The organism is Microbacterium sp. TPD7012 (assembly GCF_003075395.1).
Taxonomy (GTDB): domain Bacteria; phylum Actinomycetota; class Actinomycetes; order Actinomycetales; family Microbacteriaceae; genus Microbacterium.
In genome coordinates this window covers 111,233-199,627 of sequence record NZ_QDFV01000006.1, presented here as the reverse complement: position 1 = coordinate 199,627, position 88,395 = coordinate 111,233, and the positions used below count along the sequence as shown (strand labels likewise).

Below are 88,395 nucleotides of genomic sequence, written 5' to 3'. Positions count from 1 at the left end.
CCACCGAGATCCGCCGCCTCGCCGCCGAGCTCGACGTGACCCCGACGAAGAAGCTCGGACAGAACTTCGTCGTCGATGCCAACACGGTGCGCAAGATCGTGCAGGCCGCTCGCGTCCAGCCGGGGGAGCGGGTGGTCGAGGTCGGGCCGGGACTCGGCTCCCTCACCCTCGCGATCCTCGAGACCGGGGCATCCGTGACCGCGGTCGAGATCGATCACCGCCTGGCGGCCCGACTGGCCCAGACGGCCGCCGAGCACGGCGTCGAGCCGGACCGGCTCACGGTGGTCGACGCCGACGCCCTCCGCATCACCGAGCTGCCCGGTGAACCCACCGTGCTCGTCGCCAACCTGCCGTACAACGTCTCTGTGCCGGTGCTCCTGCACTTCCTCGAGCACTTCGACTACCTGAAGCGCGGCGTCGTCATGGTGCAGGCCGAGGTCGCCGAGCGGCTGGCGGCCAAGCCCGGCTCGAAGATCTACGGCTCGCCGAGCGTCAAGGCCGCCTGGTACGGCGACTGGAAGCTCTCCGGGACCGTGTCGCGCCAGGTGTTCTGGCCCGTGCCGAACGTCGACAGCCTGCTCGTGGGATTCGACCGATCCGAGGGCGAGCGCGGCACCGAGGACGAGCGTCGTCGCACCTTCCAGATCGTGGATGCCGCCTTCAACCAGCGCCGCAAGATGCTCCGGCAGGCGCTCTCCGGCGTGCTCGGCAGCTCCGCCGCGGCATCCGAGGTCCTGATCGCCGCCGGCGTCGCGCCGACGGCACGCGGGGAGGACCTCACGGTCGACGACTATCAGCGCATCGCGCAGCACGCGGCGTCGATGAACGAGGCGGCCGTCAGGGACTAATCTGGCACGGTGACCGACTCCCCGCGCTTCCGCCCCGACGTTCCCGAGCTGCACCGTCCGTACACCGCCGACGAGAGCCGCTATCAGCAGTTCGACTACCGTCAGGTCGGCACATCGGGTCTCTACCTCCCGCCGATCTCGCTCGGCCTGTGGTGGAACTTCGGCGACAACATCCCGCTCGACAACCAGCGCGCGCTGCTGCGCCACGCCTTCGACCGCGGCATCACGCACTTCGATCTGGCGAACAACTACGGCCCGCCCTACGGTTCGGCCGAGAAGAACTTCGGCCGCATCTTCGCGGAGGACTTCCGTCCGTACCGCGACGAGCTGATCATCTCGTCCAAGGCCGGCTGGGACATGTGGCCGGGACCGTACGGCGACTTCGCCAGCCGCAAGTACATCCTCGCGAGCGCCGAGCAGTCCCTGACCCGGATGGGCCTGGACCATGTCGACATCTTCTACTCGCACCGGGCCGACCCGGTCACGCCGATCGCCGAGACGATCGGCGCGCTCGACACCCTCGTGCGCCAGGGCAAGGCGCTCTACGTCGGAATCTCGTCCTACAGCGCAGAGCGCACCGCCGAGGCCGTCGCGATCGCGCAGGAGCTCGGTACGCCCCTGGTCATCCACCAGCCCGCGTACTCGATCCTGAACCGCTGGGTCGAGGACGGTCTCACCGAGACCCTGGAGCAGTCCGGACTCGGCGCCATCGCGTTCACGCCGCTGGCCCAGGGTCTGCTCACCGACAAGTACCTCGGCGACGGCACGGCGGATCGTGCGCAGAAGCGCGGATCCCTTCCGGACGGCCCCCTCGGCGACGAGGCCGTGCAGACGCTGAGGGCGCTGAACGAGATCGCGAAGGGCCGCGGCCAGTCGCTCGCGCAGCTGGCCCTGCAGTGGACCCTGCGCAACCCCGTCGTCGCCTCGGCGCTGATCGGCGCCTCCCGCCCCGAACAGCTCGACGAGAACATCGCCGCGGTCAACGGCCCGGCGCTCACCGCGGAGGAGCTCGCGCGCATCGACGAGCTCGCCGGTTCCATCGACGTGGATCTCTGGGCGACCTCGACGGAGCTGTGACCGGATCATGAGCGTCGCCGCGTCCGCCGGATCCGTGCACGTGCGCGCGCCGGGGAAGATCAACGTCTACCTCGGTGTCGGCGGGCGTCATGACGACGGCTACCACGCCCTCGCGACGGTGTTCCAGGCGGTGTCCCTCTATGAGGACGTGATCGCGCGGCACGCGGACGACTTCTCCCTCACGGTCACCGGCGTCGAGGACGTGGATTCGGTGCCGCTCGACGACAGGAATCTCGCGATGCGAGCGGCCAAGCTGCTCGCGACCGCCACGGAGTACACCGGCGGTGTGGCGCTCGAGATCCGCAAGAGCGTCCCGGTCGCCGGCGGCATGGGCGGCGGCTCGGCGGATGCCGCGGCTGCGCTGGTCGCGTGCGACGCGCTCTGGGGCACCGGACTCTCGCCGGCGCGGATGCACGACCTCGCCGCCCGTCTCGGGGCCGACGTGCCGTTCGCGCTCCACGGCGGCACCGCTGTCGGCACCGGACGCGGCGACCAGCTCAACCCCGCGCTCGCACGCGGCCGCTTCGACTGGGTCCTGGTCACGAGCGAGCAGGGGCTGTCGACGCCGGTCGTCTACGAGCGGCTCGACATCCTGCGCGGCGAGGAGGGAGCCCTGGCGGACGATCCTCCGCTGTCGCTCGACGTCCCGATCCCGGTGCTGCAGGCGCTGCGCTCGGGCGACGCGGTACAGCTCGCCGAAGGCCTGTTCAACGACCTCCAGGCCGCGGCCGTCTACGAGCGTCCCGACCTCGAGGACGTGATCCGCCAGGGCGTCGAGGCCGGTGCCCTGCAGGGGCTCGTCTCCGGATCGGGCCCCACCGTCGCGCTGCTCTGTCCCGACCCCGAGACGGCGCAGGACGTGCAGACGACGCTGCGTGGTGCGGGCCTCGATCCCCTCCATGTGCACGGGCCCGTGGCGGGTGCGCGGATTCTGTGATCGGTAGTCTCGGCGCCTGAATAGTCTCGGATCACGACCTCGGAGAAGGAGTGGATCATGGGACTGTTCAGAGTCACCCGCAAGTCGCAGCAGGAGCGCCAGGAGGAGGGTCTCCAGATGGCCGACGACATCGCCGCCGGCCGGGGGTTCCTCGGCAAGATGACCAAAGCCTTCCTGGGGAGCGAGTTCACCGAGGCGATGCAGCAGGCGACGTCGTCGATCCACCAGGCCGAGCACGTGGCGGCGCTGCGGGCGGCCGGCGTGCCCACGCAGCCGGCGACGGTGCTCGCGATGCAGGACACCGGCCAGACGATCAACGACAACCCGCGGGTCGTGCTCACGCTGCAGCTCGGCGTACAGGCGGTGGCCGTCCACGCGCTCATCTCGCGTCTGGAGATCCCCCGCGTGGGGGAGTCGGTTCTCGTGATGACAGATCCCCAGACCGGGGAGCTGCTCTACGCCGGGCTCGCTCCTCGAGCCTGACGCGGCTCAGCGGGCGCCGGGGGCGAGCAGTCGGAGCTGCACCATCGCCGAGAACCGCGCGTCGGGATCGGCGAGGTCGAGCCCGCTGATCTCCGCGAGCCGGCGCAGCCGATAGCGGAAGGTGTTCGGGTGGGTGTACACCCGGGCGGCGGCGACGGTGACATCGCCGAAGGCGTCCAGCCACGCGGCCAGCGTCTCGACGAGGTGCGTGCCCCGTTCCCGATCGTTCTCGATCAGCAGCGCCACCGGGCCGGTGGGCTGATCGCCCCGAGCGCGGACGAGATCGCCGAGCTCCACCAGCAGGGCTTCCATCTGCACGGCGGAGAACAGGGCGACGGCATCCCTCCCCGAGGACTTCTGCAGCACGCGCAAGGCGCGGTCGGCGTTGACGCGCGACAGCGGGATGCTCGATGTGTCCTCCGCGAGCGTGCCGATGCCGACGCGGATGTCGGAGGCGGCACCGAGTCTGCCGAGGAAGTCGGTGGCGACCGAGGCGGCGCGCAGATCCGTGTCGGCCTGGTCGGGGCGCACACCGACGACCGCGTAGACGACGTTGCCGATGACGGCGACGGCGGAGCGCAGGTAGACGGCACCCAGATGCACGGCGAACGCGTCGGCGATGCGGTGCCGCTCCGCCGTGGTCCTGGCGTCCGGCGCCAGAACGTCGCTCTGCTCGTCTGCCGCGGAGAGAGCCATCACGACGCAGCGATGATCGTTCAGGCGCAGCCGGGCGGCGGCGTCGACGGCGCCGACACCGCCCTCCAGGATCGTCGAGAGCAGATCGGCGCGGAGTCGTCGTTCCACGTCGGCACCGGCACGGAGGCGCAGCAGGTGCAGCGCCACGAGACCCGCGGAGTCCTTGAGGGCGCGGACGCGGTCGCTGGTGAGCGGAGCCTGCACGGCAGCCCAGATGGAGCCGAGGATCTCATCGCCGGCGCGCACGGCCAGGGCGACCCGGGGGAACGAGGGTGCCCCGTCCGTCGTGCCGACGGGGTCGACGTCGATCGGGTCCTCACTGCGGTACAGCTCCTGGAAGACGCCGCGCTCCTCGAGCTGACGCGTGAACCGCTCCGGAACCTGGCGCCCCAGCACCGTCTCGATACGCGCAGGGTCGGCCTCGTCCTGCCGACCCGAGAAGGCGACGACCCGGGAGTTCCGGTCCTCGATCGTCACCGGCGCGTTCAGCAGCGTCGCGATCGCGTTGGCGAGCGCGAACAGGTCGCCCGCCGGCATCCCGCCGAGCATCTGCGCCCCCTGATCGCCGACGTCTCCCTCCGCGATCAGGGATCGCAGCATGGCCGTGAGCTGCGCCCAGGACGCCCCTCGGGTGAGCGCGAGGACGGGGATGCCGGTCTCCTCCGAGGCGCGGAGCACACCCTCGTCGGCGCGCACGGGAGCGCGGAGGACCAGTGCCGTCGCCTGCTGCGCCGCGAGCGAGTGCAGGAGCGCGGCGATATCCGCCGGGTCGCTGAGGCCGACGCCGAGGACCAGCGCGCGCCGCATGGGCATCGCGTCGTCGAGCACGTCATGGATGACCACGGTCTCGATCTCGGTGTCCTGATCGGCGTTGCCGCTCACCACTTCGAGCAGCGTGGTTCCGAGATCTTCGATCACACGGCCGAGGCTGGCACGGGGCCGTGTCGTCAATGACATGAGCACGAGGCCCAGGTTAGGCGTCGACGGGGGGAGACGAGGCTGTGGGGCACGACGAAATCGTATCCGGATTTCGTCGTGCCCCACAGATTCTGCGTGCGGATCGGCCTCAGAACGTGATCCACTCGGTCCGGGTCGTGACGGCCTCGAGCGCATCGGCGTGCGGCGTCACGCCGATGCCGGGACCGGTCGGCACCGTCAGGGTGCCGTTCTCGACGACGAACGGGTCGGTGATGTCGCTCGTGTAGTAGCGGTTCGAGCCCGAGGTGTCGCCCGGCAGCGTGAATCCGGGGAGCGCGGCGAGGGCGACGTTGGCGGCCCGGCCGATCCCGGTCTCGAGCATCCCGCCGGCCCAGACGGGGATCTCGTTGGCGCGGCAGACGTCGTGGATGCGTCGAGCCTCGAGGTATCCGCCGACGCGTCCCGGCTTGATGTTCACGATCGAGCAGGCCCCGATCGCGATGGCGTCGGCGGCCGCGCGGGCCGAGACGATCGACTCGTCGAGGCAGATCGGCGTCTGCACGAGCGCGGCCAGCTGCGCGTGGCCGAGGAGATCCTCCTCGTCGAGCGGCTGTTCGATCAGGAGCAGGTCGAACGGGTCGAGCTTGGCCAGGTGCCGGGCGTCGCCGCGCCGGTACGCCGTGTTCGCGTCGACCTGGAGCAGGACGTCGTCGCCGAACCTCTCGCGCACCGCACGGACGGGCTCGATGTCCCAGCCGGGCTCGATCTTGAGCTTGATGCGCACGTACCCCTCGTCGAGGTACCCGCCGACCGCGTCGAGCAGTTCGGGGATCGAGTCCATGATGCCGACGGAGACGCCGCAGTCGACCGTGTCGCGGACGGCGCCGAGCTCACGCGAGAGCGGGACGCCGCTGGCGCGCAGCTCCGCGTCGAGGATGGCGAGCTCGAGGCCCGCCTTCGACATCCGGTGTCCCTTGAACTTCGCCAGGGCGGGGGCGATCTTCGAGGCGTCGAGGTCGGGGACCTGGGCCAGGGCCGGGAGCAGGAAGCGCTTGATGACGTCGAGGCTCGCCTCGACGTACTCGGAGGAGTACAGCGGGTCGCTCATCGCCACGCACTCGCCCCAGCCCTCCGCCTCGTCGGTGACGGCCCGCACCAGGATCGCCTCGCGGACGGTCTCGACCCCGAACGAGGTGCGGAACGGGGCCACCAGGGGCATCTCGATGACGCGGAGCTCGATTCCGGTGAGCTTCATGGGTTTTCTCCTCTGTCGATGGTGTACGTGCCCGTGCGGTCGAAGGACACGACCTCGGCGCCCTGCTCGAGCAGGGAACCGAGGGTGTCGCGCACGGCGAGCCGCCACCGCGTCGCCCGTTCGGGATCGGTCGTGCGGAGCGTCTCGATGTCGCGTGGCAGCGACACCCGCACGAGCCGTGCCGCGGTCTCGTGCCGCGCGGGCCCGAGATCGGCGTCGACCGTGAGCAGATCGGCGCCCGCGGGCGCCTCGACGGCGGATGCCGTGCCACGGCAGGCGTCGGCCACGCGCGGATCGTGCACGTACCAGGTCACGAGCATCCGGTCGGTGTCGTCGCCGCCGTTGAGCGCGTCCGTCATCTGCCCGTAGAAGTTGCTGTGGTAAGCCACCGGGGTCGCCGCGAGCTTGACCAGGTTGAAGTAGGCGTTGCGGCTGATGAGGGGGTCGAACGTCCAGGAGATCTCGTCGAGCTCCTGATCGATCGCCCAGGAGCGCTGATGGACCTTCAGGGCGAAGCCGACGCTGCGGCCCCGCATCCGCTCGGAGACGCCGGCGATGTGGCTGTGCAGGGCTCGTCGTCCCGGTGCCGCGAAGAAGCCGAAGCAGGCTCCGACGAGATCATCGCCTTCATAGGCCCCGCCGACGTAGCTGCCGGCTTTGGAGATCGCCCGGAGGGTCTCGACGTTCACGGGCGACTGGCTGCCGTCGGAGGCCCAGATGCTCTGGAACAGCCGGGCGACGTCGGCGAACTCGGCGACGGTGGAGAGGAGACGGATCTCCACTCCCGCGTCGGACGCGGCCGCCCTCGCGGCGTCCGCCGCGTCCTGGGCGGCGCTCTGCGGCACGGTGTGCATGGTGCTCATTCCTGTTCTCCCGCCAGGACGTCGGCGATGAGCGCCGTCAGGAGGGTCGTGCGTTCCGGGATCATCGAGACGACCACGTGCTCGTCGTCGGCGTGCGCCCCGCCGCCCACGGCCCCGAGTCCGTCGAGTGTGGGGATGCCGAGACCGGCGGTGAAGTTGCCGTCGGACGCGCCTCCGACCTCGACGCCGTCGAACGGCGTCAGGCCGGCATCCGCCGCGAGCCGGGTCGCCCGCGCGAACAGGGCGGCGGAGGTACCGGGCTCCATCGGGCGGCGGTTCGCACCGCCCTCGATCCGCACGACGGCGCCGTCGACGCTCGGTCCGATCGCACGGATCGCCTGATCGACCCTGTCCTGCTCCGCGGTCGTGCGCACCCGCACGTCGACGGCGAACGCCGCGTCGGACGGGACGGTGTTGGTCGTGTGCCCCGCATGCAGAAGCGTGGGAGTCACCGTCGTTCCGCGTTCCGCATCGCCGAGTCCGGCGACCGCCAGGATGAGGTGCGCCGCCTCGACCGCGGCGTTCACGCCGCGCTCCGGCTCGAGTCCGGCGTGTGCGGCACGGCCGGTCACCACGACGCGGTAGAGCGAGACGCCCTTGCGTGCGACCTTGAGCGCTCCGCCGTCGGCCGAGGCCTCCAGCACGAACACCGCGTCGCAGTCTCGCGCCTCCTCCTCGATCAGCGTCCGAGAGCTGGGCGAACCCAGCTCCTCGTCGCCGGTGATGAGGATGCTGATCCCGTCGCGGTCCGCAAGCGCCGCGGCGGCGTGCAGCGCCATCACGACCCCGGTCTTCATGTCGAAGCATCCGGGCCCGCGGAGGACGCCGTCCTGCACCTCGAACGGAAGCGTCTGCAGCGATCCGAGCGGCCACACCGTGTCGTGATGACCGAGCAGCAGCACCCTCGGTGCGCCGAAGCGCCACCGCAGGTGGGTACGCCCGTCGAGCACGATCCGCTCCGGCGCGCCGCCGAGGATCCGCTCGCCCAGCTCTGCCGTCACGTCCGCGCTGCGGGCCACGGCGTCGAGGTCGGTCGACGGCGACTCGCAGGTCACGAGCGTCTCGATGTCCGCGACGAGCGTGTCGACGAGCGCCTCCTGCGTGATCATCACGACACCTTCGGCGCTGCACGCACGCCGTAGTGCACGTACTTCTCGCCCGTCGCGAGCGTGTAGAAGACCAGGGCCTGCCACGCCTGCGTGCCCTCGGGGCGGATCACGAACTCGTTCTCGCGCACCGGGATCAGGTCATGCTCTTCGATGGGGTCGGGCAGGAGCGACGCGAGCGGTCCCGTGACGACCGTGCGCAGTCGCAGACCGCTGTCTTCGTCGAAGATCTCCATGCGCACGCCGGCGCGGTCGTAGACGCCGACGATGTCGGAGAAGTCGGCCTCGAACGGCTCGGCCGGCGGCGTCAGGTCGTCCGGCAGGTGCACATCGGCGAGCTCGGAGAAGATCTCGTCGAACAGCTCGTCGTACAGGTCGCGCGTGTTCCCGCCGTTCGAGAGCAGCGTGACGGCGAGCCCTTCCTCGGGGAGGATGCGCAGGAACGACGACTGCCCGATCGTGTTGCCGTCGTGGCCGATGAGCTTCTTGCCGTCCCAGTCGAACAGGATCCATCCGACGCCCCAGGCGTCGCCGATCGAGTACGGGTTGGGAACGTCGACCTGGCGCTCCTGCATCCGGGCGACGCTGTCCTCCGAGAGCACCCGGGTGCCGTCGGCCGACAGGCCACCGGTGAGGTGCAGGCGGGCGAACTCCAGGACGTCGGCCGTCGTGGAGTTGATCAGCCCTGCGGGACCCATCGAGCGCGGCAGCATCCATGCCGGGGCGAGCTCAGGCCGCCCGTCGTCGCCGATCGTGGTGTGCCCGCTGGCCGCGCGGAACATGATCGCCTCCTCCGGGAGGGTCGACGAATGCGTGAGCCCGAGCGGCGTGAACACGAGGTCGCGCATCGCCTGGTCCCAGGTCGTGCCCGTGAGCTTCTCGATGACCCGCCCCGCCAGCACGAAACCGGAGTTGCAGTACGACATCGTCGATCCGAGCGGATGGTTCTGCGCGACGCCGTCGAGGATCTCGACGTACTTCTCGAGGGTGTCGTCGCCTCGTCCGGTGTCGGTGAAGACGTCGCCGTCGATCCCGCTCGTGTGGCTGAGCAGGTGGCGCATCGTGACGGTGCGCGTGACCTCGGGGTCGGACGCCCGGAACTCGGGAAGGTACTGCACCACCGGAGCGTCGAGGTCGAGCAGGCCGTCGTCGACGAGCTTCATGGCCGCCGTCGCCGTCCAGACCTTGCCCATCGACCCGATCTGGAAGACGGAGTCGTCGGTCGTCTCGATGCCCGTGCGGATGTTGAGGATGCCGTGGTGCGCGAACACCGGCTCCTCGCCGAGGCGCAGGATGCCGAGCGTGGCGCCGGGGACGTGGTGCGCCTCGGCCAGGGCGCTGAGCCGCTGCTGCCAGCGGAGCGCGTCCAGACGCGGACGGATGCGCGTTCCGGCGGGCGGCGCGTACTGCTCCACCCAGTCGACGATCCGCTGCGAGAAGTCGGCGCGATGCGACGGCGGCCCGGACAGCGGGAAGAGATGCGAACCGCCGGGGTACAGCACGAGGCGCGTCGGCACGTCGCGCTCGCGCAGCGCGGCGAACCACTGCTCGGCCTGCCCGACGGGGCAGCGATCGTCGGCGGCGCCGTGCAGGATCAGCGTCGGCGTGGTGACGCGATCGACCTGGGTGAAGGGCGACTGGGCCGCCAGCTTCTCCTGGTCGCGCCACGGAAGGCCGCCGTTCTCCTTGGCGGAGAGGTAGTGACCGACGTCCGACGTGCCGCCGACGCTGGAGAGGTCGCTGACCACGCCACCGGCCACGGCAGCGGCGAAGCGGTCGTCGCGTGACGTCAGGTAGCAGGTCATGAAGCCGCCGTAGCTGTAGCCCGTGACGCCCAGACGCGCCGGGTCGGCGATGCCCTCGGCCACGAGCTGGTCGATCGGCTCCAGGAAGTCGTTCGCGTCGTTGACGCCCCACCCTCCCGAGACGGCGCGGAAGAAGGCGTCGCCGTAGCCGTCGCTGCCTCGAGGGTTGATCGTGAGGATCGCCCATCCGCGGTTCGCGAGCAGCTGGTGGTACGGGTGGGTGAGGTCGGCGGCGCCGTTCCAGGCGTTGTGCGGTCCGCCGTGGATGTCGAGCAGCAGGGGCAGGGGTCCCTGGGCATCGGGGTCGCGGCGCAGCCAGCCGGTGACGACGGTGCCGTCGGCGATCGTGAAGCGACGCTCCTCAGCCGGGGCGAGCGGGACGTCGACGGACCCGTACTCGGTGAGTGTGCGCAGGGTTCCGTCCGCGAGGTCGACCAGGCCCACCTCGCCGAAGGAGTCCGGGGTGGCCACGACGACCGCGGCCCGCGAGCCCGACACCGAGAGGCCGGAGACGTTGGTGGTCCCGGCGACGAGAGCCCGCGCATCCGTCCCGTCGGCGGCGACCGAGTACAGGTGCGAATAGCCGTTGTCGCGCAGGCAGAACACCAGGCGCCCCGCATCGTCCTGCTGGGGCATGCCGCCGGGGTAGCCGGGACCGCCCGGCATCACGTTGCGGTCGAGCGCGGCGGCGAGGTCGACCGGCGCACCGCCGTCGACCGGGAAGAGCAGCAGACCGGCGATGCCGATCGCGGTGTCGGTGCGTCCCGCCGCCACGACGTGCGCGCCGTCGGCGGTCCAGCCCGTGACCGAGGCCTGGGTGTCGGCGGATCCGAGTCGCACGGGTGCGGCGTTGGCATCCGTCGACGACGTGACGAAGACCTGGATCCGCATCGTCAGGTCCGCGTCGTCGTCGGGCGCCGAGGAGAACGCGAGACGGGTGCCGTCGGGCGACCAGAAGGGATCGGTCGTGTGCGCGGTGCCGCGCGTGAGCACGGTGACGGCGCCGTCGTCCACGGCGACGACGTGGATCTGCTGGACGAGCGTGCCCAGGTTGCCGGCGCCGTCCGCCTTGTAGCCGAGACGGTCGGCGACCGCCGGCGCCGACCGACGCGCGAGGATCTTCGCCGTGTCGTCGCCGGGCAGCGCCGCGCTGTCGACGGGGGCGGCGAACGCGATGCGGGTGCCGTCGGGGCTCCACTGCGGGGATCCGGCGCCGAGCGGCAGCGACGTGAGTGCGCGCGGCTCACCGCCGTTCGCAGGGAGCAGCCAGAGCTGGGCGCCGCCGTCTCCGGCGCGGAGGAACGCGAGCCGGGTGCCGTCGGGGCTCCACACGGGAGACGAGTCCGCCGTGCCGTGCGTGAGCCGGACCGGCGCGCCACCCGCCGTCGGCACCTGCCAGAGGGAGCGCTGGTCCTTGTCGCCGTCTCGGTCGGTCGTCCGCAGCGCGTACACGATGCGCGAACCGTCGGGGGAGAGGGCCGGCTGCTCCGGCGAGGTGATCGCGAGGAAGTCGTCGATGGTCACGCGGCGGTTCATGGATGCTCCAATCGGATGGTCAGTTCACTGTGTCTGCTGCGAGGGGCAGCAGTGTTGTGTCGTCGGCCGAAAGGATCGCCGCCCTTTGGGAGTTCGGCACAGTGGTGTTCGGCGCAGTCCCGACCGGGAGGTCCGCTCCCGTGCCGGCGAAGTGGCAGGCGGCGCCCGCGCTCCCCGAGGGCTGCAGGGGCTCGGAGATGACGCAGAGCTGTCGATCCGGTCGCGCGGCGGGCCCGATCGGGCACCGCGGGTGGAAGCGGCATCCGCTGGGTGGCGCGTGCGGGTCGGGCGGCTCCACGGCGACGGGCGCGAGCGGATCGATGTCCAGCAGGCTGCCGTGGCGCGTGGGCGCAGAGGCGAGCAGCTCCTTCGTATAGGGATGCTGGGGATCGGCGAGCACCTGATCGGTCGGACCGACCTCGACGATCTTGCCGAGATACATCACCGCGATGTGGTCGCTGAGGTACCGCACCACCGCCAGGTTGTGCGAGATGAAGAGCATGGTCAGGTCGAGCTCGGCGCGCAGCGAGCGGACCAGGTTCAGGACGGAGCCCTGCACCGACACGTCGAGCGCCGAGGTGATCTCGTCGGCGATGATGACCTCGGGGCGCGCGGCGAGGGCGCGGGCCAGGGCGATGCGCTGACGCTGACCGCCGGACAGGGCCCCGGGCAGCGATGCCGCGCGCTCGGGATCGAGGCTCACGAGCTCGAGCAGCCGGGCGACCTCCGCACGTCGCGCCGCGGGCCTGCGGATGTCGCGGGGAAGCGCCTCGGCGATCGACTCGCCGATCGTCATCCTCGGGTCGAGCGAGGAGAACGGGTCCTGGAACACCATCTGGATGGGACGGTTCCGGCGGAAGCGGCGCACATCGACGCCGTCGAGGGTGATGGTGCCCTCGCTGATCGGAGAGAGGCCGATGGCGGCCCTGGCGAGCGTGGACTTGCCGGACCCGGACTCGCCGACCAGACCGACGACCGAGCCGGAGGGAACGACGAGGCTCACGCCGTCCACGGCCGTGAGTCCGGAACGGTGGGTTCCGAACCGCACGCTCACGGTGTCGAAGCGCAGTTCGCTCATCGGACGGCTCCTTCGTGCTGGGCGATCGGCAGGGCCGACGTGACCGCGGGGATCGCGGCGTCTGCGGCGGGGGCATCGCCGTCCACCGGATGCCAGCACGCGACGCGGTGGCCGCCGGCGTCGACGACGAGTTCGGGGTCGCGCTCGCGGCAGAGGTCGGTCGCGAGCGGGCAGCGATCGGCGAAGGCGCAGCCGACGGGGAACGCTCCCGGTGCGGGCGGGCGCCCGGGGATCATCTTGAGCGGCACCGAGCGGTCGGTGTCGAGCTCGGGCACCACGTCGAGCAGCGCGCGGGTGTACGGGTGCCTGGCCTCGGTGTGCAGCTGCGCGGCGGGCAGGTCCTCCACGATGCGTCCCGCGTACATCACGAGCACGCGGTCGCAGGTCTGCGCGATCACGGCGATGTCATGACTGATCAGCAGGATCGCCGCATCGGTGTCGCGTCGCACCCCCGCCAGCAGCTGCAGGACCTGGCGCTGGACCGTCACGTCGAGCGCCGTCGTCGGCTCGTCGGCGATGATCAGCTTCGGGTGGTTCATCAGTCCCATCGCGATCATGGCGCGTTGGCGCATGCCGCCGGAGAACTCGTGCGGGTACTGACGTGCGCGCCGAGCCGCCGCGGGAACGCGAACGGCCTGGAGGCGATCGACGGCGCGGGCCATCGCCTGGCTGCGGGTGACCTCCTGGTGCTCGGAGGCGGCTTCCGCGAGCTGCGACCCGATCCGCCTGGTCGGGTTGAACGAGGTCATCGGGTCCTGGAACACCATGGCCAGAGAGGTGCCGAGCAGGCTGCGCACCGAGCGCTCCGGCGCGTCGAGCAGCGGCGTGCCGCAGAACGCGAGCTGCGCCGCCGTGACCTGACCGGGACGCTCGATGAGCTGCGCTGCGGCGAGTGCGGTCAGGCTCTTGCCCGAGCCGGACTCTCCGACCACGCCGATCGCCTCGCCGCGCGAGACGGTGAAGCTCACTCCGCGCACGGGGGTGAGCCAGCCGTCGGGTCCGGGAAAGGACACGCGCAGGTCGTCGACGAGGAGCACCACGTCGTCGCCGCCGACCTGCGCGTGAACGGGGTCGCCCGTGCGGGCGGTGCGGGGAAGCCTGCGGCGACGGCGGGACGAGCGCCCGCCGATCACCGACGCGGCGGTCTCGCCGAGGAGGTTGAACGCGAGGCCGGCGACGATGACCGCGACGGCGGGTCCGATCGCCGCTGCCGGGTTCAGGTAGATGCGGTTCAGTCCCTCGCCGAGGAGGCGGCCCCAGTCGTACGCGGGCACCTGCACGCCCAGGCCGAGGAACGACAGGCCGGCGAAGGCGAGCAGGGCGGATCCGGCGCTGACGGTCGCGTTGACGACGAGGGGCTCGCCGATGTTGGGCAGGACGTGCCGGATGAGCACGCGGACGCGGGAGACCCCGGCGACGCGTGCAGCCGAGATGAAGTCGCGCCCGGCGATCGAGGCGGAGAGGGTCTGGGTCAGGCGGGCGAACTGGGGCGCCATGGCGAAGCCGATCGCCAGGACCGCGCCGGTCGTGCCGACGCCGAAGATCACGGCGAGGAACAGGGCGAGCAGCAGGCCGGGGAACGCCACGGCGATGTTCACGGTCCCGGCGATGAAGCGTCCTGCCCAGCGCGGGAGCACCGACGGCGCCGTCCCGAGGAGGGTGCCGGCGGTGACGCCGATGAGGACGGCCAGCACCGCCAGCACGATCGACAGCTGCGTGGCGACCATGACCCTGGCCAGCACGTCGCGACCGAGGGAGTCGGTGCCGAGCAGGTGCGCGGCGCTGGGCCCCTGCATGATGGCGGTCGGATCGACCTGCTCGGCCTGCGGACCCCAGATGAGCGGGGCGAAGACGGCGGTCAGGGCGACGAGGATCACCAGCCCGAGCGCGGTGGCCCCGAGCGGGGAGCGGACGACGTCGAGCCATTTCGACTGCGCGGACATCAGGCCTCCCGGATCGTGGAGCGAGGATCGAGGAGTGCGAGCACCACGTCGATGATGAGGTTCACCAGGAGCACGCCGATGCCGTAGACGAGGACGATGCCCTGCACGACCGAGTAGTCCTTGGTGAGGATGGATTGCACGATCATCGTGCCGAGTCCCGGCCAGGCGAAGACGTTCTCGACGAGCACGGTGCCGGCGACCATGCCGGTCAGCAGCAGCCCGGTGAGGGTCAGAGTCGCCGTCATGGCGTTGGGCAGCGCGTGACGCGAGTAGATGCGGCGTGGGGCGAGGCGCTTGGCGCGGGCGGTGCGGATGAAGTCCTGGCCGAGCACCGCGAGCACCTCTACGCGGATGATCCGGGAGAACACCGCGATCGGGCCGATGGCCAGGGCCAGCACGGGGAGGACGAGCGAGAGCGGTGCGGTGTTCCCCGCCACCGGGAACCAGCCGAGCGAGACGGCGAAGATGTACACGAGACCGACCGCGAGCAGGAACTCGGGGATCGCGGCCAGCACCACGCTCGTCGTCGCGAAGCCGAGCTCGAGTCCGCGCCGTCGTCCGCCGCGCGTGGCGACGGCCATCGTGACCCCGAGCGGCACCGCCACGAGGAGGACGAGCAGCACCGCCAGCAGAGCCAGCTGCAGGGTGGCGGGGAGCCGGGTCGCGATGATCTCGCTGACCGGCTGGCTCGTCAGCATCGACGTGCCCATGTCTCCGGTGAAGAGTCCGGTGATGTAGCGCACATACTGCACGGGGAGCGGCTGGTCGAGGCCGAGCGCCGCACGACGGGCCTCGACCAGCTCGGCGGGGGCGTTCATCCCGAGGGCGGCGCGGACCGGATCGCCCGGCACCAGGTGGATCATGAGGAAGGCAGCCGTGACCAGCACCCACACCGCGAGGACGAACTGCCCCCCGCGACGGACCAGGAAGGACAACCAGGGGTTGTCCGACCGTGCGGATCTGATCAATATCGCCTGCGTGGCGGTGGTGCTGGCCATCGGCTGCCTTCCGGTCTCACTCGTACATGCGGATCGACGCGGGGTCGATGCCGTCGTTCTCGATGAAGGTCGCCTTCTGCGCGTACGTCGAACGATCCTGGTTCGCGAACGGGATGACGCTCGTGGTGGCGTAGAGCGCCTGCTCCGCCTTGCCCCAGTCGTCGCATCCCTCGTCGCCGGCCTTGTTCGACGCGGCCGTGACCGCGGCCGTGTAGTCGGCGTTCTCGATCGACGCGAAGTTCGTGCCGTTCGGCGGCGTCGGGCCCGAGTAGAACGGCACGAGCATGCTGGGCAGGGACACCGTGATGGGTGCCGCGGAGACATCCCAGTCGCCGGTGACGAAGAGCGTCTCGCTGAGCGTGGGGGAGTCGGCCGACTTCACGGTGAGATCCACGCCCAGCTCCTTCCAGGTCGCCTGGATGAGCTCGGCACCGGCGTTGCCGGCGTCGCCCTGCAGCGAGGAGTAGATCATCCCCAGCTCGAGCCGCTTCCCGTCCTTCTCGCGGATGCCGTCCGAGCCGGCGATCCAGCCGGCGTCATCGAGCGCCTTCGCCGCCGCCTTCGCGTCGACCTCGGGGAGGAACCCGTCGACGACGTCGGCACGGCACGGGTTCGGCGAGATGGTGACGAGCCCGGTGGGCACCGTCCCGACTCCGCCGGTGAGCACCTGCCGCAGCTGGGGGAGATCCAGCGCCTGCATCAGGGCCTCGCGCACCTCCTGATCGGCGGTGGGGCGTCCCTCCGCCTGGTTGAAGATCATCTGGCCCACGGCGACGGGGAGCGCGGTCTTGAACAACCCGGCGTCCTCCAGCCGCTTCGCGTCCGGTCCGATCACCAGGGCGGCGTTGACCTCGCCGGAGAGCAGCAGGTTGGTGGCCGTCGTCTCGTTGGGGACGACGCGGAACACCACCTTCTCGGGGAGTCCTGCCTGTTCCGGGTCCCAGTCGCCGGGTCCCCAGGTGAAGTCCTCGCGTCGGGTGAGGGTGTATTGGCTGTTCGGGATGATCTCGGTCATGGTGAACATGCCGGTCGCGCCCTCGCCCTTGGCGAGCGCGTCCGGGTCGTCGAGCACGGTGCCGCAGACGATCGCGATGCTGCCGATGTTCTGGAGGAGGAACGAGTCGGGGCGGCCGCTCGTGACCGTGACGGTCCCGGCGTCGTCGTCGCCCACGGCCGACGTGCCCGGCTGTACTTGAAGGCCGACGAGCGGGGAGCCGTTCGCCGGGTCTCCGATGTGGCTGATGTTCGCCGCCACGTCGGTCGCGGTCAGTGGCGTCCCGTCCTCGCAGGTGATGCCGTCGCGCAGGGTGAACGTCGCCGTCGTGGTGTCCGCCTCCCACTCCGAGGCGAGGCCGGACACCACGCTCCCGTCGTCCTGCACCTCGACGAGGCGCGAGTACAGGAAACGGTCGATCGACCTGGCCACGGACATGACCGTGATCAGCGGATCGAGGCTGCCCGGATCGGTGGAGATGACGGTCGTGAAGGTCTTCCCCTCCGCGAGGGCACCCGTGTCACCGCCCCCGCCCGGCGAGGCGCCGGACGCGGCGCACGAGGTGAGAGCGAGCGCGGCAGCGCCCATGAGAGCGACCAGCGAGGTACGAGAACGCATCTGTTGCCTCCAGCAGGGGTGGGTGGTGCTTCGGGTGGGATCGGGTCTTTCAGAGGGTGAGCGAGCGGATGTGCTCGACGGCGGCGCACGCGGCTCGGCCGATCGACGCGTCGACGGCAGGCAGGCGCTCGGCGAGCGAGTCGGCGCGGGTGAACACCGCGACCGCGTACTGCCGTCCGTCGGGATAGGTGACCACGCCCGCTTCGTTGCGCCACGCGGGGACCGTCCCGGTCTTCGCCGCGATCTTCACCTCGGAGGGGAAACCGGAGGAGAGCCGGTGCGGCCAGATCTGCTGCGCCATGATCTCGCGGGCGGCGGCGGATGCCGCGGCGGGCGCTGCCGTGTCCGTCCACAGGGCGTTCAGCAGCGTCGTCACCTCGCGCGGCGTGGATGCCGACGTGCGTGCGGGCTCCAGGACGCCCAGGCTCCAGATCTGCTCGGGGGTCGCGCCGGCCAGCAGCTCGTCGAGATCGCTCCCCGGCGTGCCGCCGAGGTCGGCGATCACCGAGTCGAACAGCTCCTCGCAGCATCCGACGAGATGCGTGCCCTCGAGCCCGAGGTCGGTGATCACCTGCCGCACGGCCTCGGCGCCGACCCGGTGGTAGATGACGTCGGTCGCCGCGTTGTCGCTCATCGACATCATGTTGAGTGCCAGGTCGCGCCAGCTCGCCTCGACGTCGTCGGAGAACCCGGCGGTGCCGACCCCGCCGATCCGGTAGCGTGACGTCACGGTGGTGCGCCCGACGGGATCGAGCTCTCCCGACTCCACGGCCCGCACGTAGGCGGTGAGCACGAGGATCTTGAACACCGAGGCGAGCACGACCGGCTCATCGGCGCGCACGCTCACCTCCGGCCCGTCAACGACGCCGATCTCGGCGGCGTGGAGGAAGCCGACGGCGCCGGCCTGCGTGAAGATCTCGGCGATGTCCGTGGTCTCGACGGCCGGCGCGCTCATGCGTCGACCCGACGGTCTGCGCGACCCGTGTGCAGGTACAGCGCGCGGCCGGACCCGTCGTCTCCGACGAAGGCGTGCGGCATGTGCATTCCCCGTTCGGGGACGGCGGGAACGAGGCTGTCGCCGTTCCACCCCACCAGCTCGAAGGGCTCAGGCGCCGGGCCGAGCTCGGCGAAGATGCCCTTCATCGTCCGCTCGAGCCAGATCCGGCCTGCCTCGTCCTGTCGCACGACGGAGTCGGAGACCGAGGACGAGTACGTGCCGAGGATGCGCTCCAGGTCGACATCGACCGGCGAATCCGGCGGCACGGGGAGGGCGGGCATCGTGACGCCGGCGATCTCACCGAGGATCTTGGTCATCAGGGTCGCGTAGAGCGAGACGGGCGATCCGCCGTTGGTGAGGATCACGACGGCGACGCCGGTGCCAGGGACGATGCGGAGGAACGCGCTCTGGCCGATCGTGCCGCCGTCGTGCCCGACGACCGGGCCGCCCTCCCAGTCGAAGATCTCCCAGCCCAAGCCCCAGGCGTTGCCCATCAGGCCGAGGTCGGGGAGCTCCACCTGGCGCTCCTGCATGGCCCGGACGCTCTCCGCCGACAGCACCTGCGTGCCGTCGGGGCCCGTGCCGCCGTCGATGTGCATGCGGGCGAAGCCGAGGAGGTCACGTGCCGTCATCGCGAGCATCGATCCCGCCGGGGCGTTGGAGCGCACCAGACTCCAGACCGGAGCCGGCTCCGGCACATCGCTGCCTTCGACCGGGATGTGGCCGAGAGCCGCACGGAACATGATCGCCTGCGAGGCGTCGGTCGCGACGTGGGTGAGCTTCAGCGGTCCGGCCAGGTGCTCGTGCAGCGCACGGTCGAACGGCTTGTCCCTGAGCACCTCGATGATCCGGCCGAGCACCACGAACGCGGCGTTGTTGTAGGAGAAGCGCTCGCCGGGGGCGAAGAGCTGAGGTGCATCGGCGATCGCCGCGAGGTACTTCTCGACGCAGTCGTCGCCGACGCCGGTGTCGATGAAGAGGTCGCCCTCGAAGCCGCTCACGTGGCTGAGCAGCTGACGGGTCGTGATCGCGCTCGCGGCGGCGTCGTCGGCGATCGTGAATGCCGGGACGGTGTCGCGCACGGGTGCGTCGAGGTCGAGGAGTCCTTCGTCGACGAGCTGCATGATCAGGGTCGTGGTCCAGGTCTTCGTGATCGAGCCGATCTGGAAGACCGAGTCGACGTCGGCCTCGACGCCGGTGTTCTTGTTCAGGATTCCCGCGGCGGCGGTGAAGACCTCCCCGCCGGCGAGGATGCCGACGGATGCGGCGGGGACGTTGTCTGCGGCGATGAGCTCCGCGAGGTTCTCGTGCACCCAGGTGCCGATCTCGGACAGCGTGGACATGTGCGCTCCTCTGCAAGGAAGGGATCAGCGGTCGGGAGACCGTCGACGATGGGCCCGAGACTATGCGTCCCTCGGATTCGGGCGTTTGTTCGGGGGGACGAGACTTCGTGGGGTGTTCGTACGCGGCGACCAAAGCCGCGGAGCGTCCCTATTCGTACATGCGGATCGACGCCGGGTCGATGCCGTCGTTCTCGACGAAGGTCGCCTTGTAGCCGTATGTCCCGGTGAGCTGATCGGCGTAGGGCACGACGGTGGTCGAGGAGAGCAGCGCCTTCTCGGCGGTGTTCCAGTCGTCGCAGCCCTCCGCACCCGTCTTGTCGGATGCCGCCGTCACCGCGGCCGTGTACCCGGCGTCGTCGATCGACGCGAAGTTCGTCCCGTTCGGCGGTGTCGGCCCGGAGTAGAACGGGATGAGCATGTTCGGCAGCGAGACCGAGATCGGCACGGCGGAGACGTCCCAGTCGCCGGTGGCGAAGAGGGCCTCGCTGATCGCGGGGACATCGCCGCCCTTCATGCTGAGGTCGACGCCGAGCTCCTTCCAGGTCGCCTGGATCAGCTCGGCCGCGGCGCTGCCCGCGTCGCCCTGCAACGAGGAGAACAGCAGGTGCAGCGCGAGCCGCTCGCCGTCCTTCTCGCGGATGCCGTCGGAGCCGACGACCCACCCGGCGTCGTCGAGCGCATCGGCCGCAGCATCCGGGTCGGCCTTCGGCAGGAACCCATCGACCAGATCGGCGCGGCACGGGTTCGGCGAGATGGTGACGAGACTCTTCGACGCGGTCCCCTCCCCGCCGGTGAGGATCTGGCGGAGCTGATCGAGATCGAGAGCCTGAACGAGCGCCTCGCGCACCGCCTGATCGGCCGTGGGGCGTCCCTCTGCCTGGTTGAAGATCACCTGCCCGGCGGCGACGGCAAGGTCGGTGCGGAACATCCCGGCATCGTCGAGGCGCCTCTTGTCCGGGCCCAGGACCACGGCGGCATTGGCTTCCCCGGAGAGGATCAGGTTGGTCGCGGTGGTCTCGTTCGGCACGATGCGGAACACGACCTTCTCCGGGAGTCCTGCCTGCTCCGGGTCCCAGTCGCCGGGTCCCCAGGTGAAGTCCTCGCGGCGGGTGAGCGTGTACTGGCTGTTCGGGATGATCTCGGTCATGGTGAACATCCCGGTCGCGCCTTCGCCCTTGGCGAGGGCATCCGGGTCGTCGAGCACGCTCCCGCAGACGATGGCGATGCTGCCGACGTTCTCGAGCAGGAACGCGTCCGGACGCCCGCTCGCGACCGTCACGGTGCGTGCGGCATCATCGCCGACGGCGACCGTCCCCGCCTGCACCTGCTGTCCGACCATGGGCGAGCCGTTCGCCTCATCGCCGATGTACGAGATGTTGGCGGCGACGTCGGTCGCGGTGAGCGGTGTCCCGTCCTCGCACGTGAGTCCCTCGCGCAGAGTGAAGGTCGCCGATGTGGTGTCGGACTCCCACTTCTCGGCGAGACCGGCGACGATGCTGCCGCCGGTCTGCATCTCGATCAGCCGCGAGTAGAGGAACCGATCGATGTTCCGCGCGTACGACATCACGGTGACCAGCGGATCGAGGCTCCCCGGATCGGTGGGGATGATGCTGACGAACGTCCTGCCCTCGGCGAGCGCGCCCGTGCCGCCCTGATTCGACGCCCGCGGTCCCGCGCAGGAGGTGAGGACGAGAGCGGTGACACCGGCGACGGCGGCGATGACGGCGCGGGAACGCATCCGGGCGATCATGCGTCGACCCTCCGTCCGACCCGACCGGTATGCAGATAGAGCGCTCGCCCGGTGCCGTCGTCGCCGACGAAGGCGTGGGGCACGTGCATGCCGAGTTCGGGGACCCGGGCGATCAGGCTGTCGCCGCGCCAGCCGACGAGCTCGGTCGGCTCGGGCGCCGGGTCGAACTCCGCGAAGACGCCCTTCATGGTCCGTTCGAGCCAGATCCGACCGTCGTCGTCGAGGCGGACGGTCGAATCGGAGACCGAGGAGGAGTAGGTGCCGAGGATGCGGTCGAGATCGACGTCGACCGGAGCCTCGGAAGGCACCGGGAGCGGCGGCACCTCGACGCCTGCGACCGCGCCGAGGATCTTCGTCATGAGGGTCTGGTAGAGCGCGGCGGAGGCGCCGCCGTTGGTGAGGATCGCGACCGCGACCCCGCTGCCCGGGACGATCCGCAGGAACGCCGTCTGGCCGATCGTGCCCCCGTCGTGCCCGATCACCGGCCCGCCCGCCCAGTCGAAGAGCTCCCAGCCGAGGCCCCAGGCGTCACCCATCAGGCCCAGCTCGGGAACATCCACCTGGCGCTCCTGCATCGCGCGGACGCTCGCAGTGGAGAGGATGCGGCTGCCGTCGGGCGCGAGCCCTTCATCGAGGTGCAGACGCGCGAAGCCCAGCAGGTCGCGCGGTGTCATCGCGAGCATCGCGCCGGCGGGCGCATTGGAGCGCACCAGGCTCCAGACGGGGGAGGGCACGGGCTCGCCGCCGTCTTCGGCGTCGACGTGACCGAGCGCCGTGCGGAACCGGATCGCCTGCGAGGCGTCGGTGGCGACATGCGTGAGGCCGAGCGGGTCGGCCAGGCGCTCGCGGAGGACGTGGTCGAACGGCTTGCCGCGCAGCACCTCGATGATGCGGCCGAGCACCACGAACGCGTCGTTGTTGTACGAGAAGCGCTCGCCGGGGGTGAACAGCTGCGGGGCATCGACGATCACGGCGAGATACTTCTCGCCGCAGTCGTCGCCGACACCGGTGTCGAGGAAGCTGTCGCCTTCGAATCCCGCGACATGAGACAGCAGCTGCCGGGTGGTGATGGTGCTCGCCGCCGCCTCGTCGGCGATGGCGAACGCGGGGAGGGTCTGGCGGACGGGGGCGTCGAGGTCGAGCAGCCCCTCGTCGACGAGCTGCATGATGAGGGTCGTCGTCCAGGTCTTGGTGATCGAGCCGATCTGGAAGAGGGAGTCGACGTCGGCCTCGACGCCGGTGTTCCTGTTCAGGATGCCGGCCGCCGCGGTGACGATCTCACCGTCGGCGAGGATTCCCACGGAAGCGGCGGGGACCTGATCGGCGGTGATCAGGTCAGGGAGATTGTCGTGCAGCCAGGTGCCGATCTCGGACAGCATGGACATGTGCGCTCCTGTTCAACGAGCGCCGTCGGTCGGGTGAGGACGGCGATGGGCCGAGACTATTCGCGACTCACGGCTCCACCCGTTGTGCGGAGGGACCACAGTTCCTCGTCCCGGCGTTGGCTCCGCACAATGCGGATCGGCATCAGCGCCGACGCACCGCGCGCAAGCCCAGGTGCAACAGTTCGGGTCCGCCTTCCGAGGGATCCAGCGTGCGGCCGACGGCCTGACCGTCGTCGGTGATCAGCGCGCCGTCGGCGCGCACCCGAAGCCGCATCGGCGGACGGGGAGGGATGCCGAGCGCGATGATCTGAGGCGAGAACACCATCGCGAACTCGAGCGCGTCGCCGACCCTGGTCACGTCGTAGTGCCACTGGCCGGCGTCGTAGGTGCCGGTCAGCTCGTCGAGCGTGTCGGGCGATCGGAGCTCCGTCCCGGCGGATGTCGTCGAGACGCCCCGCAGATGTTCGAAGCACCAGTCGACGATCCGCGAGCCCAGGGCTTTTCCGCCGCCGCTGTTGGTGAGCACCGTGATGGCGAGGTCATGGTCCGGCGCGAGAAGGAACTCGCTGATCTGGATGTCGGAGATGTTGCCGCCGTGCATGACGACTCGGGCGTCGCCGTGATGGGTGAGCAGCCAGGGGTGGCCGATGGCTTCGACAGGCGGTCCGGCGCTCAGCTGCGGCTGCTGCATACGCAGGCGGGTCTCCTCGCCGACAGGTGCGGTGCCCTCGGTCTCGCCGCGCAGGTGGAAACGTGCGTAGCGGAGCTGGTCGCCGACGGAGGACACGATGCCGCCTTCGGCGTTCATGTCGCGGGTGATCCCCCAGAGGGGGAAGGGTGCCATCGTGCCGTCCTCGCCGGGCACGTGCCCGACGGCGTGCGGGCGGGTGATCACCTCCCACGGGAAGAAGAAGGTCTCCGTCATGCCGAGCGGATCGAGGACGATGCGCTGCACCGCCTCCTCGAAGGTCTGGCCGGTCACGACCTCGATGACCCGGCCGAGCAGACGCATCCCTGCGTTGCTGTAGGAGGCGATGGTGCCGGGGGAGAAGAACTGGGGGAGCGACCCGTACGTCGCGATGTTCCGCGCGAGCGCGTCGTCGCCCCACCCCGGCAGCTCGTCCGCATCGCCCAAGAATCCTCCGGAGTGCGTGAGGAGATGCCGGATGCGGAGGCTCTGCACCGCGGTCTCGTCCGCGAGTCGCAGGTCCGGGAGCACGTCGATCACGTGGGTGTCGAGCTCGAGCAGCCCGTTCTCGATCAGGTGCATCGCAACCGTCCCGGTGAACGTCTTCGAGGTCGACCCGATCTGGAAGAGCGTGCTCTCCGTCACCGGGGCGCCGGTGTCGGCGGCGGCAACGCCGGTCGTCAGCACATGCTCCTGATCGCCGTCGACGATTCCGATCACCGCGCCGGGGACGCCGAGCTCGCGAGCGCTCTCGTCGAGCAGGGCCTGCAGTCCGTCCCCCATCAGGCTTCTCCTCGCACGGCCCGCCCGGGATATGCCGCGGTCAGCATATGACCGTCTTCGATCACGGCGTTCCCGTGCACCAGGAGGTGCCTGACCCCCTGGGATGGGCGCGTCGGGTCGAGATAGGTGGCCCGATCCGTGACGGTGACAGGATCGATCACGACGACGTCGGCGTCGGCGCCGATCCCCAGATGTCCCTTGCGGCGCATCGCGGGCGCCGTCTCGTCGAGCACGCGGGCGGGGAGATAAGCGCAGCGGCGGAAGGCCTCGAGCCAGGTCCAGGCGCCGGACTCCCGCACCATGAGCCGGAGCGACTTGGTGAACGTGCCGGCGGTGCGCGGATGCGTCTGGCCGCCGGGAGGCAGGGGCCACTCCCGCTGCTCGCGCGCGGCGGGAGCCCCATCTCGCGCGGCCCAGAACACCGGCATCGCGTCGCTCGCCACGATCAAATCCGGGAAGGCGAGCGAACGGTGCAGGTGCGCGCGATCGACGGGGTCCTCTTCATCGAGGAAGGTGACGATGCAGGCGGCTGCGGGGTCGGTCGCGCGGATCTCGCGGAGCCGCCGCTCGTCGGCGATGCGCTCGCCGGTCTCGACGAGCACCAGGGCCGACGGCGTGATCCCGAGGCCAGGAAGCTTCTCGGGCGCGAGGAAGAAGGCGCCGATCGCGGTGCTCCCCGCGCCGTACGGATACGCCTCGACGGTGACGCGGGACCCCGCGGATCTGGTCGACTCGAATTGCGCCAGCACGCGATCGATGTGCCGCAGCGACGTGCTGTTCACATGGCAGTGGTGCATGGCCGCGCCCGTCTCGCCGGCGGCGCGGAGGAGCTCCTCGGTGCCGTCGATCGGAGTCTCGGGATCCGCCTCGATCAGCTCGCGGACATGGGTGAAGGTCGGGGCACCGGCGGATGCCGCGAGCCGGGCGACATCCAGATACTCGTCGGGTTCGGTCCGCGGGGCGTACCCCATGAGGACGCCGATGCCGAGCGCACCGCGCGTCAGCTCGTCCTCGAGCAGGCCCAGCCATCGGCGGCGCTCGGTCGGGCTCGATGTGCGCTGCCACTCCTGGTCGCCGAGGAGCTCCATCGAGGCGTGGATGTCCGGCTCGGGGAGCCGGTCGAGGTGCGCGTACGCACGGGCCTGCGCCCAGGATGCCGAGAAGCCGTAGTTGAGCGGTCGCCCTTCCGCCTCGGCGCGAGCGATCGCGTCGTCGACGGGCATGAGACCCGCCTCCAGGTCGAGCGCGGTGGTGACCCCGTCCATCGCCTGCAGGCGCTGGCCCGCGATCGAGTGCACGTGGCTGTGCAGGTCGACGAAGCCCGGGCCGACGATCAGGCCTCCGACGTCGATCACGACGGCATCCGTCGGAGCGACGAGGTCGAGACCGATCGCCACTACGCGCCCGTCCGAGATCAGCACGTCCGCGATGCGATCCGTGTCGGTGCCAGGGTCGATGACGCGCCCGCCGCGCAACAGAGTGTCCACACGATCACCGTTCCATGCCGGCGCCGATCCATCCGGTGCGTCCGCACGAAACCCGCCTGCGATTCCGGTGCGATCCGACAACGCACGGAATGCTCCGGTGTCTGCGGACGCCCCCACCGGACCCGTGAAGATGCACTCGACCGGTCGGGGAGACATAATGAAGGGACGATGTGACCGTGCACATGCAAGGAGGCCTGCGATGTCCACCGCCTCCGAGCGTGCCCGGATGCCGAGCATCCGCGACGTCGCGCGTCTGGCGGGTGTCTCGCATCAGACCGTGTCCCGGGTGCTGAACGATCACCCGAGCATCCGCCCGGAGACGAAGGCCAAGGTCCTCGACGCGATCTCCGTGCTCGACTACCGCCCGAACCTCGCGGCGCGCGCCCTCGTGACCAGCAAGTCGAACATGCTGGGGATCCTCTCCGCGACGATCGGCGAGTTCGGTCCGACATCGTCGATCGCGAGCATCGAGGATGCCGCGCGGGAGGAGGGATACTCCGTCTCGACGCTGAACCTCGCCGACACGACGCCCGAGGCGATCGGCACGGCGGTGCGCCAGCTGGCGCGGGAGCAGGTCGACGGCATCGTCGTGCTCGCCCCGCAGGTGCGCGTCTTCCACGTCCTGCGCGGGATGTCGCTGGACATCCCCTTCGTCAACCTGCAGACGGCATCCGGCTCCGACGGCGTGAGTCTCTCCGCGGATCAGGTCGCCGGTGCGCGCGCGGCGACGGAGCACCTGATCGCCCTCGGCCACAGCGACATTCTGCACCTGGCCGGCCCGCAGGACTGGATCGAGGCGGAGTCCCGCATGCGCGGATACCTCGACGGGTTGCGGGAGGCGGATCTGCCCACGTTCCCGCCGATCCGCGGTGACTGGACGGCGGACTTCGGGTACTTCGCGGGGCAGGAGCTGTCGCGCCGCCGCGACTTCACGGCGGTGTTCGCCGCCAACGACCTGATGGCGATCGGTCTGATGCACGGATTCCGCGACGCCGGGGTCCGTGTGCCGCACGACGTGAGCGTGATCGGATTCGACGACATCCCCGTCGCAGCGCACGTCGCGCCCACGCTGAGCACGGTGCATCAGGACTTCCCGGAGCTCGGGCGGAGGGCCGTCCGCATCCTCCTGGCGCAGATCCGCAACGAGCAGGTGCCGGAGTTCGGCCCGCTCAAGACGCTCCTGCGTGCCCGCGAGTCGGCCGCATCACGGTAGCGACACGAATTCTGCACGCGGACTTGACAGCGGTCCCTCGTGCGGGGACGATGTAATCCAATGTGAACGGTCACATCGAAGGTGACCGCACGTCTGCAAGGAAAGATCCGTGAGCACCACAGCAACGTTGCCGACAGTGTCAGGCCCCATCCTCGAGATGCGCAGCATCACGAAGGAGTTCCCGGGGGTCAAGGCACTCGCCGACGTATCCATCACCGTGCGCGCCGCCGAGATCCACGCGATCTGCGGCGAGAACGGCGCCGGGAAGTCCACTCTCATGAAGGTGCTGTCGGGGGTCTACCCCTACGGGACGTACGAGGGCGAGATCCTGCTCTACGGCGAGGAGCAGCGCTTCAAGGACATCGTCGCCAGCGAGCAGGCCGGCATCGCGATCATCCACCAGGAGCTCGCGCTCATCCCCGAGCTCTCCGTCACCGAGAACATCTTCCTCGGCAACGAGATCCGCCGCTTCGGCCGCATCGACTGGCAGGCGCAGAAGCAGCGGGCCGCCGAGCTGCTCGCCCGCGTCGGGCTGAACGAAGACCCCGACGTGCAGATCAAGACGCTCGGCGTCGGCAAGCAGCAGCTCATCGAGATCGCGAAGGCGCTCAACAAGGACGTCAAGCTCCTCATCCTCGACGAGCCGACCGCCGCGCTGAACGAGAACGACTCGCAGCACCTGCTCGACCTGATCCTCGGTCTGAAGGCCAAGGGCATCGCGTCGATCATGATCAGCCACAAGCTCAACGAGATCGAGCAGATCGCCGATGAGATCACGATCATCCGCGATGGGCGCACGGTCGAGACGCTCGACATCTCGCGCGGGGAGATCAACGAGGACCGCATCATCCGCGGCATGGTCGGCCGGTCGCTGGAGAGCCGCTACCCCGACCGCACGCCCGACATCGGAGAGGTGTTCTTCGAGGTGAAGGACTGGTGGGTGCAGCATCCGACCGTCTCCGAGCGCATGGTCGTCAAGGGCTCGAACCTCAACGTCCGCCGCGGCGAGGTCGTCGGCATCGCCGGCCTCATGGGCGCCGGGCGCACCGAGTTCGCGATGAGCATCTTCGGCCGCTCGTACGGCACGTTCCTCTCGGGGACCATGATCAAGGACGGCCAGGAGGTGGTCCTGCCCGACGTCGCCTCCGCGATCAAGCACGGTCTCGCCTACGTGAGCGAGGATCGCAAGTCGCTGGGGCTGAACCTCCTCGACACCATCAAGCGGTCCGTCGTCGCCGCCAAGCTCTCGAAGATCTCCCGCAACGGAGTCGTCGACGCGCGCCAGGAGTTCTCGGTCGCCGACGACTACCGCAAGGCGCTGCGGATCAAGACGCCTTCGGTCGAGGAGGGCGTCGGAAAGCTCTCGGGCGGCAATCAGCAGAAGGTCGTCCTGGCCAAGTGGATGTTCACGGATCCTGACCTGCTGATCCTCGACGAGCCCACCCGCGGCATCGACGTCGGAGCGAAGTACGAGATCTACGCGATCATCAACCAGCTCGCGGCGCAGGGCAAGGGCGTCATCGTCATCTCCAGCGAGCTGCCGGAGCTGCTGGGCATCTCCGACCGCATCTACACCGTCTTCGAAGGTCGGGTCACCGACTGCATCCCGGCCGATCAGGCGACACCCGAGGCCCTCATGCGCAGCATGACGTCCGCGACCCAGAAAGCATCCGCATGACCACCGAATCCACCCCCGCGAAGACCGGGTTCCACTTCAAGGACATCACCAAGATGTTCGGCGGCGGCGGAACGTCGACGCTGCGTCAGTTCGGCATCCTCGGCAGCCTGATCGTCATCATCGTGCTGTTCGAGATCCTGACCCTGCTGCGCAACGGTCCGAACGGTGCGACTCTCACCTCGGGCAACCTGATCAACGTCATCAACCAGTACTCGTTCATCCTGATCCTCGCGATCGGCATGGTGATGGTGATCATCATGGGGCATATCGACCTCTCGGTCGGCTCCGTGGCCGCGTTCACCGGCATCATCGTGGCGAAGTCGATGGCGGAGTGGAACCTCCCCTGGCCGCTCGCGATCCTCCTCGGCCTCGCCGTGGGAGCCGCAGTCGGCGCCTGGCAGGGATTCTGGGTCGCCTACGTCGGCGTACCGGCGTTCATCGTGACGCTGGCCGGCATGCTGTTCTTCCGCGGTGCGCAGCAGTGGATCGGCGACGCGCAGACCATCCCGGTCCCGAAGGGCTTCCAGATCATCGGAACGGGCTACCTGCCCGAGATCGGGCTTCCGCTGCCGTTCAACATCCCGACCATGCTGCTCGCGCTCGTCGCCGTCGCCTGGCTCGTGTTCTGGGAGATCCGCACCCGCCGCGTGCAGCGCAAGATGGGATCCGACCGCGCCCCCGTCTGGGTGAGCGTGACCAAGGTCGTGCTGCTCTCGGTCGTCGTCCTCGCCGCCGCCTGGATGTTCGCCACCGGCCGCCCGGGCACGAGCTTCCCGGTTCCGGGTCTCATCCTGCTCGCTCTCGTGATCGTGTACACCTTCATCACGAGCAACACCGTGTTCGGCCGCCACATCTACGCGGTCGGCGGCAACCGGCAGGCCGCCCGCCTGTCGGGTGTGAAGGACCGCTGGGTCGACTTCTTCGTGATGATGAACATGTCGATGCTGGCCGCCCTCGCCGGCATGATCTTCGTCGCCCGCTCGCAGGCGTCCGGCCCGAACGACGGAACCGGCTGGGAGCTCGACGCGATCGCCTCGGTCTTCATCGGCGGCGCGGCCGTCGCCGGCGGCATCGGCACCGTGATCGGCTCGATCATCGGTGGTCTCGTCATGGCGTTCCTCAACAACGGCCTCGCGCTGCTCGGCCAGGGTGCCGACGTCGTCTCGATGATCAAGGGCCTCGTGCTCCTCATCGCGGTCGGCATCGACGTCTGGAACAAGCAGCAGGGCCGCCCCTCGCTCATCGGCTTCATGACCCGCCGGTTCGGCCGCAAGGAAGACCCGGCGCTGCAGACCTTCGAGCCCAACAAGACCTACCAAGCCCCACCCGTCGACAAGACGAGCGGACAGTAGGGGTCGAATCGCGTTCGCACGCGTGAGGCGACCTTCACACACCAGAGAAAGAGATCACATGAAGAAGATTCTTCTGTCGGCGACAGCGCTTGTCGTCGCGGGCGCCTTCGCCCTCACCGGCTGCTCCTCGGAGCGCGGCGGGGACACCGGTGGATCGGGGGAGGAGACCGCCAAGGGCTTCGACGCCGGTGCCACGATCGGTGTCGCCCTCCCGGACAAGACCTCGGAGAACTGGGTCCTCGCCGGTCAGCTGTTCACGGACGGTCTCGAGAAGGCCGGCTTCAAGGCAGACGTGCAGTACGCACCGGCCAGCAACACGGTCGCCGAGCAGCAGAACCAGATCCAGGCGATGGTCACCAACGGCGCCAAGGTCATCATCATCGGCGCGAAGGACGGCAAACAGCTGGCCACGCAGGTGCAGGCGGCCAAGGACGCCGGCGCCACGGTCATCGCCTACGACCGTCTGATCGAGAACACCGAGGCCGTCGACTACTACGTCGCCTTCGACAACTTCAAGGTCGGTCAGCTCCAGGGCCAGGCTCTGCTCGACGGTCTCGCCGAGCGTGCCGGTCACGAGGCTCCGTACAACATCGAGCTGTTCTCCGGCTCGCCGGACGACGCGAACTCCGCGGTCTTCTTCGACGGCGCCATGGAGGTCCTGCAGCCGAAGATCGATGACGGCACGCTGAAGGTCGTCTCCGGCCAGACCGAGATCGCCCAGACGGCGACCGAGGGATGGCTCGCCGAGAACGCCCAGAACCGCATGGACACGCTCCTGACCGGTTCGTACAGCGGTGACACCGTCCTCGACGGCGTCCTCTCGCCGAACGACACGCTGGCTCGCGCCATCATCACCTCGGTGCAGCAGGCCGGCAAGCCGGTCCCGGTCGTCACGGGTCAGGACTCCGAGGTCGAGTCGGTCAAGTCGATCATGGAGGGCATCCAGTACTCCACGATCAACAAGGACACCACGCTCCTCGTCGAGCAGTCGATCAAGATGGTCGGCCAGCTGCAGAAGGGCGAAGAGGTCGACGTCAACGACACCGAGTCGTACGACAACGGCGCCAAGGTCGTCCCGGCGTACCTGCTCGAGCCGCTGATCGTCACGAAGGAGAACGCGGCCGAGGCGTACGCCAACGTCCCGAGCCTCCTCGAGATCGTGAAGTCGTACCAGTAAGACACCCGCCCTCTTCGAGGGCATCGCACGAGCCGTCCGGATCTCCTCCCTCGGGAGCGGTCCGGGCGGCTCGTCGCCGTTCGGGCGTACGGAGATCAGATCGCCGCGCCGTCGATCTCTCGCAGCCGGAGCTGCAGTGCGAGGACCAGACGGAGATCCGCATCGTCGATGTCGATGACCTCGGCGATGCGCCGGAGTCGGTGGCGCAGGGTGTTCGGGTGCAGCATCAGGAGCTCTGCGGCGCGCGCGACGTCGTGGTTCGCGCCGATCCAGCGGCTGAGGCTCTTGACGTAGTCGGTGCCGTTGGCCGCATCGTGCGCCAGGAGCGTCCGGAGCGGCTCGCCCGAGACGAGTTCGCTCTGACCGAGGCTCGAGTGGATCTCCATCAGGAGCAGTCCGGGTCCGAGGCGTTCGTGCAGTCCGATCTCGCCGTGTCCCGGCATGTGCGCGACCACGCGCCAGGCCTGAGCAGCTTGTGCGGCGGCGGACGGGATGCCGGTGAGCCCGGGGAGCGTCGCGCTCACGCCGGCGCGCCATCCGCTGCCGATGCTCTCGTTCGCCCTCGCGATCACTGTGGCGATGATCGACTGCAGCACGGCCGTGTCGGCGGATGTGCCGGCGACGGCCATCGCGCGGCCGTCGAAGGCGCCGGCTGCCGCGGGGATGCGATACGCGGACAGTCCGGTGCGGAGCAGGTCGCCGACGTACGCCGCCGCCGTGTGCATCGAGACGCCGCTGCGGGAGGCGCGATGCTCGGCGATCCGGTCGATGACGATCACGGTGGTGGCGGATGAGGGCTCGAGACCGAAGTGCCCGGCGATGCTCGCGGTCGCCCCTGATCCCCGGATGAGCCAGCCGAGGCGTTCCGTGCGCTGACGCCGGTCGGCATCCGCGACGAGGTTGAATCGCGCGAGCTGGGCGGCGGCGCGCTGCGCGGCCTCGGCGAGGACCTCCCCGGCGTCCGCCGAGAGCGGCGTCGATCCCTCGAGCACCCAGATGCTGCCCAGCGCCTCGCCGCGGTCGCGCACGGCGATCGCGAGACGGGGAAGATCCTCCTCCGTCGGCAGGCTGCGCACCGCGGTCATCGAGCGCAGCACGGCGGCGTACTCCTCGGCGTTGGACGGATGCTCGGGGACCCGGCGTCCGAGGATCCCGTCGCGGCGCAGTCCGTCGACCTCCTGGCCGGGGATCGTCGAATAGGCGAGCACGCGCATGGCGAGATCTTCGATCGTGACGGCCCCACCCGTACGCAGCGCGATGTCGTTCGCGAGTCGGAAGAGGTCGGTCGAGTGACGGCTGTCGGAATCCGAGACCGGTCCGGACATCGTCTTGATCGCATCGACGAGCGTGTACAGCCGTCCCCAGGTGACATCGGGGGACGATTCGAGCACGGCCACCCCGGTGCGCCTCGCCGCCTCACCCCACGCCGAGGCGTCGATCGCGCCGGTGCGCACCACCAGCGCCGCCGCGCCCGTCTCGGCCGCCCAGTCCATCAGCTCCGCGGACGGTCGCCCGGGAGCGAGCACGATCGCATCGCCGGCGTGCGGGTCGGTCGAGTCCGGATCGAGGATCAGCGGATGCCCCGCGCTCCGGTCGCGTCCCTTCGGCAGCGCCAGGGCACGGAGCACGGTGGAGCCGAGGGTGTCGAGAAGGGTGCCCAGCGTCGTGGACGACTCGGCGGCGTGCTCAACGGTCATGATCTCAGGATGCCGTGTCGAGCCCGCGCGGGACGCCGACGAGCGCCGTTCCCTCCGGTTGCCGTACGAATCGCATCCCGTCCACGCCGAAGATCCCGAGCCGCAGATCGTCTCCGTCGCGGCGCACCGACGCCGGACCGACCAGGAACGTTCCATCCGGCCCCGCCTCGACTTCGCCGGCGATGTCGAGGCCGAGGCGGAACCTGCCGTCCGGCTCGATGAGCACGAGCGTGCCGAGCTCCGGGCTGAGATAGGTCCCCGCCGGCGGGGGCGTTGACGCGTCGGGGGCGGCGCAGCGTTCGAACGTCAGATCCCGCCCCGGCCGCATGTGGACCCGAAGCACGAGGCGGTCACCGTCGATCAGCAGCTGCAGTCCCTCATCCCGGTCCTCGCCGTACCAGCATCCGTCTTCGGCGAGTGTGAAGCGCCCGCTCTGGAACCCCGAGAGGGTGAGCGTCCCGTCGAGACGAGCCTCGGTCCGCATGGATTCGTCCGCGCCCGGCATGATCCACCATCCCGCCGCCGCGCGGGCCGACTCAGTGTCGTGGGCCGGTGCCGGGACAGGTGCTTCCGGGACACCGACCGCGAGCCGCGCGACCGCGTTCGCGATGACGGTGGCCCGCACGGCGGAGTGGTTCGCCAGCACGACGACGCCGAGGTCGTGGTCGGGCAGGTAGCAGAGGTGCGAGCGGTAGCCGGCCACGGCGCCCGCGTGACCGATCGTGCTCTCGCCGCCGAGGTCCGCATGGTAGATGCCGTAGGCGTAGGGCCCGGCGCTCCCGTCCGGGAAGACGGGGGTGCTGTCGACCAGCGTGTCGCGGATGTCTTCGCCGAGGACGTCTCCGTCGCGCAGGAAGCGGAGCCAGGGACCGAGCTCGCTCAGGCTGGTCACGAGACCACCGTCCCCGACGGCGCATTCCTCGCTGTCGGCACGGAGCACACGGTCATCGATCGATTCGTAGCCGTAGGCGAACCCGGGGAGGACGGCACGGCTGTCCTCGCGAAAGAGCGTGCGGTGCATGCCGAGAGACCGGAAGATCCGCTCGGCGGCGAACTCGCCGAGGGTGCGACCGGTGACGCGGTGCACCAGTGATGCCGCGAGAACGTACCCCGTGTTGGAGTAGCGGAACGCCGCGCCAGGGGGGAAGTCGAGCGTCGAGAGGCCGGAGACGAACTCCAATGTCTGATCCTGGGTGATCCGGGTCAGGCTCCGACCGGCGACGGCGGCGAGGGCCAGCCATTCGCGCAGCCCACCGGTGTGCTGCAGGCATTGCGCGATCGTCACGGGGGTCTCGAGGCGCAGCTCGGGCAGGTGCGCGCGGATGTCGTCGTCGAGGCTGACGAGACCGTCTCGGTCCAGGAGCAGGACCGCGGTGGCCGCGAACTGCTTGCTCATCGAGGCGATGTCGAAGCGGGTGTGCTCGTCGATCGGCACGCCGAACTCGACCGAGGCCAGTCCTGCCGTGAACTGGCTCACCAGCACTCCGCCGCGGTAGACGCCCACCGCCAGTCCCGGGCCGGTGGGCGCTGCGTAGCGGGAGACGAGGCGGGCGACGGCGTCGGTGTCCATGTTCGAATTCTTCCGATGCGCACTCGAGGCCGGCTTGTCCTCGCGGGCAAAATGTGCGGCCCGGGTTTGGTCTCCGCGACACCGGCTCGTGTGCTCAGAACGGTGCGGGTGCGCCCGCGCTGTCGTCGAATGCCGTGCTCTCGGCGAAGGTGACGGTGTTCTGCACGGGGGGCTCATCCGTATAGACGCGGCCGGTCGGACTCGTCCACTCGAGAACTCCACCCGCCTTCTGACTCACGTGCCACGGCGAATGGTGCTTCAGCATGTGATGCCGTCGACAGAACGCCGCGAGGTTCTCGTGGGAGGTGGCTCCACCCGCGGCCGCTGCGACGTTGTGATCGACGTCGCATTTTCGCGCGGCCAGACCGCAGGTCGGAAAACGACATCGCTGGTCTCGGGCTCGAAGATGCCGCCGGAGCTGCTCGCTGGGACGATACCGGTCGACCGAGAGCATCGCGCCGCTGGTCGGATGGGTGAAGACGCGATCCCACCCCGCTGCGGTCGCGGCGAAGAAGCGGGCGGTCCAGGAATCGAGCGGCATCGTGCCGTCCAACTCGGCCGGTGGGGAGCACGGCCCCGCCGAGGAGGTCGTTTCGCCGTTCATCAGGGACGATGCGGGCACGGTGACCTCGACCCGCGCGTGGATCGCGCCGAGCAGCCCGTCTTCGGTGTCGTGTGCGGTCGGCGCGCCGGTGAGGACGAGGTCGGCGAGCAGATCGGCACGCAGCTGATCGATCGTGCGTTCGTCGCGGACGCCGTCTGCCTTCTTCGCCGCTCTCGCGTTCTCTTCTTTGAGGGCGTGCGCCATCTGTGAGAGGCGGTCGAACACGCCGTGAACGAGGGTCGCGGGGCCGTGCATGCCCAGCTCGGCCATGCCGTCTTCGCCGTCCTTCATCCAGACTCGCCGCTTCTCGCGGGCGGTGCGATGCCGCTCGGTCACCGTGCGCTTCTGATACTTCTCCGCGAGCCGCCGAGCGATGCGGCGCAAGCGGTTCGGCGACTCGACAGCCGCGGCCGCGAGGGCCTCCGCGGCGTAGGCCGCGCGATCCGCCTCGTCGTCGAGATGCGCACCCGCGTCGACGACCACGCGCGAGTGTGCCGCGTTGATCCGCCCCTCACCCTGCGCCTGCCAGACCGACGGGAAGCGGTCCACCACCCAGGAGGCATCGGACATGCGGCGCTCGACCGTGCGGTCGCTCACGCGCTGCACGGCGCCGATCTCGGCGGCGACGGACCGAATCGTCATGTCACCGCCATCGGGGTGGTCCGCCTGCTGCGCGATGTCGACGGCGAGGCGGCCAGCCAGCGCCAGCAAACCGTCGCGTGCGGCCTGCATGCTGCTCAGCGTCGCCTCAGCGGCAGCCAACGACGCGACCAGATCGGCGAGTGTCGCCATCTGAGAGTCTGTCGCATCGACCATCGCTTCCATGACTTCAGTACATCATCGGCCACCGACATTCGAAGATATGTTCGCCGTCGGCCGCCTAGTCCCAGATGGGGTCGTCGGGGTCGGGGGAGTCCGTGCCGTCGGCGTCGGTCATGATGCGCGCCTCAGCGATCCATGACGTCAGCCGATCGTCGTGGAGCATGTGCGGTCGCGGCGTGCCGAGAAGATCGGGGTTCGTCACGATGTCCAGTGGCTCATCGCTCGCGAAGACGACGACGTTGCTGAGCGGTCCTTCATCGTCGTCCGGTTCTGCGTCGAGAACGACGGCGACGTGCTCGAACACCGTGCCCAGCGTGGCCGCCTGTCGCCGTGAGTACTCGAAAGGATGCCCATCGAGCAGGTTGACCGCCACGACACCGTCGGTCGCGGAGCGTGCGGCGACCCGGCGGTAGAACTCCTGGCTGGCCACATGGTGTCGGATGACGGCGGCATCCCAGAGATCGACGACGGTGAAGCGCGCATCCACCCAATCGGTGTCGACGGCGGTGGCGCCCGTCGGTGCGGCGCCGAGCACGGGGGACGGGGATCGCCCCTCGCCGGGGAGCTCCGCGTCTGCGATCGCTCGCGCATCGCCGAAGATGACTCGCAGGTCGGCACCGGCGGGAAGAGGCAGCGCGGCGATCACCGCTGCATAGAGAGCCGGCTCGAACTCGACCACGAGTTGAGGCGACCCGGCACGGGTGGCCTCGACGTAGCGTGCCAGCGTGAGCGCTCCGGCCCCCAGATGCACGGTGAACAACGGCTCGCCCGGCTCGGCCGCCGCATCGATCGCTCGGGCGATGTGCTGGATGTAGGCGTATTCGAGGGCGGTGGGCTCGGTCATCGAGACGACGGACTGCGGAATCCCATCGACGCTGAGCTCGTAGCGACCGGGGCGTCTCTTCGACTGCATCAGCTTCGCCTTGCGATTGTCGAGCGAGAGCGAGAACACCCGGTGTTTCCTTGGCACCCGTCGATCTTAGGCCGGGCGAGACCGGGGACGTTGCGCTCAGCGCACGCGAGTACCCTTGAGAGGACATGGCACATCTTCTCGGGGCCGAAGGCCTCCACCTCGAATATCCGACCAGGGTCGTCTTCGACTCCGTGACCCTCGGCATCGAGGAGGGTGACCGCATCGGCATCGTCGGGCGCAACGGCGACGGCAAGTCGAGCCTCCTCGGCATGCTGGCCGGCACGAAGCAGCCGAGCGCAGGACGCGTCACCGTGCGCGGCGGCATCCGCATCGGCGTCCTCGACCAGGCCGACACGCTCGCCGATGACGTCACGATCAGCCAGGCCGTCGTCGGCGACATGCCGGAGTACGAGTGGGCCGGCGACTCCCGTGTCCGCGACGTCATCGAGGGGCTACTGAAGGACCTGCCGTGGGATGCCGAGATCGGCTCGCTCAGCGGCGGTCAGCGGCGCCGTGTGTCGCTCGCGAAGCTGCTCGCGGGGGACTGGGACGTCATCGCCCTCGACGAGCCCACCAACCACCTCGATGTCGAGGCGATCACCTGGCTCGCCGGACACCTGAAGAAGCGGTGGACCGCGAACTCCGGCGCCCTCATGGTCGTCACCCACGATCGGTGGTTCCTCGACGAGATCTGCACCGAGACGTGGGAGGTGCACGATCGCATCGTCGAGCCCTTCGAAGGCGGATACGCCGCGTACATCCTGCAGCGCGTCGAGCGCGACCGGATGAACGCCACGATCGAGGCGAAGCGCCAGAACCTCGCACGCAAGGAGCTCGCGTGGCTCCGCCGCGGTGCGCCCGCGCGCACCGCCAAGCCCAAGTTCCGCATCGACGCGGCCAACGAGCTCATCGCCGACGTGCCCGAGATTCGCGACAAGGTCTCCCTGCAGTCGCTCGCCGTCTCCCGGCTCGGCAAAGATGTCGTCGACCTGCTCGACGTCGGGGTGACCTACCCCCGCCCTTCGACAAGCTCAGGGACCCAGGAGGGCGGCTCAGGGAACCAGGACAGAGTGGTGCTGCGCGATGTCGAATGGCGCATCGCGCCGGGGGAGCGCACCGGCATCCTCGGCGTCAACGGCGCCGGCAAGTCCACGCTCCTGGGCCTCATCGCGGGCACCGTCGAGCCGACCGTCGGCCGCGTCAAGCGCGGCTCGACCGTGATCGTCAAGACGCTCACGCAGCGCCTCGACGAGCTGGAGGACGTGCGCCGCGAGCCGGTCCGCGTCGTGATCTCCCGCCTGCGCACCTCGTACACGCTCGGCTCGGGCTCGAAGGCGCAGGATCTCACGCCCGGTCAGCTGCTCGAGCGGCTCGGGTTCGACTCCGCCCAGCTGTCGACGCCGGTGAAGGATCTCTCCGGCGGGCAGCAGCGCCGGCTGCAGCTCCTCCTGGTGCTCCTCGATCAGCCCAACGTGCTGATCCTCGACGAGCCCACCAACGACCTCGACACCGACATGCTCGCCGCGATCGAGGACCTCCTCGACTCGTGGTCGGGCACTCTCCTCGTCGTGAGCCACGACCGGTACTTCCTGGAGCGCGTCACCGACCAGCAGTACGCGATCCTCGACGGCCACCTCCGTCACCTGCCGGGGGGAGTGGACGAGTACCTGCGGCTGCGACAGCTGCAGGATGCCGCACCGAGCAAGTCGCAGACGGCGACGAACACGGCGAAGAAGGCATCCGCCTTGGACGGCGCAGCCCTCCGCACGGCTCAGAAGGAGATCTCCGCGCTGGAGCGCCGCATCGAGAAGCTCACGCAGCAGATCAACAAGGCGAAGAACGCGCTGGCCGAGCACGATCAGTCCGACTACGCCGGCATCGCCGACAAGATGAAGGCGATCGGCGAGACGCAGGCCGAGATCGAGGAGCTGGAGCTGCGCTGGTTCGAGCTGTCGGAGGAGCTGGCCTGACCGGAGCCGCCTGGAAGCGGTTCATCGCCGCGCGATCACGGCGACGATCGGCCGGTGATCGCTCCCGGCTGCATCCGTGATCACGGATGCCGTGCGCACCTCCCACGCTTCACCGACCAGCACGTGATCGATCGGTGAGGCGAGCCACGGCGGCGCGGACGCCGGCCACGTACCGACCGCGGAGGCGCCTGTCTCGAGCGCGGCATCCCGGCAGCCGTCGAGCACGCTGCCGAGATGGTCGACCGTCGCGTTCAGGTCGCCGGCGATGATGACATCCGGGTCGGTGCAGCGATCGGAGACCCAGTCGAGCCCCGCGTCCCAGTCGTCGAACATGCCGGGCAGCGGCGGCAGCGGATGTGCGGCGACGATGCGGGGACCGGTGCCGTCGACGGGCTCCCACACGGCGCTCGGAAGGTTCGGGGTGGAACCCGCGCCCTCGTCGATCCGATAGTCGCCCAGATCGGCCGAGAGCAGGAGGGAGGTGGGGATGTCCGCATCGCCCTCGGGGCCGCGGGTCGTGTCAGCGGTCATGGGCTTGCCGTCGACGGCCACGAGCCGGGCGATCTCCGCCACCGCCGCCTCGTCGGTCTCGGGCAGGCTCACGATGTCGGCATCCGTCGCGATGACGAGCCGGGCGATCGACTGCGGCGTCGCCGCCCCGCCGAGTGTGTTCCACGCGAGGACCGTCAGCTCGCCCGAGCCCGAGCCCGAGCCCGAGCCCGAGCCCGCGGTCGCACCGCCGCCCCTCGCGAGCAGCACACCGGCGTTGGCCGCCGACGATGCGAGGAGCAGCACCGCCAGCGCCGCGGCGATCGACCAGCGTCGTCGCGCGCGTGCGACGACGGCGAAGACGATCCCCGTGATGAGCAGAGCGATCGCGAGACCCGCGCGGAGGGCGATCAGCTGCGCGATTCCCGGGAGGCGCTCGGCCCCAAGGGCCTGAGGCCACGAGAGCAGCAGGGCGATCGGGGCGCCGAGCAGCGCCGTCAGCACGAAACCGGGTCGCACGCCTCGTCTGCCGGCCGTTCGGTCGGGGAGATCCCGGTCCTGCGCGCTCGCCGTCGTCATCCGTTGCTCCTCGTTCCCGCGGGGTGTCCGGCTCAGTCTCGTCGACGAAGGTCGAGAGAACCTGACCGTCGGCGCGTGATGAGGAATATCCTTCTCCCACAGGTGTTGGGAGGTAGTGATGGAAGGCCTCGAAGTAACCGTCCTGCTCGGACTCACGATTCTTGTCGGAACCCTGATCGCACCGCGTGTGCGCCTCGCACTGCCCCTCGTCCTCGTCATCTTCGGGCTGCTGCTCGGCTTCGTGCCGCAGCTGCGCGAGGTGCAGCTGCCGCCGGAGACGGTGCTGCTGCTGTTCCTGCCCGTGATCCTGTTCTGGGAGAGTCTGACGACCTCGCTGCGCTCGATCCGCCGCGACTTCCGGTACATCCTGCCGATGAGCACGGTTCTCGTCGTGGCATCCGCTTTCGCCGTCGCCGGCATCGCCGTGCTGTTCGGCATGCCGTGGGAGATCGCGCTGATCCTCGGTGCGGCCGTCGCGCCGCCGGACGCCACGGCCGTCGCCGCCCTCGGACGGCTGCTGCCGCGACGTTCGTTCATGAAGCTGAAGGCGGAGAGCCTCACCAACGACGGCACGGCTCTCGTGCTCTACGCCATCGCGGTGTCGGTCGCGCTCGGCGGGCAGATCACCCCGCTCTCGGTCACCTGGGACGTGCTGGTCTCGTACATCGGCGGCGTCGCGGCCGGAGCCGCCGTCGCAGCTCTCGGCTATCTGCTGCTGAGCCGTACGACGTCGACCATCGTGATCAACGTCACCCTGCTGCTGATCCCGTTCTCGGCGTTCCTCGTCGCGGAGATCGTGCATGCTTCCGGGGTGCTCGCGGTCGTCGTGGCGGGTCTCATCGTCGCCTACATCTCGCCACGCGTGACGACGGCGTCGTCGCGACGGCAGGCGGATGCCGCGTGGCCGTTCGGCGTCTTCCTCCTCAACGGCGCGCTCTTCGTGCTCATCGGTCTCGAGGTCCAGTACGTCGTCCACGAGATCTCGGCTGCGGCGATCGGACGGCTCGTGCTCATCACGCTCTCCGTGTGGGTCACGCTGCTGGTCGTGCGATACCTGTTCCAGCTGATGAACGTCCCGTTCCAACGTCGCCCGGCGACCCCGCTTCCCCGGGGGATGCGGTCGCGGGCGCGTGCGGTCTCCACGGTCGCGGGGATGCGGGGAGCGGTCTCGCTCGCCATCGCCCTCTCCGTGCCCGCCGGGATCAGCGAAGGCGGCGCGGTCGCGGGGCGCGACGAGATCGTCTTCGTCACCGCGGGCGTCATCCTGCTGAGCCTCCTCGTGCAGGCGCCGCTTCTGCCGATGATCGTGCGCTGGGCGAAGTTCCCCGTCGACCATGCCGAGGACGAGGAGTACGAGCTCGCGGAGCGGGCGATCTCCGGTGCGGCACTCGCCGCTCTCGACGACCTCGCGGCCGAGCATGGAGTGGGTCAGGAGGTCCGCGACCGGGTGCGCGGCGAGGGCTACCAGATGCTGGAGTTCGAGAACGCGCGCTCCCTGGCTCGCGAGCAGGCTCTCGTGGACGCCGAGGCGGAGGCGCTCGACGACCTCCTCGACGAACCCGATCCGCTGGGCATCGGCGGGACGGATGCCGGCGATGCGACGCCGCTCGGCGTCGCGGGGACGGATGCCACCGACGGTACGGTGCTGCAGATGATCGCCACCTCGGCCGACGTCGACCTCGCCCAGCGCTCGCCGCTCATCCGCCATGAGGAGCACACGCGGCTCAAGCTCGCCCTCCTCGACCGCAAGCGCGAGGTGCTGCTGGGGCTCCGCAGCGCCGGCACCGTCGACGACATCGTCGTGCGACGGATCTCGGCGCGGCTCGACCTGGAACAGGTGCGCCTGCAGGGCATCGAAGAGTTCGACTGAGCGGCATCCGCTCACGCTGTGACGTCGTGTGACGGTCGATTCCGCGTGCGCGCACGAGCCTGCCTAACGTATTCGAGTCCCCCCACGAGAGGAACCCCTTCCCATGTCACGTCGCACCACCTCCGTCATCGCCGCGCTCGCCGCGGTCCCGCTCTTCGTCGCGCTCGCCGGCTGCGCCACCGCGTCGTCCGACGCCGGCTCCGACGGCGGTGGATCCACCGAGAACGAGGTCGTCAAGGTCGGCATCGTCGGCAAGGGCGACGCGCAGTGGGAGCCCTTCGTCGAGGCCGCCGCCGAGGAGGGCATCACCGTCGAGCTCGTCGACTTCGGCAGCTACGAGCAGCCGAACCCCGCTCTCACCGAGGGCGAGGTCGACCTCAACCAGTTCCAGCACATCGTGTACCTCGCCGAGTACAACGAGGCGTCGGGCTCGGATCTCACCCCGATCGGCTCGACCGCGATCTACCCCCTGGGTCTGTACTCCACGAAGTACGACGACGTGAAGGACATCCAGAAGGGCGAGACCGTCGCCGTTCCGGACGACGCCTCCAACCAGGCGCGCTCGCTCAATGTCCTCCAGCAGGCGGGTCTCGTCGAGCTCAAGAGCGGCGGCACGCCGTACTCCGACCTCGCCGACGTCGACACCGAGAAGTCCAAGGTGCAGGTCAAGGCCCTCGAAGCCGCACTCACCCCGACCTCGCTCCCGGACGTCGCCGCAGCGATCATCAACAACGACTTCGTGAAGGATGCCGGTCTGACGTTCGAGGACGCGCTGGCCACCGACGACATCGAGGACCCGAACGCGTTGCCGTACGTGAACATCTTCGCCGCGCGCGCCGAAGACGCTGACAACGAGACGTACCTCAAGCTCGTAGAGATCTTCCAGACCGACGAGGCCGTGCAGAAGGGCCTCGCGGAGTCGTCGGGCGGCACGGCCCTGTCGCTGCAGACGCCGGTCAAGGACCTCGTGGACTCGCTGAAGAAGGTCCAGAAGGAAGCTGCAGAGAACAAGTGAGCGCGCGCGGGAGCGATCCCGCCTGATGCGAGAATCGGGTGACGCCGTGTGCGTCACCCGATTCTCATTTCCCGAGAACCAGACCGGAGAAGCACATGCCGATCGTGAGCCTGACCAATGTCTCGAAGGCCTACCCTTCGCGGAACCCCGGAGACGGCGAGATCGTCGCGGTCGACGACGTCACCCTCGAGATCGAGAAGGGCGACGTCTTCGGCATCATCGGATACTCCGGAGCCGGCAAGTCGACGCTCGTGCGCCTGATCAACGCGCTGGAGCCGGCGACCGCCGGCAGCATCCTCGTCGACGGCGTCGACATCACCGCGCTCAAGGAGAGCGAGCTCCGGCGCATCCGCGGCGGCATCGGCATGATCTTCCAGCAGTTCAACCTCTTCTCCTCGCGCAGCGTCAAGGCGAACATCGCCTATCCGCTCACGCTCGCCGGGTGGAAGAAGGCCGACATCGAGGCCCGAGTCACCGAGCTGCTCTCGTTCGTCGGCCTGTCCGACAAGGCCAAGGCCTACCCGGAGCAGCTCTCCGGTGGCCAGAAGCAGCGCGTCGGCATCGCCCGCGCTCTCGCGACGGGTCCTGCGATCCTCCTCGCCGATGAGGCGACCAGCGCGCTCGACCCGCAGACGACCCACGAGGTGCTCGACCTGCTCCAGCGCGTGAACAAGGAGCAGGGCGTGACGATCGTCGTCATCACGCACGAGATGGACGTCATCCAGACCATCGCCACGAAGGTCGCCGTGATGGAGCGCGGCCGGGTCATCGAGCAGGGTGACGTGTTCGACGTGTTCTCGGCCCCGCAGAACCCGGCATCGCAGCGCTTCGTCGGCACCGTCGTCAAGGGCGTGCCGTCGCCGTCGGAACTCGCGGTGCTTCGCGAGCGTCATCAGGGCCGCATCGTCACCTTCTCATTCCGCGACGGGGACTCGTCGCAGGCGCAGGTGTTCCTCGACCTCGCGAACGCGGGCCTGGACTTCGAGCTCGTGTTCGGCGGCATCAACGACATCCGCGGTCGCGCCTTCGGTCATCTCACGCTCGCGATCCGGGGAGAGAGCGCGGCGATCGACGGCGCGCTGGCGTCGATCGGCGACCGTGTCGAAGTCACCGAGATCGCCGGAGAGGAGGCACGCTGATGGATCGTCTGATCGAACTCGGGCCGGAGTTCTGGCAAGCGGCCCTCGAGACCCTGTACATGACGTCGTTCGCGCTCGTGCTGGGTGGCGTGCTCGGCCTCGTGATCGGCATCATCCTCTACGTGACCAGACCGGGCGGGCTCGTGCAGAACGCGTTCGTCTCGACGATCGCGAACCTCGCCGTCAACTTCTTCCGTCCGATCCCGTTCGTGATCTTCATGGCCGTGGCGCAGCCGTTCGCTCGCGCGGTCGTCGGCGTCGGCATCGGCACCACGGCCGGCGCCTTCATCATCGGTCTCGCCGCGGCCTTCGCGATCGGCCGCATCGTCGAGCAGCACCTGGTCTCGGTCTCGCCCGGTGTGATCGAAGCCGCACGGTCGATGGGTGCCGGTCCCTGGCGCATCCTCTTCACCGTCGCCATCCCGGAGTCGCTCGGACCGCTCATCCTCGGGTACACCTTCATCGTCGTCGCCCTGATCGACATGACGGCGATGGCGGGTCTGATCGGCGGTGGCGGTCTCGGCGCCTTCGCCCAGATCTACGGCTTCCGGCAGTTCGAGCCGGTCGTGATGTGGGCTGCGATCGTGCTGATCGTCGTGTTCGTGCACTTCGTGCAGCTGCTCGGCACGAAGCTCGCGCGCAAGATCATGCGGCGCTAGGCCTCCTTTTCGATCGGGTCACGAATCGTACCGGCGGATGGCGAGGTCGGTCCCACGGGAGGATGCGCGATGCGTGCTCTCCGAGAAAAGATCGAGTCCATGAGGATCAGCGCGGCAGCAGAGATGACCGAGGTATCGACCCGCGTGCTCGCCGGGAGCGGCAACGGCGTCTACGACGCCATGATGGATGGCACCGGACGACTCCTCGACCTGATCGAGCGCGATCACAGCGACCACGCCCACGTGCTGTGGAGCGCCTACGTGCTGTGGTCCGAGATCTGCGATCGCTGGGAGACCTCGGACGGACCGGATGCCGTGGCCGCCGTCGCAGCCGCGGCGCGGGAAACATCGACCGCGTGGCTCGCGATCGACTCGACCGCCGAGCGTGAGGTGGATGCCTTCTTCCGCGAGCGCTTCCCTGCGGGCGGTGCGTGACCGGCTTCGCTTTCAGGCGGACCCGGGGCTCTCCTGCAGCGTCCGCCGGGTGGTGAAGACGCGGTCCTCGCCGCTCAGAGGATCGACGAACCGCAGCTCGCGCGCGAGCAGCTGCAGCGGCCGGGCGTAGTCGTCCGGCCCGTCATCGAGCAGCTCGGGATAGAAGCGGTCGTTCAGGATGCCGAGGCCGATGGCCGCGAGATGCACGCGCAGCTGATGCATCTTGCCGCTGTGCGGGCGCAGCAGCGTGTGCACGACGCGGTCGTCGGCGTCGATCACCTCGATGAGAGTCTCGGCATTCGGTTCGCGCGCGTCGTCGACCTCGACGCGCACCTGGGCGCGCAGCTTCTCGATGTGGTTGCGATACACCAACGGGAAGCGGGTCGCGTCCCACCGATCCGGACGCGCCGACACGGCCTCGTAGACCTTCTGCACCTGCCGCTTCTCGAACAGCAGCTGGTAGGCGCCGCGCGTGGCCGGGCGCACCGCGAACATCAGCAGTCCTGCCGTCGCACGGTCCAGGCGGTGGATCGGCGCGAGGTCGGGATTCCCGAGGCGGTTGCGCAGCCGCACCAGGGCGGAGTTCTGGAGGAACTTCCCGCCCGGAGTCGTCGGCAGGAAGTGCGGCTTGTCGACGACCACGAGGTGATCGTCCTGGTGCAGGATCTCCTCGGTGAACGGGATCGCCTGCTCCGTCGGCGGCTCGCGGTAGTACCAGACGAACTCCTCGGAGCCGAGAGGGGCGTCGCGCGCCACCGCCGACCCGTCGCTCGCGACGATGTCGCCCTTGTCGAACCGCTGCAGCAGCAGTTCGGGATCGAGGTGGAAGAAGCGCTCCACCATATAGGCCGACACGGTCGGCCAGGGTCCGCGCAGCGGCACATGGAGCCGTGTCGCGCCCACGCCGTCGCGCATGGGGAGAGGAGAGGGCATGCCCATCAGTCGGATGCCCTCCCGCGTCGGAGCGCCCTCATGAGTCGAAGCTGAGGCTCAGCTTGCGCAGCAGACCGGCCAGGCGTTCGCGGTCGCTCCGCGAGAGCGCCTGCAGGAGATCGGCCTCGACGTCGACGAGACGCGTGATCGCGGCATCCACTCTCGTGCGACCGTCTTCGGTGAGAGTGACGAGCACGCTCCGGCCATCACCGGGATCGGCCTCCCGGCGAACCAGTCGACGGGCGACGAGTCGGTCGATGCGGTTCGTCATGGTGCCGCTCGACACCAGCGTCTGCTGCAGGAGCTGCTTGGGGGAGAGCTGGAACGGAGCGCCCGCGCGACGCAGAGCCGAGAGCACGTCCCACTCCCACGGCTCGAGGTCGCTGCGGCGGAACACGTCACGGCGGGCGCGGTCGAGGTGCCGAGAAAGGCGGTCCATCCGCGACAGCACCTCGAGAGGGGAGAAGTCGAGGTCGGGGCGCTGCGTGTTCCACGCACCGACGATCCGATCGACCTCATCCTCTTCGCTCATCCGCTCATTATCCCGTGCGAACCTCCGGTGCGGATGCCGTGGGCAGGGCGAGCGTCATGAACGTGCTCAGCGGATCGGGGCGGTAGCGGCCGAACGGCGGGCACTCGACGAAGCCGGCGCGGGCGTAGAGCGTGCGGGCCGGGAGGAAGAACTCCATGCTGCCGGTCTCCAGCGAGATCCGGCGGATGCCGCGAGCTGTGGCATCCGCGAGCAGGAAGGCGAGCATGGCCCGCCCGAGGCCCTTGCCGCGCATGTCCGGATCCGTGCGCATCGACTTGAGCTCCTCGTGCCCGTCGTCGAGCGCGGCGAGTGCGCCGGTGGCGACCGGCCGCCCGTCATCGAACGACGCGAAGAGGCGCACGCCGGGGACGAGGAGGCGGTCGAAAGGCAGCGCGTGCCGGCTCTCCGCCGGTGCCGTGTCGGCCATGTCGGCGTGGTGCGATTCGAGGAAGGCGGCGAGAGCCGGGGTCGCGGTCTCGACCCGCGCGATGACGATGCTCATCCCGTCAGCATCCCAAAGGCGTGTTTCGCTCGGATGACGGGGTGCACGTCAGCGGAGGATGAGCCGGGACATGGCAGACTTGACAGGCGGCGTCCTCGCGGGCGGCGCGGTCCGCCGTGGTGTAATGGCAGCACGACAGCCTTTGGAGCTGTGAGGTCTAGGTTCGAGTCCTGGCGGCGGAGCATGACAGGTAACCTCGCGATCATCATCCTCGCCGCAGGCCAGGGCACGCGCATGAAGTCGCGCCTCCCCAAGGTGCTGCATCCCATCGGCGGCCGCCCGCTGGTCGGACACGTGCTGACCACGGCGGCGCGGCTCGAGGCGCAGCACATCGAGGTCGTCGTGCGTCATGAGCGCGACCAGGTGGTCGCGGCCCTCACCGCCGACTACCCCGACGCCGTCTTCATCGACCAGGACGACGTCCCCGGCACCGGCCGTGCGGTGCAGGTCGCGATCGACGCCCTGCCCGGCGACTTCGACGGCGACGTGCTCGTGCTCTCCGGCGACGTGCCGCTGCTCGAGGTCGAGACCCTGCGCGGACTCATCGACGGGCACCGTGCCGCCGCCGCGGCAGCCACGCTGCTCAGCGCGCGTCTCGACGACCCCACCGGCTACGGTCGTGTGATCCGCGACGACGCGGGCACCGTGCAGCGCATCGTCGAGCAGAAGGACGCGACGGCCGACGAGGCAGCCGTGACCGAGATCAACGCCGGCGTCTACGTCTTCCGGGCACCCGCGCTGCGCACCTACCTCGCGCAGGTCGGCCAGGACAACGCCCAGGGCGAGATGTACCTCACCACCGTGATCGAGCTGCTCCGCGCCGCCGATCAGCGCGTCGCGGCCGAGATCGCCGCCGATACGGCCTCGACCTTCGGCATCAACGACCGCATCCAGCTCGCCGAAGCGGGCCGCGTGCTCAACGACCGGATCGTGCGCCGCTGGCAGCGCGAAGGCGTCACCGTGATCGACCCGGCGACCACCTGGATCGACGACGACGCGAACCTCTCGTCCGATGTCACGATCCTCCCGAACACCCACATCCTGCGCGCCACCGCGATCGCCCCCGGTGCGATCATCGGCCCGGACACCACGCTCGTCGACTGCGAGGTGGGGGAGAACGCGATCGTCCGCCGCACCGATGCCACGCTCGCCGTGATCGGAGCCGAAGCCACGGTCGGGCCGTTCTCGTTCCTGCGTCCCGGCACGGTGCTCGGCGCCAAGGGAAAGATCGGCGCGTACGTCGAGACCAAGAACGCCGAGATCGGCGAGGGCAGCAAGGTGCCGCACCTCTCCTATGTGGGCGACGCGACGATCGGGCGCGGGGTCAACCTCGGCGCGAGCACGATCACCGCCAACTACGACGACGTGAACAAGCACCGCACCGAGATCGGCGACGAGGTGCACACCGGGTCTCACACCGTGCTCGTCGCGCCCGTTAGGCTGGGAGCAGGTGCGAAGACCGCCGCAGGCGCCGTCGTCCGCAAGGATGTCCCCGCCGGCGCGCTGGCCATGAGCGTCGCCCCTCAGCGCAACATCGAGGGATGGGTCGAGAAGAACAGAGCAGGCACGGGTGCGGCGGATGCTGCATCCCGCGAGAATTCGGCGGAATAGGCGGACATGGCGCGCAAGAAGAAGATCGTCGATCTGGATCGCGACAACGGCGTGGCCCCCGGCCTCGTCGCGAAGACCAAGAAGCGCCTGGTCATCGCCGGCGGGCGTTCGCATCCGGCGCTGACCGCGGCTGTCGCGGAGGCGCTCGGCACCGAGATCGCGCCGACGGAGCACCGCACGTTCGCGTCCGGCGAGATCTACGCCCGCTTCGAGGTGTCGATCCGCGGCTGCGACCTCTTCCTCTTCCAGACGTTCGGCGAGCCGGTCAACGAGTGGCTCATGGAGACGCTCATCATGATCGACGCAGCCAAGCGCGCGTCGGCCAAGCGCATCACGGTCGTCGCGCCCTACTATCCGTATTCGCGCCAGGACAAGAAGGGCCGCGGTCGCGAGCCGATCAGCGCCCGACTCGTCGCCGACCTGCTCAAGACCGCCGGCGCCGACCGCGTGATGAGCGTCGACCTGCACGCCGCGCAGATCCAGGGCTTCTTCGACGGCCCCGTCGACCACCTGTTCGCGAAGCCGGTGCTGCTCGATCACTTCGAGCGCACGCTCAGCCCCGAGGACCGCGAGATCCTCACGGTGGTGTCGCCGGACATGGGCCGCGTGCGCGTGGCCGACACCTGGTCGGACAGCCTCGGCGCCCCGCTGGCCATCATCCACAAGCGCCGCGACCCGAAGGTGGCGAACCAGGTCTCCGTGCACGAGATCGTCGGAACCGTCGACGGACGCACCTGCCTGCTGGTCGACGACATGATCGACACCGGCGGCACGATCGTCAAGGCGGCGCAGGCCCTGAAGGCGGCCGGTGCGCACCGCGTCATCGTCGCGGCCACGCACGCGATCTTCAGCGACCCGGCGCACGAGCGTCTGCAGGATGCCTCGATCGACGAGGTCGTCGTCACCGACACGATCCCGCTCACCGAGTCGCGCCGCTGGGACCGGTTGACGATCCTGCCGATCGCCCCGCTGCTCGCCCGCGCGGTGCACGAGGTCTTCGAGGACGGCTCGGTCACGAGCATGTTCGGCGGCGACGCGTAACACATCGGATCGGCACAGCCCGCGCATAGCCGGAGTGCCTACGGTCGATTCAGCGGCATACAGTCGCCAGACACCGAGCCGGGAGGACCAGCATGATCCGCACGACCGTACCGACCTCTGTCCACAAGGGAGCCGCCCTCATCGGCGTCGCAGGACTCCTTGTCCTCGCCGGCTGCTCCAGCACCCCTGAAGCCACCGAACCCTCGAACAGCGCCGACACCGGCACCGACAGCGGGTCGACCGCAGCGCCCAGCGGCGGCGACACCGCAGGCGCCTACACCGACGGCACCTACACCGCCGAGGGCTCGTACCAGACGCCCGAGACGGTCGAGAAGATCTCCGTGACGCTGACGCTCACCGACGGCGTCGTGTCCGACGTCGAGGTGACGGGTGATCCGCAGGCCCCGGAGACCGAGCAGTACCAGGGCCAGTTCATCGACGGCATCGCCGAGGTCGTCGAGGGCAAGTCCATCGACGAGCTGGACGTCAGCCGCGTCGCCGGTTCCTCGCTCACCAGCGGCGGCTTCAACGACGCCGTCGAGTCGATCAAGGAGCAGGCGGCCGCCTAGGCGCCGGCGGCCTCGTCATGGCGACCTGGCGCTTCGACGCGATCGGCACCCGCTGGGAGATCGAGACGGCGGTCGACCTCGACGAGAGCGATCGCGCGGCCGTCACCGACGAGATCGCGCGCTTCGATCGCGAGTGGTCGCGGTTCCGCACCGACTCCGACGTCGCCCGACTCGGTCGGGAGGGCGGCGCGCTCGTGTCGGCCGACGCCGGGGTGATGCTCGACGCGTACCGCGACCTCTCTGGCGCGACCGATGGCGCGGTGAACCCCCTCGTGGCGGACAGCCTCGTCGCCCTCGGGTACGACGCGGAGTACTCGCTCGTCGCGGGGGAGCCGGTACGCGCCCCCGCGACCTGGGACGAGCGCGTGTCGTGGACGGATGCCGCCGCGACGGCATCCACTCCGTCGCTGATCGACGTGGGCGCGCTCGGCAAGGGGCGACTGGTGGACCTGATCATGGCCGTCCTCGCGGACGCGCCGGGCGACCTCGTGGTCGACGCCGGAGGCGACATGCACGTGCGGGGCGGCGCCGTCCGCGTCGGGCTCGAGCATCCGTACGACCCGACCAAGGCCATCGGCGTCGTCGAGGTGCGGGACCAGGCGCTGTGCGCATCCGCCGTCAACCGACGAGCCTGGGGCGACGGCCTGCATCACGTGCTCGACGCGCGCACCGGCATCCCCGTCCGCACCTGGGCCGCGACCTGGGCCCTCGCACCCGACGCGATGAGAGCGGATGCCGTCGCGACCGCGCTCTTCTTCGACGGCGGCCCCGCACTCGCCGAACGCTGGGGCGTCGAATGGGTGCGGATGACGACCGACGGCCGGGTCCAGCGGTCGCCGGGATGCCCGGCGGAGATCTTCGTCGCCGGGGGCGGGCACGGAGTGCGCCCCGCACATCAGAACTAGGGAAGAGTGGAACACGTGATCACGTCTCTCGCCGCCGCACGTCAACGAGTCCTCGCCGTCCTCGGCTCGCTGTCGATGTATCGCCTCGTGCTCTTCGCCCTCGTGGCCCTCGCCGCCGTCGCCTTCGTGCTGTCGCTGCTCGGCGTGATCGTGTCGCCGACGCCGTGGGAGCTCCTCGCCTCGTTCCTCGTGCTCGCGGTCGTGATCTCCGTCGTGGATGCCGCGGCGCAGCGCATCCTCCGCCTGCCGTGGCGCATCGAGTCGTCGCTGGTCACCGCGCTGATCCTCCTCTTCGTCCTGCGTCCGGGCCTGGAGCCGGCGTCGCTGATCGGGCTGGCGCTCGCCGGCGCGCTGGCCAGCCTGTCGAAGTACCTGATCGCGTGGCGCGGGCGACACATCCTCAACCCCGCCGCCTTCGGTGCGGCCGTCGTCTCGATCCTGGGCGCCTTCGGCGCGTTCGAGTGGCTCGGCACCTCGTCGTCGTGGTGGATCGGGACGCCGTCGATGGCCCTCCCGGTCGCGGTTCTCGGCCTCGCGGTGCTCTGGCGCACCGAGAAGGTGCGGGTCGTGCTGGTCTTCCTCCTGGTCGCGGTGAGCGTGTCGATCGTGCGGCAGGCCGTGCAGGCGCAGCAGTTCGACATCGGCTTCGACTTCGTGACGGCGCTGCAGTTCGCGGTGCTCCAGTCTCCGTTCCTGTTCCTCGGCGCGTTCATGGTCTCGGAGCCGCTGACACTCCCGCCGCGTCGCCGTCAGCAGTTCGCCGTAGCCGCGGTGGTCGGCGTGCTCGCCGGATGGCCGATCTCCGTCGCCGGGCTCTTCACGCTCGGCCAGGAGCGTGCGCTGCTGATCGGGAACCTGGTGGCCTTCGCCTTCGCGTTGCGCGGTTCCGTCCGACTGGTGCTGGAGCGACGGGAGTTCGTCACACCGACCGCGCAGGAGCTGACGTTCCGCGCCAAGGGCAAGGTGAAGTTCCTGCCCGGTCAGTATCTCGAGCTCGATGTGCCGCATCACCGGCCCGATGCCCGTGGAACGCGGCGGGAGTTCAGCATCGTCTCGGCTCCGGCCGATCTGCCGACGCTGCGCATCGCCTACAAGAACGGCGATCAGAAGCATCCGTCCAGCTACAAGCGCGCGCTCGCCGAGGCCGCACCGGGCGCGACGCTGGCCGTCACCGGCACCTGGGGGGACTTCATCCTGCCCCGCGGCGACGCGCCGGTGCTCATGGTGGCCGCCGGCATCGGCGTCACGCCCTTCGTGTCACAGCTGCGTCAGCTGCAGGCATCGGGGCAGCATCGCGACGTGGTGCTGGTGTACGTGGCATCCGAGGCGAGCGAACTCGCGTTCCGCGACGAGCTGGCTGCGACGGGGGTGCGCACCGTGGTCTTCACGCGCGACGAGCCCGCCGACCTGCCCGCTCACTGGACGTGGGCGCAGGGTGCCAGGCTCGACGCCGACACCCTGGAGCGGGCGGTCCAGGACATCGGGGCCCGTCACGCGTTCATCTCGGGACCTCCTCGGCTCATCGCCGACCTCGCGCCCGCGCTGCAGAAGGCCCACAGCCTCACGACCGACGCCTTCGCCGGGTACTGAGCCCAGCGCTCCCGACGGGTGTGCTGTGCGGATGCCCGGGTGATGAGTCAGTCGGACTCGGGGGCCGCCGCCGGCGTGATCGGCAGGCGCACGGTGAAGGTCGTGTCGCCGGGCGTGCTGGCCGCGGTGATCGAGCCGCCGTGGCCGTCGACGATCGCCTTCACGATCGCGAGGCCGAGCCCTGTGCCGCCGGTCTGCCGCGCCCGGGACGTGTCGCCGCGGGCGAACCGGGCGAACAGCTCCTCGCGGAGCGCGGGGTCGATGCCGGGGCCGTCGTCGTGCACGCTCAGCACGGCATCTCCGCCCTCGCGCCCGACCCGGAGGGTGATCGTGGTGCCCGCCGGCGTGTGCGTCCGCGCGTTCGCGAGCAGGTTCGCCACGACCTGGTGCATCCGCCCGGCGTCGCCGACGATCGTGACGGGCTCGTCGGGCACGTCGATGACCCAATGATGGTCGACCGCGGTCGGTCGCGCGTCCGAGAGCCCCTCGAGGGCCAGCTGGGTCAGGTCGACCGTGCCGTACACGAGCTCGCGCCCCTCGTCGAGCCGTGCGAGCAGCAGCAGGTCCTCGACGAGCCGCGTCATCCGCAGCGACTGCGCCTGGATGCGCTCGAGCGACGAGGTCGTGCTCTCGATCGCATCCGGTCCGTCCGCTCCCGCCGGAGCCTGACGAAGGGCGCGCAGCGACAGCTCGGAGTAGCCGCGGATCGACGCGAGAGGGGTGCGCAGCTCATGGCTGGCGTCGGCGACGAACCGCCGCATCTGCTCCTCGTTCTTCTGGCGAGCCGCGAGCGAGGTGTTCACGTGATCGAGGAGCTTGTTGAGGGCGGCGCCGACGAGCCCCGTCTCGGTGCGCGGATCGGCCTCGGATGCCGGCACGCGCTCGGTGATGATGACCTCGCCCCGGTCCAACTGCTGGTTCGCCACCCTGGTGGCCGTCGACGCCACCGCACGGAGAGGTCGCAGGCTGACGCGGATGGTGATCGCCGTCGTCAGAGCGAGCAGGATGAGGCCGCCGATGGTCGCGAGCGCGATCACGGTGAGCAGCTGCGTGAGCTGGTTCTGGATGTCGTCGCGGGGGAGTCCGGTGACGACGACGACCCCCGTGTTCGCGGTCGTGACGGCGACCCGGTAGGACCCCAGATCGGTGAGGGAGACCGTCGAGAAGGGCCCTCCGCCCAGGCCCGCGTTGATCTCTCCGAGCTGCGCCGTCGTGAGCTCCTTCAGCGTGCCGTTGATCTCGTTCCCCGAGGAGTTCACGGTCACGCCGCTCGCGCCGGTCACCGGGCTCCAGACGGCGAACAGCAGTCCGGGGACGGGAACGGTCTTCCCCGCCAGCACGTTGCCGGCGGTGGCCTGGCTGGGAGGCTCGATCTCGACCCAGCGCGTGATCTGATGCGCATAGCTGGTCAGCTCGTCGTCGAGCTGATCTTCCAGCGTCCTGCCCAGGGTCGCACTGGTGATGATGGCGACGATGACGAGGATCAGCGACACGAACCCGATCACGGCGGTCATCAGCCGTGTCTGGAGGCTCATCGGACGCGGCGTCATCGTCGCACCGCTCACTGCGGGGCCTTGATCATGTAGCCCACGCCGCGGACGGTGTGCAGCAGGGGCGTGCGCCCCGCGTCGATCTTCTTGCGCAGATATGAGATGTACAGCTCGACGACGGATGACTTGCCCCCGAAGTCGTAGCTCCACACGCGGTCGAGGATCTGCGCCTTCGACAGCACGCGTCGCTCGTTGCGCATCAGGTAGCGGAGCAGCTCGAACTCGGTCGCCGTGAGGTCGATCTCGACCCCGTCGCGCGCCACCTCGTGGCTGTCCTCGTTGAGGGTGAGGTCGGCGACGCGCAGGATCGACTGCCCGTCGTCCGCCGTCGCGTGACCGGTGCGGCGGATGATCGCGCGGAGGCGCGCGATGACCTCCTCCAGGCTGAACGGCTTGGTGACGTAGTCGTCGCCGCCGGCGGTGAGACCGGCGACCCTGTCGCCCACGGCGTCCTTGGCGGTGAGGAAGAGCACCGGTACCAGACTGCCGGCCTCGCGGAGTCGGCGGAGCACGGCCATGCCGTCGAGGTCGGGCATCATGATGTCGAGCACGAGGGCATCGGGCTCGAATTCCCGTGCGACCTGGAGCGCCTCCATGCCCGAGGAGGCGGTGCGCACCTCCCAGCCCTCCATGCGCAGCGCCATCGCGAGCAGATCGGTGAGCATCTGCTCGTCGTCGACGGCGAGGATGCGGAGGGGTGAGCCGTCCGGACGGCGGAGGTCGGGCAGGTCGCTGGTCATGATCCCATTCTGCGGAATCTCCTATGTGATTTCTATGGAACTCGTTATGCGTTCCCTGGGAGCGGTGTCGGAGTGCCTGAGTATCGTGTCGGCATGGCTGACAGCACCGATGCTTCCGCACCCCGCGTCCTTCGTCCGTCGTCTGCCGAGGAGGTCGCCGAGATCGTCCTCCTGGCGACGCGAGAGGGCGTCCCGCTCACCGTCGTCGCCGGCGGCCACGGTCCGTGGTCGCATGGTCCGGCCGACGGCATCCGCCTCGAGCTCGGCGCGCTGTCGGGCATCGACGTCGACGGCACGACGGTCCGCATCGGCGGAGGGGCGGTGTGGGGCGACGTCGCGACGACGCTGGGGGCGCACGGTCTCGCCCTCAGCTCCGGCGACACGGCCAGCGTCGGCGTCGGGGGACTGACGCTCGGCGGGGGCATCGGATGGATGGTGCGGGCCTGGGGGCTCGCTGTCGACCAGCTCATCGGTGCACAGGTGGTCACCGCGGCCGGTGAGCTCGTGGAGACCTCGACCGACGTCCATCCCGAGCTGTTCTGGGCGCTGCGCGGGGGCGGGGGCAACTTCGGGGTGGTCACCAGGTTCGATTTCGCCGCGCATCCGCTCCCGGGCATCGTCTTCGCCGAGAACGTCGTCGACGGCGACCCCGCCGTCGTGCTGCGTGCCGCGCGCGACCTGCTCCGCGATGCGCCGCGCGAGTTGACCGTCACCTACATGGACGTGCCGCCGATGGATCCGAGCGCCCCGGCCGGAGCGCGACTCAGCGCGGTGTGGGCGGCGCCGGAGCCGGATCGGCTGCGTGCCGTCCTGGAGCCGATCTCCGCGATCGACGGAGTGCGGACCGAGATCACGTCGCCCGCCTATCGAGAGATCCTGCTCGAGATGCCCCAACCCGAGGGGGAGGAGCAGGCGGAGCCACCCGGGTTCATCGGCGGGAACGGCCTCTACGCCGACCTCGATGACGAGCTCATCGAGCGCCTCGTGGCGTTCCGCCGCGCGTATCCGGCATCCGTCGTCTTCCTGCGCTCGCTCGGCGGCGCCTTCGGTGATGTGCGGCAGCAGGACACGGCGTTCCCCGCGCGCTCGGCGACCTGGTTCGTCATGGCGGGAGCGTTCGACATCCCCGGCATGGTCGACGACGCGGTCCGCGACGCGGTCGTCGCGGATTGGGCGGCGATCGAGACGGGGCGCCTCGCCGAATACGGCAACTTCGCCGACACCGAGCGTCCGCACGCGGTGCCCGGCATGTTCGACGCCGAGGCGCTCGCGCGGCTGCGCCAGGTCAAGGCCGCCTGGGACCCACGGAACATCTTCTGCCGCAACCACAACATCCTCGTCTGAGGACCGGTGTGCGGCCGAACCCGCTCACGCCAGGCGGTCGTCCGGGAGCGCGAGGAAGTCGATGCCGACCTGCAGCGCGAGAGCGTCCGCGCGCGCCCCGTTCGGGCTGTCGAGGTGGCCGTTCGCCCGCACGCTCAGGCGTCTCGGTCCGGTCAGTGCGTGGTACACCGCGAACTGACCGCGCGGATCGACAGCAGGGTCGAGCGCTGCTGCGCTGACAAGCGCCGGGAGCCGGAGCCGTCGCGCCGCGATGGCCGCGTCGTAGTAGTCGAGGACAGGCCGGGCCTCGGGGTGGTGCCGCAGGTGCTGACGGACGGACTCGCCGCTGCCCGTGCATCGCCGCGTGAGACGGACGGCGTGGTCGCCGAAGCTCGGCACGTCGAGCACCGCCCGGCGGAAGCGCCGATCCCAGGGGAGAGCCATCGCGCCGATTCCTCCGCCGAAGCTGCCGCCGCTGAAGTCGAGGGCTGCTCCCGCCGCGGGGGCGATGTCGAGCAGGACCGTCGCCGCACGCCAGATGTCGGCCGCCGCGAACCGATGCGAGTACGTGTCGCGATGCGCGATGCCGGCCAGCACGTGCGCGTCCGGGTCTGCCGGGAAGCGGCTCGGGGTCCGGGCGTGCGTCCCAGGAGCGCAGGGGAAGATCGCGGCGGTGTCCGCGGGGACGCGGTCGATGTCCGGCGCCGTGCGCCCCCCGTATCCGTGTCCGCCGACGAGGCCGCGCCGGATCGCCTTCTCGTCGTGCGGCACCATCACGTACGCGGTCGCCTGCTCGTCCGCCGAGGAGCGGAAGCGGATCTCCACGACCCGATGCGTCGCAGTGGGCTCGCCCTCCGCGCTGACATCCCAGGCGACCGCACCCGCTCCGAACTCCTCGAAGGTGGACTCCCAGAACCGGTCGAAGTCCGCCGGCTCGGCCGGGGAAGTGCGGGGCGTCAGGAGCGCGCTCAGCGCGTACTCCGTGAGCTCCTCATGAGGGTCCTGATTCACCGCGGGCAGTCCTTTCCGGTGGATGTGCGCTGTCGAGGCTACCGGCGCGGCGCGCGGACGGCGGCCGCCGCGGCAGAGAGCAGCATCATTGACATGATCGCATAGTGATTGCAGTATGTGCATCATGGATTCAATTTCTGACGCAGGAGCCGATGACGATTCCCTGCTGTGGAGCCGACGGACCGTGCTGCGGATGCTCGTGATCGCCGGTGTGCTCCCTCCGGTGATCGGTGCGCATCCCGGGATCGCATCGGCGGCGGCCACGGAGATCACGACGGTCGGCGGCGCCTATCCGGACGCACTGCGTCGGCTGGACAAGCCGAACCTCGCCTTCGCCCAGGTCGCGCAGCTGGAGGGCGAGAACCACCGGATGACGTTCTTCCAGGCCACCTGGGACGGCGGAGCGACCATCGTCCGAGACCTCGAGGTGAGACACGACGGAGGCTGGCTGCCGCTCACCGATCCCGAGCACCGCTTCGACGAGCAGTGGGTCGTCTTCGAGGGGACGCTGCCATCCGGCAGCGCACCGGAGCTCTACGGTCCCCTGGCTCCGAGCTGGCTGGGGTTCACCTCCTTCCAGGTGCTCGGCCCGCAGGCGATCGAGCTGTCCACCAGCACCGACGACGTCGACCTGGTCGTGCGCTGGCGCCTCGAAGGGGCCAATCCGGAGGCTCATCACGTGCTGACGGCCAAGACCGCCGGCGATTACATCGTCGGCTATCAGAGCCAGGACGCCAAGTCCCTCGACGAGGTGGCCGAGGTGCTGTGCGGCTCCTACCAGCACGCGCTCTCGGTGCTGGACGGATCGGCACCGCTCGGTGCATGGGAGCTCTTCGCACCGATGGCTCTGACGCAGTACGCCGTCGGTGACCTCGCGGTCACTTCGGGCGTGTACCTGCCCGCCGAGGTGGCCGAGTTCGCACACGAGCGTCAGCTGATGTCGGATCGGCAGCCGTACGGGATGAGCCTGCGCAGCGACAGCCTCGACATCGTGCCCTGCATGTACTCGCCGCAGCCCGGGCTCCGCACGGTCATGGCGGTCGGAGAGCAGCGCGGCTTCGCGTTCGGCGTCGCTGCCCGCGTCGACACGCTCTACGGCACCTACGCGCACCTGTGCCGGAGCGAGTACGGTCTCGCCGCCTATCGGCAGAACGTCTACGACCGTTCGCTCACGGATGCCGTGCATGCGATGGCGGCGCTGATCGCCGTGGAGCCGGACGGCGACGACTCGGTCGACTACATCCCGTCGTTCTCGGGCTGGTGGAACCGGGCCAAGGGCTTCGTCGACGTGGAGAACGAGGATGCCGTGCGCGCGGCCGCCAGCGGCGTCGTGCTCGCCGCCCACTATCTGACCGGAACGGGCGACAGCACGCTCTACGACAGACGTGCGCGTCCCCTCATCGAGTACCAGCTCTCCCGGAAGGGCATCGGGCACTCGCCCGTCATCGGCAGTCCGGTGTACAACGACACGACGCAGTACCGGATCGGCAGGATACCGACGGATGCCGTGAACCTCACGTCCCTGTATCAGCTCACGCACGGTCGCAACGCGGGGATCCAGCGTCTCGCGCTGCAGGCCACCAAGGCCGGCGTCGTCGGTCAGAGCCGTGCCCCCTTCTCGAACGCGCTGGCGACGTATCGGGCGACGGGCGATCCGGCCTATCTGGCCGAGGCGACGCTGATCGCCCGGCGCTACGTGCAGGAGCAGATCCTCACGCCGTATCGTGGCAACGGCCAGCCGCCCGGCGGGTTCGCCTACAGCTTCTCGAAGTACTGGGTCGACCTTCTCGAGATGTTCGAGGCGACGGGGGAGGCGGAGTTCCTCGCAGGCGCCTATCGCGAGGTGCAGCGATTCATCACGCAGACGGCGGTCCGCCCTGTGCCCGATCAGACGGTCACCGTTCCCGAGGGGCACATCATCACCCAGCAGTACGACTGGGAGTCGCGCAGCTCGCTGCCGTCCTATCCCACCACCGACGTCCCGACCGAGACGGTGCCGGCCTGGTACGTCTCGCCCTCGGGTCTCACGTTCGAGGCGCTGTCCTCGTTCAAGCTCGGGGTCAGCACGCTGACGGACCCCGGCGGCGGCTACGTGTTCAACCCCTGCTGGGCGGGCGCGCTCCTGCGGCTGGCGCATCACACCGGCGACGCGCTGCTGGCCGACGTGGCGCACAACATGGTCATCGGCCGATTCACCACGTATCCCGGCTACTACGGTCGCCAGTTCCAGGTGGCCCACATGAAGCCGGACTTCGCCACGAGCGGTCCGGTGGGGATCACCGGGTACTACTTCCATCACGCGCCCGCCCAGCTCGGCCTCGCGATGGACTATCTGATCAGCGAGAGCTTCTACCGGAGCGGGGGCAGCATCGATTTCCCGCACGTGTTCGAGGCGGACTTCGCCTACTTCAAGTTCTTCGCCTACGGCCACGCTCCCGGCACGTTCTTCGGCGAGGACGGTGTCTGGCCGTACTTCCCTGCGGGGCTGATCGCGCTCGACAACCCGCTGGTCAACTGGATCGCCGGCGTCGGCAACGACTCGCTCTACATCAGTCTCACCAACTCGGCGGGTACCGACCAGCAGGTCGTCGTCGATCTCGCCACTGAACTGACCGGCGCGCACCGCGCGGCGGCGCTTCCCGTCGAGGTCATCGCCGCCGACGGAAGCCGTTCGAACCGGGCGGCGCGAAGAGGGCAGATCGCCGTGACCGTGCCTGCTCGCGGACTCGTCGCCCTCGTGGTGCGGACCCTCGCCGTGCAGCGGCCCGCTCTGCCGTCCGACGACATCGTCGACCACGGAGCCGACAGCTTCCATGAGGTGGACGCGGATCCCGCCACCGAGTACGGCATCGCGCGAGGTCTGCTGCTGGTGCGTCCTGGCGGTCAGGGATACGACGCCTACGTGCAGATCGATACCGAGCAGCCGGCGACCCTGTCCTACCGGATCGGCGACGGGGCAGCACAGCAGGCTCCGGCGAAGGAGTTCCCCTACGAGTGGACGATCGGCGTCGACGACATCGAGCAGACGTTCCGCTACACGATCTCGTTCGGCGGCGCGACGACGGAGGAGGTCACGCTCCGCCTCCCGGCGAGGATCACCGGCGCCAACCCCGGAGTGGCGGGAGACGTGGTCGCCCAGGCGAGCGGAACCGCCGGCGACCGGGTGCCGCTCACGATCGAGGTGCGGAACGCGACAGACGATCCGGTCACCGGCGATGTGGCCGTGACGCTGCCGAGCGGCTGGCAGCTCGAGGGCGCCGTGCCCGCGATCACCGTGCCGGCAGAGGGCGTCGCGCGCGTGGAGGCGGCGGCCGTCATCGCCGCCTCCGCCGCCCTCGGCGAGGTGAAGGTCACGGCGAAGCTGTCGATCGCCGGCGAGGACCCCGTGACGCTCCGCCCCGCCACGATCGAGGTCATCGACCGACGCCGGCTGGTGTCGCTGACGACCGACACCGACATCATCAGCGGACCCGGCGCGGTGGTCCAGCTGACCGCGCTCGTCATCAACACCGGGGTGACGCCGATGCAGGGCACGCTCTCGCTGTACGGGACCTCCGGATGGAGCATCGGGCAACGGGACGCGGTCGTCACCGTGCCGCCGCGTTCCGATCTGACGCACACCTGGACCGTCACCGCCGGTTCGGGCATCGCGCCGGGGTCGTCGACCCGGTTCGAGGCGCGGCTCGATCAGAACCTGCGCCGCGGCGTGCTGGTCCGGGTCGCCGACGAAGGCGTGATCGCGCACACCCAGTCGCCCTGGCCCGGATACCTGGAGGCGGGCACGTGGTACCCGAGCGGCCTCTCCGGGTGGAACGGCACCAGGACGCGATACAGCGACTCCGACTCGGTGGGCAGCACGGTCACCTGGAACGTGTCCCTTCCGCAGTCCGGGCTCTATCGGGTGTCGGTCTGGTATCCCACGAATCCGACGACCACGACGTCGGCCGCCTACGTGGTCGAGCATCAGGGCGGGAGCTCGGAGGTCATCGTCGATCAGACGCAGGGCGCCGCGGCCTGGCGCTCGCTGGGCACGTTCCGATACGACGCGGGCGCGACGGGAGTGGTGCGGCTCGAAGTCCGCAACACCAGCATCCACCGGGTCAGCGCCGCGCAGTTCGTCCGCATCGGGGACTGACGCGGAACGGGTGGGTGGGGCCGGAGTGAAGACTCCGGCCCCACCCACCCGTTCTGTCGTCGTGGGCGGTGCGGCGCGCTCAGTGCCGCACGTACTCCTGGATGGCCGCTTCGTCGACGGTCACGCCGAGGCCAGGGCCGGTCGGGACGAGGAATCCGCCGTCCGGGCGCACCTCGAGCGGGCTGGTGAGCAGACGGTTGGCGACCGGCAGGGTGAACGGCTGGTACTCGAACGCGAGCAGCGAGGCCGCGCTCGCCGCGACGTGCACGCCTGCGGCCATCGCGATGCCGAAGGCCGCGGAGTGGTGCGGCGCCACCGGCACGTGGAAGGCATCGGCGACGGCGGTGATCGCGAGTCCCTCCGTGATGCCCGTACGACCGATGTCGGGCTGGGCGACGCCGAGGGCGCGGCGGGCGAGCCAGTCCGTGAACTCGAAGCGGCTGCGCATGGCCTCGCCGACGGCGATCGGCGTGGCGAGAGCGACGGCGAGGTCTCGGTGCCCCTCGACGTCCTCGGGTGCGAGAGGCGCCTCGAAGAACCAGGCCCTCCGGTCATCCAGCTCCCGACCGAGCGCGCGCGCCTCGCCGAGACGGTAGGTCCAGTGCGCGTCGAGCGCGACGTCGAGATCGGGATGCACGGCGCGGATCGCGTCGAAGGTCGCGAGATCGGTGCGGATGTCGACGCCGAGGTGCAGCTTGATCCGTCGGACGCCGCCTTCCACCAGCTCGGCGGCCTTCTCGGCGCGCTCGACGTCATCGACGCCGCGGATGCCGGACACGTAGGCGGGCAGGACCTCGTGGAAGCGTCCTCCCGCGAGCTCGGACACCGAGAGCCCGGTCGCGTGACCCCAGAGGTCCCAGAGCGCGATGTCGACGGCGGCCATCGCGTCGGCCTGGTGGCCGGTGAGGTGTCCGCGCTCGCGCATCGACTCCGACATGCGGTGCCAGAGGGTGCGGACGGAGCGCGGGTCCTCTCCGAGGATGAGCGGCGTGAGCAGATTGTCGACGATGGCGGCGGCGACGACCGGGGCGACGGGGGCGAGGGCCTCGCCCCAGCCGACGAGACCGTCATCGGTCTCGATCTTGACCAGCAGCGTCTCGTATCCGGGGGAGTAGAGGCTCCGCCACGGCGGACGGATGACGTAGCCGCGATGCTCCACGCCCGTGTCGCCGGCGTAGGAGTTGTTCGCATCCTCCTTGGAGAGGTAGAGCGGGAAGGTCTGGACGCGCGTGATTCTCACAGGGGTCTCCAAAGACATCGATGGGCGAGAAGCCGGCGGCGTGTGCCACGGCAGAAGGATCGGGGTGCCGCGGTCCGCCGCGGCGGGGGCTCAGAGCGTCGCGAACGCGGTGGCGGTGCGGGAGGGGCTGTAGCCGAGGGCGACGGAGATCTCGTCCGCGGCCTCGATGAGCTGCAGGGCCAGCTCCTGGTGCGGGGCGTGGAGATCCAGCACCGAGAGCGGGCCGCTGGCGGAGAGGCCGGCGACGATCTCCCCTGCGCGGTTGTGGATGGGGGCGGCGATGCAGGCGCGGCCGAAGGCGAGCTCCTCGATCTCGGTCGCGTAGCCCCGGCTGCGGGTCTCGTCGAGCGCGACCTGCATGGCGTCGCGGTCGACGATCGTGTGCGGGGTGAATCGCTGGGGGGTCTGAGCGAAGTACTCGTCCACCTTGTCGGAAGTCATCCCGGACAGCAGGGCCTTGCCGAGGCCCGTGGCGTGCAGCGGACCGGTGCGGCCCGCCATGGCGAACGACTTGGGGGCGAGGGCGCCCTCGAAGTTGCAGAGGTAGGTGAACGTGAAGCCGCTGAGCTCGGCGACGTTCACGCCGATCTCGATCTTGCGGGCCAGGTTCTGCGCGATCTGCCGCGAGGCGCGGAAGATCGGCGAGCCGTTCAGGGCGATCGTGCCGAGCGAGACGGCTGCGGGGCCGAGTCGGTAGAGTCCCGTGCGACCGTCCTGGACCACGAACTTCATCCGGTCGAGCGCGGACATCATGCGCGAGACGGTGGACTGACCGAGCCCGGTGAGCGTGCACAGCTCCGAGACCCTCAGCTCACCCGACTCCTCGGTGAAGCAGGCGAGCAAGGACATCGCCCGTTCGACGGTCTGGGTGCCGCCCACCGATTCCGATGCCATCGTGACTCCTCCTCCATACGGTCGCCGCTCCGCGACGCTGCGGCTCGTCACCGCTGCCAGTCATCCTAATGAGAGAAATGGCGGCGAGCAACACAAATGTGGGTGTCTTATGCATTTTGTGGATTTCGCATCCGCAATGTGGTTGACTTGCGGCACGTCGACGTCGACGACTGTGACGACGACGCGCAGGGCCCCATCCGGGGTCGTCCCTACTGGAAAGCGACTGCAATGCAACAAGCCATCCTCGAGCGGCCCGCGAAGAGCGAGCAGGCCGAGCCACGTTCCGGGCGGCGCTCCACGCTGGGCGCGAAGGACCGCACCTTCGGTTTCATGATCGCACTTCCCGCGGTCCTCCTGTTCCTCGTGATCGCGATCTTCCCGCTCGTGTCGAGCATCGGCACCAGCCTCTACGATCAGTCGCTGCTGCGCCCGGAGCGCACCTTCGTGGGGCTCGGCAACTACGCCGCGATCTGGGACGAGTTCTTCGCCCGCCTCGGCACGACGCTGATCTTCGCCTCGCTGTCCACCGTCTTTCCGCTCGTGCTCGGCGTCGCCCTCGCCCTGCTGCTGAACGCACGACTGCGCGGACGGAACATCCTGCGCGGCGCCCTGATGCTGCCGTGGCTGCTCCCCGGCGTCGTCGTGTCCTTCCTCTGGGCGTGGATCTTCAACGACAGCTACGGCGTCGTCAACCACGTGCTCGCGATCTTCGGGATGCCGGAGGTCAGCATGCTCGGCAACCCGGTCGGTGCGATGGCCGCAGTGGTCATCGCCAAGACCTGGCACTCGTTCCCCTGGATCATGGTCGTCGCACTCGCGGTGCTCCAGACGCTGCCGAGCGAGCAGATCGAGGCCGCCACCATCGACGGCGCCACACGAGCGCAGCGCTTCCGCTACATCTCCCTGCCGCACATCGCCGGCCCGGTCACGCTCGTCGCCGTGCTGGAGTTCATCTACAACTTCGGCAACTTCGACACGATCTTCGTCATGACCGGCGGCGGCCCGGGCAACTCGACCACGACCCTCGCGGTCAGCCTCTACCACCTGGCCTTCGGCAGCTACGAGCTCGGGAAGGCCTCAGCGATGGGCGCCCTCTGGCTCGTGCTCCTCGCCATCATCTCGAGCGGATACCTGCTCCTCAACCGACGACTGGAGAAGTGATGCGCCGTTCCCGCGACATCGGCGAGTCGATCATCCGCCCCCACCTTTCCATCCCCGGGCGCGTCCTGCTCCTGCTGCTCGCCCTGTTCGGTCTGCTGCCGATCTACTGGCTCACGGCGACCGCGTTCACGAAGAAGGAGGATGTCTTCGCGGTGGATCGGCCGTTCTTCCCGGTCGATCCCACGCTCGAGAACTTCATCGGCTTCTTCCAGAACGACGCCCTGCTGAAGAACCTCCTGAACAGCGTCATCGTCTCGACCGGAACCGCGGTGCTCGCGGTCCTGGTCGGCGGGCTCATGGCGTACTCGCTGTCGAAGTTCCGCTACCGCGGACGCAACGCGATCATGTTCATGTTCCTGATCGGGCAGCTGATCCCCGGCGCCCTCCTGCTCATCTCGCTGTACCTGATGCTGAGCTCCGCCGGGCTGCTGTACACGTACACCGCCCTGATCATCTCGTTCACGACGTTCACCCTGCCGCTCGCGGTGTTCCTGTTGAAGGGCATCATCGACGGTCTCCCCGACGACATCCTCGAGGCGGCGAAGGTCGACGGACTCTCCCGCACGGGCACCATGTTCCGCATCGTGTTCCCGCTCGTCGTGCCGGGACTCATCACGGCGGCGATGTTCGCGTTCATGAGGGGCTGGAGCGATCTGCTGTTCGCGCTCACGCTCGCCGGACCCGACAAGCAGACGCTCCCCGCGGGCCTCACCCAGGCGTTCATCCGCGAGGGCACCGCCGACTGGCCGGCCCTCATGGCCGCGTCGCTCGTGACGTCCCTGCCGCTCGTCCTCATCTTCATCCTCCTGCAGCGCTACTTCGTCTCCGGTCTTGCGGCCGGTGCGGTCAAGGGGTAGCCATGCACCGCCGAACAGCTCGACCCCCACACCTCGAAGAAGGAGCAGTCACCATGAACATCTCGAACTCGCAGCTGAGCCGTCGCGCCTTCCTCGGCGGCGGCACGGCACTTGCCGCCTTCGGCGCGCTCGCCCTCGCGGGCTGCGCGACGCCCGCGGCCCCCGGCACCGGCGCCGGGAGCACCGCGAATGCGGCGACCAAGGCCGAGACCATCAACTTCTACGGCAACTCGCTCGGCGAGGAGGCGCTGAAGCCCGCGTGGCAGGGCATCCTCGACGGCTTCGCCAAGGACTCCGGCGCGACCGTCGCACCCGTGATCTACCCCTACGACCAGGCCGCCACCCAGCTCGCCCTGACCGGCCGCTCCGGCAAGCTCCTGGGCGTCGGGCAGTCCGGCGGGTGGCAGGTGCTCACGCCCATGGACGTGCTCGCCGACCTGACGGACCTCGCGAAGGGCCTCGGCATCCCGCAGGGCGTCCTCGACTCGTACACGATGGACGGGAAGCTCCTCGTGCTTCCGCTGACAGCCGCAGGCATCGGCATCATCACGAACGGCGAGATCGCGAAGAGCGTCGGGATCAAATCGGGCATGACGGTCGAGCAGTTCGCGACCGCGCTCGAGAAGATCAAGGCGCAGGACGCCTCGCTCATCCCGTACGCCGCGGTGACCAAGAACCCCGATCTGAAGGATGCCGTGCACTGGATGTGGGGCTTCGGCAGCGAGGTCGTCACCGACGACTTCACCTGCACGATCGGCGACGCCGAGAGCGTCAAGGCCATGACCTGGTACAAGTCGCTCCAGGATGAGGGCCTCACGCAGACGAACGTCGCCCGGAGCGACGCGCGCATCCTGTTCGCGAGCGGCCGGGCCGCGCTGTACGACGATGCTCCGCTCGCCTCGACCTTCGTCAAGACGAACGGCGCGCCGCAGAACATCATCGACAACATCGGTGCCATCGCCCGCCCGACCTCGGGCAAGAACAAGTCCTACAACCGCGCCTGGGGCTCCGGCCTCTTCGCGAGCGCGGGCGAGGGCGAGCTCACCAGCCGCGACTTCATCACGTACGCGGCGACCGACGTGAAGGCGGCGACGGCCCTGTACGAGCGCTCGGCGGTGGCTCCGGCGGCGAAGTCGGTCGCGGACCAGATCCCCGCGCTCGCGGCGGACAAGTTCCAGACCGCCTTCCGCACGGAGGTCTCCGAGCACGCGCGCGGTGCCGCCTGGGACCGGGTCGCCGTGACGGCGCAGATCGATGCCGCGATCGGCGGCGGAGTCGCGACCATCCTCGCCGGACAGGTCGACGTGCAGGCGGGCCTCAACGCCCTGAAGAAGGAAGTGCAGGGTCTGCTCGACGCCAACTCCTGAGCGTCGCCCCTCTGCACGCGATCGCCGTACCCGGTCCTCGGGTGCGGCGATCGCGTGCGTCCGGTCGCTGTGGCGGCGAGAGAGAGCCCAGAGGCACCGGGTGAGACGCCACTGGCCCCGAGGCGTCGTGGACGACGGCTCAGGGCCAGGTGTGGTCGCTGTCGGGTGTGTGTCAGAGCCAGCGTTCGCGCAACGCGGGCTTGAGCCAGGCGGCCGGCGACGAGATCGACAGGCCGCCGTCGACCGCGATCGACGTGCCGGTCACGAACGAGGCGGCATCGGAGGCGAGGAACGCCACGACGGCGGCGACCTCCTCCGGACGCCCGATGCGGCCGAGGGGGTAGCCCTCGCTCTCGCCGGTGTCGGTCGCGGAGATGCTCCCCGGCTGCACGGCGTTGACGCGGATGCCGCGCGGGCCGTAGTCGAGCGCCAGCTGCCGCACGAGCCCGTCGACCCCGGCCTTGGCGGCGGCGTACGCGGGGAGCGCGGGAGCGGCGAGCGAGGAGTTCACCGAGGTCACCGCGACGATCGATGAGCCCGGTGCGAGACGGGGGAGCGCGGCGCGGGCCACGAAGAACGCCGAGTCCAGCGTCGCGCCGATGGCGCCGCGCCAGTCCTCGTCGCTCGTCGCGTCCGCCCGGCCGATCGGCATGCGAGCGGCGGCGAGCACGACGACGTCGATGCGGCCCAGGGCCGCCTCGGCATCCGCGACGGCGAGATCCGCGGCATCCGGTCGGCTGCAGTCGGCGACGAGGTACTGCTCGAAGACGGGGTCCGTCGAGTGCTCGAGTCCGACGCCGACGACCGCATCCCCGCTCTCCGTGAAGGCGCGGGCGATCGCGAGCCCGATGTCGGAGCCGCCGCCGATCAGCAGCACGCCACGGCGGCTCACACGCGCACCGTGGTCGGCACCGGCGGGAGGTCCAGTTCCTCGATCACGAGCTTGACCGCCGCGCGGCTGCCGGCGTCGAGGCGCGAGGCGGGGTAGCGCACCGTGGCGTGCTCGATCACGCCGCGCGCGACGAGCACCTCCTTGTGCACCGCCCACGCGATGCCGCCCTGCAGACCGATGAGCACGAGAGGGAGCATACGACGGAAGTCCGCCCGCGCCTCCTCGACGCGCCCTTCGACGAACTGCGCGAGCACGGGAGCGAGGAGGTCGGGGAACTCACATGCGGGCATCGTGCCGACCGCACCGCGGGCATACTCCTCGAGGCAGAACTGCGCGTTCTGCCCGCCCAGCACCGCGAAGCGGCTGTCGCCGATAGCATCGACGACAGCGCCGACCTTGGGGGCCGTCGGGGGCGCCTCGACCTTCACGGAGTCGACGCCGTCGAGACGGGCCAGCTCCGCGATCAGCGCGGGTGTCATGGCGACTCCGGTGACGCCGGGGGCGTCCTGCACCATGACCGACAGCGAGGTGGCGGCGGCGACGTCGCCGTAGAAGTCGACGAGGGTTCCGGCGGGAGGCTTGACCATGAACGGCGGCAGCACCATCAGCGCGTCGGCGCCGCCCTCTTCGGCCAGAAGCGCCTGCTCGATCGAGGTGGCCGTGGAGGTGCCGTTGACGCCGGCGATCACGGGGACGCGTCCGTCGACGAGCTGCACGACGTCGTCGAGGATGGCTCGGCGCTCCTCCGTCGTGAGGGCGAACCCTTCGCTCGCCATCCCGAAGACGGCGACGCCGTCGACGCCGGAGGCGAGCTGGAACTCGACCAGGCGGCGCAGACCGGCGCGGTCGAGGGCACCCGTCTCGTCGAACGGCGTCGCCAGGATGGGCATCAGGCCCTGGAGTGTCGGAGCCATCGGCTTCTTCCCCGCTTCTTCATCGTGTGCGCAATTCTCGCAAGTGTTATGCATATTGTGAGATAGTCTGCCACATAACGGTTATGACCTACCACTGAAAGATGACACGGATGTCACGTTCCCCGCTCTCCCGCACCGTCGAGATCCTCTCCGACGCGAGATACGTCCAGGCCGAGTCGCCCCGCTGGGACGGCCGCGACGGCGGCCTCGCCTGGATCGACATGGCGACCGGCGCGTTCCACCGCGGCCGCCTCGAGCAGGGGAGAGTCGTCCCGGAATCCGCCGTGCGCGTCGGGGCGCAGATCGGCGCCCCCGTGCCGCTCGCCGCACCGGGAGCGGGCTGGGCCGTCGCGGTCGACCGGGGCGTCGTCCACGTGAGCGATGCCGGCGTCGTCTCGCCGCTCGTGACGGATGTCGCGGCTCCCGGCCACTACATGAACGACGGCGGTGCAGATCCCTCCGGCCGGTTCTGGGTCGGCAGCCAGTCCATGCCGCGTGCACCGCACTGCGCGCTCTGGAGCCTCGAGACCGACGGGACCATGACAGAGCGCCTCGCCGGGGTGACGGTCTCGAACGGGCTCGCGTTCGATCGGACAGGATCGACCCTCTACTACATCGACACGCTCCCGCACCGGAGCATCGAGGCGTTCGACGTCGCACCCGACGGGCGTCTCTCGCGTCGCCGCACCGTCTGCGAGGTCGACGGCGGCAACCCCGACGGCATGACGATCGACGACGAGGGCATGCTGTGGGTCGCGGTGTGGGATGCCGGCGAGGTCCGGCGCTACTCGCCGGACGGGCAGCTGCTCGAGGCGATCGCGCTTCCCGCGTGGCGACCGACGGCTGTCGCGCTCGTCGATCGCCTGTTGGTGATCACGACGGCGAGAATCGGGCTGTCGCAGCCCACCGACGCGGATGGTGCGCTGCTCGGCGTCGAAGTCGAGGTCGGCGGTTCGCCGGCGTCGCCGTGGCGAGGGGAGCCGGTGCGATGAGTGTGGTCGACAACCAGCAGCTGCGGGAGCGGATCGATGCGGAGCGCATCGTCGCGATCCTCCGGGGGACCGATGTCGATGCCACGGTCGACGCGGCGCTGACGCTGATCGACGCCGGCATCCTCACCCTGGAGATCGCACTCACCCTGGAGGGTGCGGAAGAGGCGATCGCCCAGGTCGTGCAGACTGCTCGGCCGGAGGCGCTCATCGGCGCGGGCACGGTCCTCACCGAGGCGGACGCGGATCGCGCGCTGTCAGCGGGGGCGCAGTTCCTCGTCACGCCCACGCTCGCCGCGTCGGTGGAGTACGCGGTCCGACAGGGCGTCGGCGTCCTGCCCGGCGTCTACACGCCGACAGAGATCCAGCGCGGCCTGGACCTGGGCGCGGCGGCCGTGAAGCTCTTCCCGGCCTCGGCTCTCGGGCCGGGGTTCATCCGCGCGGTCCACGACCCGTTCCCGGAAGCCCGGATCATCCCCGTCGGCGGAGTGGGCGTCGACACCATCGGCGCGTACTTCGCCGCAGGAGCCTTCGCGGTCGGCGTCGGGGGACCGCTGGTCGGCGACGCGGCGACTCCCGGGGGAGATCGGATCGCGCTCGCCGCGAGAGCGCGGGAGTTCGTCGCGGCCGTCCGCAGATGAGAGAAGGGCCGGGCACCCGCAGGTGCCCGGCCCTTCCCGATCGGATGCCGATCAGTGCGTGTCTTCCGCCTCGATCTCGGTGCGGTCGCCCGACCACTGCGTGTGGAAGGTGCCCGGCTTGTCGATGCGCTTGTAGGTGTGCGCGCCGAAGAAGTCGCGCTGGCCCTGCACGAGGGCAGCGGGGAGGCGGTCGGCGCGGATGCCGTCGTAGTACGACAGCGACGACGAGAACGCCGGGGCCGGGATGCCGGCCTGCGCGGCCGCGACGACCACGCGACGCCACGGCGCCTGAGCACGCGTGATCGCTTCGGTGAAGTACGGAGCGGTCAGCAATACGGGCAGGCCGGGTTCTGCGGCGTAGGCGTCGGCGATGCGGTTCAGGAACTGGGCGCGGATGATGCAGCCGCCGCGCCAGATCTTCGAGATCGCGCCGAGGTCGATGTTCCAGCCGTACTCGGCGGCGCCGGCGCGGATCTCGTCGAAGCCCTGCGAGTACGCGACGATCTTCGACGCGTACAGCGCCAGGCGGACGTCCTCGATGAACGCGGCCTCGTCGGTCACCGTGAAGCTGGGTCCCTGAGCCTGTCGAAGGGCGTCGGGGCCGGGCAGGGCCGTGGCGACCTCGCGCTGCTCCGGGTGCGAGGAGAGCGAACGGGCGAAGGTGGCCTCTGCGATGCCCGAGACGGGCACGCCGAGGGACAGGGCGGTCTGCACGGTCCACGCGCCCGTGCCCTTGGCGCCGGCCTGGTCGAGGATGACGTCGACGAGCGGCTTGCCGGTCTCGGCGTCGACCTGGCGGAGCACCTCGGCGGTGATCTCGATCAGGTACGACTCCAGCTCGCCCCGGTTCCACTCGGCGAAGATCTCGGCGATCTCGGCGGGCGACTTGCCCGTGCCGCGGCGGATGAGGTCGTACGCCTCGGCGATGAGCTGCATGTCGGCGTACTCGATGCCGTTGTGCACCATCTTGACGAAGTGGCCCGCGCCGTCGTGGCCGACGTGGGTGACGCAGGGCTCGCCCTCGGCGACCGCGGCGATGGACTTCAGGATCGGGCCGAGCGTGACCCACGACTCGTCCGAGCCGCCGGGCATGATCGAGGGGCCGGTGAGGGCGCCCTCCTCGCCGCCGGAGATCCCGGCGCCGACGAAGTTGATGCCGGTCTCGCGGACCGCCTTCTCGCGGCGGATCGTGTCCGGGAAGTACGCGTTGCCGCCGTCGACGATGATGTCACCGGGCTCGAAGACCTCGACGAGCGAGTCGATCACGGCATCCGTCGGGCCGCCGGCCTTGACCATGATGATCGCGGTCCGCGGCTTCTGCAGCGAATCGGCGAACTCCTGATAGGTCTGCGCCGGGACGAACCCGGCCTCGGGGTGCTCGTCGAGGAGCGTCCGGGTCTTCTCGTGGCTGCGATTGAAGATCGCCACGGTGTTGCCCTCGCGGCTGGCGAGGTTGCGGGCGAGATTCGAACCCATGACGGCGAGTCCGACGACTCCGATGTTCGCTGATGCTTCGGGCACAGAAGGCTCCTCGATCGTGAAGAAGGGGTCCTTTTAGCGTATCGCTGTGTCACGGGTCGTTGCGCCCTGTGACATCCGCCCGCGCACGGCCCCTACGCTGGTCGGATCGAGACGTTCCGAGGAGGATCAGCGTGGGAGAGACCGAGACCAGACTGCGAGCGGTCGTGGCGGTGCCGCTGCCGGAGGAGCTGTGCGTGCTCATCGAGGAGCTCGAGCCGCGCCTGGAGGTCATCCGCGATCATTCGCTGACGCATCCCGCGCGGTGGGCCGCCGACTGGTCCGGCGACCCGGAGCACACGCGCACACCGGCCGAGCAGCAGGCCTTCGACGCGATGGTCGACTCGGCCGACGTCCTCTTCGGTGCTCCCGACGTCGACGCCGACGCGCTCGCGCGCACGATCGCGGCGAACCCGAGACTGCGCTGGGTCATGACGACGGCGGCGGGCGGCGGGAGCACCGTGAAGGCCGCGGGTCTCTCTCGCGCCGACCTCGACCGGGTCGTCTTCAGCACGAGTGCCGGCGTGCACGGCGGAACGCTCGCCGAGTTCTCCGTCTTCGCGGTGCTGGCCGGCGCGAAGGGGCTTCCCCGTCTGCTGGCCGACCAGCGCAGCCGGACCTGGCCCGACCGATGGCAGATGCGCCAGCTCGACGAGATGACGGTGCTGATCGTGGGGCTCGGCGGCATCGGGGCGGAGTGCGCGCGACGCTTCCACGCCCTCGGTGCTCGGGTCTGGGGGACGACGCGCTCGGGCGAGCCCGTCGACGGCGTGGACAGGCTCGTCCCGCTCGACCGGCTCACGGACGCGGTCGGCGAGGTCGACGCGATCGTCGTGACGCTCCCCGGTACGGCGCAGACGCATCACCTCATCGGGGAGGAGGTCCTCGCCGCCGTGAAGCCCGGCATGATCATCACGAACGTGGGTCGGGGCACGGTCGTCGACGAGGTCGCCCTGCTCGGGGCGCTCGACGACGGCAGGGTGGCGTTCGCCGGTCTCGACGTGTTCGAGAACGAACCCCTCGACGCCGCATCCCCGCTGTGGGATCACCCTGGCGTGCTCGTGAGTCCGCACACGGCGGCGATCAACTCGAACGAGGAGGAGCGCATCGCGCGTCGGTTCGCCGAGAACGCCACGCGACTTCTCGACGGCCTGCCGCTGCGCGCCGTGGTCGACACGGTCGAGTTCTACTGAGAGGGCGCCGAGGCGCCCGAGGACTCAGTCCTTGCGGTAGCCGGAACGGCCGAGGGAGAACAGGGCGGCGAAGCTGCCGACGACGGCGCACACGCTCATCGCACCGATCAGCCACAGGAGTACGTGCGAGAGGAAGGCGCCGTCGAGCATGGGGTTCTCCGTGATCTGCAGATAAGGACCGGTGTCATCAGCCTATCGGGTGATCCGGTACCATTGATCTCGTACCTCGGCGAGGGATGCTTCTGCGCGTGCGCTGGCATCCGTTATCGACGCGGCGAAGCAAGCCCGGTGGCTTTCCTCACGCGTCTGCGTTCGAGCTCACAATTCCAAGACCACCGCGCGGCGCCTTCGCTGCGTGTCCTGAAGGAGAACCGCATGTCTGAAGACACCAAGGTCCACGCCGAGCTCCGCGAGAGCTTCGGCAAGGGCTTCGCCCGTCGCCTCCGCGCCGCCGGCAAGATCCCCGCCGTCATCTACGGCCACGGCACCGAGCCGGTGCACGTCGCACTGCCGGGCCACCAGGTCTCGCTCATCATCCGCCGCGCCAACGCGCTGCTGGAGCTCGACATCGATGGCAAGGAGCAGCTCGCCCTGGTCAAGGACGTCCAGAAGGACCCCGTGCACCAGATCATCGAGCACATCGACCTGCTCGTGGTGAAGAAGGGCGAGAAGGTCACGATCGACGTCCCCGTCATCGTCACCGGCGAGTCCGCTCCCGGCACGATCGTCAACCAGGACGCCAACACCCTGTCGATCGAGGCCGAGGCCACGCACATCCCGCAGAACCTCGAGGTCTCCGTCGAGGGGCTCGAGGAGGGCGCGCACATCACCGCCGCCGACGTGAAGCTCCCCAAGGGCTCGACCCTGCTCGCCGACCCCGAGGTCCTCGTCGTCGCGATCTCCGTGCCGGCTGAGCAGGACCTGGGTGAGGACGACGCCGCCGCCGAGAGCACCGAGGGTGCTGCCGAGGGCGAAGCAGCAGCCGAGGAGGCCGCTGCGGAGTGATCTCCGACAGTTTCAGGACAGAGGGGACGCGATCAGATCGCGTCCCCTCTGTCGTATCCTGACCGGGCCCCGCACAGGACCCGGCGCGAAAGGACGAGGACATGTCATCCACCTGGCTGGTGGTGGGGCTCGGCAATCCGGGCCCGCGCTACGAGGCGACCCGGCACAACATCGGTCAGATGGTCGTCGACGAGCTCGCGGCACGTCGCAGCGAGGCCTTCCGCGAGCACAAGGGCGGCGCACGCGTCGTGGAGACGTGGCTCAAGCCGGGCGCCGACAAGCTGGTCCTCGCCAAGCCGAACACGTTCATGAACGTGTCGGGGACCCCCGTCGCGGCACTCGCGCGCTTCTATTCGGTGCCGGTCGAGCAGGTCGTCGTCGTGCACGACGAGCTGGACATCTCCTTCGACACGGTGAAGCTCAAGACCGGTGGGGGGCACGGCGGGCACAACGGAGTGCGCGATGTCGCGCGCGCTCTCGGGACCGCCGACTTCCCGCGCGTGCGGGTGGGCATCGGCCGGCCGGTGGGACGCCAGGATCCGGCCGACTGGGTGCTCGCGCCCTTCGGCAAGGAGGAACGGCCGAACCTGCCGATCCTCATCTCGGACGCGGCGGACGCGGTCGAACTGCTCGTGGCTGAAGGCCTTCTGGCCGCCCAGCAGAAGCATCACGCCCCGCGCTGAGCCGCTGCACGGGGGCGAGGCGAGCGTCAGCTCGCGAAGTCGATGAACCCGGCTGCGCTGCCCGCGGAGAACGCGAAGAGCAGCACGACGAAGAAGATCATCGGGGCGATCACTGCGACGACCAGCGCGCCGATGCCCGCGCCGCGTCCCTGCTTCTTGCGGATGGCGATGATGCCGATCACGATCGCCGCGATGCCGAGGACCGTGCCGGTCCAGAACGACAGCTCTGCCCACAGCACCTGGTCGCGGGCGGGGGAGAGCGCGCTCAGGACGTCGTCGGTCGTCGTGGAGATGCCTTCGGGCAGACGGCGCCCGATCTCGAATCCGGCGACGCCGACGACGATCGGCGTGACGACGGCGGCGACGACCGCGAAGATCAGCGCGAGGATGCCGAGGAAGCCGGATGCGCGCGGGGCCGCGTCGGGGACCGTGTAGGCCCCGGTCGGGACGGCGTAGCCGCCGACGGGCACCTGGTAGGCCCCCGGAGGCGCCGCCTGGGGAGCGGGTGCCACGGGGTAGGCCGGAGCGGTCTGGTAGGCGGGCGGTGCCGGAGGAGTGACCGGGGCCTGATACGCCGGCGGTGCCGGAGGAGCTGCCGCCGGTGCCGGCGGCGCCGCGGGGAACGCCGGGGGAGGCGGGGGGACCGCACCGAACGGCGCAGGCGGAACGGGAGGAACGGCGCCGGACGGAGGTGGCAGCTGCGGATCGGTCACGACCCCCATCCTAGAGGCGTGCTCAGACGCGGCGGAGCAGACCCACCCGGTCGTAGACGTCGGACAGGGTCGCGTCGGCGACGGCATCCGCTCGTCCGGCGTTGTCCGCCAGGATGCGGTCGAGCTCGGCGGGGTCGTCGAGGAGCTCGAGGGCGCGGGCGCGCACCGGCTCGAACTCGTTCACCACGACCTCGGCGAGGCCCTTCTTGAAGTCGCCGTACCCGCGGCCGGCGTAGTCGTCCTCGATCGCGGCGACCTGACGGCCCGTGAGGGCAGCGTAGATCGTCAGCAGGTTCGAGACGCCCGGCTTGTTCTCGCGGTCGAAGCGCACGGATCCTTCGTTGTCGGTCACGGCGCGCATGATCTTCTTCGCGGACTTCGCCGGGTCGTCGAGCATCCACAGCACGCCGGCGTCGCTCTCCGCCGACTTCGACATCTTCGACGTCGGGTTCTGCAGGTCGTAGATCCGCGCCGTCTCCTTCTGGATCACCGGCATCGGCACCGTGAACGTGACCCCGAAGCGGGAGTTGAATCGCTCGGCGAGGTCGCGCGTCAGCTCGACGTGCTGCTTCTGGTCGTCGCCCACCGGCACCACATCGGTCTGGTACAGCAGGATGTCGGCCGCCATGAGGACCGGGTAGGTGAACAGGCCGACGCTGGTCGCGTCCTGTCCGTATCGGGCCGACTTGTCCTTGAACTGGGTCATCCGGCCGGCCTCGCCGAAACCCGTGATGGTGCTGAGGATCCACGCCAGCTCGGCGTGCGCGCGCACGTGCGACTGCACGTACAGCGTCGACAGCGACGGCTCGATGCCCGCCGCGATGTACTGGGCGGCGGTGCGTCGGGTCTTCTCGCGCAGCTCCTTCGGGTCCTGTGCGACGGTGAGCGCGTGCAGGTCGACGACCGAGAAGTAGGCGTCATAGGACGTCTGCAGGTCCCGCCACTGGAGGAGCGCGCCGATGTAGTTGCCGATCTGGAGGGAGTCGGCGGAGGGCTGCATTCCGGAGTACAGGCGAGGTTTCGTCACGACATCAATCCTATGGGGATGCCGGTGGCCGATCTGCGCGTCGGGGCGTTCTACGCTGTGGGCATGATGTTCGCCGCTCTTCGGACCTCCCGCACCCCGCGACGGCGAGACCGCGCCGTCTACGTCGAGATCCTCATCGACGCGCCGATCGAGACGATCTGGGACCTCACCCAGACGCCCGAGCAGCATGCGCGGTGGGACGGACGGTTCTCCGCCATCATCCCGACGCGGCAGCGGGCGAACGGTGCGCAGGAGTTTTGCTACGAGCTCGATCTCGGGATCCACACGATCCGCGGCACCGGCGTCTCGCTCGGCGACCGACGAGGGAAGGCGGGTGAGCGCACGTCGGCCCTCGCCTTCGACACGTCCGACCGGCTGTCCCCGCTCGGATCCGGTCGCGGGTACTGGCGATACGTGCCGACGCCCGAGGGCGTCCGGTTCCTCACCGGCTACGACTACGCGCCGGGATGGGGGCTCATCGGCCGCGTGCTCGACCCGCTCGTCACCCGCCGCTTCGTCTGGTGGCTCACGGCGTGGAGCTTCGATCGCCTTCGTCTGTGGGCCGAGGACGGCGTCCCACCGGAGGAGACCGGCTGGTGGCGCTCGCTCCGACCAGGACGGCGCCCGCGCGCCCGCGCCCGCCGGTGCCGGAAGCGCCCTGCCCGGACGGGCGGCAGGACCATCATGCAGAACGCGCCGGCGACGTTGACGGAGATCGCCGTATGAGCGCGCAGGGCGTGTTCGAACGCGCTCTCGGCGACGACTTCGCGCGCCTGCACCCGCAGATGAGGAAGCGCTTCGGCGTCGGGGTCGGTGCCGGCTACGGCTGCATCGGCCGCGGGGTGATGACCGAGGTCCGGCGCGGGCCCTGGTGGACGCTTCCCTTCCTCATGATCGGGACGATGCGCAACATCATGTTCCCCGAGCGGGGTCGCGACATCCCCTTCCAGATCGACAATCACGCCTACATCGACAGCCTCGGCAGGGAGACGGTCACCTTCGTGCGGACGATGACGATCCGGCCGGGCAGGCGACGCCGGTTCGACGCGACGATGATCTACAGCGAGAAGCGCGGGAGGATCGTCGACTATCTCGGCACGCATCAGCACCTCGCCGTCGACCTCGACCTCGCCGTCACCGACGAGGGGGGCCTCCGGCTGTCGTCGGGTCCCCAGCGCTTCTATGAGGGCCCCCTCGCCTTCCGCTTCCCGATGCTCTTCAGCGGACGAGCGCACCTGGTCGAGCGCTTCGACGACGAGCGGGGGTGTTTCGTGATCGACCTCGAGGTGCGCAACGACCTGCTGGGGTTCCTCTTCGGCTATCGCGGCACCTTCGTCTGTGAGTTCCCGGAGGGCGCGGAGGTGCCCGAGACGGTGAAGCCCACCCGCGAGGAGGTGCGCGAGTGACCGCCAGGGGCGAGGTCTTCCTCGCGGCGCTGGGACCGGATGCCGAGCGCCTGCACCCGGAGATCCTCGCGCAGATGCGGGCCCCGGCGGGGGTCGACCGCGCAGAGGGCGTGTTCACGGTCGCGGGCAGCCGCTTCGGGCGGCTCGGCATCCTCGCTCTGCCGGTGGTGGGACCGCGGATGCTGGTCACCCGCTTCGGGCGGGATGTGCCCTTCTCGCTCCGGACGCGTGCCGGTCGCACGTCGTCCGGGCGCGCGACACTCGACACGACCAGGGAGTTCCGCTTCCCCGGCACGACGCAGTTCATCTCCGACAGGCTCACCGTGAGCGTGGTGCCCGGCCTCGTGCGCAATCTGCTGGGCGCGCGGGGGCGCGTCGAGCTCATCGAGGAGTGCAGTGTGACGGCGCAGGGCGCGCTGCGGATGCGGACGCGCCGGATCGCCCTGCGCCTGTGGGGCCGTCGCTTCGCTCTGCGCGGCATCCTCGGCATCTCGGTCGATCTCGAGGACGGCTGGGACGAGGCGCAGAAGCGGCGCACGATCGAGATGCGCGCTACGAACCCGCTGGTGGGGACCATCCTCGAGTACCGCGGCTGGTACCGGCACCGCGACGAAGATCAGCTGACCCCGCAATAGGAGAAGACGGTGGTGGTCGGGTGCGCCGACTGCGAGACTTCCTGCATGTCTTCCACGCAGAGCCCTGCCGTCGGAGGCGGTGTGCGGATCGTCGGCATCGTCCTGACCGTCCTCGTCGGCGTGCCCTTCCTCTTCTTCGCCTGGATCGCACTGAGCAGCCGATTCGCGTCGGGCAGCGCGGATCCGCACGGATACGCACTCATCTTCGGCACGTTCCTGGCACTCGTCGCGGGAATCGCGCTCGCGCTCGTCGTCCCGCTGATGTTCCGCTCCGGACAGCGCGGTTCCGCCTACCTCGGGAGCCTGATCGTCTACGTGCTCGTCGCGGCCGCGCTGATCATCTCTCTGATCACGGCCTGACGCGCGGCGGTCGGAGTCGACCGGATCGCGGTCAGAAGGTGTAGTCGACGACCACCGGCGCGTGGTCGCTCCAGCGCTGGTCGTAGGCGGCGGCCCGAGCGACGTGGTACGTCTGCACGCGCTCCGCCAGCGCCGGCGTCGCGAGGTGGTAGTCGATGCGCCACCCGGAGTCGTTGTCGAACGCCTGGCCCCGCATCGACCACCACGTGTACGGGCCGTCGACCTCGCCGTGGAAGCGACGTCCGACGTCGACCCAGCCGAGGCCGGTGCCCACCGAGCCGTCGACGCCCGTCACCTGTGCGCCGGCCTCACCCAGGAAGCGGTCGAAGTAGGCCCGCTCGCGGGGGAGGAAGCCCGCCTTCTTGCGGTTGCCGCGCCAATTCTTGATGTCGAGCTCGCGGTGCCCCACGTTGAGGTCGCCGGTCACCAGCGCCAGTGCGTCGTCGGCACCCAGCTCGGCGAGACGGGTGCCGAAGGCGTCGAGGAACTTCCACTTCTCCTCCTGCTTCGGGGTGTCGGCCTCGCCCGAGTGCACGTACGCGCTCACGACGGTGATCGGACGATCACCGATGCGGAAGTCGGCTTCGATCCAGCGCCCCTTCGAGTCGAAGTCGTCGGGACCGAGCGTGGTGCGCGAGGCGAGGGCCGGCGTGCGGCTGGCGATCGCGACGCCCGCGCGACCCTTGGCGGTGGCCTCGTCGTGCACGAAGGACCAGCCCGGCAGTGCGGCCTCGAGATGCTCGTCCTGTCCGCGGACCTCCTGCAGCGTGAGGATGTCGATGTCGGCGGCGTCGAGCCACGAGCTCATGCCGTTTCGAGCGGCCGCTCGGATTCCGTTGACGTTGACCGAGGCGATACGCAGATGGGGCATGGACACAAGCCTAACGAGCGCCGCCGACATCCCGAGACGGCCGGTGCAGGTCCGTCAGGAGGCGCTGAGCGAGCGGCGTCGGCTCCGGCGAGGGAGGCGCAGACGCCTCGAGCGCCGCGAGCTCCGCCTCGGCATCCCGCACCGCTCGTCCCGCCTGCCAGGCGCGGTACCAGGGCGCGCCGTCACGAGCGACCTCCGCCTCGCGCAGGCGGATGCGCGCGGCCGACACCAGCGTCCGATGCTCCGCGGCGCGTCGTTCCGCCTCGGTCTGCGACAGCAGCGGGAGATCGCGGTCCAGCGCGGTGACCGCGATCCAGGAGGACGCCACCAGCATCACCACGCCGTTCACGCGGAACCACAGCAGGAGGCCGATGAAGATCGCGAAGGTGGCGAGCAGCGGATTCGACGGCGTGTAGCTCAGCAGGAACCCCGCACCGTACTGGAGGATCGTCATCGCGCCGCCGCCGAGGAGAGCGCCCGGCCAGATGACGCGCCAGTCCAGCGACGTCCCGGTGAGGAACCGCACCATGGCGGCCAGCGCCGAGGAGAGCAACGCGAACGAGACGAGCACGGTGCCGAGGCGGATGCTGATGTTGATGCCGTCGGAACCGGAGTCCCAGTCGAGCAGGCTGAGCGCCCAGCTCAGGGCCGCAGCGCTCGCGGAGCTGAGGATCGAGCCGACGATGAGGGCGACTCCGAACAGGAGCGCCGCCAGCAGGTCGCGCGCCTTGAGGAGCACGTAGCTGCGCAGGTCCGGCGGCAGGCCGAAGATGTCCCTGGTCGCGCGCCGCGAGAACGTCACCCATCCGATGGCCGTCCAGATCACGGTGCCGAGGGCGATCAGACCCGTGACGCTGAGCACTCCGGTCGTGCTCGCGGCGATCTCCTTCACCTGCTCGGGAGTGAACACTCCGCCCTGCTCCTCGATCAGGTGGGGGATGTAGCTGTTGATGATCTCGATCATGCCGTCGACGGCCTCGGTGCTTCCCCCGAGCCAGAGACCCGCGATGGCGAAGGCGAGATAGATCGCCGCGAAGATCGCGAACAGGGCCTGATAGCTCACGCCCGCGGCGAGGAGGAAGCCGTTGTGCTGGAGGAAGTGACGCCACACCCGCACGGGGAACAGGCCGAGCGTCCGCTGCGTCAGCGCGGTCGCGCGCTCGACGGCGGCATCGAGGCGACCGGGCTCGGCTGCGGCGCGATCGGGATCAGACACGCTCTCACCCTATCCACACAGCGAGAACGGGCGGGCTCCCGAAGGAGTCCGCCCGTTCTCGTCCGACGATGCGCCGCGTCAGGGGCGTCCGCGGAGGACGGCCTGCTTGACCTCGGCGATGGCCTTGGTCACCTCGATGCCGCGGGGGCATGCCTCGGAGCAGTTGAAGGTCGTGCGGCAGCGCCAGACGCCTTCCTTGTCGTTGAGGATGTCGAGACGCACCGCGGCGTTGTCGTCGCGCGAGTCGAAGATGAAGCGGTGCGCGTTCACGATCGCCGCCGGACCGAAGTACTGTCCGTCGGTCCAGAACACCGGGCACGACGAGGTGCACGCGGCGCACAGGATGCACTTGGTGGTGTCGTCGAAGATCTCGCGGTCGGCGATGGTCTGGACGCGCTCCTTGCCCTTCTCCGGCACGGAGCTCGCGACGAGGAACGGCTGCACCTCGCGGTACGACGCGAAGAACGGCTCCATGTCGACGACGAGGTCCTTCTCCAGCGGCAGTCCCTTGATCGCCTCGACGTAGATCGGCTTCGAGATGTCGAGGTCCTTGATCAGGGTCTTGCAGGCGAGGCGGTTGCGTCCGTTGATGCGCATGGCGTCGGAACCGCAGATGCCGTGGGCGCAGGAGCGGCGGAACGTGAGCGACCCGTCGACCTCCCACTTGATCTTGTGCAGGGCGTCGAGCACGCGGTCGGTGGAGTAGAGCTCCACGTCGTAGTCGACCCAGTGCGGCTCGGCGTCGACCTCGGGGTCGAACCGGCGGATGTTGAACGTGACGATGAAGGACTGGATGCCGGTCTCTTCGGTCGTGCTCGCGGGGGATTCTGCGATGGCGGTGGACATGCTCAGTACTTCCTCTCCATCGGCGGGTAGTTGAACTCGCCCTGCTCGTTCTTCGTGAACACGACGGGCTTCCAGTCCAGCTTGATGTGGTCGCTCGGCGTCGAGGAGTGCGGGTCTCCCGTCAGATACGCCATCGTGTGCTTCATGTACTTCTCGTCGTCGCGCTTCGGGAAGTCGTCGCGCATGTGGCCGCCGCGGCTCTCCTGGCGGTTCTGGGCGGCGTAGACGACGACCTCGGCGATGTCGAGGAGGAAGCCCAGCTCGACGGCCTCGAGCAGGTCGGTGTTGAACCGCTGGCCCTTGTCGTCGACGTGCACGTTCATGTAGCGGTCGCGCAGCTCCTTGATGACGCCCAGCACGTGCTCGAGGGACTCGTGCGTGCGGAAGACCTGCGCGCCCTTGTCCATCTCGTCCTGCAGGGCCTTGCGGAGCACGGCGATGCGTTCGGTGCCCTGGTTGTTGCGCAGGCCCTCGAGCATGCCGGAGACGAAGGCCGCCGGGTTCTCGGGGAGCGGTACGAACTCGGCCGTCTTGACGTACTCGACGGCCTTGCGGCCGGCGCGCTTGCCGAACACGTTGATGTCGAGCAGCGAGTTGGTGCCCAGTCGGTTGGCGCCGTGCACCGAGACGCAGGCGCACTCGCCGGCGGCGTACAGGCCCGGCACGACGGTGTCGTTGTCGGCCAGCACCTCGGCGTCGTTGTTGGTGGGGATGCCGCCCATCGCGTAGTGCGCGGTCGGCATCACCGGCACCGGCTCGACGACCGGGTCGACACCCAGGTACGTGCGGGCGAACTCCGTGATGTCCGGGAGCTTGGTCTCGAGCACCTCGGCACCCAGGTGGGTGCAGTCGAGGAGCACGTAGTCCTTGTGGGGACCGGCGCCGCGGCCTTCCGCGACCTCCTGGACCATGCAGCGGGCGACGATGTCACGCGGGGCGAGGTCCTTGATCGTGGGGGCGTACCGCTCCATGAAGCGCTCGCCCGAGGCGTTGCGGAGGATCGCGCCCTCGCCTCGCGCGCCCTCGGTGAGGAGGATGCCGAGTCCGGCGAGTCCGGTCGGATGGAACTGGAAGAACTCGAGGTCCTCGAGGGGGAGGCCCTTGCGCCAGACGATGCCGACGCCGTCACCGGTCAGGGTGTGCGCGTTCGAGGTCGTCTTGAAGATCTTGCCGAAGCCGCCGGTCGCGAAGATCACGGCCTTCGCCTGGAAGACGTGCAGCTCGCCGGTGGCGAGGTCGTAGGCGACGACGCCGGAGACCTGCGTCTTGCCGTCGGCATCCTTCACCGTCAGCAGGTCGAGCACGTAGTACTCGTTGAAGAAGTTGATGCCGAGCTTGACGCAGTTCTGGAAGAGCGTCTGCAGGATCATGTGGCCCGTGCGGTCGGCGGCGTAGCAGGCGCGGCGGACCGGGGTCTTGCCGTGCTCGGCGGTGTGGCCGCCGAATCGGCGCTGGTCGATCTTGCCCTCGGGGGTGCGGTTGAACGGCAGACCCATGTTCTCGAGGTCGATGACCGCGTCGATGGCCTCCTTCGCGAGGATCTCGGCCGCGTCCTGGTCGACGAGGTAGTCGCCGCCCTTGACGGTGTCGAAGGTGTGCCACTCCCAGGAGTCCTCCTCGACGTTCGCGAGCGCCGCCGCCATACCGCCCTGCGCCGCACCGGTGTGCGAACGGGTGGGGTAGAGCTTGGAGATCACCGCGGTCTTCGCGCCGGGTCCGGCCTCGATCGCCGCACGCATGCCGGCGCCGCCGGCGCCCACGATCACGATGTCGAACTGGTGGTAGTGCACCCCGTCGCGCACGACGGAATCCTGGGTCTCGGTAGTCACTTCTTCTTCAGCCTTCTTCTCAGTTCCCGACCAGCGCGGCGCATTCGGTCCAGAGGGTGCTGTCCTCTGTGACGCCCAGGCACGGGTCGAACGTGAACACGACGAGCGTGCCGAGGATGATCAGGAGGCCGGCGGCGAGGCCGAGCGCCCAGATCAGCGCCTTGCGGGCAGTGTTGTTCGTGACGTAGTCGTTGACGATCGTGCGCATGCCGTTCGCGCCGTGGATCAGCGCCAGCCACAGCATCAGCACGTCCCACCACTGCCAGAACGGCGTGGCGAACTTGCCGGCGATGAAGGCGAAGTCGAGGGCGTGGATGCCCTCGCCGACCATGAGGTTGATGAAGAGGTGGCCGAAGATCAGCACGACGAGCACGATGCCCGAGAGCCGCATGAAGAGCCAGCCCCACTTCTCGAGGTTGAATCCGCGCTGACGGCGGACGGGGGCGGCGACGGTCTGCGTGGCCATCAGTGACCCCCTCCGAACCCGGCGAACGCGAGCATCAGGTGGCGCGGCACGAAGCCGGCCATGATGACGACCCACACCGCGAGCACACCCCAGAACAGCTGACGCTGGTACTTGGCGCCCTTCGACCAGAAGTCGACCGCGATGATGCGCAGGCCGTTCATGGCGTGGAACACGATGCCGGCGACCAGCACGACCTCGCCGAGCGCCATGATCGGGTTCTTGTATGTGCCGATGACGGCGTTGTACGCCTCCGGCGACACCCTGATCAGCGCCGTGTCGAGCACGTGCACCAACAGGAAGAAGAAGATGGCGACTCCGGTGATGCGATGAAGCACCCACGACCACATGCCTTCGCGACCCCGGTAGAGGGTGCCGCGGGGGGTCTTGGACGTGGTTTCCGAAATCGACGGTGTCAAGCGAGCGCTTGTGGACACGGTCGTCCTCCCTGGATCGATGTGACTCGGTCGCGTGCTGCGCAAGTGTCAGGCACGCCCGATCGGTGTCCATCCTATTCCCGTCTGCAGCGGGGGAGCGACGAAGGGGAGCCTAAGTATCTCGATGTCGAGAGAGCCGGCCGTGGGAGATCAGCCGATCTGACTCATCCCGTTCCAGCCGCTGCCGATGGTCCTGGTCGCGAGGAATCCTCCGCGGCCGTTGCCGCCGTAGAGGAGGAGCGCGCCGGCCGACGTCCGGGCGACGATGTCCTGCGTGCCGCTGCCGTCGAAGTCGCCCGCGCCGAACACGGCGGTGAGAGACGCCCACCCCACGCCGATCTGCGACGGCGAGCCCCAGCTGCCGCGTCCTGTCGTCGGGTAGATCCAGAGGGTTCCGTCGAGCCTGCGGGCGATGATGTCGCCGCGCGCATCGCCGTTGAAGTCGCCGGCGTGGAACATCGTGTCCATCGTCTGCCAGCCGTTGCCGATCCTCGTGCCGCCGGCGAGCCAGCCGCTTCGTCCGTTGCCCGGATAGAGGAAGAGGTCGCCGCCGGGCGTTCTGCCGATGACGTCGGGGATCTGATCGCCGGAGAAGTCGATGCCGCCGATGAGCTGCGAGAACATCGTCCAGCCGTTGCCGATCTGCACGGGGGCGAGGAAGCCGCACCTTCCGTTCCCGGCGTGGAGCATGAGTCTGCCGTCGGCCTCGGTGCGCGCGATGTCCGGGATGCCGTCGCCGGAGAAGTCCCCGAGCGTCGTGAACGGGCGGTCTCCCCACCCCGCGGCGGCGGTGACCGGGCCCTGGAACCCGCCGGCCCCGTTGCCGGGGTAGATGAGGAGGTCTCCGGTCGCCGTGCGGGCGAGGATGTCGGCGGCCCGGTCGCCGGTGAGGTCGCCCGCCCCGCCGGAGAGACGCTTCACCGGGGTGCCGATGCCGAAGATCTGCACCCAGTAGGTCCGGTAGCAGGTGCCGGTCGCGTAGCCGACGCCGAGGCCCGTGTACCGCGAGTCGAGGATGTTGGCGCGGTGGCCGCTGGAGTTCATCCAGCCGCTGACCACGGCGGCGGCATCCGGCTGACCTGCCGCGATGTTCTCGCCCGTCGAGACCCACCCGAAGGCGGCGACCCGCGAGCTCCGCCATGTCGAGCTGCTGTGCTCGAAGGTGCACGTCGACGCCAGATGCTGTGCCCACTCCGCAGCGGCCGCGTCGAGCACGGCATCCGACACGAGCGCGGGGAGTCCGGCCTGGGTGCGCTGGGCGTTCGTCAGCGTGAACACCTCGCCGGCGGGTCCGCCGGCCGCGGACGCGGCGGCGGGGGCGAGGACAGCGGCCCCGATCATCACGGCGATCGCCGCAGCGATCGCGCGACCGGTGCGGACGAGCTTTCGACGGGGGGACGGGCGCATGGCGTCACCATAGTGGCTGCGCTGCACGCCGCGCAGAATATCGGAGCGGGGCAGGCTACCGGGTTCCACACGACGGGCCCCGATACGCTGACACGATGACCTCGCCCATCCAGGACTTCTACGCGGTGATCCCCGCCGGCGGCATCGGCAGCAGGCTGTGGCCGCTCTCGCGCGCCGACGCCCCCAAGTTCCTCCACGACCTCACCGGGTCCGGGCACTCTCTGCTGCGCGACACCTGGGATCGGCTGGTCCCTCTCACAGGCCCTGACCGCATCGCGGTCGTCACCGGCCGCGCGCATCGTGCCGCGGTCGAGGCGGAGCTGCCCGGCATCGCCGATCTCAACGTCTTCCTGGAGTCGGAGCCGCGCGAATCCGCCGCCGCGATCGGGCTGGCCGCGGCGATCCTGCACCGCCGCGACCCCGATGTGATCATCGGCTCGTTCAGCGCCGACCACGTGATCCGCGGCACCCGCGTGTTCGAGTTCGCCGTCCGCGACGCCGTCGAGGTCGCCCGCGAGGGGTACATCTGCACGATCGGCATCGCGCCCACCGAGCCGGCGATCGGATTCGGCTATATCAAGAAGGGGCCGGAGCTCGTCGTCGAGCGCGCCCGCGAGGCGGCCCTCGTCGAGAGCTTCGTCGAGAAGCCGGACCTGGAGACCGCGAAGGCCTATCTCGCCGATCGCGGCTATCTCTGGAACGCCGGCATGTTCATCGCCAAGGCCAGCGTGCTGCTGGAGGAGCTCGCAGCCAACGAGCCCGAGCTGCACGCCGGACTGCTCGAGCTCGCCGAGGCCTGGGACGACCGCGACCGGCGCGGACCCGCCGTCGACCGGATCTGGCCGCGCCTGAAGAAGATCGCGATCGACTACGCGGTCGCGGAGCCTGCCGCCCGCCGCGGGCGCCTGGCGGTCGTGCCGGGACACTTCGACTGGGACGACGTCGGCGACTTCGCCTCCCTCACCAAGCTCATCACGAATGGCCGGAAGAACGATCTGGCCGTCCTCGGACCGAACGCCCGGGTGCTCTCGGACGCCGCGAGCGGCATCCTCGTCAGCCAGACGTCCCGGGTGATCAGCCTGGTCGGCGTCCAGGACATCGTCGTCGTCGACACCCCCGACGCCCTGCTGGTCACGACCGTCCAGCACGCGCAGCGGGTGAAGGGCGTCGTGGAGTCGCTCAAGCTGAACGGGCAGGGAGACGTGCTCTGATGAGCGCCGCCGGATGCTCATCGGCTGGGTTGGTTTCAGCTTTGTAACCTTTCGCCAGCACGTGCGGCGCGAGTGTGCACAAAAGGTGAAACAGTAGGTAACTTTGATCGATCCGCGATGGCCGCGGTTTCGTTGAGGGAGGCATCAGTTGACCATCTCCACCACCAAGAAGCTGCTCGGCGCGACAGTCGCCGCGGGCGTCATCTTCGCACTCGCCGGTTGCGGCCAGGCCCCGACCGACGAGGCCGGCTCGGAGGGCCCTGCGGACTCCGACTTCCTCCCCTGCCTCGTCTCCGACGCGGGCGGGTGGAACGACAAGTCGTTCAACCAGTCGGCGAAGGAAGGCATGGACGCCGCTGCGGAGGAGCTCGACGTCAAGCCGCTCGAGTTCGAGTCCGCGAACGACAACGACTACGCGCCGAACCTCGAGACCGCGGTCTCGGAAGGCTGCTCGCTCATCGTCGCCGTCGGCTTCAAGCTGGCCGCCGCGACGGTCGAGTCGGCGCTGGCGAACCCCGAGATCGACTACGCGATCATCGATGACTACGCCGACACCGACTTCGACGGCACCACCGATGCTCCGAACATCAAGCCGCTCGTCTTCGACACGGCTCAGGCCGCCTACCTCGGCGGCTACGCCGCGGCCGGTTGGTCCGCACAGAGCGGCGTGAACAAGGTCGGCACCTTCGGCGGAATGCAGATCCCGTCCGTCGCCGTGTTCATGGACGGCTTCTCGCTCGGCGTCGACAAGTACAACGAGGACAAGTCGGCCGCCGTCCAGGTGTTCGGCTGGGACGTCGCCACGCAGGAAGGCTCCTTCACGGGCGGCTTCGACGCGAACGACACCGCCAAGCAGACCGCTCAGGGCGTGCTCGACCAGGGCGTCGACGTCATTCTTCCCGTCGGTGGCCCGGTCTACCAGAGCGCTGCGGCGGCGATCGCCGACAGCGGCAAGGACACGCTCATGATCGGTGTCGACAGCGACCTCGCGGTTGCCGACCCGAGCGTCGCGGGCGTCACGATGTTCTCGATCATGAAGGCGATCAACGTCGCCGTGAAGGACGCGACCACCGCAGCAGCCGCGGGCGATTTCGACCCGGCTCCGTACGTCGGAACGCTCGAGAACGAGGGCGTCAAGCTCTCCGGCTTCGGCGACTTCGAGGCCGAGCTCCCGGACGGGCTCCTCGACGAGATCGCGGCGCTCCAGGAGCAGATCATCGCCGGTGACATCACGGTGGAGTCGAAGAACTCCCCGTAAGTCGCAGCCGGTCCAAGTGCGGGGCGAGTGGTGTGCAGGATGCCACTCGCCCCGCACTGTGATCGGACGAAGATCCTTCTGGACGACTCTTCTGGATAAGGTGCAGATATGAAGCTCGAACTTCGCGGCATCACCAAGCGATTCGGTACT

The 88,395-nt window shown here is 69.5% G+C and carries 77 protein-coding genes and 1 tRNA gene (1 of these 78 running past the window's edge); 37 read left to right on the top strand and 41 right to left on the bottom strand.

Going from position 1 to position 88,395, the window contains the following annotated elements:
- The first annotated feature begins 8 nt into the window (after window positions 1-8).
- Genes rsmA through DC434_RS16895 form a run of 4 tightly spaced genes read left to right on the top strand, consistent with a single transcriptional unit; the run spans window position 9 to window position 3,345 of the window.
- Window positions 9-848: a 16S rRNA (adenine(1518)-N(6)/adenine(1519)-N(6))-dimethyltransferase RsmA gene (gene rsmA / locus DC434_RS16910; RefSeq protein WP_243408986.1), complete on the top strand. Its 840-nt coding sequence runs from the start codon at window positions 9-11 to the stop codon at window positions 846-848.
- 9 nt (window positions 849-857) lie between these two features.
- Window positions 858-1,925, top strand: a complete 1,068-nt coding sequence (locus tag DC434_RS16905; protein WP_116636472.1) for an aldo/keto reductase — start codon at window positions 858-860, stop codon at window positions 1,923-1,925.
- Window positions 1,926-1,932: 7 nt separating this feature from the next.
- Window positions 1,933-2,862, top strand: a complete 930-nt coding sequence (locus DC434_RS16900) for a 4-(cytidine 5'-diphospho)-2-C-methyl-D-erythritol kinase (protein ID WP_116636471.1) — start codon at window positions 1,933-1,935, stop codon at window positions 2,860-2,862.
- 57 nt (window positions 2,863-2,919) lie between these two features.
- Complete coding sequence (locus DC434_RS16895) at window positions 2,920-3,345, top strand: hypothetical protein (RefSeq protein ID WP_116636470.1); 426 nt, start codon at window positions 2,920-2,922, stop codon at window positions 3,343-3,345.
- Window positions 3,346-3,351: 6 nt separating this feature from the next.
- Here DC434_RS16895 and DC434_RS16890 read toward each other — a convergent pair whose 3' ends face one another.
- From DC434_RS16890 to DC434_RS16820, 15 genes are all read right to left on the bottom strand, one after another.
- Window positions 3,352-4,959, bottom strand: coding sequence for a helix-turn-helix domain-containing protein (locus tag DC434_RS16890; protein WP_207769991.1), 1,608 nt, complete (start codon window positions 4,957-4,959; stop codon window positions 3,352-3,354).
- A 148-nt stretch (window positions 4,960-5,107) separates the two neighbouring features.
- Window positions 5,108-6,214 carry an o-succinylbenzoate synthase gene (menC, locus tag DC434_RS16885; protein WP_116636469.1) on the bottom strand — a complete coding sequence of 369 codons (1,107 nt, stop codon included), beginning with the start codon at window positions 6,212-6,214 and terminating at the stop codon, window positions 5,108-5,110.
- A complete protein-coding gene (locus DC434_RS16880; protein WP_207769990.1) occupies window positions 6,211-7,077 on the bottom strand; it encodes a GNAT family N-acetyltransferase in 867 nt (288 codons plus the stop codon). The genes menC and DC434_RS16880 overlap by 4 nt, the downstream gene beginning before the upstream one ends.
- Complete coding sequence (locus DC434_RS16875) at window positions 7,074-8,186, bottom strand: M20 family metallopeptidase (protein WP_116636468.1); 1,113 nt, start codon at window positions 8,184-8,186, stop codon at window positions 7,074-7,076. The genes DC434_RS16880 and DC434_RS16875 overlap by 4 nt, the downstream gene beginning before the upstream one ends.
- Window positions 8,186-11,524 carry a serine hydrolase gene (locus DC434_RS16870; RefSeq protein WP_116636467.1) on the bottom strand — a complete coding sequence of 1,113 codons (3,339 nt, stop codon included), beginning with the start codon at window positions 11,522-11,524 and terminating at the stop codon, window positions 8,186-8,188. Before DC434_RS16870 ends, DC434_RS16875 begins: the two co-directional genes overlap by 1 nt.
- Before the next feature lie 19 nt (window positions 11,525-11,543).
- Window positions 11,544-12,602, bottom strand: a complete 1,059-nt coding sequence (locus DC434_RS16865; RefSeq protein WP_116636466.1) for an ABC transporter ATP-binding protein — start codon at window positions 12,600-12,602, stop codon at window positions 11,544-11,546.
- On the bottom strand, window positions 12,599-14,545 hold the full coding sequence (locus DC434_RS16860) for a dipeptide/oligopeptide/nickel ABC transporter permease/ATP-binding protein (RefSeq protein WP_116636465.1): 1,947 nt from the start codon (window positions 14,543-14,545) through the stop codon (window positions 12,599-12,601). The genes DC434_RS16865 and DC434_RS16860 overlap by 4 nt, the downstream gene beginning before the upstream one ends.
- Entirely contained in the window at window positions 14,545-15,543 is a 999-nt protein-coding gene (locus tag DC434_RS16855; RefSeq protein ID WP_116636464.1) for an ABC transporter permease, read from the bottom strand. Before DC434_RS16855 ends, DC434_RS16860 begins: the two co-directional genes overlap by 1 nt.
- 16 nt (window positions 15,544-15,559) lie before the next feature.
- Window positions 15,560-17,155 (bottom strand): ABC transporter substrate-binding protein, encoded by a 1,596-nt coding sequence (locus DC434_RS16850; protein WP_116636463.1) that lies wholly within the window; start codon window positions 17,153-17,155, stop codon window positions 15,560-15,562.
- A gap of 49 nt (window positions 17,156-17,204) precedes the next feature.
- Window positions 17,205-18,110: a serine hydrolase gene (locus DC434_RS16845; RefSeq protein WP_116636462.1), complete on the bottom strand. Its 906-nt coding sequence runs from the start codon at window positions 18,108-18,110 to the stop codon at window positions 17,205-17,207.
- Window positions 18,107-19,495 (bottom strand): serine hydrolase domain-containing protein, encoded by a 1,389-nt coding sequence (locus DC434_RS16840; protein WP_116636461.1) that lies wholly within the window; start codon window positions 19,493-19,495, stop codon window positions 18,107-18,109. Before DC434_RS16840 ends, DC434_RS16845 begins: the two co-directional genes overlap by 4 nt.
- 148 nt (window positions 19,496-19,643) lie before the next feature.
- Complete coding sequence (locus DC434_RS16835; RefSeq protein WP_243408983.1) at window positions 19,644-21,245, bottom strand: ABC transporter substrate-binding protein; 1,602 nt, start codon at window positions 21,243-21,245, stop codon at window positions 19,644-19,646.
- Window positions 21,242-22,630: a serine hydrolase domain-containing protein gene (locus DC434_RS16830; RefSeq protein WP_116636460.1), complete on the bottom strand. Its 1,389-nt coding sequence runs from the start codon at window positions 22,628-22,630 to the stop codon at window positions 21,242-21,244. Before DC434_RS16830 ends, DC434_RS16835 begins: the two co-directional genes overlap by 4 nt.
- A 142-nt stretch (window positions 22,631-22,772) precedes the next feature.
- Window positions 22,773-24,101, bottom strand: coding sequence for a serine hydrolase domain-containing protein (locus DC434_RS16825; RefSeq protein WP_116636459.1), 1,329 nt, complete (start codon window positions 24,099-24,101; stop codon window positions 22,773-22,775).
- Complete coding sequence (locus tag DC434_RS16820; RefSeq protein ID WP_116636458.1) at window positions 24,101-25,588, bottom strand: amidohydrolase family protein; 1,488 nt, start codon at window positions 25,586-25,588, stop codon at window positions 24,101-24,103. Before DC434_RS16820 ends, DC434_RS16825 begins: the two co-directional genes overlap by 1 nt.
- A 199-nt stretch (window positions 25,589-25,787) precedes the next feature.
- Here DC434_RS16820 and DC434_RS16815 point away from each other — a divergent pair, with 199 nt between their 5' ends.
- The 4 genes from DC434_RS16815 (at window position 25,788) to DC434_RS16800 (ending at window position 31,008) form a co-directional block, all read left to right on the top strand.
- Window positions 25,788-26,801, top strand: coding sequence for a LacI family DNA-binding transcriptional regulator (locus DC434_RS16815; protein WP_116636457.1), 1,014 nt, complete (start codon window positions 25,788-25,790; stop codon window positions 26,799-26,801).
- 157 nt (window positions 26,802-26,958) lie between these two features.
- A complete protein-coding gene (mmsA, locus tag DC434_RS16810) occupies window positions 26,959-28,479 on the top strand; it encodes a multiple monosaccharide ABC transporter ATP-binding protein (RefSeq protein ID WP_279303218.1) in 1,521 nt (506 codons plus the stop codon).
- Complete coding sequence (mmsB, locus tag DC434_RS16805; protein ID WP_116636455.1) at window positions 28,476-29,831, top strand: multiple monosaccharide ABC transporter permease; 1,356 nt, start codon at window positions 28,476-28,478, stop codon at window positions 29,829-29,831. The genes mmsA and mmsB overlap by 4 nt, the downstream gene beginning before the upstream one ends.
- Window positions 29,832-29,889: 58 nt before the next feature.
- Window positions 29,890-31,008, top strand: a complete 1,119-nt coding sequence (locus DC434_RS16800) for a sugar-binding protein (RefSeq protein ID WP_116636454.1) — start codon at window positions 29,890-29,892, stop codon at window positions 31,006-31,008.
- A 95-nt stretch (window positions 31,009-31,103) separates the two neighbouring features.
- On the opposite strand, the gene DC434_RS16795 is transcribed toward DC434_RS16800, so the two are convergent.
- From DC434_RS16795 to DC434_RS16780, 4 genes are all read right to left on the bottom strand, one after another.
- A complete protein-coding gene (locus DC434_RS16795) occupies window positions 31,104-32,705 on the bottom strand; it encodes a helix-turn-helix domain-containing protein (RefSeq protein WP_116636453.1) in 1,602 nt (533 codons plus the stop codon).
- 4 nt (window positions 32,706-32,709) lie between these two features.
- The gene (locus DC434_RS16790) at window positions 32,710-34,275 is read right to left on the bottom strand and encodes a serine hydrolase domain-containing protein (protein WP_165808114.1); all 1,566 of its coding nucleotides are present in this window, start codon (window positions 34,273-34,275) and stop codon (window positions 32,710-32,712) included.
- Between the two features lie 94 nt (window positions 34,276-34,369).
- Entirely contained in the window at window positions 34,370-35,671 is a 1,302-nt protein-coding gene (locus DC434_RS16785) for an HNH endonuclease signature motif containing protein (RefSeq protein WP_243408982.1), read from the bottom strand.
- A gap of 88 nt (window positions 35,672-35,759) precedes the next feature.
- Window positions 35,760-36,671, bottom strand: coding sequence for a spermine synthase (locus DC434_RS16780; RefSeq protein WP_133192834.1), 912 nt, complete (start codon window positions 36,669-36,671; stop codon window positions 35,760-35,762).
- A gap of 68 nt (window positions 36,672-36,739) precedes the next feature.
- Between DC434_RS16780 and DC434_RS16775 the strand changes: the two genes are divergently transcribed.
- Window positions 36,740-38,584, top strand: coding sequence for an ABC-F family ATP-binding cassette domain-containing protein (locus tag DC434_RS16775; RefSeq protein ID WP_116636449.1), 1,845 nt, complete (start codon window positions 36,740-36,742; stop codon window positions 38,582-38,584).
- A gap of 21 nt (window positions 38,585-38,605) precedes the next feature.
- On the opposite strand, the gene DC434_RS16770 is transcribed toward DC434_RS16775, so the two are convergent.
- Entirely contained in the window at window positions 38,606-39,652 is a 1,047-nt protein-coding gene (locus tag DC434_RS16770; RefSeq protein ID WP_165808113.1) for an endonuclease/exonuclease/phosphatase family protein, read from the bottom strand.
- A gap of 118 nt (window positions 39,653-39,770) precedes the next feature.
- On the opposite strand from DC434_RS16770, the gene DC434_RS16765 reads away from it, so the two are divergent.
- The 5 genes from DC434_RS16765 to DC434_RS16745 all read left to right on the top strand — a co-directional run bounded on the left by DC434_RS16765 (window position 39,771) and on the right by DC434_RS16745 (window position 44,770).
- Window positions 39,771-41,522 (top strand): Na+/H+ antiporter, encoded by a 1,752-nt coding sequence (locus tag DC434_RS16765; RefSeq protein WP_116636447.1) that lies wholly within the window; start codon window positions 39,771-39,773, stop codon window positions 41,520-41,522.
- Window positions 41,523-41,625: 103 nt separating this feature from the next.
- Window positions 41,626-42,537 (top strand): MetQ/NlpA family ABC transporter substrate-binding protein, encoded by a 912-nt coding sequence (locus DC434_RS16760; RefSeq protein WP_116636446.1) that lies wholly within the window; start codon window positions 41,626-41,628, stop codon window positions 42,535-42,537.
- Between the two features lie 95 nt (window positions 42,538-42,632).
- Window positions 42,633-43,676 (top strand): methionine ABC transporter ATP-binding protein, encoded by a 1,044-nt coding sequence (locus DC434_RS16755; RefSeq protein ID WP_116636445.1) that lies wholly within the window; start codon window positions 42,633-42,635, stop codon window positions 43,674-43,676.
- Complete coding sequence (locus DC434_RS16750; protein ID WP_116636444.1) at window positions 43,676-44,335, top strand: ABC transporter permease subunit; 660 nt, start codon at window positions 43,676-43,678, stop codon at window positions 44,333-44,335. The genes DC434_RS16755 and DC434_RS16750 overlap by 1 nt, the downstream gene beginning before the upstream one ends.
- A gap of 99 nt (window positions 44,336-44,434) precedes the next feature.
- Window positions 44,435-44,770 carry a hypothetical protein gene (locus DC434_RS16745; RefSeq protein ID WP_133192832.1) on the top strand — a complete coding sequence of 112 codons (336 nt, stop codon included), beginning with the start codon at window positions 44,435-44,437 and terminating at the stop codon, window positions 44,768-44,770.
- A 12-nt stretch (window positions 44,771-44,782) separates the two neighbouring features.
- Here the strand turns inward: DC434_RS16745 and DC434_RS16740 are convergent, their stop codons facing one another.
- From DC434_RS16740 to DC434_RS16730, 3 genes are read right to left on the bottom strand one after another with little or no spacing between them, the layout of a single operon-like run.
- Window positions 44,783-45,703, bottom strand: a complete 921-nt coding sequence (locus DC434_RS16740; RefSeq protein WP_207769989.1) for a pseudouridine synthase — start codon at window positions 45,701-45,703, stop codon at window positions 44,783-44,785.
- Between the two features lie 37 nt (window positions 45,704-45,740).
- Entirely contained in the window at window positions 45,741-46,235 is a 495-nt protein-coding gene (locus tag DC434_RS16735; protein WP_116636441.1) for a MarR family transcriptional regulator, read from the bottom strand.
- A gap of 7 nt (window positions 46,236-46,242) precedes the next feature.
- Window positions 46,243-46,737 (bottom strand): GNAT family N-acetyltransferase, encoded by a 495-nt coding sequence (locus tag DC434_RS16730; RefSeq protein WP_116636440.1) that lies wholly within the window; start codon window positions 46,735-46,737, stop codon window positions 46,243-46,245.
- A gap of 110 nt (window positions 46,738-46,847) precedes the next feature.
- On the opposite strand from DC434_RS16730, the gene DC434_RS16725 reads away from it, so the two are divergent.
- From DC434_RS16725 to DC434_RS16700, 6 genes are all read left to right on the top strand, one after another.
- Window positions 46,848-46,919, top strand: a tRNA-Gln gene (locus DC434_RS16725).
- A gap of 1 nt (window position 46,920) precedes the next feature.
- Window positions 46,921-48,348 carry a bifunctional UDP-N-acetylglucosamine diphosphorylase/glucosamine-1-phosphate N-acetyltransferase GlmU gene (gene glmU, locus DC434_RS16720; protein WP_116636439.1) on the top strand — a complete coding sequence of 476 codons (1,428 nt, stop codon included), beginning with the start codon at window positions 46,921-46,923 and terminating at the stop codon, window positions 48,346-48,348.
- 6 nt (window positions 48,349-48,354) lie between these two features.
- A complete protein-coding gene (locus DC434_RS16715; protein WP_116636438.1) occupies window positions 48,355-49,389 on the top strand; it encodes a ribose-phosphate diphosphokinase in 1,035 nt (344 codons plus the stop codon).
- A gap of 92 nt (window positions 49,390-49,481) precedes the next feature.
- On the top strand, window positions 49,482-49,958 hold the full coding sequence (locus DC434_RS16710) for an FMN-binding protein (protein ID WP_116636437.1): 477 nt from the start codon (window positions 49,482-49,484) through the stop codon (window positions 49,956-49,958).
- Window positions 49,959-49,975: 17 nt separating this feature from the next.
- Entirely contained in the window at window positions 49,976-50,863 is an 888-nt protein-coding gene (locus DC434_RS16705; protein ID WP_116636436.1) for an FAD:protein FMN transferase, read from the top strand.
- Window positions 50,864-50,878: 15 nt separating this feature from the next.
- Window positions 50,879-52,453 (top strand): FAD-dependent oxidoreductase, encoded by a 1,575-nt coding sequence (locus DC434_RS16700; RefSeq protein WP_116636435.1) that lies wholly within the window; start codon window positions 50,879-50,881, stop codon window positions 52,451-52,453.
- Window positions 52,454-52,500: 47 nt separating this feature from the next.
- Here DC434_RS16700 and DC434_RS16695 read toward each other — a convergent pair whose 3' ends face one another.
- Together DC434_RS16695 and DC434_RS16690 are read right to left on the bottom strand one after the other, a co-directional pair.
- The gene (locus DC434_RS16695; protein WP_347707151.1) at window positions 52,501-53,967 is read right to left on the bottom strand and encodes an ATP-binding protein; all 1,467 of its coding nucleotides are present in this window, start codon (window positions 53,965-53,967) and stop codon (window positions 52,501-52,503) included.
- A 47-nt stretch (window positions 53,968-54,014) separates the two neighbouring features.
- Window positions 54,015-54,743: a response regulator transcription factor gene (locus DC434_RS16690; RefSeq protein WP_116636434.1), complete on the bottom strand. Its 729-nt coding sequence runs from the start codon at window positions 54,741-54,743 to the stop codon at window positions 54,015-54,017.
- Between the two features lie 93 nt (window positions 54,744-54,836).
- On the opposite strand from DC434_RS16690, the gene DC434_RS16685 reads away from it, so the two are divergent.
- Window positions 54,837-56,087 carry an FAD-binding oxidoreductase gene (locus DC434_RS16685; RefSeq protein ID WP_165808112.1) on the top strand — a complete coding sequence of 417 codons (1,251 nt, stop codon included), beginning with the start codon at window positions 54,837-54,839 and terminating at the stop codon, window positions 56,085-56,087.
- 24 nt (window positions 56,088-56,111) lie between these two features.
- Here the strand turns inward: DC434_RS16685 and DC434_RS16680 are convergent, their stop codons facing one another.
- The gene (locus DC434_RS16680) at window positions 56,112-57,077 is read right to left on the bottom strand and encodes an acetylxylan esterase (RefSeq protein WP_165808111.1); all 966 of its coding nucleotides are present in this window, start codon (window positions 57,075-57,077) and stop codon (window positions 56,112-56,114) included.
- A 124-nt stretch (window positions 57,078-57,201) separates the two neighbouring features.
- Here DC434_RS16680 and DC434_RS16675 point away from each other — a divergent pair, with 124 nt between their 5' ends.
- A complete protein-coding gene (locus DC434_RS16675) occupies window positions 57,202-61,212 on the top strand; it encodes a hypothetical protein (RefSeq protein ID WP_133192831.1) in 4,011 nt (1,336 codons plus the stop codon).
- A gap of 79 nt (window positions 61,213-61,291) precedes the next feature.
- Here DC434_RS16675 and DC434_RS16670 read toward each other — a convergent pair whose 3' ends face one another.
- Entirely contained in the window at window positions 61,292-62,452 is a 1,161-nt protein-coding gene (locus tag DC434_RS16670) for a mandelate racemase/muconate lactonizing enzyme family protein (RefSeq protein ID WP_116636431.1), read from the bottom strand.
- 90 nt (window positions 62,453-62,542) lie between these two features.
- A complete protein-coding gene (locus DC434_RS16665) occupies window positions 62,543-63,346 on the bottom strand; it encodes an IclR family transcriptional regulator (protein WP_116636430.1) in 804 nt (267 codons plus the stop codon).
- 228 nt (window positions 63,347-63,574) lie between these two features.
- On the opposite strand from DC434_RS16665, the gene DC434_RS16660 reads away from it, so the two are divergent.
- From DC434_RS16660 to DC434_RS16645, 3 genes are read left to right on the top strand one after another with little or no spacing between them, the layout of a single operon-like run.
- A complete protein-coding gene (locus DC434_RS16660; protein ID WP_116636429.1) occupies window positions 63,575-64,507 on the top strand; it encodes a sugar ABC transporter permease in 933 nt (310 codons plus the stop codon).
- A complete protein-coding gene (locus DC434_RS16655; RefSeq protein ID WP_116636428.1) occupies window positions 64,507-65,364 on the top strand; it encodes a carbohydrate ABC transporter permease in 858 nt (285 codons plus the stop codon). Before DC434_RS16660 ends, DC434_RS16655 begins: the two co-directional genes overlap by 1 nt.
- 53 nt (window positions 65,365-65,417) lie before the next feature.
- Window positions 65,418-66,731, top strand: a complete 1,314-nt coding sequence (locus DC434_RS16645) for a hypothetical protein (RefSeq protein ID WP_165808109.1) — start codon at window positions 65,418-65,420, stop codon at window positions 66,729-66,731.
- A gap of 172 nt (window positions 66,732-66,903) precedes the next feature.
- Here DC434_RS16645 and DC434_RS16640 read toward each other — a convergent pair whose 3' ends face one another.
- Together DC434_RS16640 and DC434_RS16635 are read right to left on the bottom strand one after the other, a co-directional pair.
- The gene (locus DC434_RS16640) at window positions 66,904-67,623 is read right to left on the bottom strand and encodes an SDR family oxidoreductase (protein ID WP_116636426.1); all 720 of its coding nucleotides are present in this window, start codon (window positions 67,621-67,623) and stop codon (window positions 66,904-66,906) included.
- On the bottom strand, window positions 67,620-68,537 hold the full coding sequence (locus tag DC434_RS16635) for a dihydrodipicolinate synthase family protein (RefSeq protein ID WP_116636425.1): 918 nt from the start codon (window positions 68,535-68,537) through the stop codon (window positions 67,620-67,622). The genes DC434_RS16640 and DC434_RS16635 overlap by 4 nt, the downstream gene beginning before the upstream one ends.
- A 110-nt stretch (window positions 68,538-68,647) precedes the next feature.
- On the opposite strand from DC434_RS16635, the gene DC434_RS16630 reads away from it, so the two are divergent.
- Together DC434_RS16630 and DC434_RS16625 are read left to right on the top strand one after the other, a co-directional pair.
- Window positions 68,648-69,529: an SMP-30/gluconolactonase/LRE family protein gene (locus DC434_RS16630; protein WP_165808108.1), complete on the top strand. Its 882-nt coding sequence runs from the start codon at window positions 68,648-68,650 to the stop codon at window positions 69,527-69,529.
- Window positions 69,526-70,167, top strand: coding sequence for a bifunctional 4-hydroxy-2-oxoglutarate aldolase/2-dehydro-3-deoxy-phosphogluconate aldolase (locus tag DC434_RS16625; RefSeq protein WP_116636423.1), 642 nt, complete (start codon window positions 69,526-69,528; stop codon window positions 70,165-70,167). Before DC434_RS16630 ends, DC434_RS16625 begins: the two co-directional genes overlap by 4 nt.
- Window positions 70,168-70,218: 51 nt before the next feature.
- Here DC434_RS16625 and gndA read toward each other — a convergent pair whose 3' ends face one another.
- Entirely contained in the window at window positions 70,219-71,688 is a 1,470-nt protein-coding gene (gndA, locus tag DC434_RS16620) for an NADP-dependent phosphogluconate dehydrogenase (RefSeq protein ID WP_116636422.1), read from the bottom strand.
- Between the two features lie 131 nt (window positions 71,689-71,819).
- Between gndA and DC434_RS16615 the strand changes: the two genes are divergently transcribed.
- Window positions 71,820-72,878 carry a D-2-hydroxyacid dehydrogenase gene (locus DC434_RS16615; RefSeq protein ID WP_116636421.1) on the top strand — a complete coding sequence of 353 codons (1,059 nt, stop codon included), beginning with the start codon at window positions 71,820-71,822 and terminating at the stop codon, window positions 72,876-72,878.
- Window positions 72,879-72,902: 24 nt separating this feature from the next.
- Here the strand turns inward: DC434_RS16615 and DC434_RS20445 are convergent, their stop codons facing one another.
- A complete protein-coding gene (locus tag DC434_RS20445; RefSeq protein WP_279303217.1) occupies window positions 72,903-73,028 on the bottom strand; it encodes a hypothetical protein in 126 nt (41 codons plus the stop codon).
- Window positions 73,029-73,253: 225 nt separating this feature from the next.
- Here DC434_RS20445 and DC434_RS16610 point away from each other — a divergent pair, with 225 nt between their 5' ends.
- Both DC434_RS16610 and pth read left to right on the top strand, forming a co-directional pair.
- Window positions 73,254-73,883 carry a 50S ribosomal protein L25/general stress protein Ctc gene (locus tag DC434_RS16610; protein WP_116636420.1) on the top strand — a complete coding sequence of 210 codons (630 nt, stop codon included), beginning with the start codon at window positions 73,254-73,256 and terminating at the stop codon, window positions 73,881-73,883.
- A 101-nt stretch (window positions 73,884-73,984) separates the two neighbouring features.
- Window positions 73,985-74,566, top strand: a complete 582-nt coding sequence (pth, locus tag DC434_RS16605; RefSeq protein WP_116636419.1) for an aminoacyl-tRNA hydrolase — start codon at window positions 73,985-73,987, stop codon at window positions 74,564-74,566.
- Between the two features lie 26 nt (window positions 74,567-74,592).
- Here pth and DC434_RS20385 read toward each other — a convergent pair whose 3' ends face one another.
- Together DC434_RS20385 and trpS are read right to left on the bottom strand one after the other, a co-directional pair.
- Window positions 74,593-75,279: a hypothetical protein gene (locus DC434_RS20385; protein WP_243408981.1), complete on the bottom strand. Its 687-nt coding sequence runs from the start codon at window positions 75,277-75,279 to the stop codon at window positions 74,593-74,595.
- Between the two features lie 22 nt (window positions 75,280-75,301).
- Window positions 75,302-76,306 (bottom strand): tryptophan--tRNA ligase, encoded by a 1,005-nt coding sequence (gene trpS / locus DC434_RS16595; RefSeq protein WP_116636418.1) that lies wholly within the window; start codon window positions 76,304-76,306, stop codon window positions 75,302-75,304.
- Window positions 76,307-76,324: 18 nt separating this feature from the next.
- On the opposite strand from trpS, the gene DC434_RS16590 reads away from it, so the two are divergent.
- From DC434_RS16590 to DC434_RS16570, 4 genes are read left to right on the top strand one after another with little or no spacing between them, the layout of a single operon-like run.
- Window positions 76,325-77,032, top strand: a complete 708-nt coding sequence (locus tag DC434_RS16590; RefSeq protein WP_243408980.1) for an SRPBCC family protein — start codon at window positions 76,325-76,327, stop codon at window positions 77,030-77,032.
- Window positions 77,029-77,712, top strand: a complete 684-nt coding sequence (locus DC434_RS16585; protein ID WP_116636417.1) for a DUF4166 domain-containing protein — start codon at window positions 77,029-77,031, stop codon at window positions 77,710-77,712. Before DC434_RS16590 ends, DC434_RS16585 begins: the two co-directional genes overlap by 4 nt.
- A complete protein-coding gene (locus DC434_RS16580) occupies window positions 77,709-78,347 on the top strand; it encodes a DUF4166 domain-containing protein (RefSeq protein WP_243408979.1) in 639 nt (212 codons plus the stop codon). The genes DC434_RS16585 and DC434_RS16580 overlap by 4 nt, the downstream gene beginning before the upstream one ends.
- A gap of 45 nt (window positions 78,348-78,392) precedes the next feature.
- A complete protein-coding gene (locus DC434_RS16570) occupies window positions 78,393-78,707 on the top strand; it encodes a hypothetical protein (protein ID WP_165808107.1) in 315 nt (104 codons plus the stop codon).
- A 31-nt stretch (window positions 78,708-78,738) separates the two neighbouring features.
- Here the strand turns inward: DC434_RS16570 and DC434_RS16565 are convergent, their stop codons facing one another.
- The 7 genes from DC434_RS16565 to DC434_RS16535 form a co-directional block, all read right to left on the bottom strand.
- Window positions 78,739-79,578, bottom strand: a complete 840-nt coding sequence (locus tag DC434_RS16565; protein WP_207769988.1) for an exodeoxyribonuclease III — start codon at window positions 79,576-79,578, stop codon at window positions 78,739-78,741.
- Between the two features lie 10 nt (window positions 79,579-79,588).
- Complete coding sequence (locus DC434_RS16560; RefSeq protein ID WP_116636413.1) at window positions 79,589-80,794, bottom strand: YihY/virulence factor BrkB family protein; 1,206 nt, start codon at window positions 80,792-80,794, stop codon at window positions 79,589-79,591.
- 78 nt (window positions 80,795-80,872) lie between these two features.
- Window positions 80,873-81,640: a succinate dehydrogenase iron-sulfur subunit gene (locus DC434_RS16555; RefSeq protein ID WP_116636412.1), complete on the bottom strand. Its 768-nt coding sequence runs from the start codon at window positions 81,638-81,640 to the stop codon at window positions 80,873-80,875.
- A gap of 2 nt (window positions 81,641-81,642) precedes the next feature.
- Window positions 81,643-83,469 (bottom strand): succinate dehydrogenase flavoprotein subunit, encoded by a 1,827-nt coding sequence (gene sdhA, locus DC434_RS16550; RefSeq protein WP_116636411.1) that lies wholly within the window; start codon window positions 83,467-83,469, stop codon window positions 81,643-81,645.
- Window positions 83,470-83,488: 19 nt separating this feature from the next.
- Window positions 83,489-83,935, bottom strand: coding sequence for a succinate dehydrogenase hydrophobic membrane anchor subunit (locus DC434_RS16545; RefSeq protein WP_116636410.1), 447 nt, complete (start codon window positions 83,933-83,935; stop codon window positions 83,489-83,491).
- The gene (sdhC, locus tag DC434_RS16540; protein WP_116636409.1) at window positions 83,935-84,369 is read right to left on the bottom strand and encodes a succinate dehydrogenase, cytochrome b556 subunit; all 435 of its coding nucleotides are present in this window, start codon (window positions 84,367-84,369) and stop codon (window positions 83,935-83,937) included. Before sdhC ends, DC434_RS16545 begins: the two co-directional genes overlap by 1 nt.
- A gap of 150 nt (window positions 84,370-84,519) precedes the next feature.
- Window positions 84,520-85,776 (bottom strand): CAP domain-containing protein, encoded by a 1,257-nt coding sequence (locus DC434_RS16535; protein WP_116636408.1) that lies wholly within the window; start codon window positions 85,774-85,776, stop codon window positions 84,520-84,522.
- Between the two features lie 95 nt (window positions 85,777-85,871).
- Here DC434_RS16535 and DC434_RS16530 point away from each other — a divergent pair, with 95 nt between their 5' ends.
- The 3 genes from DC434_RS16530 to DC434_RS16520 form a co-directional block, all read left to right on the top strand.
- Window positions 85,872-86,987, top strand: coding sequence for a mannose-1-phosphate guanylyltransferase (locus DC434_RS16530; protein WP_116636407.1), 1,116 nt, complete (start codon window positions 85,872-85,874; stop codon window positions 86,985-86,987).
- Window positions 86,988-87,135: 148 nt separating this feature from the next.
- Entirely contained in the window at window positions 87,136-88,245 is a 1,110-nt protein-coding gene (locus DC434_RS16525) for a BMP family ABC transporter substrate-binding protein (RefSeq protein WP_116636406.1), read from the top strand.
- Window positions 88,246-88,353: 108 nt separating this feature from the next.
- Window positions 88,354-88,395, top strand: the start of a protein-coding gene (locus DC434_RS16520) for an ABC transporter ATP-binding protein (RefSeq protein WP_116636405.1). The gene runs 1,473 nt beyond the window's last position; 42 of the gene's 1,515 nt are visible here — the first part of the coding sequence; the start codon lies at window positions 88,354-88,356; its stop codon lies beyond the right edge, outside the window.

Bases quoted from the DNA above. Each gene is read 5' to 3' on its own strand.
- DC434_RS16900 (WP_116636471.1), top strand. From the start codon at position 1,933: ATGAGCGTCGCCGCGTCCGCCGGATCCGTGCACGTGCGCGCGCCGGGG.
- DC434_RS16895 (WP_116636470.1), top strand. From the start codon at position 2,920: ATGGGACTGTTCAGAGTCACCCGCAAGTCGCAGCAGGAGCGCCAGGAG.
- menC (WP_116636469.1), bottom strand. From the start codon at position 6,214: ATGAAGCTCACCGGAATCGAGCTCCGCGTCATCGAGATGCCCCTGGTG.
- DC434_RS16880 (WP_207769990.1), bottom strand. From the start codon at position 7,077: ATGAGCACCATGCACACCGTGCCGCAGAGCGCCGCCCAGGACGCGGCG.
- DC434_RS16875 (WP_116636468.1), bottom strand. From the start codon at position 8,186: ATGATCACGCAGGAGGCGCTCGTCGACACGCTCGTCGCGGACATCGAG.
- DC434_RS16870 (WP_116636467.1), bottom strand. From the start codon at position 11,524: ATGAACCGCCGCGTGACCATCGACGACTTCCTCGCGATCACCTCGCCG.
- DC434_RS16865 (WP_116636466.1), bottom strand. From the start codon at position 12,602: ATGAGCGAACTGCGCTTCGACACCGTGAGCGTGCGGTTCGGAACCCAC.
- DC434_RS16860 (WP_116636465.1), bottom strand. From the start codon at position 14,545: ATGTCCGCGCAGTCGAAATGGCTCGACGTCGTCCGCTCCCCGCTCGGG.
- DC434_RS16855 (WP_116636464.1), bottom strand. From the start codon at position 15,543: ATGGCCAGCACCACCGCCACGCAGGCGATATTGATCAGATCCGCACGG.
- DC434_RS16850 (WP_116636463.1), bottom strand. From the start codon at position 17,155: ATGCGTTCTCGTACCTCGCTGGTCGCTCTCATGGGCGCTGCCGCGCTC.
- DC434_RS16845 (WP_116636462.1), bottom strand. From the start codon at position 18,110: ATGAGCGCGCCGGCCGTCGAGACCACGGACATCGCCGAGATCTTCACG.
- DC434_RS16840 (WP_116636461.1), bottom strand. From the start codon at position 19,495: ATGTCCACGCTGTCCGAGATCGGCACCTGGGTGCACGAGAACCTCGCG.
- DC434_RS16835 (WP_243408983.1), bottom strand. From the start codon at position 21,245: ATGATCGCCCGGATGCGTTCCCGCGCCGTCATCGCCGCCGTCGCCGGT.
- DC434_RS16830 (WP_116636460.1), bottom strand. From the start codon at position 22,630: ATGTCCATGCTGTCCGAGATCGGCACCTGGCTGCACGACAATCTCCCT.
- DC434_RS16825 (WP_116636459.1), bottom strand. From the start codon at position 24,101: ATGGGGGACGGACTGCAGGCCCTGCTCGACGAGAGCGCTCGCGAGCTC.
- DC434_RS16815 (WP_116636457.1), top strand. From the start codon at position 25,788: ATGTCCACCGCCTCCGAGCGTGCCCGGATGCCGAGCATCCGCGACGTC.
- mmsA (WP_279303218.1), top strand. From the start codon at position 26,959: ATGCGCAGCATCACGAAGGAGTTCCCGGGGGTCAAGGCACTCGCCGAC.
- mmsB (WP_116636455.1), top strand. From the start codon at position 28,476: ATGACCACCGAATCCACCCCCGCGAAGACCGGGTTCCACTTCAAGGAC.
- DC434_RS16800 (WP_116636454.1), top strand. From the start codon at position 29,890: ATGAAGAAGATTCTTCTGTCGGCGACAGCGCTTGTCGTCGCGGGCGCC.
- DC434_RS16795 (WP_116636453.1), bottom strand. From the start codon at position 32,705: ATGACCGTTGAGCACGCCGCCGAGTCGTCCACGACGCTGGGCACCCTT.
- DC434_RS16790 (WP_165808114.1), bottom strand. From the start codon at position 34,275: ATGGACACCGACGCCGTCGCCCGCCTCGTCTCCCGCTACGCAGCGCCC.
- DC434_RS16785 (WP_243408982.1), bottom strand. From the start codon at position 35,671: ATGGCGACACTCGCCGATCTGGTCGCGTCGTTGGCTGCCGCTGAGGCG.
- DC434_RS16775 (WP_116636449.1), top strand. From the start codon at position 36,740: ATGGCACATCTTCTCGGGGCCGAAGGCCTCCACCTCGAATATCCGACC.
- DC434_RS16770 (WP_165808113.1), bottom strand. From the start codon at position 39,652: ATGACGACGGCGAGCGCGCAGGACCGGGATCTCCCCGACCGAACGGCC.
- DC434_RS16765 (WP_116636447.1), top strand. From the start codon at position 39,771: ATGGAAGGCCTCGAAGTAACCGTCCTGCTCGGACTCACGATTCTTGTC.
- DC434_RS16760 (WP_116636446.1), top strand. From the start codon at position 41,626: ATGTCACGTCGCACCACCTCCGTCATCGCCGCGCTCGCCGCGGTCCCG.
- DC434_RS16755 (WP_116636445.1), top strand. From the start codon at position 42,633: ATGCCGATCGTGAGCCTGACCAATGTCTCGAAGGCCTACCCTTCGCGG.
- DC434_RS16750 (WP_116636444.1), top strand. From the start codon at position 43,676: ATGGATCGTCTGATCGAACTCGGGCCGGAGTTCTGGCAAGCGGCCCTC.
- DC434_RS16745 (WP_133192832.1), top strand. From the start codon at position 44,435: ATGAGGATCAGCGCGGCAGCAGAGATGACCGAGGTATCGACCCGCGTG.
- DC434_RS16740 (WP_207769989.1), bottom strand. From the start codon at position 45,703: ATGCCCTCTCCTCTCCCCATGCGCGACGGCGTGGGCGCGACACGGCTC.
- DC434_RS16735 (WP_116636441.1), bottom strand. From the start codon at position 46,235: ATGAGCGAAGAGGATGAGGTCGATCGGATCGTCGGTGCGTGGAACACG.
- DC434_RS16730 (WP_116636440.1), bottom strand. From the start codon at position 46,737: ATGAGCATCGTCATCGCGCGGGTCGAGACCGCGACCCCGGCTCTCGCC.
- glmU (WP_116636439.1), top strand. From the start codon at position 46,921: ATGACAGGTAACCTCGCGATCATCATCCTCGCCGCAGGCCAGGGCACG.
- DC434_RS16715 (WP_116636438.1), top strand. From the start codon at position 48,355: ATGGCGCGCAAGAAGAAGATCGTCGATCTGGATCGCGACAACGGCGTG.
- DC434_RS16710 (WP_116636437.1), top strand. From the start codon at position 49,482: ATGATCCGCACGACCGTACCGACCTCTGTCCACAAGGGAGCCGCCCTC.
- DC434_RS16705 (WP_116636436.1), top strand. From the start codon at position 49,976: ATGGCGACCTGGCGCTTCGACGCGATCGGCACCCGCTGGGAGATCGAG.
- DC434_RS16695 (WP_347707151.1), bottom strand. From the start codon at position 53,967: ATGACCGCCGTGATCGGGTTCGTGTCGCTGATCCTCGTCATCGTCGCC.
- DC434_RS16690 (WP_116636434.1), bottom strand. From the start codon at position 54,743: ATGACCAGCGACCTGCCCGACCTCCGCCGTCCGGACGGCTCACCCCTC.
- DC434_RS16685 (WP_165808112.1), top strand. From the start codon at position 54,837: ATGGCTGACAGCACCGATGCTTCCGCACCCCGCGTCCTTCGTCCGTCG.
- DC434_RS16675 (WP_133192831.1), top strand. From the start codon at position 57,202: ATGGATTCAATTTCTGACGCAGGAGCCGATGACGATTCCCTGCTGTGG.
- DC434_RS16665 (WP_116636430.1), bottom strand. From the start codon at position 63,346: ATGGCATCGGAATCGGTGGGCGGCACCCAGACCGTCGAACGGGCGATG.
- DC434_RS16660 (WP_116636429.1), top strand. From the start codon at position 63,575: ATGCAACAAGCCATCCTCGAGCGGCCCGCGAAGAGCGAGCAGGCCGAG.
- DC434_RS16655 (WP_116636428.1), top strand. From the start codon at position 64,507: ATGCGCCGTTCCCGCGACATCGGCGAGTCGATCATCCGCCCCCACCTT.
- DC434_RS16645 (WP_165808109.1), top strand. From the start codon at position 65,418: ATGAACATCTCGAACTCGCAGCTGAGCCGTCGCGCCTTCCTCGGCGGC.
- DC434_RS16635 (WP_116636425.1), bottom strand. From the start codon at position 68,537: ATGGCTCCGACACTCCAGGGCCTGATGCCCATCCTGGCGACGCCGTTC.
- DC434_RS16630 (WP_165808108.1), top strand. From the start codon at position 68,648: ATGTCACGTTCCCCGCTCTCCCGCACCGTCGAGATCCTCTCCGACGCG.
- DC434_RS16625 (WP_116636423.1), top strand. From the start codon at position 69,526: ATGAGTGTGGTCGACAACCAGCAGCTGCGGGAGCGGATCGATGCGGAG.
- DC434_RS20445 (WP_279303217.1), bottom strand. From the start codon at position 73,028: ATGCTCGACGGCGCCTTCCTCTCGCACGTACTCCTGTGGCTGATCGGT.
- DC434_RS16610 (WP_116636420.1), top strand. From the start codon at position 73,254: ATGTCTGAAGACACCAAGGTCCACGCCGAGCTCCGCGAGAGCTTCGGC.
- pth (WP_116636419.1), top strand. From the start codon at position 73,985: ATGTCATCCACCTGGCTGGTGGTGGGGCTCGGCAATCCGGGCCCGCGC.
- DC434_RS16590 (WP_243408980.1), top strand. From the start codon at position 76,325: ATGCCGGTGGCCGATCTGCGCGTCGGGGCGTTCTACGCTGTGGGCATG.
- DC434_RS16585 (WP_116636417.1), top strand. From the start codon at position 77,029: ATGAGCGCGCAGGGCGTGTTCGAACGCGCTCTCGGCGACGACTTCGCG.
- DC434_RS16570 (WP_165808107.1), top strand. From the start codon at position 78,393: ATGTCTTCCACGCAGAGCCCTGCCGTCGGAGGCGGTGTGCGGATCGTC.
- DC434_RS16565 (WP_207769988.1), bottom strand. From the start codon at position 79,578: ATGCCCCATCTGCGTATCGCCTCGGTCAACGTCAACGGAATCCGAGCG.
- DC434_RS16555 (WP_116636412.1), bottom strand. From the start codon at position 81,640: ATGTCCACCGCCATCGCAGAATCCCCCGCGAGCACGACCGAAGAGACC.
- DC434_RS16545 (WP_116636410.1), bottom strand. From the start codon at position 83,935: ATGGCCACGCAGACCGTCGCCGCCCCCGTCCGCCGTCAGCGCGGATTC.
- DC434_RS16535 (WP_116636408.1), bottom strand. From the start codon at position 85,776: ATGCGCCCGTCCCCCCGTCGAAAGCTCGTCCGCACCGGTCGCGCGATC.
- DC434_RS16530 (WP_116636407.1), top strand. From the start codon at position 85,872: ATGACCTCGCCCATCCAGGACTTCTACGCGGTGATCCCCGCCGGCGGC.